The sequence below is a fragment of the Psychrobacter sp. MF31 genome (assembly GCF_012847335.1).
Lineage (GTDB): Bacteria > Pseudomonadota > Gammaproteobacteria > Pseudomonadales > Moraxellaceae > Psychrobacter.
Genome location: NZ_JABBDX010000006.1, coordinates 1 through 115,343, shown reverse-complemented (window position 1 = coordinate 115,343; position 115,343 = coordinate 1). Strand labels below are relative to the sequence as shown.

At 44.1% G+C, this 115,343-nt stretch carries 104 protein-coding genes, 2 tRNA genes, 1 rRNA gene and 1 pseudogene (1 of these 108 running past the window's edge); 42 read left to right on the top strand and 66 right to left on the bottom strand.

What is annotated here, in order from left to right; all coding sequences use genetic code 11:
* Nucleotides 1-16 carry the start of a glutamine--tRNA ligase/YqeY domain fusion protein gene (locus HF322_RS09270; protein WP_169393170.1) on the bottom strand. The gene continues 1,709 nt to the left of window position 1, outside the view, so the window shows 16 of its 1,725 coding nt (coding positions 1-16); the start codon lies at nt 14-16; its stop codon lies beyond the left edge, outside the window.
* Between the two features lie 279 nt (nt 17-295).
* Here HF322_RS09270 and HF322_RS09265 point away from each other — a divergent pair, with 279 nt between their 5' ends.
* Together HF322_RS09265 and HF322_RS09260 are read left to right on the top strand one after the other, a co-directional pair.
* Entirely contained in the window at nt 296-808 is a 513-nt protein-coding gene (locus tag HF322_RS09265; RefSeq protein WP_169393169.1) for a peptidylprolyl isomerase, read from the top strand.
* Nucleotides 809-935: 127 nt separating this feature from the next.
* Nucleotides 936-1,781, top strand: a complete 846-nt coding sequence (locus HF322_RS09260) for a UDP-2,3-diacylglucosamine diphosphatase (protein WP_169393168.1) — start codon at nt 936-938, stop codon at nt 1,779-1,781.
* A 32-nt stretch (nt 1,782-1,813) separates the two neighbouring features.
* On the opposite strand, the gene orn is transcribed toward HF322_RS09260, so the two are convergent.
* Nucleotides 1,814-2,398, bottom strand: coding sequence for an oligoribonuclease (gene orn / locus HF322_RS09255; RefSeq protein ID WP_169393167.1), 585 nt, complete (start codon nt 2,396-2,398; stop codon nt 1,814-1,816).
* A gap of 174 nt (nt 2,399-2,572) precedes the next feature.
* Here orn and rsgA point away from each other — a divergent pair, with 174 nt between their 5' ends.
* From rsgA to secB, 4 genes are all read left to right on the top strand, one after another.
* Entirely contained in the window at nt 2,573-3,688 is a 1,116-nt protein-coding gene (gene rsgA, locus HF322_RS09250; protein ID WP_169393166.1) for a ribosome small subunit-dependent GTPase A, read from the top strand.
* Between the two features lie 111 nt (nt 3,689-3,799).
* A complete protein-coding gene (locus HF322_RS09245) occupies nt 3,800-4,249 on the top strand; it encodes a rhodanese-like domain-containing protein (RefSeq protein ID WP_169393165.1) in 450 nt (149 codons plus the stop codon).
* A gap of 198 nt (nt 4,250-4,447) precedes the next feature.
* Entirely contained in the window at nt 4,448-4,711 is a 264-nt protein-coding gene (gene grxC / locus HF322_RS09240; protein WP_169393164.1) for a glutaredoxin 3, read from the top strand.
* A gap of 75 nt (nt 4,712-4,786) precedes the next feature.
* Nucleotides 4,787-5,239 (top strand): protein-export chaperone SecB, encoded by a 453-nt coding sequence (secB, locus tag HF322_RS09235; protein ID WP_169393163.1) that lies wholly within the window; start codon nt 4,787-4,789, stop codon nt 5,237-5,239.
* 98 nt (nt 5,240-5,337) lie between these two features.
* On the opposite strand, the gene adk is transcribed toward secB, so the two are convergent.
* From adk to HF322_RS09205, 6 genes are all read right to left on the bottom strand, one after another.
* Complete coding sequence (adk, locus tag HF322_RS09230; protein ID WP_169393162.1) at nt 5,338-5,994, bottom strand: adenylate kinase; 657 nt, start codon at nt 5,992-5,994, stop codon at nt 5,338-5,340.
* Nucleotides 5,995-6,151: 157 nt separating this feature from the next.
* Nucleotides 6,152-7,432, bottom strand: a complete 1,281-nt coding sequence (gene ccmI, locus HF322_RS09225) for a c-type cytochrome biogenesis protein CcmI (protein ID WP_169393161.1) — start codon at nt 7,430-7,432, stop codon at nt 6,152-6,154.
* Nucleotides 7,429-7,923, bottom strand: a complete 495-nt coding sequence (locus HF322_RS09220; protein ID WP_223193257.1) for a cytochrome c-type biogenesis protein — start codon at nt 7,921-7,923, stop codon at nt 7,429-7,431. Before HF322_RS09220 ends, ccmI begins: the two co-directional genes overlap by 4 nt.
* A 47-nt stretch (nt 7,924-7,970) precedes the next feature.
* Entirely contained in the window at nt 7,971-8,558 is a 588-nt protein-coding gene (locus tag HF322_RS09215) for a DsbE family thiol:disulfide interchange protein (protein WP_169393203.1), read from the bottom strand.
* Between the two features lie 40 nt (nt 8,559-8,598).
* Complete coding sequence (locus HF322_RS09210) at nt 8,599-10,650, bottom strand: heme lyase CcmF/NrfE family subunit (RefSeq protein ID WP_169393159.1); 2,052 nt, start codon at nt 10,648-10,650, stop codon at nt 8,599-8,601.
* Nucleotides 10,651-10,747: 97 nt separating this feature from the next.
* Nucleotides 10,748-12,082: a hypothetical protein gene (locus HF322_RS09205; protein ID WP_169393158.1), complete on the bottom strand. Its 1,335-nt coding sequence runs from the start codon at nt 12,080-12,082 to the stop codon at nt 10,748-10,750.
* A 271-nt stretch (nt 12,083-12,353) separates the two neighbouring features.
* On the opposite strand from HF322_RS09205, the gene rsmD reads away from it, so the two are divergent.
* The 7 genes from rsmD to scpB all read left to right on the top strand — a co-directional run bounded on the left by rsmD (nt 12,354) and on the right by scpB (nt 18,077).
* Nucleotides 12,354-13,067: a 16S rRNA (guanine(966)-N(2))-methyltransferase RsmD gene (rsmD, locus tag HF322_RS09200; RefSeq protein WP_169393157.1), complete on the top strand. Its 714-nt coding sequence runs from the start codon at nt 12,354-12,356 to the stop codon at nt 13,065-13,067.
* A gap of 214 nt (nt 13,068-13,281) precedes the next feature.
* A complete protein-coding gene (rplM, locus tag HF322_RS09195; RefSeq protein ID WP_169393156.1) occupies nt 13,282-13,710 on the top strand; it encodes a 50S ribosomal protein L13 in 429 nt (142 codons plus the stop codon).
* 10 nt (nt 13,711-13,720) lie between these two features.
* Nucleotides 13,721-14,107 carry a 30S ribosomal protein S9 gene (gene rpsI, locus HF322_RS09190; RefSeq protein WP_169393155.1) on the top strand — a complete coding sequence of 129 codons (387 nt, stop codon included), beginning with the start codon at nt 13,721-13,723 and terminating at the stop codon, nt 14,105-14,107.
* A gap of 331 nt (nt 14,108-14,438) precedes the next feature.
* Nucleotides 14,439-15,389 carry a lipid A biosynthesis acyltransferase gene (locus HF322_RS09185; protein ID WP_188211252.1) on the top strand — a complete coding sequence of 317 codons (951 nt, stop codon included), beginning with the start codon at nt 14,439-14,441 and terminating at the stop codon, nt 15,387-15,389.
* Between the two features lie 156 nt (nt 15,390-15,545).
* Nucleotides 15,546-16,631 carry a tryptophan--tRNA ligase gene (gene trpS / locus HF322_RS09180; protein ID WP_169393153.1) on the top strand — a complete coding sequence of 362 codons (1,086 nt, stop codon included), beginning with the start codon at nt 15,546-15,548 and terminating at the stop codon, nt 16,629-16,631.
* Between the two features lie 9 nt (nt 16,632-16,640).
* Entirely contained in the window at nt 16,641-17,474 is an 834-nt protein-coding gene (locus HF322_RS09175; RefSeq protein ID WP_169393152.1) for a ScpA family protein, read from the top strand.
* Between the two features lie 15 nt (nt 17,475-17,489).
* Entirely contained in the window at nt 17,490-18,077 is a 588-nt protein-coding gene (scpB, locus tag HF322_RS09170) for an SMC-Scp complex subunit ScpB (protein WP_169393151.1), read from the top strand.
* A gap of 74 nt (nt 18,078-18,151) precedes the next feature.
* Here scpB and HF322_RS09165 read toward each other — a convergent pair whose 3' ends face one another.
* From HF322_RS09165 to HF322_RS09065, 21 genes and pseudogenes are all read right to left on the bottom strand, one after another.
* The gene (locus HF322_RS09165; RefSeq protein WP_169393150.1) at nt 18,152-19,582 is read right to left on the bottom strand and encodes a capsule assembly Wzi family protein; all 1,431 of its coding nucleotides are present in this window, start codon (nt 19,580-19,582) and stop codon (nt 18,152-18,154) included.
* A 39-nt stretch (nt 19,583-19,621) separates the two neighbouring features.
* The gene (locus HF322_RS09160; RefSeq protein ID WP_169393149.1) at nt 19,622-20,833 is read right to left on the bottom strand and encodes a DegT/DnrJ/EryC1/StrS aminotransferase family protein; all 1,212 of its coding nucleotides are present in this window, start codon (nt 20,831-20,833) and stop codon (nt 19,622-19,624) included.
* A 42-nt stretch (nt 20,834-20,875) separates the two neighbouring features.
* Nucleotides 20,876-21,532 carry a NeuD/PglB/VioB family sugar acetyltransferase gene (locus tag HF322_RS09155; RefSeq protein ID WP_169393148.1) on the bottom strand — a complete coding sequence of 219 codons (657 nt, stop codon included), beginning with the start codon at nt 21,530-21,532 and terminating at the stop codon, nt 20,876-20,878.
* Nucleotides 21,529-22,152, bottom strand: a complete 624-nt coding sequence (locus tag HF322_RS09150; protein ID WP_169393147.1) for a sugar transferase — start codon at nt 22,150-22,152, stop codon at nt 21,529-21,531. Before HF322_RS09150 ends, HF322_RS09155 begins: the two co-directional genes overlap by 4 nt.
* On the bottom strand, nt 22,133-22,843 hold the full coding sequence (locus tag HF322_RS09145) for a hypothetical protein (RefSeq protein WP_169393146.1): 711 nt from the start codon (nt 22,841-22,843) through the stop codon (nt 22,133-22,135). The genes HF322_RS09150 and HF322_RS09145 overlap by 20 nt, the downstream gene beginning before the upstream one ends.
* 26 nt (nt 22,844-22,869) lie before the next feature.
* Nucleotides 22,870-23,652: a TauD/TfdA family dioxygenase gene (locus tag HF322_RS09140; RefSeq protein ID WP_169393145.1), complete on the bottom strand. Its 783-nt coding sequence runs from the start codon at nt 23,650-23,652 to the stop codon at nt 22,870-22,872.
* A 153-nt stretch (nt 23,653-23,805) separates the two neighbouring features.
* A complete protein-coding gene (locus HF322_RS11690; RefSeq protein WP_223193250.1) occupies nt 23,806-23,997 on the bottom strand; it encodes an IS630 transposase-related protein in 192 nt (63 codons plus the stop codon).
* Nucleotides 23,998-24,244: 247 nt separating this feature from the next.
* Nucleotides 24,245-24,613: pseudogene (locus HF322_RS09130) on the bottom strand (sugar transferase); the annotation flags it as partial.
* 1 nt (nt 24,614) lies between these two features.
* A complete protein-coding gene (locus HF322_RS09125) occupies nt 24,615-25,742 on the bottom strand; it encodes a glycosyltransferase family 4 protein (protein WP_169393144.1) in 1,128 nt (375 codons plus the stop codon).
* Nucleotides 25,743-25,744: 2 nt separating this feature from the next.
* Nucleotides 25,745-26,632: a glycosyltransferase family 2 protein gene (locus HF322_RS09120; protein ID WP_169393143.1), complete on the bottom strand. Its 888-nt coding sequence runs from the start codon at nt 26,630-26,632 to the stop codon at nt 25,745-25,747.
* Nucleotides 26,632-27,672 (bottom strand): EpsG family protein, encoded by a 1,041-nt coding sequence (locus tag HF322_RS09115; protein ID WP_169393142.1) that lies wholly within the window; start codon nt 27,670-27,672, stop codon nt 26,632-26,634. The genes HF322_RS09120 and HF322_RS09115 overlap by 1 nt, the downstream gene beginning before the upstream one ends.
* Nucleotides 27,673-27,685: 13 nt before the next feature.
* Nucleotides 27,686-28,804 (bottom strand): glycosyltransferase, encoded by a 1,119-nt coding sequence (locus HF322_RS09110; RefSeq protein ID WP_188211247.1) that lies wholly within the window; start codon nt 28,802-28,804, stop codon nt 27,686-27,688.
* Between the two features lie 26 nt (nt 28,805-28,830).
* Complete coding sequence (locus tag HF322_RS09105; protein WP_169393141.1) at nt 28,831-29,844, bottom strand: glycosyltransferase family 2 protein; 1,014 nt, start codon at nt 29,842-29,844, stop codon at nt 28,831-28,833.
* Nucleotides 29,841-30,923, bottom strand: a complete 1,083-nt coding sequence (locus HF322_RS09100) for a polysaccharide pyruvyl transferase family protein (RefSeq protein ID WP_169393140.1) — start codon at nt 30,921-30,923, stop codon at nt 29,841-29,843. Before HF322_RS09100 ends, HF322_RS09105 begins: the two co-directional genes overlap by 4 nt.
* 15 nt (nt 30,924-30,938) lie before the next feature.
* Nucleotides 30,939-32,120, bottom strand: a complete 1,182-nt coding sequence (locus HF322_RS09095) for a hypothetical protein (RefSeq protein WP_169393139.1) — start codon at nt 32,118-32,120, stop codon at nt 30,939-30,941.
* Nucleotides 32,113-33,126 carry a glycosyltransferase family A protein gene (locus HF322_RS09090; RefSeq protein ID WP_169393138.1) on the bottom strand — a complete coding sequence of 338 codons (1,014 nt, stop codon included), beginning with the start codon at nt 33,124-33,126 and terminating at the stop codon, nt 32,113-32,115. The genes HF322_RS09095 and HF322_RS09090 overlap by 8 nt, the downstream gene beginning before the upstream one ends.
* A 61-nt stretch (nt 33,127-33,187) precedes the next feature.
* On the bottom strand, nt 33,188-34,480 hold the full coding sequence (locus HF322_RS09085) for a lipopolysaccharide biosynthesis protein (protein WP_169393137.1): 1,293 nt from the start codon (nt 34,478-34,480) through the stop codon (nt 33,188-33,190).
* Entirely contained in the window at nt 34,481-36,493 is a 2,013-nt protein-coding gene (locus tag HF322_RS09080) for a nucleoside-diphosphate sugar epimerase/dehydratase (protein WP_169393136.1), read from the bottom strand.
* Nucleotides 36,494-36,532: 39 nt separating this feature from the next.
* Nucleotides 36,533-38,761, bottom strand: a complete 2,229-nt coding sequence (locus HF322_RS09075; protein ID WP_169393135.1) for a polysaccharide biosynthesis tyrosine autokinase — start codon at nt 38,759-38,761, stop codon at nt 36,533-36,535.
* Between the two features lie 13 nt (nt 38,762-38,774).
* The gene (locus HF322_RS09070) at nt 38,775-39,206 is read right to left on the bottom strand and encodes a low molecular weight protein-tyrosine-phosphatase (RefSeq protein ID WP_169393134.1); all 432 of its coding nucleotides are present in this window, start codon (nt 39,204-39,206) and stop codon (nt 38,775-38,777) included.
* Between the two features lie 12 nt (nt 39,207-39,218).
* Nucleotides 39,219-40,322: a polysaccharide biosynthesis/export family protein gene (locus HF322_RS09065; protein WP_169393133.1), complete on the bottom strand. Its 1,104-nt coding sequence runs from the start codon at nt 40,320-40,322 to the stop codon at nt 39,219-39,221.
* A gap of 300 nt (nt 40,323-40,622) precedes the next feature.
* On the opposite strand from HF322_RS09065, the gene rluB reads away from it, so the two are divergent.
* The gene (gene rluB, locus HF322_RS09060) at nt 40,623-41,579 is read left to right on the top strand and encodes a 23S rRNA pseudouridine(2605) synthase RluB (RefSeq protein ID WP_169393132.1); all 957 of its coding nucleotides are present in this window, start codon (nt 40,623-40,625) and stop codon (nt 41,577-41,579) included.
* A gap of 78 nt (nt 41,580-41,657) precedes the next feature.
* Here the strand turns inward: rluB and HF322_RS09055 are convergent, their stop codons facing one another.
* The 3 genes from HF322_RS09055 to HF322_RS09045 form a co-directional block, all read right to left on the bottom strand.
* Nucleotides 41,658-42,200, bottom strand: a complete 543-nt coding sequence (locus HF322_RS09055; RefSeq protein ID WP_169393131.1) for a hypothetical protein — start codon at nt 42,198-42,200, stop codon at nt 41,658-41,660.
* Between the two features lie 22 nt (nt 42,201-42,222).
* Nucleotides 42,223-42,801 (bottom strand): hypothetical protein, encoded by a 579-nt coding sequence (locus tag HF322_RS09050; protein WP_169393130.1) that lies wholly within the window; start codon nt 42,799-42,801, stop codon nt 42,223-42,225.
* 110 nt (nt 42,802-42,911) lie between these two features.
* Nucleotides 42,912-43,610 (bottom strand): hypothetical protein, encoded by a 699-nt coding sequence (locus tag HF322_RS09045; protein ID WP_169393129.1) that lies wholly within the window; start codon nt 43,608-43,610, stop codon nt 42,912-42,914.
* Between the two features lie 117 nt (nt 43,611-43,727).
* Between HF322_RS09045 and HF322_RS09040 the strand changes: the two genes are divergently transcribed.
* Nucleotides 43,728-44,339, top strand: coding sequence for a LysE/ArgO family amino acid transporter (locus HF322_RS09040; protein WP_169393128.1), 612 nt, complete (start codon nt 43,728-43,730; stop codon nt 44,337-44,339).
* Nucleotides 44,340-44,414: 75 nt separating this feature from the next.
* On the opposite strand, the gene HF322_RS09035 is transcribed toward HF322_RS09040, so the two are convergent.
* Together HF322_RS09035 and HF322_RS09030 are read right to left on the bottom strand one after the other, a co-directional pair.
* On the bottom strand, nt 44,415-45,902 hold the full coding sequence (locus HF322_RS09035; protein WP_169393127.1) for an NAD(P)/FAD-dependent oxidoreductase: 1,488 nt from the start codon (nt 45,900-45,902) through the stop codon (nt 44,415-44,417).
* Nucleotides 45,903-46,017: 115 nt separating this feature from the next.
* A complete protein-coding gene (locus tag HF322_RS09030; RefSeq protein WP_169393126.1) occupies nt 46,018-46,659 on the bottom strand; it encodes a MarC family protein in 642 nt (213 codons plus the stop codon).
* Between the two features lie 418 nt (nt 46,660-47,077).
* On the opposite strand from HF322_RS09030, the gene HF322_RS09025 reads away from it, so the two are divergent.
* A complete protein-coding gene (locus HF322_RS09025) occupies nt 47,078-47,551 on the top strand; it encodes a nucleoside deaminase (protein ID WP_169393125.1) in 474 nt (157 codons plus the stop codon).
* A gap of 127 nt (nt 47,552-47,678) precedes the next feature.
* Here HF322_RS09025 and nadC read toward each other — a convergent pair whose 3' ends face one another.
* Both nadC and HF322_RS09015 read right to left on the bottom strand, forming a co-directional pair.
* Nucleotides 47,679-48,557: a carboxylating nicotinate-nucleotide diphosphorylase gene (gene nadC, locus HF322_RS09020; protein ID WP_169393124.1), complete on the bottom strand. Its 879-nt coding sequence runs from the start codon at nt 48,555-48,557 to the stop codon at nt 47,679-47,681.
* 137 nt (nt 48,558-48,694) lie between these two features.
* Nucleotides 48,695-49,693 carry a hypothetical protein gene (locus HF322_RS09015; protein ID WP_169393123.1) on the bottom strand — a complete coding sequence of 333 codons (999 nt, stop codon included), beginning with the start codon at nt 49,691-49,693 and terminating at the stop codon, nt 48,695-48,697.
* Nucleotides 49,694-49,949: 256 nt separating this feature from the next.
* Between HF322_RS09015 and nadA the strand changes: the two genes are divergently transcribed.
* The 5 genes from nadA (at nt 49,950) to HF322_RS08990 (ending at nt 55,749) form a co-directional block, all read left to right on the top strand.
* Nucleotides 49,950-51,092, top strand: coding sequence for a quinolinate synthase NadA (gene nadA, locus HF322_RS09010; RefSeq protein WP_169393122.1), 1,143 nt, complete (start codon nt 49,950-49,952; stop codon nt 51,090-51,092).
* Between the two features lie 160 nt (nt 51,093-51,252).
* Entirely contained in the window at nt 51,253-51,867 is a 615-nt protein-coding gene (locus HF322_RS09005) for an IS607 family transposase (protein WP_169393121.1), read from the top strand.
* A complete protein-coding gene (locus tag HF322_RS09000; RefSeq protein WP_169393120.1) occupies nt 51,864-53,018 on the top strand; it encodes an RNA-guided endonuclease TnpB family protein in 1,155 nt (384 codons plus the stop codon). The genes HF322_RS09005 and HF322_RS09000 overlap by 4 nt, the downstream gene beginning before the upstream one ends.
* A gap of 153 nt (nt 53,019-53,171) precedes the next feature.
* Nucleotides 53,172-54,758, top strand: coding sequence for an L-aspartate oxidase (nadB, locus tag HF322_RS08995; protein ID WP_169393119.1), 1,587 nt, complete (start codon nt 53,172-53,174; stop codon nt 54,756-54,758).
* Nucleotides 54,759-54,840: 82 nt separating this feature from the next.
* Nucleotides 54,841-55,749, top strand: coding sequence for a lysine exporter LysO family protein (locus HF322_RS08990; protein WP_169393201.1), 909 nt, complete (start codon nt 54,841-54,843; stop codon nt 55,747-55,749).
* A gap of 58 nt (nt 55,750-55,807) precedes the next feature.
* Here HF322_RS08990 and HF322_RS08985 read toward each other — a convergent pair whose 3' ends face one another.
* The 4 genes from HF322_RS08985 to HF322_RS08970 form a co-directional block, all read right to left on the bottom strand.
* Entirely contained in the window at nt 55,808-56,524 is a 717-nt protein-coding gene (locus HF322_RS08985; RefSeq protein ID WP_169393118.1) for an OmpA family protein, read from the bottom strand.
* A 51-nt stretch (nt 56,525-56,575) separates the two neighbouring features.
* A complete protein-coding gene (locus tag HF322_RS08980; RefSeq protein ID WP_169393117.1) occupies nt 56,576-57,184 on the bottom strand; it encodes an OmpA family protein in 609 nt (202 codons plus the stop codon).
* 17 nt (nt 57,185-57,201) lie between these two features.
* Nucleotides 57,202-58,455 (bottom strand): FAD-dependent monooxygenase, encoded by a 1,254-nt coding sequence (locus HF322_RS08975; RefSeq protein ID WP_169393116.1) that lies wholly within the window; start codon nt 58,453-58,455, stop codon nt 57,202-57,204.
* A gap of 105 nt (nt 58,456-58,560) precedes the next feature.
* Nucleotides 58,561-59,835, bottom strand: a complete 1,275-nt coding sequence (locus HF322_RS08970; RefSeq protein WP_169393115.1) for an FAD-dependent monooxygenase — start codon at nt 59,833-59,835, stop codon at nt 58,561-58,563.
* A gap of 321 nt (nt 59,836-60,156) precedes the next feature.
* On the opposite strand from HF322_RS08970, the gene HF322_RS08965 reads away from it, so the two are divergent.
* Complete coding sequence (locus tag HF322_RS08965; RefSeq protein ID WP_219848210.1) at nt 60,157-61,260, top strand: PhoH family protein; 1,104 nt, start codon at nt 60,157-60,159, stop codon at nt 61,258-61,260.
* A 99-nt stretch (nt 61,261-61,359) separates the two neighbouring features.
* Entirely contained in the window at nt 61,360-61,908 is a 549-nt protein-coding gene (gene ybeY, locus HF322_RS08960; protein ID WP_169393114.1) for an rRNA maturation RNase YbeY, read from the top strand.
* A gap of 8 nt (nt 61,909-61,916) precedes the next feature.
* On the opposite strand, the gene HF322_RS08955 is transcribed toward ybeY, so the two are convergent.
* On the bottom strand, nt 61,917-62,693 hold the full coding sequence (locus tag HF322_RS08955; RefSeq protein ID WP_169393113.1) for a mechanosensitive ion channel family protein: 777 nt from the start codon (nt 62,691-62,693) through the stop codon (nt 61,917-61,919).
* Between the two features lie 212 nt (nt 62,694-62,905).
* Here HF322_RS08955 and HF322_RS08950 point away from each other — a divergent pair, with 212 nt between their 5' ends.
* Nucleotides 62,906-63,673, top strand: a complete 768-nt coding sequence (locus HF322_RS08950; RefSeq protein ID WP_223193249.1) for a hypothetical protein — start codon at nt 62,906-62,908, stop codon at nt 63,671-63,673.
* A gap of 13 nt (nt 63,674-63,686) precedes the next feature.
* Here the strand turns inward: HF322_RS08950 and HF322_RS08945 are convergent, their stop codons facing one another.
* The 18 genes from HF322_RS08945 to rplU all read right to left on the bottom strand — a co-directional run bounded on the left by HF322_RS08945 (nt 63,687) and on the right by rplU (nt 84,274).
* Complete coding sequence (locus HF322_RS08945; protein WP_169393111.1) at nt 63,687-64,796, bottom strand: RNA-guided endonuclease TnpB family protein; 1,110 nt, start codon at nt 64,794-64,796, stop codon at nt 63,687-63,689.
* A 126-nt stretch (nt 64,797-64,922) separates the two neighbouring features.
* Complete coding sequence (locus HF322_RS08940; protein WP_169393110.1) at nt 64,923-65,735, bottom strand: ferredoxin--NADP reductase; 813 nt, start codon at nt 65,733-65,735, stop codon at nt 64,923-64,925.
* A gap of 78 nt (nt 65,736-65,813) precedes the next feature.
* Nucleotides 65,814-67,292 carry an NADH-quinone oxidoreductase subunit N gene (locus HF322_RS08935; protein ID WP_169393109.1) on the bottom strand — a complete coding sequence of 493 codons (1,479 nt, stop codon included), beginning with the start codon at nt 67,290-67,292 and terminating at the stop codon, nt 65,814-65,816.
* Nucleotides 67,293-67,294: 2 nt separating this feature from the next.
* A complete protein-coding gene (gene nuoM / locus HF322_RS08930; protein WP_188211251.1) occupies nt 67,295-68,920 on the bottom strand; it encodes an NADH-quinone oxidoreductase subunit M in 1,626 nt (541 codons plus the stop codon).
* A gap of 4 nt (nt 68,921-68,924) precedes the next feature.
* On the bottom strand, nt 68,925-70,799 hold the full coding sequence (nuoL, locus tag HF322_RS08925) for an NADH-quinone oxidoreductase subunit L (protein WP_169393107.1): 1,875 nt from the start codon (nt 70,797-70,799) through the stop codon (nt 68,925-68,927).
* 4 nt (nt 70,800-70,803) lie between these two features.
* Nucleotides 70,804-71,151: an NADH-quinone oxidoreductase subunit NuoK gene (gene nuoK, locus HF322_RS08920; protein ID WP_188211250.1), complete on the bottom strand. Its 348-nt coding sequence runs from the start codon at nt 71,149-71,151 to the stop codon at nt 70,804-70,806.
* A 53-nt stretch (nt 71,152-71,204) separates the two neighbouring features.
* The gene (gene nuoJ, locus HF322_RS08915) at nt 71,205-71,840 is read right to left on the bottom strand and encodes an NADH-quinone oxidoreductase subunit J (RefSeq protein WP_169393105.1); all 636 of its coding nucleotides are present in this window, start codon (nt 71,838-71,840) and stop codon (nt 71,205-71,207) included.
* Entirely contained in the window at nt 71,837-72,385 is a 549-nt protein-coding gene (nuoI, locus tag HF322_RS08910) for an NADH-quinone oxidoreductase subunit NuoI (RefSeq protein ID WP_169393104.1), read from the bottom strand. The genes nuoJ and nuoI overlap by 4 nt, the downstream gene beginning before the upstream one ends.
* Before the next feature lie 40 nt (nt 72,386-72,425).
* A complete protein-coding gene (gene nuoH / locus HF322_RS08905; protein WP_169393103.1) occupies nt 72,426-73,469 on the bottom strand; it encodes an NADH-quinone oxidoreductase subunit NuoH in 1,044 nt (347 codons plus the stop codon).
* A 1-nt stretch (nt 73,470) separates the two neighbouring features.
* Nucleotides 73,471-76,488, bottom strand: a complete 3,018-nt coding sequence (gene nuoG, locus HF322_RS08900) for an NADH-quinone oxidoreductase subunit NuoG (RefSeq protein ID WP_169393102.1) — start codon at nt 76,486-76,488, stop codon at nt 73,471-73,473.
* 10 nt (nt 76,489-76,498) lie between these two features.
* Nucleotides 76,499-77,923 (bottom strand): NADH-quinone oxidoreductase subunit NuoF, encoded by a 1,425-nt coding sequence (gene nuoF / locus HF322_RS08895; protein WP_169393101.1) that lies wholly within the window; start codon nt 77,921-77,923, stop codon nt 76,499-76,501.
* On the bottom strand, nt 77,920-78,429 hold the full coding sequence (gene nuoE, locus HF322_RS08890; RefSeq protein ID WP_169393100.1) for an NADH-quinone oxidoreductase subunit NuoE: 510 nt from the start codon (nt 78,427-78,429) through the stop codon (nt 77,920-77,922). The genes nuoF and nuoE overlap by 4 nt, the downstream gene beginning before the upstream one ends.
* A gap of 123 nt (nt 78,430-78,552) precedes the next feature.
* A complete protein-coding gene (gene nuoC, locus HF322_RS08885; protein WP_169393099.1) occupies nt 78,553-80,328 on the bottom strand; it encodes an NADH-quinone oxidoreductase subunit C/D in 1,776 nt (591 codons plus the stop codon).
* A 36-nt stretch (nt 80,329-80,364) separates the two neighbouring features.
* The gene (locus HF322_RS08880; protein WP_169393098.1) at nt 80,365-81,033 is read right to left on the bottom strand and encodes an NADH-quinone oxidoreductase subunit B family protein; all 669 of its coding nucleotides are present in this window, start codon (nt 81,031-81,033) and stop codon (nt 80,365-80,367) included.
* Nucleotides 81,034-81,110: 77 nt separating this feature from the next.
* A complete protein-coding gene (gene ndhC / locus HF322_RS08875) occupies nt 81,111-81,728 on the bottom strand; it encodes an NADH-quinone oxidoreductase subunit A (RefSeq protein ID WP_169393097.1) in 618 nt (205 codons plus the stop codon).
* A gap of 817 nt (nt 81,729-82,545) precedes the next feature.
* The gene (lolA, locus tag HF322_RS08870; RefSeq protein ID WP_169393096.1) at nt 82,546-83,232 is read right to left on the bottom strand and encodes an outer membrane lipoprotein chaperone LolA; all 687 of its coding nucleotides are present in this window, start codon (nt 83,230-83,232) and stop codon (nt 82,546-82,548) included.
* A gap of 419 nt (nt 83,233-83,651) precedes the next feature.
* Nucleotides 83,652-83,909 carry a 50S ribosomal protein L27 gene (rpmA, locus tag HF322_RS08865; RefSeq protein ID WP_169393095.1) on the bottom strand — a complete coding sequence of 86 codons (258 nt, stop codon included), beginning with the start codon at nt 83,907-83,909 and terminating at the stop codon, nt 83,652-83,654.
* A gap of 53 nt (nt 83,910-83,962) precedes the next feature.
* Entirely contained in the window at nt 83,963-84,274 is a 312-nt protein-coding gene (gene rplU, locus HF322_RS08860; protein ID WP_169393094.1) for a 50S ribosomal protein L21, read from the bottom strand.
* 457 nt (nt 84,275-84,731) lie between these two features.
* Here rplU and HF322_RS08855 point away from each other — a divergent pair, with 457 nt between their 5' ends.
* The 11 genes from HF322_RS08855 to HF322_RS08805 all read left to right on the top strand — a co-directional run bounded on the left by HF322_RS08855 (nt 84,732) and on the right by HF322_RS08805 (nt 101,213).
* Complete coding sequence (locus tag HF322_RS08855; RefSeq protein ID WP_223193255.1) at nt 84,732-85,661, top strand: polyprenyl synthetase family protein; 930 nt, start codon at nt 84,732-84,734, stop codon at nt 85,659-85,661.
* Between the two features lie 617 nt (nt 85,662-86,278).
* Nucleotides 86,279-87,637, top strand: coding sequence for an efflux RND transporter periplasmic adaptor subunit (locus HF322_RS08850; RefSeq protein ID WP_169393092.1), 1,359 nt, complete (start codon nt 86,279-86,281; stop codon nt 87,635-87,637).
* Between the two features lie 19 nt (nt 87,638-87,656).
* A complete protein-coding gene (locus tag HF322_RS08845) occupies nt 87,657-90,935 on the top strand; it encodes an efflux RND transporter permease subunit (protein WP_169393091.1) in 3,279 nt (1,092 codons plus the stop codon).
* Nucleotides 90,932-92,716: an efflux transporter outer membrane subunit gene (locus HF322_RS08840; protein WP_169393090.1), complete on the top strand. Its 1,785-nt coding sequence runs from the start codon at nt 90,932-90,934 to the stop codon at nt 92,714-92,716. Before HF322_RS08845 ends, HF322_RS08840 begins: the two co-directional genes overlap by 4 nt.
* Nucleotides 92,717-92,842: 126 nt before the next feature.
* A complete protein-coding gene (gene hemB, locus HF322_RS08835; protein WP_169393089.1) occupies nt 92,843-93,850 on the top strand; it encodes a porphobilinogen synthase in 1,008 nt (335 codons plus the stop codon).
* Nucleotides 93,851-94,120: 270 nt separating this feature from the next.
* A complete protein-coding gene (locus tag HF322_RS08830; RefSeq protein WP_169393088.1) occupies nt 94,121-96,154 on the top strand; it encodes a UvrD-helicase domain-containing protein in 2,034 nt (677 codons plus the stop codon).
* 93 nt (nt 96,155-96,247) lie between these two features.
* Nucleotides 96,248-97,648, top strand: a complete 1,401-nt coding sequence (locus tag HF322_RS08825; RefSeq protein WP_169393087.1) for a magnesium transporter — start codon at nt 96,248-96,250, stop codon at nt 97,646-97,648.
* Nucleotides 97,649-97,679: 31 nt separating this feature from the next.
* The gene (gene dut / locus HF322_RS08820) at nt 97,680-98,141 is read left to right on the top strand and encodes a dUTP diphosphatase (protein WP_169393086.1); all 462 of its coding nucleotides are present in this window, start codon (nt 97,680-97,682) and stop codon (nt 98,139-98,141) included.
* An 86-nt stretch (nt 98,142-98,227) separates the two neighbouring features.
* Nucleotides 98,228-99,892, top strand: a complete 1,665-nt coding sequence (locus tag HF322_RS08815) for a phosphomannomutase (protein WP_169393085.1) — start codon at nt 98,228-98,230, stop codon at nt 99,890-99,892.
* 96 nt (nt 99,893-99,988) lie between these two features.
* A complete protein-coding gene (argB, locus tag HF322_RS08810) occupies nt 99,989-100,900 on the top strand; it encodes an acetylglutamate kinase (RefSeq protein ID WP_169393084.1) in 912 nt (303 codons plus the stop codon).
* A 79-nt stretch (nt 100,901-100,979) separates the two neighbouring features.
* Nucleotides 100,980-101,213 carry a hypothetical protein gene (locus HF322_RS08805; RefSeq protein ID WP_169393083.1) on the top strand — a complete coding sequence of 78 codons (234 nt, stop codon included), beginning with the start codon at nt 100,980-100,982 and terminating at the stop codon, nt 101,211-101,213.
* A 27-nt stretch (nt 101,214-101,240) separates the two neighbouring features.
* Here the strand turns inward: HF322_RS08805 and HF322_RS08800 are convergent, their stop codons facing one another.
* Together HF322_RS08800 and HF322_RS08795 are read right to left on the bottom strand one after the other, a co-directional pair.
* Nucleotides 101,241-101,600 carry a hypothetical protein gene (locus HF322_RS08800; RefSeq protein WP_169393082.1) on the bottom strand — a complete coding sequence of 120 codons (360 nt, stop codon included), beginning with the start codon at nt 101,598-101,600 and terminating at the stop codon, nt 101,241-101,243.
* A 135-nt stretch (nt 101,601-101,735) separates the two neighbouring features.
* Nucleotides 101,736-102,101 (bottom strand): Spx/MgsR family RNA polymerase-binding regulatory protein, encoded by a 366-nt coding sequence (locus tag HF322_RS08795; RefSeq protein ID WP_169393081.1) that lies wholly within the window; start codon nt 102,099-102,101, stop codon nt 101,736-101,738.
* Between the two features lie 159 nt (nt 102,102-102,260).
* Here HF322_RS08795 and leuS point away from each other — a divergent pair, with 159 nt between their 5' ends.
* The 7 genes from leuS (at nt 102,261) to HF322_RS08760 (ending at nt 110,865) form a co-directional block, all read left to right on the top strand.
* Nucleotides 102,261-104,933, top strand: a complete 2,673-nt coding sequence (leuS, locus tag HF322_RS08790) for a leucine--tRNA ligase (RefSeq protein WP_169393080.1) — start codon at nt 102,261-102,263, stop codon at nt 104,931-104,933.
* 42 nt (nt 104,934-104,975) lie between these two features.
* Nucleotides 104,976-105,557, top strand: coding sequence for a hypothetical protein (locus HF322_RS08785; RefSeq protein WP_223193248.1), 582 nt, complete (start codon nt 104,976-104,978; stop codon nt 105,555-105,557).
* Between the two features lie 6 nt (nt 105,558-105,563).
* Nucleotides 105,564-106,619 carry a DNA polymerase III subunit delta gene (holA, locus tag HF322_RS08780; RefSeq protein ID WP_169393079.1) on the top strand — a complete coding sequence of 352 codons (1,056 nt, stop codon included), beginning with the start codon at nt 105,564-105,566 and terminating at the stop codon, nt 106,617-106,619.
* A gap of 265 nt (nt 106,620-106,884) precedes the next feature.
* Nucleotides 106,885-108,321, top strand: coding sequence for an efflux RND transporter periplasmic adaptor subunit (locus HF322_RS08775; protein ID WP_169393078.1), 1,437 nt, complete (start codon nt 106,885-106,887; stop codon nt 108,319-108,321).
* A 64-nt stretch (nt 108,322-108,385) separates the two neighbouring features.
* On the top strand, nt 108,386-110,362 hold the full coding sequence (locus HF322_RS08770) for a MacB family efflux pump subunit (protein WP_169393077.1): 1,977 nt from the start codon (nt 108,386-108,388) through the stop codon (nt 110,360-110,362).
* Between the two features lie 148 nt (nt 110,363-110,510).
* Nucleotides 110,511-110,586 (top strand) — tRNA-Lys (locus HF322_RS08765).
* Between the two features lie 203 nt (nt 110,587-110,789).
* Nucleotides 110,790-110,865 (top strand) — tRNA-Lys (locus tag HF322_RS08760).
* Between the two features lie 71 nt (nt 110,866-110,936).
* Here the strand turns inward: HF322_RS08760 and HF322_RS08755 are convergent.
* The 5 genes from HF322_RS08755 to rrf form a co-directional block, all read right to left on the bottom strand.
* On the bottom strand, nt 110,937-111,707 hold the full coding sequence (locus HF322_RS08755; protein WP_169393076.1) for an MBL fold metallo-hydrolase: 771 nt from the start codon (nt 111,705-111,707) through the stop codon (nt 110,937-110,939).
* A gap of 162 nt (nt 111,708-111,869) precedes the next feature.
* Nucleotides 111,870-113,957 carry a catalase gene (locus HF322_RS08750; RefSeq protein WP_169393075.1) on the bottom strand — a complete coding sequence of 696 codons (2,088 nt, stop codon included), beginning with the start codon at nt 113,955-113,957 and terminating at the stop codon, nt 111,870-111,872.
* A 237-nt stretch (nt 113,958-114,194) separates the two neighbouring features.
* Nucleotides 114,195-114,659, bottom strand: coding sequence for a flavodoxin family protein (locus tag HF322_RS08745; protein ID WP_169393074.1), 465 nt, complete (start codon nt 114,657-114,659; stop codon nt 114,195-114,197).
* Nucleotide 114,660: 1 nt separating this feature from the next.
* Entirely contained in the window at nt 114,661-115,074 is a 414-nt protein-coding gene (locus tag HF322_RS08740) for an OsmC family protein (protein WP_169393073.1), read from the bottom strand.
* A 154-nt stretch (nt 115,075-115,228) separates the two neighbouring features.
* Nucleotides 115,229-115,342: ribosomal RNA gene (rrf, locus tag HF322_RS08735) — 5S ribosomal RNA — on the bottom strand.
* Nucleotide 115,343 lies beyond the last annotated feature (1 nt).

Sequence of the window (115,343 nt, the reverse complement as noted above, 5' to 3'; positions counted from 1 at the left end):
TTGAGTGATCACTCATGAATTTGACTCCTACGTCAACGCTTACGCCTGTTGGTCTAAAGGCGCAGTCAACCAGTAAATTTAAATAAATTAAAAATCAACAAAATGGCTTTATTCTAGCAGCTTTTCGTGACCTATTAACAGCCTGATACATGACAGACGACAAAAAAGTCGTTAGACTAGCTTCATCTTTTCGTGCAAGCTTCCTATAAAAGCTTAAAGCCACGACAAGCACCCTCTCTTTACTGCTTGAGCGCTCAAATCGGCTCAGCTCAATAATCAAAAAAGGACAATTCTAATGGTCGATATGCCAATGGTCGAACTTGACACCACAATGGGTGAAATCGTCATCGAACTTAACGAGCGCGAGGCGCCAAAAACTGTTGAAAACTTTTTAAACTATGTGAAATCTGGTCATTACGATGGCACAATTTTTCATCGCGTCATTGACGGCTTTATGATTCAAGGCGGCGGTATGGACGCCAGCATGAATGAAAAAGGCACGAATAAGCCGATTGAAAACGAAGCCGACAACGGTCTTAAAAATGACGCCGGAACTATCGCCATGGCGCGGACTCAAGACCCGCATTCAGCCACCAGCCAGTTTTTTATTAACGTGAAAGACAACGATTTTTTAAACCACAGCGGCAAAAATATGCAAGGCTGGGGCTACACCGTGTTTGGTAAAGTCGTTAAAGGCATGGACGTGGTCAACCAAATTAAAGGCGTTCCAACAGGTCGCTTTGGCATGCACGCTGACGTACCAAAAACGCCGGTGGTTATTACCAGAGCAACGATTGTTTCTGAATAACACCTTTAAATAAGTTGATTTAAAGCATTAGCTTATCATTGCACCAAATCGCCATTTTGCAAGCTTGGTTTATGACAAGCCAGCATTGTAAAATGGCAATTCGTGGAAATTTGTGGAACCGCTTGTTATGCCAGATTTTGATCATTTAATCACTACCCAACCGCACGAGGTTCGGCAGGTGCTAATCAGCGATTTACATTTATCCATGGATGAGCCTGCCTTAGTGCAGGCTTTTTTGATGCTGATTGACGATTGTATTGCCTTACCAAAGCTTGAACGCTTATTTATCTTAGGCGATTGGTTTGAAGTTTGGCTGGGTGATGATGCTTATTTAAGCTTAAACGCGCTTGAGAAAAAAGCCCATTGGCTGACCCCGCTCATTAAAAAGCTAACAGCGCTTAAGCAAAACGGCTGCGATATTTTGGTGATGCATGGCAACCGTGATTTTTTACTCGGGCAAAAGTTTTGCGATTTGTTTGACGGAACGCTAATTTTTGAACCGTTCACCATCACTATTAACGATCAAACCTTTATCTTAGAGCACGGCGACGCCCTTTGTACCGACGATAAAAAATACCAATGGTTTCGTAAAATTATCCGAAATCCGCTCACCCAGTGGTATTTGCTCAAAAAACCGCTTAAAAAACGCCTTACGATTGCGGATAATTTGCGTCAAAAAAGTCAGCAAGACAATGCGGTCAAAGCCAACTATATCATGGATGTCAACGAAAACGCGGTTGCTAAATCCCTTCAAGGCGCAAAAGCGTTAATTCACGGTCACACGCACCGACCGCAGCAGCATCAAATCAATGAGCACCAATCGCGATTTGTGCTTGGTGATTGGCGCTTGATTGATGGCGAGTCCAGAAAGCCCAAAGTTAAAGCGGTGATTGGCGTGGTTATTACCGAAAACAATATTGAAACCGATTCAACTGAAAACTTTCGATTGGTTAAATTTTGCGCCCGCGTTTAGCTTTTTTAAAGCTCAATTCAAGGGAAAAATTACTAAGCAATCAGTTTAAAAAAATGCTCGCGGTAGTGTTTTAACTCGCGGATGGAGTCGCGGATATCATCAAGCGCTAAATGGCTGCCGTTTTTTTCAAAGTTTTGCAAAATATCCGGTCGCCAGCGAAAGCAAAGCTCTTTAATCGACGACACATCCAAGTTGCGATAGTGAAAAAAGCGCTCAAGCTCGGGCATTTGCCGCGCTAAAAAGCGCCGGTCTTGGCAAATGGAATTGCCGCACATGGGGGATTTGCCGCTATCGACCCATTTATTTAAAAATTTAATGGTTTCAGCTTCAGCTTGAGCCAAAGTTACGGTGCTTCGGCGAACCCGATCAATAAGTCCGGATTGACCATGCTGCTTGGTATTCCAATCATCCATGCCGTTTAATATTTGGTCAGAAACTTTGATCGCAAATACCGGTCCTTCTGCCAAAATGTTCAAATCCTCATCGGTGACGATGGTGGCAATCTCAATAATCTCGTCAGAGAGCGTATCAAGACCGGTCATTTCAAGGTCAATCCAAACCAAGCCTTTTTTGCCTTGATGTTTAATCTTAATCTTATTGGGATGCTCACTGGTCATATCAAATCCTTGGGATAAAAGGGGGCGACGCTCGGCAGCTTAATCATTTTAACCGCAATTTTTGCAAAAATAGGACAAAATCCTAGCCCACCGATGCCGCTTTAGGCTGTATGTTAGCAAATTTTCACGCTACACTTAGCGCTAATCGATTTCTTTTTTGCACAAGGCGCAATTATGGCACTCATCCGGCAACGAAAACTGACCCATCAGCAGATCCGCCGAATTGAAAAGCAGCAAAAATCCAGCCAAGACAGCTTTGATGACAGCTTGATGGATGGCGTGGTGATGGCGCATTATGGTAAGCAGCTTGAGGTTCAAGTGACCAGCCTTCCTGCAGTCATGCCCGAGCCGCCTGTCATAGATGAAGGCGACCCTGAGCCGTTTTGGCAGCCAATTGCGATGAATGACATTTGGCGCTGTCACGCTCGAACTAATTTGCCGATGCTCGCAACTGGCGATAACGTTCGTTGGGCTGCCGACCCAAATACCGGCTTTGGGCGTATTGAAGCCATGCAGCCGCGCGTGTCGCTCATTCAGCGCCCCGACCGCTACCATAAATTAAAACCCGTTGCGGCAAATATCGATATTTTAGCGATTGTCTTTGCGCCCTTGCCTGCGGCGGCTCCCACGCTCATTGACCGCTATTTGGTCGTTTGTCATCACGCTGGCGTCAGACCGCTGTTGGTTTTGAACAAATCGGATTTACTTGCCAATGAGCCTAATGAGGAAACGGCAACCTTGCTTACCGACTACGCCAAACTGGGCTATGACAGTGTGTTAACCTCAGTTGATTGCCCAGAAAATATTGCAAAAGATGACCCGAATAACGAAACTGCTCGCGGCTTGGATGATTTAAAGCAGTATATTGATAAAAAATTGGTCATCTTTGCCGGTCAATCAGGCGTTGGTAAAAGCAGCCTGATTAACGCGCTGCTCCCTGAGTCCGCGCAAAGCGTGAATGTTATTTCGGAAAACTCGCAATTGGGGCAACATACCACAACCACAAGCCGACTGTTGCCTTTTGACCCGCAAGATTTAACCCAAGGCGGCATTGTTGACACCCCCGGCATCCGCGAGTATGGCATTTGGCATTTGACCCCTGAGGACATCATTTCAGGATTTATCGAGCTTGCGCCACTGGCAAAAGACTGCCGCTTTCGTGATTGCCGCCACACCCAAAACAGCAAAGGCTGCGCGCTTTGGGAAGCGGTTGCTGATTGTCGCGTTCTTGAGCGCCGCGTTCAAAACTTAGTGACGTTGCAAGAGGAAGCCGACACCAAGCCGTACTAATTTATCATCAATTAAATCCGTCATTAATCTGGGCTTATCATTTTACTAAGGTTCGCCTTATCGGTATAATAGCTGCCTTGTCAAGTTGGCTTAAAATTTTGGAGAAATGCTTTGGATCGCGCCCTTGAATTTATGGGAAACCACCCGTTTTTATTTGGTATTTTAGCCGTATTGGCGGTGCTGTTTTTCACCCTTGAAAACAAACGCAGTGGCAAAAAAATTTCCCCAAACGCCCTTGGCATGATGGTTAACTCACAAAACGCCCAGCTGATCGACATCCGACCTAAAAAGAAATTTGATACCGGATTTATCCAAGGCAGCCGCAATATTCCCTTTACTGAGCTTGCCAACCGCTTGGATGAAGTTCGCGCGATTGAATCACCCATTATCATCATTTGTGATATGGGCGTTCAAGCAGGCGCCGCCGTTCAGCTGATCGGCAAAGACAATGTATATCGCTTAGATGGCGGCGTTGGCGCTTGGCAAGCAGCAGGAATGCCCTTAGTTGGCATTAAAAACGCGCAAACAGTAAAAAAATCCAAGCCAACGCTTCATAAGTAGTTTATTAATAAAATAGATTTGAACTAAAAAGGCACGATTAACAGTGTCTTTTTTTTGCTTATTTTTTTGCAGTTTGAAAATGTCAAAAAATCATTGTTTTTAGCTTGAAATTGATGCTGATATTCCCCATTAAAAATGAGAATTAATATTTTAATATTTTAAAATAAATTTACTTAGGCTAATAAAAAAGGATCTGCCATGAGCGTTTCTGTAAAAGTTTATACCACGCCAATTTGCCCCTATTGCTCAAATGCCAAACAACTGCTATCGTCTAAAGGCGTTGACTACGAAGAGATCGGCATGCATGATTTGAGCATGGATGAGCGCCGAGCGTTGATGCAAAAGACCAATAACTACCGTACCGTTCCGCAAATTTTTGTTGGTGAAACCTTTGTTGGTGGCTTTGACGAATTAAATAAGCTCAACCAACAAGGCAAACTTGATGAGATGCTTGCAGGCTAAGCATTTTGCTATTATTTTAATTGCATTTTTTGAGGCAATATTAATTTTAAAGACGATCAATTTTAAGGTATAACTATGAGCGAAGATCAAGCCCAACCACAACTCGCCCTTGAGCGCATTTATGTCAAAGACATGTCGCTTGAAGTTCCTGGGGCTGAAGTATTTACTAAAGAGTGGAACCCTGAACTTGATATTAATTTATCAAGCTCCGCTGAAAAACTTGATGATGACCATTTTCAAGTGGTCTTAACGGTAAGCGTAAATGCAAATAATGCAGAAGAAGCAGCATTTATCGCTGAAGTTCATCAAGCTGGTATTTTCTTATTGAAAAATATTCCAGAAGATCAGCTTGGTCAAATCCTAGGCGCGTACTGCCCGAACGTCTTATTCCCTTATGCTCGTGAAGTCATCAGCGATATCGTGACTCGTGGCAGCTTCCCACAATTGCTGCTTGCCCCTGTCAACTTTGATCAAGCTTACGCGCAAAGCCAACAGCAAGCTCAAGTTGATGCTCAAGGCAATGCTTAATTACGTAGCATAGCTCAAAGCTAAAGCGGCAAAAATAAAAACCCTGAATTGATGTCAGGGTTTTTTTATGGCAACTGAAAATCACTTAGATTTTCAACTTAGCCTTTTAACGCCGCTAAAATTTGATCTTTGACGTCTTGAATGGGCTGAGTGCCGTCAAACTTGTCATATTTTGGCGCATTTACGCCCGCTTTTGCTTGGTCTTGATAAAAGCCAACGAGGGCTGAGGTTTGCTTTTGATAGGTCGCTAAGCGCTCACGAATGGTGTCTTCTTTATCATCGTCGCGCTGAATCAGCGCTTCACCGGTGACGTCATCAATGCCATCAACCTTTGGTGGGTTGTGAGCAATATGGTAAACGCGTCCTGATCCTGGATGCTGACGGCGACCTGATAAACGGCTTACGATGTCGTCATCAGGAACGCTGATTTCAATGACGTTATTGATGGTAACGCCGGCGTCACTTAACGCTTGAGCTTGCGGAATGGTGCGCGGAAAGCCGTCAAAAATACAGCCATTGGCGCAATCAGGCTTAGCAATGCGCTCTTTAACCAAATTGATGATTAAATCATCGGACACCAAACCACCTGAATTCATGATGCCTTCTGCTTGACGACCAAGCTCGCTGCCCTCTTTAATCGCCGCGCGAAGCATGTCGCCGGTTGAGATTTGCGGAATGTCAAACGCTTGTGAGATAAACTGAGCTTGGGTGCCTTTGCCCGCACCTGGGGGTCCTAGCAAGATAATTCGCATCATATATTACTCTCCAATGATTGGCAGTGCTGCCAATAACGATTAAAAACGCTGTATTGTTACTAAATTATTGCCCAATTACCTTACCTTGCTTGCCTTTAAAGCTCAAGTATTTTTGTCGCTTTTATCGGCAAAGCAAGTTGGAAATGAGGCTAAATTTTTATGGAACTTGTTGATTAATTTCAATATTGACCTGATTTTTATCGGCACCAATGACCACCGGATTGGCAGATAAATCACCGGATTGTGCCGTAGCATTACCGCTATGGCTGATTCTAGCAACGACCGCAAGTTGCGTTTTATCGGCGCGGGCAGATTGTAAGGTACGATCGGGCATCATAGCGTCTAAATCGCTTAAGCTTACCACCGCTTGACCTTGTTTAATCACGCTGATTGGCAAGCGCTTAGCAGCAAACGGCGCGCCACCTTTCACATCACGAATGGCAACAAATAAGGAGTCATCGCCTTTAATCAGTGGCAGTAAGCTTGAATTGACCGTTACCGTGATTTCAACCCCTTGCGCGGCTTGGGCTTTTTGGCGCTCAACATTGCTACTTAACTCATCAAGGCTTGCCAGCGCTCCTGAATGATCGCCGGGTTTGGCGGCAATGTTAGATCGCAACTGCTTAATCCAGCGCTGGGCTTCATCAAAATTATTGCTTCGCGCCTCGCCCATTGCCATCAGCATTTGCGCCCCTTCATGGTTAGGATGCTTGGCTAAAACGTCGGTCAACACGCGGCGGCTGTTGGCATCAAGCTGACCGCCGTTAGAAAAAAAGCTGATCTGAGCATACGTGGTGGCAATTTCATCATTATCCGGCGCGAGACGATACGCCCGCGATAGGGCTTCCAATGCCGAGGGAGTTGCTTCAAGCGATAAAAACAGCTCAGATAAACGCATCCAGCGGTCAGGATCATCGGCATGGCGATAGACGTTGGTTTGCATAGCAGTAATGAGCGCTCTGCCATCTTTAATCGCCCACTCAGGCGGCTGATCAATTTTTCCGGTAAGTAAATCATCCGCCACTTGACCGACGCTGTCTTCGGCTTTCCAAAGCTCAAATACTGAGGTTCGGCTGTCCACCAATAAATATGCCATTGCTGCCAAAATCGGCACCCAAATGGTCACGATTAATCGGCTTTTGACGCCGGGCGCGACCATCGGCGCAATATGACGTTTGGCATCCAGCAGTTGACGCTCAAGCTCCAGCTTTTGGTTTTGGTAGTGGCTGTCATCAATGGTTCCTGCCGCTTTATCTGAATTTAGCTCCGCAAGTCGGGTTCTAAAAACAGCAATGTTCAGCGCTAACAATTGGTTGTCCACCGGATTGTCTGCCAGTTTTTTGGCGCGCAGCCACGGGGTGATGACGATAAGCGCTAAGATAACCGCCGTCAATAGGCTTAATGCGATAAATAAGCCAAAGGTCGAAAATAAGGTCATGAGTTATCCTTAGTACGATTTTCGGTACGCTGAGCGCTATTTTGTGGCGACAGCAATCGGTCAAGCTCAGCTTGCTCGCTTGGGGTTAACGCCTCAACCGTTTGTTGCTCTGTTCGCAGTTTTGCTTGATTTTGCCGATGATGGGCTCGCCAAAACCAGCCAGCAATCAACACAACCAAAAGCAGGGGCGGAAAAAACCACAAAATCCACGTCGATGGTCGAACGGGCGGCTTATAGCTGATAAAGTCGCCATAACGCTCTTGCATATAATCGCGAATTTCGCTGTCACTGCGACCCTCTTTGACCAAATCATAGGTTTTTTGCTTTAAATCTTGCGCAATGGGCGCATCACTTGCCGCCAAGTTTTGGTTTTGGCATTTTGGGCAACGCAGCTCTTCAATCAAGCCGCGATATTGAGCTTCTTGTTGCGGTGAGTCAAAATCATAAACATCAATCGCTGCAAACAGGCTCATGCTAAAAAGCGCCGCCATGATCAGCCCGATGCTTTTGGTAAGTAACGCTGGCAAATTTATTCTAGTCATTGGCAAGCCTCTTTTAGCGATTTGGCATCAAGCTCTTGACCTTGTTTGTTATTTAATAACATCAAACACGGCGCAATCCGACTTTGCCAATTTTCTTCACTGACCTCGCCGATGATATGCTGGCGAATGACGCCTTTGCTATCCACCACAAAAGTTTCAGGAGCGCCAGTCAATCCTAAGTCTAAGGCAAATTGTCCTGACAAATCCTGAATTGACATTGAATACGGGTCGCCGCGCTCATTTAAGTAACTGAGCGCATTGCCGATTTCATCTTTGTAATTGACGCCAACGATGTTCACGCCGCGGTCTTTGAGTTTCATCAAAAACGGATGCTCAATGATACACGTTGGGCACCACGAGCCCCAAATATTGATCAAAAACGGCTGCTTGGGCAAACTGCTATTGCTCATAACGCGCGTGGTATCTGACAAAAGCGGCAGCTCAAAGGTTGGCACGGGGCGCTCAAGGGCGGTATTGGTCACAATATCGGTCGGCTTGCCAAGGCGCAAATACAGCATGACCATCAGCCCTAAAAACACCAACAGCGGAATTAAAAACCAGACTTTAAGCTGTTTTTTATTCATCGTTTTGGTGGCAGGTTTATTTTGGTTAGAAGAATCCAAGTTACTTCTCCTTAATGTCGTTATCGGCGGCAGTTACCGCTACTGGCGCTAGGTACGACTCATCGTAGCTGTCTTTTTCAATAACGATGTCGTCAGATAATAGCTTTTGATTTCGCGATTGCAACCGATAACGACGGTCAAACATACTCAAAATTGCCCCAAAGGTCATCACCAGCGCCCCAAGCCAAATCCAGCGGATCATCGGTTTGACATAAATGCGAACTGCCCATTTGTCACTGTCTTCAGCAATCGGCTCACCAAGCGCCACATAAACGTCGCGGATAAGGCTGGCATCAATTGCCGCCTCGGTCATTGGCATCATGCTGACAATATAGGTTCGCTTATCAGGATATAGCGTGGTGACGGGCTTGCCATCTTTACTGACCTCAACTTGAGCTTGCATGGCATCAAAGTTACTGGCTTTGACTTCATGAAAATCAACCACTTTAAAGTCATAACCTTGAACGTGAACGGTGTCATTTAGCCCCATTGCCACATCGCGCTCGATACTTAAAGATGTGGTAAAGGCAACGCCAATCACGCTCATGAGCACGCCCAAATGCGCCACTTGCTGACCCCAGTAGCTTAAGCGAAGCTTGCCAAGACCACGGATAAAACTGGGGGCATTTTTAGTTTTGTCTTTAAAATCGACCACCATCCAACCCAAAACCCAAAGACAAAGCGCCACGCTTACGCCAATATTGAGCATACTTGAGGGGTGAGTAAAGTAAGCAATAATTGCCGCTAACACCAAGCTACTCACACCAATGATTAAGCTTGCCCCAAGCAGCGGTCTTGAGTCTTTTTTCCAGCGGATGTTTGATCCCATACCAAGCGCTAAAAGCAATAGCCAAGTCAGCGGTACAAACAGCGCATTAAAGTACGGAGGTCCTACAGAAACTTGACCCAATTTAAACGCATCGGCAATGATGGGATAAAGCGTTCCAAGCAATACGACAAGGGTTGAAATTAAAATAATAACGTTGTTAATCACCAAAAACGACTCACGCGAGATGAGCTGATAGTGACTTTCAACCGTCAAGCGCCAACCGCGAACGGCAAACATCAATAAGCCGCCGCCGACAATCACGCCTAAAATCACTAAAATCACCAAGCCGCGCGTTGGGTCAGCCGCGAATGAATGCACCGAGGTAATAACGCCTGAACGCACCAAAAACGTTCCCAAAAGACTCAACGCAAAGGCAAAAATGGCAAGCATAATCGTCCAAGCTTTGAACACGCCACGCTTTTCGGTCACCGCTAATGAGTGCAGCAGCGCCGTTCCGGCAAGCCAAGGCATCAGTGACGCGTTTTCGACCGGATCCCAAAACCACCAGCCGCCCCAACCCAGCTCATAATATGCCCACCATGAGCCAAGCGCGATCCCTAAGGTTAAAAAGCCCCAAGCTGCCAGCGTCCAAGGTCGCGACCAACGCGTCCAAACCGCATCAAGCCTGCCCGCCCAAAGCGCTGACATACAAAATGCAAACGGCACGACCATGCCCACATAGCCCATATAAAGCATCGGTGGGTGAATAATCAACCCAGGATCTTGCAAAACAGGGTTTAAATCCGCACCATCAACAGGCAGATTTGGCAGCGTTCTGCTAAACGGTGATGAAGTGAAAATCAGCATCGCCAGCATCATCGTCTGAACGCCTGCTAAAATCACCAAAACACGAGCGCGCATCGCAAGCGGCAAGCCACGACTAAAAAATGACACCAACGCACACCACGTTGCCATAATGGTCATCCAAAGCAACAAAGAGCCTTCGTGACCGCCCCACGTCGCCGACAGCTTATAATACCAAGGCAATAACGTATTTGAATGCTGAGCCACATAAACGAGGCTAAAATCATTGTAATAAAATCCCGCCATCAAGCTTCCAAACGACAGCACCATCGCGGCAAACTGCGCCCAAGCAAGACTTGGGGCTAAGCGCTGCCAAGATACTTGATCGCGCATCACGCCGATGGTTGGCAGCACCACTTGCAAGATCGCCAGCACCAGCGCGCAAAGCAGTGCAAAATAGCCCAATTCTGTGATTAACATACACCTAACCTTGTAAATTTGGTCATTACTGCGACACAAGCCCTTGTCGCGACACTCTTAAATTGCTTTAACTGAACCCCAGCGGCGAAAGCTTTTATCACTTTGCCATCGGAAAAAACACCAATACCAAATGCAGCCAGCCTGCCAAAAACCCTGTTAAGCCGCCCAAAATAATTAACGTCAGCTCATCTTCACGAAACGCCGGTCGCAGCAAATTTTGAAACTCACTGGGCGACAATGCCCGAATGCGATCGCGAAATAGCCCAAAGATTTTATTGGCGCGGCTTTCATTGAGCTTTGGATCACGAAGCGGCACCATCGTTGCCAAGATTGACTTATCAATAATGGTATTTTTTAACTTGCCAAATTCGCGCCGACCTAAACTCATCCGAAGCGATGTTCTCACCACCGGCGTGTCCAAAATCTCATACAAATGCGACTTCATCAGCTCGCGCGTTTGCCCTGATCTCGCCCCAAACATCATCTCATTCATGATGTTCTCAAGCGTTACCAAATCACGAACCACGATTTCAGCAAACACTTCTGAAACCTCATCTTGACGCTTCATAAAGCCGCCTTGCCAGCGAAAACGGTCCCAATGCGGTTTTTCAAGTTTAATAAAAGGAAAACTGCCTTTGATACTAAACCATTTTAAATAGCGGATAAATCGCGGCTCAACCGGATTAAACACCATCCAAATGGCAATCCAATTGGTCAATAAGCCCCAGATCGCGGCAAAAAACGGCACCGTCCAATGCTGCGGCACAAACAAGAAAATAAACATCTGAATGATGCCAAAAACCAGACCAATCAGCGCGCTAATATGCCAAATAAAATCAATCTCTTTTTGACCGACCTTTAAAAACATATTGACCATCAAGCGCCGATCGCTTTCCATCTTGTTAACGATCATCTGGCGCATATCGACCAAATCATCAACATGAACAGTCAAATCATTCACGAGCGATTGCATAATGCTCGGCAACATCTGATGCGCTTGAGCATAGATTCGCCGTTTTACCGCAAAGGGCAGACTCCGCCAAAGGGCTTCTGAGCGCTCAACCATAATTTCATCAATCAAATCTTCAAGGTTTTTATCGACCGTTTCGGTGATAAATTCCGCCATCTGATCCGGCTCCATCGCTTGAAAAAACTCATCAAGTGAGCCAAGTTTTGACAGCGTTTGGTCAACAATAACGCCCGATATTTTCCCCGCTTTTCTTGGCACAATTCCTTGCCAGCCCAGCCCCGGAAGCCCAAAAAATGGAAAATGCGGAATGCGAATGCCCCAAAATTTGATGGGATAAAACAGCATTTTGAGCGCCATCCAAACGTGAATCCAAGTGACAAACGCCGTCACCGGCGGAATGGTCAACATCGCCAAAAATTCAGGATGCTCAGCCAGCAGTTGCCAGATTGAGGTTGCGACCATGTTGCGATGCCCTTGATGAAAATTGCTTTTGATAAAAAAGGTTGCGCCAAAACGCATTGGATTGGCAGATGATGGACTTACTAATTTAGTGAATTAAGATATTTAAAAAAATTGCCTGATTTTAGCATACCTTGGCGCCATTAGCATCTTGCCTAAAAGCAATATCACGTAGAATTTTTTAGCAAAAACTTATCGCAAACTTTGCTAAAATAGCGCCCCCAACTTTATATTCTCGCCGCTGTCTAAGCGCTTTTTACTTACAACTAAACCTATGAAACAAAAAAAACCTTTGCGGCAATCCGTATCAAAAACTAAAAAATCGCCTTTAAAAAAATCAGCGGCTCAAACTTCTGCATCAAAAACAACATTAAGCGACGTTCGCATTATTGGCGGCGCGCTCAAACGCCGAACCGTGAGTTTTATTGACGCTGACGGCTTACGACCAACGCCTGATCGACTTCGCGAAACTTTGTTTAACTGGCTGATGATCGATATTTTTGACGCTCGCGTGTTAGATGCCTTCGCTGGTAGCGGCGTTCTTGGCTTTGAAGCGCTCTCTCGCGGCGCGGCAAACTGCACCTTTATTGAAGCCAATCTCAAGCAAAGTCAGCAGCTTGCGACGAGCGCGCAAAAGCTTAATTTAAATGCACATCAATTTAATATCATTCACGGTTTTGCCGAAACAGTTTTAAACCAGCAAAATTTAAATGCGCCGTTTGATATTGTCTTTATCGATCCGCCCTACGCGCTTGATCTTTGGCAACCTGTTTTAATCGCTTTAATCCAAAATCACTGGATTGATGACCATACTTTGATTTATTTAGAAGCTGACCACGACTTAACCCCACTATTATCAAGCATCTGTCAGCAGTTAAACACGTTAGTAAATACTGAAAATAACTGCTTGCCAATAGCGTTTATTTGCCAAAAACACGCCAAAGTCGGTCAGGTTTATGCTGGACTTTATCGATTAAAATCGGCATAATAGTCGAGTTTTAATTTCCAATTTTCTAAGACTTGCCGCGCCTTGCCAAATTTGGCTTATTGACCCCTTTATTTTAAGCACAAATAAAAAATAATGCGCTAAAAATAACTTTAATGCCGCTTGCAAGCAGCGAAGCTACTGCTTATAATGTGCAGTCTGTTTTTTGAGAGCCCCGTTCCCAAACTCTCAACGAATTTTACTTTAAGGTTTTATCATGAAAACACTTAGTGCAAAACCAGCTGACGTAACCCATGAGTGGTTTGTCGTCGACGCTGACGGCAAAACGCTAGGCCGCCTAGCCAGCCAAATCGCTCTCCGTCTTCGCGGTAAGCACAAGCCGTCTTACACCCCGCACGTTGACACTGGCGACTACATCGTAGTCATCAACGCCGACAAAATCGCGGTAACCGGTAAAAAAGCGCAAGATAAAAAATACTACCGTCACAGCGGTTATCCTGGCGGGATTAAAGAGACCAACTTCACCAAGCTGATTGCTCATAAGCCTGAAGATGTTCTACAAAAAGCAGTGAAAGGCATGCTGCCAAAAGGTCCTCTTGGCTATGCAATGATTAAAAAATTAAAATTGTATGCCGGAACTGAGCATCCACACACCGCTCAGCAACCAAAAGAACTAGACATCTAAGGAGTCACTTATGGAACGCAATTACGGAACAGGTCGCCGCAAAACGTCTACCGCTCGTGTCTTTTTAGCTAAAGGTACTGGTAGCATCGTGGTTAACGGCAAGCCACTTGATGAATACTTCAGCCGTGAAACTTCACGAATGGTCGTTCGTCAACCTCTAGAATTACTTGACTCAGCAACTGCTTATGACTTTTACATCACGGTAAAAGGCGGCGGCATCAGCGGTCAAGCCGGTGCGATCCGTCATGGTATCACCCGCGCTCTAATCGATCTTGACGATGCCAACAAACCTGCACTAAAAGCCGCAGGATTCGTAACTCGTGACTCACGTCAAGTTGAACGTAAGAAATTGGGACTTCGCAAAGCTCGTAAGCGTCCTCAATTCTCAAAACGTTAATTATTTTGCTTTGCTTTTTGGTTATTTTCTCAATTACTTTAAAGCGGCAAATTAATAAAAACCTTATAGGCTACGGCTTATAAGGTTTTTTTATACTCTATTAAAAGCCCATTAAGACAAAACGCCTTAATCCAAGCTAAAGCCTTGCAATCACAAGCGCGCTGCGCCATCATAATGCTAAAATAATGAATTATAGAGTCTTATGAAAGCGCCGGAACAATTTGACCCCAAACAGCAGCAGGCAAACTTGCCACCAAAGCCTGCTCAAAGTCACAAGGTTGCCATTCCAAAGAGCATGCCAACAGCAACACAAACGCACAAGCAAACTGCTATTGCCAAAAAGCAGCCGTTTCAGTGGCAGTTTTTATTGCCTAAATATTGGGGCATTTGGCTGGCGTTTTTGCTTATTTTGCCGATGATGTATTTGCCGCTTCGGATTCAGTTTTGGCTTGGTCGAAAAATTGGGATTTTGGTTTATCAGCTAGCCGCGTCGCGCCGCCGAGATACCTTGATTAATTTGAAACTTGCCTTTCCTGAAAAGCCTGAAATTGAGCGTGAGCTGATGGCAAAGCAAGTTTTTGTCAATCAAGGTATTGGACTTTTTGAAACCTTATGCGCATGGTTTCGTCCCGATATCTTTACCAAAACTGTGACCATTTCAGGGCTTCAGCATTTAATTCAAGCTCAAAAAGAGGGTCGCGCGGTGATTTTATTAGGTGCTCATTATACCATGCTCGATTTGGGCGGCTTGTTATGCACCCAGTTTTTCCCCGCTGATTGTATGTATCGACCGCAAAATAACGCGCTGCTTGATTGGTTTATTTATAACGGTCGCACTAAAATATTTGGTAAGCAAATCTCAAGCCGCGACATGAAAAGATTGGTTCAATCCATTAATGACGGTCATGTGATTTGGTATTCTCCAGATCAGGATTACGGCTTAAAGCAAGGGGTGATGGCGCCGTTTTTTGGTATTCCGGCAGCTACCATCACCATGCCAAGACGCCTTGCCAAATTGGGCAGCAAATCAAACCCGCCGGCGGTCATGGCGCTACACACCTATCGGCAGACTCCTGATAATATCCCAAGTGGCAAACGACCGCATTATCATATTACCATCACTGAAGCTTTGGATAATTACCCAAGTGCTGACGAAGCTTTTGATGCCGCTCGCGTTAATGAAATTTTAGAGGGTCTGATTCGTATTGACCCCACCCAGTGGATGTGGTTTCATCGCCGCTTTAAAAATAATGAAAATGGTCGAACTGACATTTATAACTAATCAAAACGGCGGCGCTCAAGATCAGCATTTTTTGGTATACTGAGGCACGACTTTTTAAGCATAATTAGACTTAAGCATAATTAAACATTTTGCAGCACCACTTCATGACAACACTCTTGCGACAGTAATCTTGCAATAATAATGATGGAACACCCCATGACTTTAGAATCAAAAAATTCGGAAACTACCGATGAAAAAACCGCTGCGCCAAAACGCATTTTAACTGGCATTACCCCTACCGGAATTCCTCATCTTGGCAATTATGTGGGCGCGATTCGCCCTGCGATTGCCGCTGCCCAAAACAGTGATGATGATGCGTTTTTCTTTTTGGCGGACTATCACGGTATTATCAAATGTCATGACCCTGCCATCATTCATGAGTCCACCAAAGCCATTGCCGCCACTTGGCTTGCCTGTGGTCTTGACCCTGAGCGCGTGACCTTTTACCGCCAATCAGACATCCCTGAAATTCCCGAGCTTGCTTGGATTTTGAATTGCTCTTGCGCTAAAGGCTTGATGAACCGAGCTCATGCTTATAAAGCTGCGGTTGATTTAAACTTAGAAAAAACCGACATCGATGCCGACCACGGCGTAACCATGGGACTGTTTGGCTATCCGGTATTGATGGCGGCGGATATTTTGATGTTTAATGCCACCCACGTTCCGGTGGGTCGTGACCAAATTCAGCATATTGAAATGGCGCGCGACATGGCAGGGACGTTTAATCACAAATATAAACCGCTTTTTACCTTGCCAAGCGCGGTCGTTGACGATGACATGCCACTATTAACGGGGCTTGACGGTCGTAAAATGAGCAAAAGCTATCACAATACCATTCCTTTATTTGGCGAGATTAATCCGCAAGTTAGCTCTGAAAAGCAAATGCAAAAAGCTATCATGCGAATTGTTACCAACTCGCAACTGCCAAATGAGCCGAAAAATCCTGACGATTCAACCATTTTCGAGATTTATAAAGCTTTTGCTACCCCTGATGAAATCAAAGCGATGCGGGCGCAATTTGAAGCGGGTATTGGCTGGGGCGAGGCTAAAGACGCACTGTTTAATAAAATTAATGATGAAATTGCCCCGTACCGCGAGCGCTACGAGTACCTTATGAGCCATCCCAAAGAACTTGAAGAAATCTTACAAATGGGTGCAGCAAAAGCGCGTCGCCATAGTCAAAAGCAACTTGATAAAGCTCGCCGCGCCATTGGAATCAAGCCACTTGCGAAACTTAAATAGCTAACCTCGATGACCAATTTAGCTATAAAAGCGCCAAATCAGCCGGATTCTGATTTGGCGCTGCGCATTTATCAAACACCAATCAATAAGCTGCCGGAGGATTTATACATTCCGCCGCAAGCCTTTGCTATTTGGCTTGAGCAATTTGAAGGACCACTAGATTTTTTATTGTATTTGGTCAAAAAGAACAACATGGACGTCACCACGATGGCGATTTTGCCGATTACCGAGCAGTATTTGGCTTATATCAATAAGCTGGATTCGAGCCATTTTGAATTGGCAGGCGATTATCTGTTGATGGCGTCCACTTTAATTGCCATAAAAACGGCGCTGCTGTTGCCCAAACCTCAAGTTGCCAATGACGATGTTGATCCCAAAGCGGAGTTGATTGAGCGCTTAGAAGCTTACGCGCAAATTAAAACGGTCAGTGCGCGACTTGATAACTCAGCCCGACTTGATCGCGATGTGTTTTTAGCCCTTGCCAGTCCGCCAAACCAAGAGTCGATAAATGCCTGCCTGCCAAAGTTTTCCCCTGATTTATTAACGGCAAGTCTGCTTTTGATGCAGCAGCGACCGGATTACCAGCTGCATTCGGTAAAAGTCGATGCCGTGCCACTTGCTGAACGTATCGTCAGCATCAGTCGTCAATTGCAACACGCCGGAAGTAAATCATTTTTTGAGCTTCTTGATAAGTCTCAAGGCAGTTTGGGTGTGGTGGTCAGCTTTGTTGCGGTTTTAGAACTCATTAAGCGCCAAGCTGTTGCTTTAATTACACCTCACGACTTGCAAGATTTTGATATTCAACTGTCTAATCTTTGCCTTGAATGGCAACCCAAATCATAATTACTATTTTAAACTATGGCTGAAAATACTAATAATATACCCAAAACAACCTCAGCATTTTTGCAAAATCAGCAAAATCTTCAGCTGATAAGCCGGCAAATTGAAGCGCTTCTTCACGCCTCGGATGCGCCGTTAACCGAGCTATTTTTAAAGAAGCAGCTGTCATTAACCAGCTTGCAACTTGAGCAAGCGCTTAGCATCTTGCAAGAGCGGTTAAGCTTAGGAAGTTTAACCCTGAATAAAACCGCTAGCGGCTACCGATTGCAAATTGCAGATAACTTTAGCCCGCTCATTCAGCGCGTTTTTCCGCAGCGCCAAGAACGCTTAAGCCAGGCCTTGCTTGAAACTTTAAGCGTCATTGCTTATAAGCAGCCGGTAACTCGCGGTGATATTGAGCAGATTCGCGGCGTGAGCCTATCAAGCCAAATCTTACGGCAACTGTTTGATAAAGGCTGGATTAAAGAAGCGGGCTTTAAAGACACCCTTGGACGCCCTGCGCTACTGCATACCACGCCGCTATTTTTGGATGCGTTTGGGCTTAGACATTTAGATGAGTTGCCAGAGCTTCCAGATATTCAGGCTTTAGCACAGTTTAATCATTGAAAAGGGTTAATCATTAAAAAAGGCGCAGTTTTTATCAACGCGCCTTTTTTAAAATAGTGGTTTTAAATTTAATATTAACGGTAAGTTAATTCAAGACCAACGCCTGCACCGATATCGGTCGAGTTCACATCCGAATCCACCGTCCAAAGACGCGTGTTAATTAACGCTTGCGGCTGCCATTGGTGCGACCACGTCAAATCAACGACTTTAAGCTTATCGGTCTTTGGAAAGGCTTGGTTAATATCATTATCAGCTTGATTCACTTTAGCATATTGCAATTTTGCAGTCACAAAATCTTCAGGACTGACCCAAAGCTTACCACCAACCGAAACGCTTTCGGCGTCACCGCCAAGTGGATGACCTAACGGATAACCTTGCTGATAGTAGCCATCGGTATAAATCGAATGGGTGTAAGAGATATTACTTACCTTGCCATTGGTTCGGGTATCGGCATATTCAGCATAAAGCTGATAGGGCATATCATTGATTTGTGAGGCGTAATCTGCGCCCGCTAGATACATTTTTTTGGACGGCAGCCCACCTGCTTCATCCTCTCCCGCATATGAGGCGTAAATTCCAGCAGGAGTTTGCGTGAGCGGTGCAAGATTTAATCTTAAATCAAACCCGGCAAGTTGGTTGGCTGGGTCGTCTTTACCCGTATCCCCATTATCCCGAAGTCCGGTTAGGGCATCGACAAACGACGATAAGCTTCTTGGCTGACCTTCACCGCCCCAAATAAAGGTTCGCGATGCGCCAGCTTCAAGCCACGGCCAAGGACTGGCGGTTAAACGCATACCAAATAGGTTAGCATCTGGCGCTGACTCATAATCCTCAAGTTGACCTGCAAACAGCTGATATTGCCAAGGTCCAACCCAAGACAAATATTTAGAGGTCGGCGCGGTTTGCTCATCACGCTGCATGGTAAATCCGGTTACCGGACGCGTCGCATCACCCCGAATCAAACTGCCTTCGTGACCTGGTCCCCACCAAGCCGGGATTTTACCCGCAATCAACCACTGATTAAGCGCTTTCCCTGCCAAATAAGAGCCATCAAAATCAACGGTGCTGTCATCAATCAAATCATCATTTTTAGCGCGAGCTTTAAGATTAAACTCCCAGTCCTGCTCGCTCAACCCTAATCCAAATATTGCCTCTTGACCTGCTGTTTTGTCATCAGCAAAATTTTGCGGTAAGGCTTTTCGGTCGGTTTGAACATAAGCATCGACAGTTGCCATTACGCCATCTTTACCTTGGCTATTTAGCGTCGATTGAACCGAGGTCACGACTTGCTGCTGGGTCTGATTGGCAATATTTGCGGTCGATAATGCGCGCTTGATTTCGTTATTGGTTAGTGGCCACGTGCTGGTACTGATTTGGATAACGCCTTGAGCATTCAGCCAATCTAAATCAGACTTGAGCTTCATGTCATTCATATATAAGTTCTGCGCACCTGCCAACGTTGAAAGCAGTCCTACGCCAAGCAATAAGCTGATTTGTTTATACATAGTCATCACTTTTAATAAGTTAATAAAAGCAAGCGATTGTTACGCTGCTGAATCGGCTTCAATCTGGCTAAACACGGTATTTATTGCTTGAATGGTTGCTTCAATCTCACTCTCTGTTAGCGTTGGATGAACCAAAAACATCAGGCTTGTTTCACCCAACTGCTTTGCTACCGGTAGACGTGCTTTTGGTCGCAATCCTGTACCATCAAATGCTTTTTCTAAATACACTTCAGAAGCTGACCCTGAATAACACGGCACACCAAGCGCGTTTATTTCATTGATAATTCGGTCGCGTGACCAATCTGCTGGCAAGTTGTCCGGATTGACATAAACGTAAAGCTTATAATAAGCATGAGTGCAATCGGCAAACTCAGCTGACGTTTCAAGCGTTGGTACCGACAAATAACCTTTTTCCTCCCAAGTTTTGCAAGCGGTTAAAATCGCTTGCGCGTTCTTGGTACGTTTTGCTGTCCAATCGCTCATCTGCTCAAGCTGAATGCGACCAATGACTGCTTGCATTTCCATCATTCGCCAATTGGTGCCAAAGCTTTCATGAAGCCAGCGGTAGCCTGGCGGATGCTCGGTCTCATAAACGGCTTTATAGCTTTTGCCATGGTCTTTAAACGCCCACATTTTTCGCCAAAGGTCTTCATCATTGGTGGTGACCATGCCGCCCTCACCGCCTGTGGTCATGATTTTATCTTGGCAAAAGCTCCAAGCGCCAATATGACCGATACTGCCAACGCTTTTGCTTTTATAGCGCGCGCCATGAGCTTGGGCACAATCTTCAATGACAAATAAATCATGCTCGTCAGCAAGTGCCATAATGCCATCCATATCACACGGCCAACCTGCTAAATGAACGCAAATAATTGCTCGGGTCTTATCGGTCATCACCGCGCGGATAGTATCGGGCGTAATATTTCCCGTTGCTTCGTCAATCTCGGCAAAAACGGGCGTCGCCCCTGCGTTCACGACACAAGAAATACTGGCAATAAAGGTTCGCGGCGTCACGATGACTTCATCACCTTCACCAATGTCCAAAGCTTGCAGCGCCACATCAAGCGCCAGCGTACCGTTACCAAGCGCAATCGCAAATCGGCTGTCTGCCCAATCGGCAAACTCTTTTTCAAACTTTCGGCACTCATTGCCCGTCCAATAATTGACTTTATTAGACAACAGCACTTGGCTTACGGCGTCAGCTTCGGCTTGAGTAAAGCTTGGCCACGGTGAAAATTTGGTATTGAGCATAAATAAATCTCGATGATGTTTTGTGAATCAAAATAAGAGTGCTTACTCTTTTATTAAAAGTCTTGCCGGATTGCCAACAACTACCGCTCCTGCTGCAACGTCTTTGGTCACCACTGCGCCCATACCAACAATCGCTCCCTTGCCAATCACTAATGGCTTATCCGGCAAACCTTGTTTAATTACAGCCCCTGCCCCAATATAAGCATGGTCTTCAATGTGGATATTGCCATTGCAACTTACCCGCGGGGCAAACGTCACAAAATCGCCGATCACGCAATCATGCTCAACATAGCTGTATAAATTGGCGTGGAAGCACTTACCAATGGTTACGTTTGCGCCAATGGTCACAAACGGGCTTAATGCTGAACCTTCAGCAATGTTCACCCCATCCATAATAATGGTTGAGTCATCTTGAACGTGCCAAAGTGCAATCTTATCAGCAATCAATGCTTCAGCAATTTTCTGCCGGATGCTGCCATTAGCAATTGCAATGAGCACCGATTTTTGCGATGCAGGAATACACTTAAAGCTATCATAATTCATCGCAGGATAACCGTTGACTTCCGATTCTGACGTCAGCCCATCATCGATAAATACCAGTTTTGCGTCAGGCGCAGTTCGCTTCACTTGACTTGCAGCAATCGGCATTAAACTGCGACCACAACCGGACGCGCCATAAACGGCAAATAAGCTGCTCATGACACTCCTATATCTTGCAAGATTTGTAAATCATTTCCTGCAAATTTACTCATCGTCGCCTCGCCATCGGCACTAATGCCGTCTTTAATCACGACTTTTTTAACCGTTTTTAATAGAATCTTGATATCTAGCCAAAATGACTGATTGTCCACATACCACGTGTCCAATGCAAACTTTTCATCCCAACTGATCGCGTTACGACCATTGACTTGTGCCCAACCTGTGAGACCTGGAAGAAGTTTGTGACGTCGTTTTTGTTCATCACTATATAAAGTTAAATACTCAGCAAGAAATGGTCTTGGACCTACTAAACTCATATCGCCTTTGATAATATTGACCAAACTTGGTAGTTCATCGATACTTAGCTTTCTAAATAAACTCCCTATTTTAGTAATACGGTCTTTATCTTCAAGTAAATCTCCATTTTCATTTCGTTCATCTGTCATGGTTTTTAATTTATAGATCGTAATTACTTTACCATCTTTACCACCTCTTTTTTGAAAAAACAGAGGAAATGACTTTAAGTCGATCCATGTAATAAACAAAGCTACTATAAGTATACAAGACCATATTGGAAGTGTACCCAGTACAAGTATGAGATCAAAAATTCTTTTTAGCATCTAAAAAATCCTTAATTTCGTTAAGTTGAGGTAGAGAAGATAAAGACAAAATAGAGCTTTTTATCGCTGGTTCCAAAAAATTATAATTAAGCAGTTCTATAGGACTTTTATTTTCGATAAGTTCTTTACTAGAGAAAAATGGTCTGATACTGATCACAGTGTCATCTTTGCACTTTTTCAATATGTCATCGTAATCTAGTTCTAAAGGATTTCTGTATACACAAAAGCCATCAAAAATATTAAGTTCTAGAGCTTTTTCCATAAAAGCTACTGAATAAGGGAAACAGTAAGCAGACTTTATTAAGCCATCTTGTTTTAGAGTCTTTATATCATCACTGATTTGCTTGTATTGTTTAACGAAACTTATAATTCTGTGATCATCAGGTAAACTACTACGCCACATCCATTGGACTGACTCTAATTGATTAACCCCAAGATCATCAAGGTATTGTTGAATTTTTCCTTCCAACCTATCAGAGCTATAACTAGAATTAGAAAAATGAGGTTCTGCTAATTTTACAATATGTTTAAAAGCAACAGTGCTATCTAGCTTAGCAACGAGTTTGAGTACACTCAATAAAATAGGGTAAGTTTCATACTCTACAGATGAATGTATAGTGTCTATACCTGCATGATAAGAAGCAATAAGAAGATTCGCCCAGTACTCTTTATCACCTTTATCTTGAGTCATTCTCATAGAACCAAAAATAATCGGACTCACGAAAAATTACCCACATCAAAAGCACACTTCCATATAAATCTTTCATTTTCCATATTTGCAGAAAAAGAGTTTCTACCATGAAGGACTTCGTTATCCTTCCACAATATTGCTTGACCTGGCTTTAGTTTGACAGCCAATGTTTTCGATAAGATAGTTGGGCTTGTCTTCAAAAACTCATGAAATCTTTCTGAGACCTGTTTAGCTTCTGGTTCAACATTTTCAGCTATACAGTAATAGTTCCAGTTTACCTTCCAAATACCTCCTACTCTATCAATAATTTTATCAAATCTACTATCGCCTGAACGGGTATGAGGAACGACATTATTAGTCAGATATGATAATAATTCTGGTGCTTCTACTCTTAATGCATTAACTACATCTATACCATTTATAAAGATAGTTTCACCACCTTGACCTGAATTAGCTACGCAGCATAGCAAACTTGAATTAGGAAAATTAGGTATGTAACTACCGTCAGTATGTAAAGGTTGTGCTTCTGAAGAATGACGGTATGCATTCTGAATCTTTGGATCATAGCGAATTTCCATCCATACTTCGCCTGTACGCTGCGATGCCCTATCGTCAATTGTAGCATCTTCTGCTAAAGCAGCTACTGTACCTAACTGCGGAAATAGTGATTCATAAAAGTCTTTAACGTTAGATAAATCAGAAATCGGGTTTAAAACAACTACTTTAGTTTCATTATCTTTCCAGATTGATAAAAAATCTTGACATCCTTGGTCTGGATTTTTTGGATCAATTAAAATAGTTTTGAACATGTTATTAACTCCTATATTTAAAATATACAGTACAAAAGAGTGAAATTATTATTTACCACTTTTTCATAAATAGATATACCATTAAAGCTGAATTTTGTCTACGTTACTATTAAAAGAACTTGAACATAAAGCTTAATAAGGGATAATGCATAATTATTCTAAGCACAGTCTCCTGATACTAAATTCACCTCTTTTTATCGAACAGTCGCTTGGATGATCTAATTTCTTTTTTTTGCTAATCTTGAAACGCTTTAATGCATTAAAAATGCCTTTACTGCTATACTTTAAGCGACGAGCTCTTTCATAGTTATAAGCATTAGAATATCTTTTAGCATTTTCAAACAAGGCGTCGTCGGGTGTCGGTTATTTTAGTGGAAACTTTATTGAGAATAATTCTAGGCGTTAGGTTTTGATGCCAGCTGTGAATGTTGCTGCTACTAAGGGCATAAAATGAGACGGTATCTCGAATGGTCATACCGTTCTTAATGCTACGCAGTACTTGCTCGCGAAAGTCAATTGAATAGATCATGGTTTATTTCAAGATTTGAGATTGTTAAAAGTATTGTATCGGATTTATCTGAATAGACTATATCTCCTCTTCTTTAAAATCAGACAGATATTCCATCAATAGCGGTCTTGGTCCTACAAGGCTCATATCGCCCTTGAGTACGTTAATCAGCTCTGGCAACTCATCTAAGCTTGAGCTACGCAGCATCTGACCAAATGGTGTCAAGCGCTCACTATTAGGAAGCGGATTGCCCTCATTATCTACCGCATCACGCATGGTACGAAACTTAATCATCTCAAAAGGCTTACCATTTAAGCCTGGACGTGTCTGCCGAAATAGCACTGGCGAGCCAAGATTTTTTTTGACCTTATGAGCGGTGATGGCATAAACAGGAGCTAAAGCCACCAAGGCAGCTGAAGCGGCGGTAATGTCAAAAAGGCGCTTGATACTCATATTAGACTCCCATAATCGCTAATAAGCGCGCATTTACCTTTCTGGCATCAAACTTGTCCTGCGCCATTTGATAACTGACCTCCCCCATCTTTTGGATTTGTTCAGGGTTTTCGATAAAATAAATCATCTTATCCGCTATGGCTTGTGGATTCCATTTTGCGACCAAAAAACCATTTTCACCATCAACGACCGTCTCGCGGCATCCAGGAACATCGGTTGTAATAATCGGTCGCCCTATCGCCATTGCCTCTTGGGTACTGCGAGGAACGCCTTCGCGGTAATAAGAAGGCAGCACAAAAACGCTTGAATCTGCTATCCAATCCGCCACATTATCAACGTGACCCGGATAAGTAATAATCCCGCTAGAAATTACATTTTGCAGTTCATCTTCAGTTAAAGCGCCTTGAGCTTCCTTATCAATACTACCGAGCACAGTAAACTTTGCATCAGGATACTGCTTTTGCACGATCTTTGCAGCGGCAAGATAATCATGAATGCCTTTTTCTGCCAATAGCCTTGCGATAAAAATGAACGTAGGACAATTAGGAAACTGATCAGAATATGAATAGTTTTCTAAATTTAGCCCAATACCGCCTAAAATTTTAACCTGGTTTACTTTAATATGATATTTATCTAATAGATCTTTTGGGTCATCAGGGTTTAAAAATATCAAAGTATCTAGTTGCGGTAAAGCAACTTTATATAATAAAACTTGTGCAGCCTTGATCATCGCTGTCTTTTTAGCGATCCCTTCTGGCTGCTCCGTAAAACTATATCCGAGTCCCTCAAGCATGCCAATAACTTTTGGTACTTTTGCCAATTTAGCGGCTAGCGTCCCAAAAATTACAGGCTTTGCAAAATAAGAAAAGACAATATCAGGCGCGATATCTTTGATCTTTTTTGCTAAAGCATAAGTTGCCTTCATATCCGCCAAAGGATTGAGACCGCCTCTCTCTAGCTGATAAGTCACAGGAGTAGCGTCTAATGCTTTGATTTTATTAAGATCATCTGCTGAATACTCACAGGTAAAAGCGAAAACTTGATGACCTTTGGCAATTAATTCATTAATTAAATCCAAGCGGAAGCCGTAAAGACTTGAAGCTATGGTGCCAATGATTACAACTCGCATATTTACGACCTCGATCTATAAATAATATTCAAATGTTCATTGTAATAATCTAAATCAGATTCTTGAAATTTATCATATCTTAATTTAAGTAGCACCTTTAACATTCCGATTCTATCTAAACCTAATACAATTTTCTTTTTAATTTTAAATTTCCTAATAATTTTACTTTTTTTACTTTTACTTATGATTCCTTTGAAATTTTTTTCTATTATATCAATCTGAGTATTATAACCAGCTATCATTTTCTCTATAGTTACATTTTCTGTGACTCTATACCAGTAAAGTGGTTCTTCGACGACTAAATAGTTTAAATCTTGTTTTTTAGAGGCTTCAAGCCATAAATGATAATCTTCAGCTAACAGACTATCTTCATTATACATATTTCTTAAATACCAGCTTTTTTTTGCAAGTAAAGAAGCGTGAATTAAGTTAGTTTTACCATTCAAGATATCTTCTGTAGATATTTGATAATTTTCTATAATTTTGACTCCAGTTAGATTATTATACTCATCAATAGATAAATAACTTGTAGTTATAAAATCTATATTATCTTTTTTAGTAAGCAAATTTAACTGTTTTTCTAAACGATTGTAGCTCATTAAATCATCTGCATCCATACGGGCTATAAATTCGTACTGAGATTCATTAATAATTTGATTTAAGCGACAAGGTAATTTCTTGTTTTTTCCATCTGATAATACTCTTATTCTACTGTCAGTTGCGGCATATTTATTAGCGATATGTAATGATTTATCAGTTGAACCATCATTAACTAATATAAGCTCCCAATTTTTATGAGTTTGAGCTAATACTGAACATATAGCATCTTCTAAATATTTTTCAGCATTATAAAATGGAATTCCGATAGAAATATAGTTAGAGTTAGTCATTAGAATATCTCAAAAATTGGGTTGATAATATATGGAGTAAGATTACTAAATCTAGAAGTAGTAAGAATAAAATAAGCTACTGAAAGTAATGTAAATATTATACTTATATAAATATTACCTATCTTTTTAAAAATAAAGGGTAAAATAAGCACTAATGTCCAAGTAAAATAAAATATTAATCTTTGAGGTCCTGAAGCCATTGTACCTAGAATTGCAACAGGTATAATAAATACAACGCCAATAGCATATAAATTAAAAATTTTAATTATATTTTTATCAGTTATTTTATAAAAACGAATAGCAAAATAAATAAACAATAATAGTATGATATAAAAACCAAGGCTTATCAGTCCGCCAGCTTCTTCCGAAACCTGCCCATAACTCTCATATCTTTCATTAGTAGAAGCAACATATCCTACCAAAAATCTACTTAGAAGTAGTGAACCCAAAAAAGTAGCTAAAATTTTATATAAAGGTTTTACTCTTAAATTTACTAAGAAGTAAAAAGGAATCATAATTAAAGCAGTACTATGAAATAAAGAAGCAAACAAACAAACTGCTAAATAAGGAAAAAATCGCTTTTCTAACAGAAATGGTAGAGCCAGAGCAAACATAGCCATTGCTAACGCTTGCCGCAATCCATTAAAAAAGAAAGTATAAATACCTAAAGTTATAAATAAAAATACTGACAACCAATAATTAACACTATATTTTTTTATAATATAAAAATAACAATAGGTTATTAACAAGCTTGATATAAAAAATAGCCAAAAATAGTTATGACTGAATTTTAAGATCAAATATTCATAAAATTGATAACCAAATTCAACATTCTTATCAAAAATATAGTAATCAGTATTTATGTTATTAATAAACTTATTAGTATAAGTACCTGAATCAGTCCCAACGCTATTTCTACGAATCCCAGCAAATAATGATAGAACTAAAATAGGAAGCCAAAAGGATTTTCGTCCAATAGCTTTTTTTTCTAAAGCTATCCAACAACTAATAAAACAAAGAACTAATAAGTAAGGTAACATTTAAAGCTCATTATTAACTGCTAAACTCTTTATTTATTTCAAATTTTTTATAAACATCAATAAGTTGTTCTTTATTTGATTTTATATCGAAGCCTTGTACTCTAAGACTTTGTGCCAACTCAGATTTAGATATAAGTGACTTATTAATATTTATTAAACTGTTTGCCCAATCTTTAGGTGAAGTGATGGGCAAAAATGTTACCAGTCCTAAATTTAGATCCACTTCGTCTGATACTTGATCAGATACTATAGAAGGCAGTCCTGAGGCTTGACTTTCGACAAGAACCACTGGAAAACCCTCATGCAGTGAAGGCATAATCATAACGTCCGCCCCAGCCATTAGCTCGACGACGTCGCTTCTCACTCCTAAAAATATTACTTTATCCTCCAAACCTTTTTCTTTGGCTTCCTTTTTAAGAGCTTGTTCTAATGGTCCTTGACCAACAATATAACAAGAAAAATCTATATGACTATTTTTTAATTCTTCAGCAATTTTTAAAGAAAAATTATAATTCTTAACTTCGTTTAATCGACCTACTTGGATTATTTTTAGTTTGTTATCTCCAAAGTTTCTACTTATATAATCTGAATTACTACGACAAACTTCATTAATTTTGTCTATATCTACAGCATTCGGTAGTATCATCACTTCTTTAGTTGAGCCAAATAAATAGTTGGATGCTTGCTCTCCACAAGCTATTTTATAGGTTGCAAGTTTGCGATTGGTAAATAATGCCCACCTTTCATAAACTCCTTTAAATACATCATTTTTACCGTTACTAGTACTATGAGAATGAGAAATCCGATGTTTAATCCCAGCTTTTTTAGCAGCTAACAAATGAAAAGCGTTGCTAAGCAGCATATGTGCATGAACTATTTTATATTCAGGGTGCTTTTTTAAAAATCTTGTCATTTTCAGCATTCGCCCAATTGGATTATTGGCGATTATAGGAATAATTCTTCCACCTAATGCCAAGATTTCATCATCATAATTCCCTTTATCATTGGTAAATACAACAAAATCAAATTGAAATTTATCACGATCTATATTTCGATATAAGTTCATAAGCATGGTCTCAGCACCAGCTCGATCCATTTTACCAATGATATGTAATATTCTTATAACACTCATCTATTCACCTATCAATAAACTCGATATTATTTTTTAGTGTTTATTTTATTTGCTCTAACCTTTATTCTGCTGTGTAATGTCATACGGAGTAACTTTAAACTACGTAAAGCTGTATAGTTTGGCATACTTAATATTTCAGAAATAATCATACTCCTAACAGCCATATTGTTCTTATAGCTTTTTAATTTAAAAATTACCCGAGCCTTTTTAGCTTCTTTTAAAGCAGTCGCTAAATATTCTGAATCTATACGAGTCAAAATACTCCAATGACTTTGTTTAACTTTGCTTGCAAATATCTTTTTAATATCATCATCGCCATGATCTTGTAATAAAGAGTGAACTTTTGAATGAATAATAAAAAGATCTAATAGCTCTTTCCCTTTTGATCCTGTTATAGAACTTCCTCGCTGTCTATATAAATACAAATCAGCTTGCAACTGATATCTAGTCGCTGTAGCTAAACCTAAATGCCAATGGAAGGGCCAGTCTTCGTAATATAATCCTACTGGAAACTCTAATGAGGCTGATCTTACGCTACTTGACCTTATAAATTTAAGCCAAGCAAAATGGGGAAGGTTAAAATAAGAATTATCCAGCATAACGGACTTAATGTTTAAGTTATTAGTTGGATAAGCTAATTCTGGTTGGGTTAAACCATCCTTAAAGGGCACAAAACCGTATGTTATGACATCTGCGTTTTTTTGAAGTGCACAGTCAAGACAGACAGATATTAAATTCGAATCTATTATGTCATCAGAGTCTACAAACATTAGATACTCGCCTGTAGCGGCTTTTATTCCTGTATTACGAGCAGCAGAAAGTCCTCTGTTCTCTTTATGCTGAATCAGCTTGATACGCTTGTCATCAAGGTGTGATTGAAGCATTTGCAGAGAATTATCTGTTGAACAATCTTCAACCATAATTATTTCTAAATTTTTATAAGACTGCTGTTTTATAGAATTGAGGCAATCATCAATATACTGCTCAACATTATAGACAGGAACGATAACGCTCACTAAAGGTTCTTTTATAATCGTCATATATTAGTTAACACTTTTTTTAGATCGTTGTATGCAGTTATTTCAACTGGAGAATCTTTTAAATTACCTTTAGGTACTGACAACAGATGGTTAATAGATTCACTAATATTATTAATTTTTTCTAATTCTAAAAAGACAAGCCTAGGATGATCACGTAACCAATCCAACTGTGTTTGTCTTATCTTATGATTGGAATTCGGTAATACTAAGCATGGCGTTCCTGAAAGCAAACATAAAATCATGCCATGCAAACGGTCAGTAATCACTAGCTTTGCGGCTCGAAACTGCGTTAGCTTATCAGAAAGTAATTTTGCGCAGTGGGCGTCACCTAATTGTGAGCCACCGGCATGGGTGTCCGTTTTCTTAATATTGTAGCTAGTTTCTACTAAAGTTTTATCTATAACCGCATACTGCGTAGTCGAAAGAGCAACTTCCTTATCATCTCGTAAACATCGTAGAATACTTAAAGGCTCTAAGCAATCTGTAGTTCCTAATGATTCAGCTGTAGCACTCATTACGATATCTGGCACTAAACCAATACTTACGTTTTTATGTTTTCTAAATATTTCTTTCAGTTTAGAAAAAGTTATGGACTCGCGAGCAAATATATGAATATCTGAATGCTTAGCGTAAGTTTTTACAATAGTTTTTAATGCGCGATTAGATTTAGCTGAACCATCCCAATCCAACGTCTGCGGGAAACAAACTATACGATTAGAAGGAAAAGACTTAATGACTAATTGTCGCAGCTCTTCGATATCAGGATAAATGCCACCCATATTACCACCGCCGATGATGGTAATAATATCGTCAGCTCTTACTTGCTTTTTAATCGAGCCAAGTACAAACCGTGTTTGGCTAATAGGAATGCTGATTATCTCGTAATCAGGTAGTACACTCTCAAGATACTGCTTTTGCGCAGTAGAAATAGCGATATCACCGATATTTCCGTAGTCTGCTGCTAAAAAAATGAAGCAACGTTTACTGCGAGGCAATGTGAAATCTCTTGCATTAACGTACGCAGATAAAGACTGCTTTATCTTGAGAGGCATTAACTTTTTTAAGATGGCAGTATTCACTTGTGTATTCCTTAGCTATTTTGCTAATATTTTTTTAACTAAAGTTCGCCGTTTAGAGCCGACAGGTAGTAAGCGTTGAAATTTAGATGGTTTGCGTTTAAGGACTTTGTTTACGTGTGGCAACCATTTACTACCTTTTCCTGTGCGCTTGATGTCATCACGAATCTGTCCCCATTCCGCATATGCGCCTTCGCTATTTAGTATTATAGATTTAAAATTAGATGCTTTGAGTGAATCATTAAAACACGCAGGATTAACAACGTCTGCAAGTAAAAAATTAAGACGAGTTCTAACACATTTTTCACATTTGCCACAGTTACTATCATGATTACCACCTGCCCAACATACACGTAATTTTTTTACACCTAAATCCCAATCAGATAATATTTCGATTTTTTCTGAACGACTAAAGCCGGCACCATCATGTATGATCATAAAACTACCAGTACTTAATAGTGGATCAGTAATAGGGTGTGATCCCCAAGGCGTTAATAATGCATCATAAGGCTCACTACTACCGACTAAGCCTATCCCGGCATATTTTTTAAATCCAGATAAAACTGAAGCAACACCAGCAGCGAAATAGTATTCCCAATTTATTTCCCAAAGCTCTCGAATATTAGTGCTGACTGTTAATAAATTAATGTTTAAATTTTCTAGTACTTCTGAAGCCATCTTGGTGGCACCTAAAAATCCTTTTGTATCAGCAAGTGGTATATCAAAACCGTGCACAAGCACTCCTGCTAATAAAAGCTGATTGCCATATCCTGCTTTTCCAGTAGCATGACGATAAGCTGTGAATTGCGCATCAGCACCTCCGGAAAATGCTGCAACCGCGCCTTCTGCACGCGTTTCATTATCTCGAATACTATCAACTTTTATATCAATTAAAAAAAACTCTTCTGGCAACCATTTATGCCAGACATACTGTAACTCTGTCAGATTCGATAATAATTCCTTAGAGACACTTCCATATACAATAATGTCTGCTTTCATCTTCATTGCTGGTAGTAGCGCAGCTAATAAATAAGAGTCACAATCATTATCTTCTGGCATTGGTAAATTAGTCGGATAAATAAACCATAGTTTTTTTTCTTTTATCTCTGCATTGATGGCGGTTTCTTTAATTAAGCAAGATCGATGCTGTCCATCTGCCTTATTTTCTAGTGATAAAGGGAATAATTCAACTTTAAGCATTATTTTTACCTTTTTTGTACCAGATTAACTGAAGAAGAATTAGTGTCATCATATATCTACGCTGTGAAAAACAGGAAATTAAAGTACGAATGCCTCGCGCTGGATGTCGATGAGTATAGTTTGAAATACATTCTTCATAAACAAAGGACTCCCGAATTTTGATTAACTCTTTGCGACGCGCTTTACTATCAAGATAAATTAAATTATTCAACAAATAGGGTAACATATGTTCAACATAACTTCTTGCAAAGTCTGATAAGAGTATTTGCCTATCATTTTGGCTTTTAGGCCAAATATGTGCTGCAACCCTAGCATTATAATGTGACTCTATAGACTCTAAAAGATTTGGCTTATACTTTGAACTTGTTAATGAACTAGAGTTCTCATAATAGTTGTATGGACAATCTGCAACCACTATCAAATGGCTAGCTTTATTTAAACATTTGATATGGAAAATTGAATCTTCTCCAAACTTTACATCATTATCAAATCGTAAATTCTCAATCAATTTTTTACTATACACCCTACTCCACGCATACCAGTATATATTTCTATTTTCTGTTACTCGTAGCTGTAACTGCTCTATATCTTTTAACGTATATTCAGCTACAGTATTTTTTTTCTCAATTATTGAACCATCTAGCATCATACGCTTATGACCAAAAACCAACATATCAACTTTTGGTAATACTGCTTTTTCAATTATGAAGTCAAAATACCAATCATCAATCGTATCATCAGCATCTATGAAAACGATATGATCGCCTTGAACAATATTGAGACCTACATTGCGAGCTGCTGACAGTCCTTGGTTTTCCTGACTGATTATTGTGATCCAAGATTTGATACTTGCCCATTTGTCAATTAGGTTTGCTGTTTCATCTTTAGAGCCGTCATTAATTATTATCACTTCAATATCGTGTTTCTTTTTTGCAGTGTCAATACTATTAATACAACGATCAATAGTTGCAGCAGCGTTGTATGCAGGAATAATAATTGAAATCATAAACAACCTATTGAGTTAAAATATTTTAAGCCATTCAAAATTAATTACACTATCTTATAAACTATTGAATAGTGAAAAGACGTTTAAAGACGACATAAAGGATAGAGAGACTAAGTAAGACTCCTACTATCGAAAAAAGAGCAACGGCTATAATGTCTGAATTAAAAAACTTAAAACCTATGTAAAGAGCAGCGGCACGCAATATTACTGAGAAAAACTCTCTGATAAGCAAGAATCGCTGCAAACGTAATGCAGGCATTGCCGCAACACTAGCCCCACTAACTAGGTTCGATAATAGCCAAATAGAAAGCCACTGTGAATAACTACCTGCTAACATCCACTGCTCGCCAAAAATTAAAGAAAAAAGATATTCTCCAAAAAACAACACTGTGCCAAATGGAATTATTCCTATTGCTAAAAGAATAGCGGACACTTTGAGTAACAGCATATAAGCGTTGGATGATTTTGCTATAATCGTACGAGTAATCTTGGGATAAAAAACCTCTCCAACAGCTTGACCTAGTAACATAGCGGGTGCACCAAGTACAAGCACAGCAACTGAGTACTGCCCAGCCGTGGATGGACTAAAAAACGACGCTAACAATATCGTTGGCAAACCTACTGAAGCTGCATTTAGTACACTTTGTGGCATTCGATATATAGCGAAATCACGTTGCTGTATGGCTGCGTTACGAATACCACGAGTACCAAACCAATTACTGACCTTCAGAAAACCGGTTCTAGGAACTCTTAGCATCTGCATCACGAAGTTTGTCAACTGCCCTAGTATCGTAAGTAAGATGAGTAACAATCCAGAAGGGGCAATCATACCTCCAATAAGCTTGCTGCTATCTGTAACTAGTTTACTTTCTACATAAGCGCGAGCTTTAGCTTTAAAAAGCCCTGCTCTAATAGCTGATTGATTGGCTACAGATAGAAGAGCACCTATTATTAACGTTAACGGTATTAGATACAGCATATCAGGCTTACTTTCCATACCTGTCCATACTGCTAACCAAGGTTTTCCTATGTGCACTAATATCAGTGAAATAGGTGCAATAATCAAACCACATAGTATAGACAGTCTTGCTACTGCTGCTGCATCCTCATCACTCTCAGGCATAACGATAGCATTTGCATAGCCCATAGTCGAAACTGGAGTAATAATATTGACAATAGCTGCAAATGCGGCCGCAATACCAAAGGATTCAGGACCGTATAAACGCGTGAGAAACGGCATAAATGCCAAGGCTATAGCTTGTCCAGCGGCAATACCACCACCCACCAGAGCAACATCGCGTACAAAGTGGCTGCTCGTGGTTCTTTTTATTAGAGTTTTAAGATTAATTGACAATTAACCTGCCTCTTTAGAATTAATGATTTTAATTTTTGTAGATTTATCTAAAGTATTTATAGCCGTATTATCCTGATAACCATCTACAAAATATTCAAATCGTTGTTTTAGCCAACCAATATCCGCATCACGAGCTTTTTGTAGTAGATGATCAAGAGTTTCTTCTACTTCATTTAACGCAAAACTGTGCTCTATCGCCTGCATAATTAGCGGATGATGCGTCGCTTCAACATTATCATCCCCAATGATCAGCTCTTCATAAAGCTTTTCACCAGGACGAAGTCCGGTAAATTTGATTTCAATATCGCCGTTTGGATTTGCGCTATCCTTTGGAATACAGCCGCTTAAGTAAATCATTCGCCGCGCCAGATCAACGATTTTGACAGGATCACCCATATTTAAGACAAAAACCTCCCCGCCCTTTGCCATGGCTCCTGCTTGAATGACAAGGTTCGCAGCTTCCGGAATAGTCATAAAATAACGGGTGACTTCAGGATGTGTGACGGTAATTGGTCGACCTTGCTCTATTTGTTTGGTGAATACCGGAACGACAGAACCAGAGGAGCCCAAAACATTACCAAAGCGTACCATGCTAATACAGGTAGTAGATTGTGATTGACTTAAGCCCTGACAGACAAGCTCAGCTAAGCGTTTCGATGCACCCATAATATTGGTTGGACGAACGGCTTTATCGGTTGAGATAAGCACAAAAGTGGCAACACCTGCTTTGATTGCAGCGCGAGCGCAATGATACGTACCTTTACTGTTGTTTATTGCCCCTGCAAAAGGGTTAAATTCAACAATAGGAACATGTTTATAGGCAGCGGCATGGTAAACCGTTTGGATTTGGTATTGTTTAAAGGTTTTGATTAAATGATCTTCATTAATGACATTACCAAGGATGGCAGTGATTTTAATATCTTTATAATCAGGCTTATTACTTTGTTTTAATAGCAGCTCTTGGTGAATGCTATAAAGTGCAAACTCAGATAACTCATAAAGCACTAAAGAGTTAGGCTTATTTTTGAGGATTTGCCGACATAGCTCGCTACCAATAGAACCACCTGCGCCAGTAACTAAAACACATTTTTCGGTAATGTTTTTTTGCAACAATACTTGATCCGGCTCTACCGTTTGCCGATCTAACACATCTAAAATATCAATCTTGCGCATACTACTCACAGTTACTTGGTCATCCGCAATTTCTTGCAGGCTTGGCAACGCTTTAATCTTAATTGAGATATCTGCAAGGCTATCAATAATTTCACGGCGGCGGTTGCGACTGATCGACGGCATAGCTAGAAAGATTTGTGCAATTTCAAGCTTATTGACGACATCAAGAAGCTCATGAGCGGCATAAATACGCTTGCCAAAAATATAAGCTCCGGTTAATTGAGGATCGTCATCAATAAAGGCACTGACATAATATTTATGAGAGTTTTTCAAACCTTCTAATAGCTCACGACCCGCCTCACCGGCACCATAAATCAAGACATTATCATAGCCAGAATAGTCTTTGCTTAATTTCAAGCTTTTGCCCTGACCACGTATCAGCAGCTCTTTGATGGTCAGACGACTGTTCCAAAGCCAAATAAAGAATAAGAACAAAAATATGATTGGCGCTGATCTTGGTATCTCAGGCATATAATCAAGCGACAATATTCCTTCATAAATAATAATGAGTACAAGAAATAGCTGCAGTACCCACCCCATCAATCCTTCAAAAAAGGCACGTGCAACACCTTTATAAAAACCAATGAGATAAAGTCCTAAAATTGGAATAACGGCATATAAACATAAGGCGAGTATACCAATATGGTTATCAAGCTTACCGTAACGCAGAGAGATTGCCAAAAATAGACAAACTATTGCCATTATAAAATCAGTGGCAATTAATACACTGCGTTTTACAGGTCTTGGCAGCTTTAATAGTTGGTTGGAAATTTTATTTAGCCAACCAACTTTAGCCCCATCTGATACTTGATCAGCATAGCTCTTAAATTGCATTGCCATCTTAAAAACTTCCAGTTGCTTTAGTTTCCATCAAATTATTCATGATTTATTTTTGCCGTAGGCATAACTATAATGATAGCTATATTTACTTAATAACCCTTGTTGCATGTCATTTAAGACCAAACCATCCACTCGAACATTGCCTTTTTCCATTTGCTTAACGGCATAAGCAACCTGACCTTCAATAGATTTATCATAACGGGTGACCATGATAACCTTATCGGCATAACGCGCTAGAATAATGGCATCTGACGCTGCTAAGACTGGTGCTGAGTCAATAATAATATAGTCGTAATATTCACTTAATTGTCGCATCAAATGGTCAAATTTATCGCTGGCTAATAATGAAGCTGGATTTTTGGGAATACGACCGCGCGGTATAAAATCGACATGCTCAAGCTCTGTAGGATGAACGATAGTCTCAAGACTTTTAGGTTCATAGGTATTGCTGCTTTCTTGTGAAAAATATTCGGCAAGTCCATTGTCAGGATCCATATTGAACATTTCATGAAGTCGACCAAGGCGCATATCCGCATCAATAATCAAGACTTTTTTATCCAGCTGACCAAAAACTTCTGTTAAGTTTGCTGAAATATAAGACTTGCCAATTCCTGGACTTTCACCGGTAACCAAGATCACCCGAGCTCGTTGACCTGTTTTGCTCTGATTGGGCATACCAAACATTAAATGCGTTCTTAAACTTTTAATGGCTTCATAGCTAAGACCATCGTTATCTACATAAGCCAACAAGCGGCTACTTGATTTTTTGTTTTTAGTAAGACGAGCTACTGCCTCAGAGCGTGGAATAGTGGCGATGACTGGAATGCCAGTTTTTGCTTCCAAGCGATCAGGATCTTTAATAGGGCTTCTAAGCATGCTTTTGATAAATACGATCACTACGCCAAGCATTAACCCTAATAAGGTTGCCAGTAAAACGATGAGTGCTTTTTTGGGTGCAATAGCGTTAAAAGTGCTGATTGGCAGGTCGATAATTCGCGCAAAACCGATTTGACCTGCCTTCACAATTTTTAGCTGTTCATAGTTTTTAAGCATCGTAAGATAAAGCTCACGATTAATACCGACATCTTCAGAAAGCTTTAAGAATTCGCGCTGAACTTCAGGAAGCTTACCAACTGTTCCTGTAATTTCTTGTTTACGATCGTTTAGAACTTTGAGCTGGTCATTAATTTGTACAACAAGCGGATGCTCATCGGTATAATAAGTAGTTAAATCTGCTTTTTTAAGTTTTAGCTCATTAAGCTGTGAATCAATTTGACTATTTTCTGTGATTAATAATTCAGCTTCTTTGCTGACATCGATGGTGCCATATTTTTCACGAAAACTATTAAACGCCGACTCAGAGTCTTCTAATTTTTGTTTGAGCTTTGGAATTTGGGTTTCCATAAAACTGATCGTTTTGGTGGTCTCCTCGGAGCCGCGCGATTGATTTTGATCAATATAAGATAAAACAATTTCTTTTAATATTAAACTAATTTGCTGCTGATTGCTGCCTGTTAACGACAGCTCAATAATCCCGGTTTGCTTGCCACGCTCAATAGCAGTCAATGCGCTATTGATAGCATCGGTGGTATTATGAAGTGACTGTTTAACTATAGTGATCGGATGATCATTGGCTGGCAGATCATTAACCGTAATTTGAATGGCGCCATCAGTTCCTTGAAAACGGTGCTCTTGACCAAGAGTTCCTTTAAAATCATCAAAGCCATTGGTCAATACAAAGCCATCGCCGCGGCGCGTTAATGTCATCGGCTGATTTAAATAACCTTGCGAAACGTTTAACTGGCTGATTTGCGCTGGGCCGTCTTTTGTGGCAAGCATCACGCCTTCAAAAGAGTTAATCTGAGTTTGCGTTCGATCATTTTTTATTTTTTCAATAACGCCAATTTCAGGATCACTCAAACGGATGCGTAGATGTAGAGCATTGATCACGGGTTCTAGAATCATTCGCGATTTAATCAGCTCAGCTTCAGTTTGCGCAGGGCTAACATCTGTAGAAACAAGCTCTGAAATGTTCGAGCCGAGTGCTGAAATTCCTGATGATTTATCATCAATTTGAATCAAAGCATCGGATTTAAAAGTGGGGTTCAAATAACGGCTATATAAGATACCGATTGCCAATCCAAGAATGGCGCAAAGTAGTAGCGTTTTCCAGCCCCGAAGTAAGCTTAATAGCAACGCCACTAAGTCAATTTCATCATCATCCATTGCTTTAGTTTGCGCCATTGTGCTTTTTGCATCTGTACTCATAGATAATCACTACTTAAATCTTATCAAACCAAGAATCTAAACTTTTTATAATATCTTTTTTAGCCGTCATAAAGGCATTGTCATCATGACCATAAGGATCAGCAATGTCTTTATTAATCCAGTGCCCTAAGCGATACGTCTTACCGCGGCAATGCGGCCACTGTGACTCAATCCAACGCACTTGGTTTTCTGACATGGTGAAAATCAAGTCCGCTTTTTTAACCAAATCTTCATTAATTTGTTTCGCAATATGACTACTCATATCGATATTATCGTCAGCACTCATGACACTGATTGCTTGATCATCGGCGCTATGTCCGACAACTGCTGAGAGCCCTGCTGAGTCAATATTTTTATTGGGAAATCGTTTTTTTAATAAGGCTTCGGCAATGGGGCTTCTACAAATATTACCCACGCAAACGACTAAAATATTATTAAAGCTCATAATAACGTCTCTTTAAAAGCCTTTTAATACGGAAACTGCAGAAGTTGAAGGTAACAAGGCGCTGATCACGCGGTTCCAACGGGTGAGTCCTGTTGGATCGACATAAACAATATCATTAGGCAGCATCTCAAAGCGATTTGCTAAAGCAAAACTGGTGATATTTTGCATGTCAATGTAATAAATATTCGTTTGCGTATAATTAGGATTATCTCGGACTACATAAATTTTAGCGGCATTAGCAGTATTAGAGTTGAGACCATTTGATTCGCCTAGTACATGAGACAAACTCAAACCTTGCTCTAAGATAGGAACGGGCTCAACTTTGCCAAACTCGCCCAATACATAAACTTTATTCCGGCTTTGGCTGTTGACATGGATAGAGTCGCCATTTTTAATATAAATTTGGTTGGCGGATGATCCCATTTGACGTAATGATTGCAAACCTAAATTATAATTGACGCCATTGCGATTAAGGACGATATTATTAGAGTCACCAGTCGACATTGCACCACCGGCCATCGACAAGGCACCATAAAGCGTAACCGGCGCATCGGTCATACTAAACTCGCCCGGCTGCTTGACGTCGCCATCAATAAAAAACTTATTACCGCGATAATCGATAATTTTTACTTGCGGGTCTGAATATTTTAAATAGCGCTGCAACTGACGCTGCAAGTTGGCAGTAAACTGCGGAACACTTAATCCTGCAGCTTTAATCCGACCAATTAAAGGGAACTGAACAAAGCCTTGTTGATCTACGGGAAAACCAGAAGCGTAAGGCGTTGAACCACCCGTTGAAGGTGGTGCAATATCAGGATATCCTGATATGACAATACTTAAAATGTCCCCAGAGGTAATTTTATAATCTACCCGTCCTGAGGAGCGAATCAACTGCGTGAGGCTGGCATTAGGAGTAGTGGCTTTTTTTGGTGGCAATGTTGCCAAAGTCAATGGTTGAACGACAAACTCAATGCCATTTTCAGCTTTAAACGCGCCATAAGGCGGTAGATCGCCAGACTTAAGCCCTGAAGTAATGGTACTATTAGTAGCACATCCTGTTAGTAAGCTGCTCGCCAAAAGCATTGATATTCCAAATAACTTATTTAGCTGCTGCATACTTCCTCCGCTTGCAATATCAAATCTATCGCAAATACCTATCAAATTACAATAACTTAACTAATGTAGCAAAATATTTGCGCATGATAACATAACTTAATTGAAATTAGGGAACAATTACTGACTATTGTTACAATTAAATCTATCAAATTTTTATGAAAGTAAATTTGTTTATGCTTGAAAAAAATGGTCTAAACTTTCCTAAAAATAATGTATTAAGGTTATAATAACTTGCTCTAAAAAAATTTGCTCATGCCATACATTGCGAAATGTAGCCACTACCGAATCAAGGAATTCATCATGAAAGACGAAAAACTACAAAAAGCGCTTGCCCGAATGGGTCTTGGCTCGCGCCGGCAAATGGAAGACGTTATCAGGTCAGGTCGCGTATCGATTAATAGCGCCCCTGCCACGATTGGCGATCGCGTAACTATTGGCGATGAAATCCGCGTTGATGGTCGCCTGATTCGCTACAAAGCTGAAAATGAAAAGCGCCGCCGTGTACTCGCTTATTATAAACCCGAAGGGGAGATTTGCTCAGCAACCGATCCTGAAGGTCGCCCGACTGTGTTTGAGCGCTTGCCAAAGCTGACTCATGACCGCTGGGTGATGGTTGGTCGCTTGGACATTAACTCAACAGGGCTGTTGTTATTTACCAATGATGGTGAGCTTGCTCACCGCTTGATGCATCCCTCAAATGAAATTAATCGTGAATATGCTGTTCGCGTGTTAGGCGAAGTGACACCGGAGATTGCTAAAAACTTAACTGCCGGTGTCATGCTTGACGATGGCATGGCGCAATTTGAAGACATCAAAGAAGGCGGCGGTGAAGGTGTCAATAAATGGTATCACGTCAAATTAAAAGAAGGTCGCAACCGTGAAGTCCGCCGCTTGTTTGAGTCGCAAGGTCTTAAGGTCAGCCGACTACTTCGGACACGTTACGGCAGTATCAGCTTGCCAAAAGAGCTGCGAACAGGTCGCTTTTTAGAGCTTGATAAAAAAGACATCAACAGCTTAACCGATTTGGTCAGTTTGCGACCGCGCCAAGACACAGGGCTTCAAGGCGCAGCAAAACGTAAGCAAGACCGGATTAAAGATAAACCGCTTAAAGCTCGCCGCGATTATCAAAGCGATCGTAAACGTAACGAAAGCACGCGTAACTACACGAAAGAAAGTTCGCGACGAAATACGAACGACAAAGGCAATCGTCAACGTAGCGATCGCCCAACGGACAATCGCGATCGCCGATCAAAGTAGTTGTTAACTTAAAACCGTTCTGACAATAAAAAAGCAGTCATTAACGTTACTGCTTTTTTATTTTTGACTTTTCTAATATCAGCGCTGAGTGTCCAAATAGCGCTTCATTACTTTAAGCTCTTGCCAGTGCTGAGCTTCTATTTTTTCTAAAACGTCATCTAACCTTGCTTCAATACCATCCAGTAAACCTTTTAATAGTTGCTCTGCCTCACTCATTTTTGCAGCGTTGATGTTTTTTTGCTGATAGGATTGCCGCAAATGGTAATAACTTGCCAGCATTTCAGGAAGGCGCGAGTAAATAAACTTATGAGCGATAAATTCTGCTTCACTAAGCGCTTGATGATTGTCATTTAACGACTGCTGATAACTTTCAAAATGTGCTAATTTTTGGTCAATATTTTGTAATTGCCGCAGCAAATCATTAGTTAATCCTTGCAAATGCGCTGGGTTTAACTCAAGCTTTTGCCATTGCAGTTTGCTGATTAATAAGGGTGCTTTTGGGTTTTGATAAACCATAACACCTGGTGTAATTCCGGCGATACGGTGCAGGGCGTGCCAGCTTTTTTTACCCAAATAATAAATTGTGATTGCAGTGACCGCGCCGACGCCAATTAATATCATAGTGTCCTACTTAGTTTCCTACTTATACCCTATCGTCATTTGGCAGGCTTAACGTATCTTCTACGCCATCAAAGCGCTGCTGCAAATAGCGATTGGTCGCAAGCAATTTTTGACCATCTTGATGATAAGACGCGTCAAGCAGTTCATCAAATTGTTTATTAATGGTACTTAATACGTCTAATAATGCCTCTTGCGCGGTGACATTAGAGTTTTTAATTTTGGTGGAATCGGCGCGTGCGCCTTCTAAGTCATAAAGCCGTTGATAGTCGCGAACGGCTTGCGGGATATGATTGTCCATCAAATTTTGAATCATGACATAAGTTTCGTTCACGCTGTCAGAATCATCAATTTTGCCATCGTTATTGCTATCGCCATAAATCAGCCGCAACTTTTCGCCTTTTTGATTAATCTCATCAAGGGCGATTTTGACTGAGTCAGGAAGGCTTTTTTCAGGAATATAACCAAGCTTCGGAATTGATTTATAACCAAGCATTTTAGGCGCAGTGATTTTTTTAAAGCCGCGATAACCCAAATACACGCCTGCTGCCGGTAAGACGCCGTATAATAAAAACATAAGAAATAAGGCAGTTGCTTGGGTCATTTGAGCATCCTTTAATTGCTTTTTTCTCTATTAAACAAAACATTGTGACCTGTGACCATATCTTTATCGTTAATGGTCGCTAACGCGGGTTACATTGATGGCGCCACAATTTATGAATGCTTGGTTCGGTTTTTGACATAGCGGTGGGTGGACGCCAAGCGATTGACCACAGTTTGGTGCAATTCATCAAGTAGCTCGTCAAGTTCGTAATCAATTTGCAAAAACAAATCGGTCAGTAAGTCGCCTGCGGTCATGTTACTTTGAACGACGCTATTTTTAGTTCGGTGCGGGCTAAAGCGCTGCAATTGCTGATAATGATGAATGGCTTCAGGGATGCTTTCTTGAATGAGTTTATCAATAACAAATTTGCGCTCATCATGACTATGATTGTCATCAATTTGGGCGCTCCACTCACGATAGCGCGAAAGCTTACCGTTAATCCGGTCAAGAACAGCAACCGCTTCAATCGGCATGGCGTTTAAAATATCAGGGTCAACCACATCTATCAGTTCAGTCATCATTGGGCAATGTCCATGGCGCAGCTGCCATCGCGTCGTCATATCAAACGGCGGTCGACCGCGGCGCTGATAACGCGCTTTATTGGCAAGGTAGCGCTCGGTAAGGGTACTATTATTTGACAAATCTTTATTACTGATTTTATTGTTTTCACTATTATTTTGAGTCGCTGATTGATTAGGGCTGCTATAATCGGCACTTTTTGGCGCTGGTGTTTCAGAAGCGTTTTTTTGCGCCGCCTCAGTTGATGGCTGACCAAAGGATGTTAGCATTCGTGTTAAGCTTACGACCATAATTTGCTTGATTCCTTTGTTATTACCCCGTTCAGGATCTTTTTATTTTAGGCAATTTTTTATTTTTAATCCTCGTACTTTAGGTAGTGTAACAGGTTTTACTATGGATTTTGGCAAATGACAGCGCTAATTAATGCAGATTTTAGTTCAGGATTGCTGCTTGGGCTGTCGCTTATTGTGGCGATTGGCTCACAAAATGCGTTCATTTTAAAGCAAGGCATCAAGCGTGAGCATGTGTTTTGGGTTTGCCTGTTTTGTGCAGTGAGCGATGCACTGTTGATCGTCGCAGGGGTCGCCGGATTTGGAACGGTCACGGCAAAGTTTCCGCAACTAGTCACCATGGCTAAATGGCTCGGGGCGCTGTTTTTATTAGCTTATGGGCTGCAAAATCTACGCGCAAGCATCACCAATAAATCTGCCCTTCATGCCAGCGCGCATTTAAGCATGAGTCTTAAAAAATCACTACTGCTTTGTTTTGGCTTTACTTGGCTCAACCCTCACGTTTATTTGGACACGCTCGTGTTGGTTGGCATGGTGTCAACCGGCGCAGATGATGCTAAACTTTTTGCGATAGGCGCGGTGACGGCATCGTTTTTATTTTTCTTTAGTTTAGGCTTTGGGGCAAGGCTGCTTGCGCCTATATTTGCCAAACCTAAAGCTTGGAATATTCTTGACGGCTTGGTTGGTTTGTTTATGCTGTATTTGGCGTGGCAATTGGCGTTTAATTAACTTTTAAAAGAATAAAAAACAAAAAAGCCAAACCTGATATTCAAGTTTGGCAAATTTAGTTTAAACAATTTAAAATTAAGACGCTTTTGCTTCGGCTTCGTTTGCTGATTTTTTAGACGCGGTTTTGTTTTCTGTGACTTTGTTTTTATTCACTGAAGTTTTAATCCCAGTTTGGGCTACTGACGCATTGTCATTTTCGCCACTTTCAGTCACGCCAACCAAATCCAAAAAGTGCTCAAGCGAGTCATCAAGAACATCAAGCCAAGGCTCAGGAAGCTTGGGCGCAAGCGTTCCGGTCAAAGTTGAGCGGTAGGCTTTTTCGCGAAATCCCATAATGTCAGCGGCTTTATCTTGTTGCCACTGTTTAAAGATTTTGCCCTGCTTCTCTACTGCAAACTCAGGATAATCGGTGGCATTGGTCAAGTCGCGGATGTAGCTTGCTTGAAAGTCAATCGACTCGTTGCAGCCGTTCAGCGCGTCATGGCGCTCAAGCCAAGCGACTTCGTCCTTTTGGCGAGCTTCAAGCGTCGGCAGTTCGATCTTGCCAAGCATCACATCGCGAGCAAACCAAGCTTGGGCATCAAACATGTTAAAGGTAAAGTATTGGTCTTGCATGCCAAGGTAAATAAGCTTTGGATTGGGTTGCCAAAAAATACCTTTATAAAGGTTTGCCGGATACAAGCAGTTATGCGTTTGCAGTCGCAGCTCATCAGGCAAAAAGCGGAAGTGAAACAGATATCCTGTACACATAATCACTGCATCAAAGCGCTGGCTTGTACCATCGGCAAAATGCGCAATATCATCTTCAAAATGGGTCAATAAAGGCACTTCGCTAATGCCTTCGGGCCAATCGTAGCCTAATGGCTGACTGCGGTAGCTGATGGTGACCGATTTTGTGCCGTATTTATAGCACTGAGTGCCGATGTCTTCGGCAGAATAGCTGCTACCAACAAGCAGGACGTCTTTGTCTTTAAATTCAAGGGCATCACGGAAATCATGAGCATGAAGCACGCGACCGGGAAACTGCTCAAGACCTTCAAAATACGGCATATTTGGTGTCGAAAAATGACCGGTTGCCACCACGACAAAATCAAACTCGTCCGTTTCTTGCTCGCCAGTTTTATGGTTCATGACGGTGACGGTAAATTTTTGCGTGTCGTCATCAAAGGTTACCCAACGCACCGGACATTCAAAACGGATATATTTTTTGATGTCGTGCTTATCGATGCGCCCCATGATGTAGTCTTTTAAAACTTCGCGCGGCGGATAAGAGGGAATCGGCTCACCAAAATGCGCTTCAAAGGAATAATCAGCAAATTCTAAGCACTCTTTTGGACCATTTGACCACAAATAGCGGTACATACTGCCATGAACCGGCTCACCGTGTTTATCAAGACCGGTTCGCCAATTGTAGTTCCACATCCCGCCAATATCATTTTGTTTTTCATAACAAACTATTTCAGGAAGGTCAGTTGCTCCCGCTAAACGAGCCGTCTCAAACGCTCGCAGTTGCGCAAGTCCACTAGGTCCTGCCCCCAAAATAGCAATCTTTGCCTTACTCAAAACTTACTCCTGTTCACTGAAATGAAACACCATCATAACATATCTTGATAATGCTTGCTTAGTCATCAAAAGTTGGCTATTTTTGAGTAAATCTTTAAATTAAAATGTCATTTTTTTATAATAAATCTGGAAACAGCGTTCGTAAACCATTAACAATAATTTCAATGGCAACTGCCGCTAGCAGCATCCCCATAATTCGGCTCATAATGTTAAGTCCAGCATCGCCTAAAACTCGGCTAATGCGCCCTGCTGCCATCAATGCCAAATAACAAAAAATACTGATAAAAAGTCCGGCAATTATTACCGCTGACATTTGCAGCCATCCTGTGATTTGCGATGAATAAATAATGACGGTTGAAATACCACCAGGACCTATCATCATCGGGATCGCAAGCGGCACAACGGCTGAAGCGGTTGATGGCAGCGTATCTTGAACATGATCAATATCAAAATTGTCTTGATCGGGCTTGACTGGATTGCCTTCCCCATTCATCATATTGATGGCGATTAAAAATACCAAAATCCCGCCTGCCATCTGAAACGAGCCAATTGAGATGCCAAGCGCTTTGAGCAGCGACTCCCCTGCTATGGTGAAAAAACTAATGGTGATAAAAATGGTTAGGCAAGCAATTCGCGCGACTTTTCGGCGGTTTGCCATGGTATAGCCGCGGGTCAAATCTAAAAATAACGTCAGCGCGCCAAAAGGATTAATAAGCACCATAAACGCAAGGATAATCTTAATAATTTCGGTATTCATAGCCGCAAGCTCGCATTTAATTTTGCTGTAAAAAACAAAGCCATCGTAAGAAAATCACGATGGCAAAAGCAACAGTTGATATTCTAGCATATCGTAATTTGTGATTGAAATGCTGCTTATGACTCATGACAATTAAATCAAAATCTCAAAATTTTCTTTAACATCAACAAAATCGCTTTTACCATTCTTGCGCCTTGACTTTAATAGTCGCTATGGCGATACTCTGTCTGGCGCTTGTTAAACTTCCTGCGCCGACCCTGCCTTTTTTACCTCTTATTTTTACTTAAGCCTTTTGGCTATGTTTACAACACCTGCGCGCAAATCGTGTTGCTTTGTTATGGGCAACGATAATTAACATCTTACGTGCAAAGTTAATTGAATTTTTTAAGCCTCAATCATAATGATAAAGGATGATGTTATGGCAAACCAACTGACCGATTTTGATAAAAAAATGATTAAGCGCTCCATCGAGCTTGCGACCGAAAACGTGGCAAAAGGCGGCGAACCGTTTGGCGCGGTGCTCACTCGCGGTGAAGATGTATTGACCGAAGCCGTCAACGAAGCTTATCTTCACGACGACCCAACTGCTCATGCTGAAATGCAAGCACTGCGCCAAGCCGGCAACACCTTACGTCAACCGCACGAAGGCATCACCATGTATGCCAGCGGAAAACCTTGCGGAATGTGTATGGCAGCGATGCTTCAAGTTGGCATTGACCGCGTGGTTTATGGTGCGGATGAAGAGCTTGGCGATGCTTACGGTTGGGGAACTCAGCCGTTATATGATAAGTTGAAAAAAGATTTAGGCAAACAAGGTATTGAAGTCGTTAACTGCCCTGACGCTAGCAGCAAAGAGCCGTTTGAGGCTTATAAAGAAAAGCATGGCGCTTAAAATAGTTTTGCATTAGTTTTTATTGTTTTTCAAAAACCGTATTTTATAAAACGCATAAAAAAAGCCTTTATCAGCTTGATAAGGGCTTTTTTATTTTAATAGTTTAATCTTATTAATAGTTAAAGTTTTAGGCTTCACTGCTAAAATCAAGACCAATATCAAGGGCGGTGGTGCTGTGAGTTAAATAGCCCATGGCAATAAAATCAACGCCGGTTTTGGCAACGGCAACGACCGAATCGGGCGTAATACCCCCTGACGCTTCGGTTTGCGCGCGACCTTGGCACATGGCAACGGCTTTGGTTAGCGTCGATGGTGACATATTATCAAGCAGCACTAAATTCACGCCAGCTTCTAGCGCTTCCTCTAACTGATCCAAATTATCGACTTCAACTTCAATCGGAATCAGATGACCGGCAAGCGCTTTTGCCTGCGCAATTGCAGTAGTAATATTGCCCGAAATGGCAATATGATTGTCTTTAATCAAAATGGCATCATCAAGCCCCAATCGGTGATTGCGACCGCCGCCGCAGCGAACGGCATATTTTTGCAATACCCGCAGCCCCGGAATGGTTTTGCGAGTGCAAGTAACTTGCGCCGGAAACTCAGCAACGCTATCCACGATTTGGCGCGTGGCGGTGGCAATGCCGCTTAAATGAGTCAAAAAATTAAGCGCCGTTCGCTCAGCAGTCAATAAGTTGCGAGCGTTGCCAAAAACCGTCGCCAAAACGCTTCCTGCCTCAACCCAATCGCCATCGGTGATCTTGGCACAAAAGTCAATCTCATCATCCACCAACGCAAACGCCATTTTTGCCAAATCCATCCCGCAAATCACGCCTGATTGTCGCGCCCGAATCTCAAGCTTGGCTTGCATCTTTGCCGGAATCGTGGCTTGCGAGGTCACATCGCCGCGACGTCCCAAATCCTCAACGAGCGCCGCCTCGACCCAAGGCTTTATGACAAGGTTTGCAAGTGCAGGTTCAGTGACAGATTTTGGCTTTTGGCGCATAAGGTATCCTTACTTAAATTATTTTAATTTTAAAAACGGTTAGTTGCAGCCGCTTAAATGAGCCATTACGATTTAATCTCAAAATGAGCATAAATATAGCGGAAATTATTTTTTATAGCAATAAAAATTAAAGCCGTTTATTTGCGTTTGGGTAATTTGCTGTCCATCAACAAACTTTGCAGCTCAATGTCATGGCAAAAACGGTAAAGCTTGGCGGGGCGACCGCGCTGATTGGTGCTGCTTTTACCCGTTGGCATCACCAAATTTTGTGACTCAAGCAAGCGGCGAAAGTTTTGCTTATGAAGTGGCACTCCCGATAATGCCTCAACGCTTTGTTGGAGCTGCGATAAGGTAAACTCGTTCGGCATTAAACCAAAAATCAGCGGTTGATATTCAATTTTGGCGCGAATCCGTGAAATGGCGGTGGCAATCACGCGGCGGTGGTCGTAATACATCGGCGCGCCAATAATTAACGCCCAATCGCTTGGCAGTTTATTCGGTTGATAGTCCGGCGATTCTGGAATGAGACCAGCTTCATAAAGCATCTCATAACGCAGTAGTACGTGCTCGGCAACCCAGCTTGCCTCTATATTTTGCAAATAGCTTTCACTATGTTTCAAGTCTTCTGAGCGATTTACGCCCCAACATAAACAAATGCGCTGACGGCGACGCCGCGCGGTTATTTCATCTGCCGAATCTGCCCAAGCAAACAATTCTGGAATGATAACATCTGCAATCACGTTAGGCGCGCCATTTAAATGATTCTCCCACGGAAAGTAGTCAAACCAATCGTGCCAAACCGCTTGGCTTTGGTGGCGAATGGTCTGCATTTCCTGAACCAATCCCAAATAGCTGACGTAAACCAGCGCATGACCATCGATATTGCGGCGATTGGTATCAACGAAAGTATAAAGCTGCTCCAAATAGCCAAGTGGCTGCTGCGTTTGCTCCTCGACCCACTGGCGAACACCTGCTTGTAATGAGCGGTGCAGCGGCATCAAAGGACCATTGGGCAACAATTTGCCGCCATCGACCGTCAGCACTTTGGCAACGCCTTCAATAATGGCAACCAAAACCGCCACAACCTCAGTCGTACCACTACCAGATTTATGCGCGTGGGAATAAGACAATGTCATTGCTTTGCTATTATCCTTTTTATTTTTAATCGTGATTTTAGTATAGCCTGAATTGCAATCAATAGGCGTTTTGAAAAGAGGTTAAATATTACTAAAACTAAATTATTGGTCGGCATCAAAATATTGTTATTAAAATTTAAGAAAAACCACTTGTATTAATGCTCAAAATGAGCATAATTAAGCAAAATTACTTGTCATTTTTTATTCACATTCAAAAACCTCATTTGCCATTGCTTGATAATAAAAGGTTTGTCCTATGATTACTGCCTACCCCTTTGATGCTCCTGTCTTAAATACCAATAAAAGCCTCGTCAAAACGTTAAACATCGACTACGCTCGCGCTAAGATTCCTACGGAGTTGCCACGCGAACAGCGCAAAGTAGTTGAGGCGAACATCAAGCAGCTTTTAATTGAAAAAGATGCGGTTTTGGTGGCGCATTATTACGTTGACCCGTTTATTCAGGATTTGGCGCTAGCAACGGGCGGCTGCGTTGGCGATTCGCTTGAGATGGCACGATTTGGGCAAGCGCATCCGGCAAAAACGTTGGTGGTGGCAGGCGTTCGCTTTATGGGCGAGTCGGCAAAGATTTTAAGCATGGAAAAAACGGTATTAATGCCGGATTTGGAAGCCGAATGCTCGCTTGATTTGGGCTGCCCGATTGCCGATTTTAGCGCGTTTTGCGACGCTCACCCTGATCGAACCGTCGTTGTTTACGCCAATACCAGTGCCGCGGTTAAAGCTCGCGCGGATTGGGTGGTAACTTCATCGGTTGGTATTGATATCGTCCGCCATTTGCACGAAAGCGGTGAAAAAATCATTTGGGGACCCGACCGGCATTTAGGAAGCTATATTGCTCGCGAAACCGGCGCAGATATGCTGCTTTGGCAAGGTTCGTGCTTGGTTCATAATGAGTTTAAAGCCACTGAGCTTGAGCAATTAAAAGCGGAAAACCCGACCGCAAAAGTCCTCGTTCATCCTGAATCGCCGGACAGCGTGGTGGCGCTTGCCGATGTGGTTGGCTCAACCAGTAAGCTATTAAACGCCACCTTTGAAATGGATGATGACACCTTTATTGTCGCCACCGACCTTGGCATTTTGCACGAAATGCAAAAAAAATCGCCAACCAAACGCTTTTTAGCTGCACCAACCGCCGGTGAAAGCGCAAGCTGCAAAAGCTGTGCGTTTTGTCCGTGGATGGCAATGAACGGTTTGCAAGGGATTGAAAACTGCTTAACCAATTTTAGCGGTGAAGTATTGCTTGATGACGACCTAGCGGCGGCGGCTAGAAAGCCTTTACAGCGGATGCTTGATTTTGCCAAAGCGCAAAAATCGCGCGTGACCGCAAGTGGCGATATGATCAAAGACCGCGACTTGTTTGCTCACGTTGGCGCAGCTTAATTGTTCAATCCATTGGCTTAACCAAATTCTATGACCCAAAAAAAGGCAAGCTTATGAATCACCAATTAAGCACAACGCTCACCACCGACGTTTTAATCATAGGTTCAGGGTTACAAGAATCTATATAAAACCTATCCAAATCTATGTATAATTAATCATTATGAATAGATTATTAAGTATAAAAGAAGCTGCTGATCAGCTAGGCGTATCAATTTCAACATTAAGACGATGGGATGAAACTGGTGTGCTTGTGGCTCAAAGAACCGCAAAAGGTCATCGTAGGTATGACATATCTACGATTAACCCAAACTTGCTACATGGTATTGATACCAAAAGCAGGAAGACCATCGCTTATGCTCGTGTGTCAAGCCATGACCAAAAAGCAGATTTACAGCGTCAAGTACAGCTGCTTGAACTGTATTGCACCAAACAAGGTTGGTGTTTTGAAGTGATCAGCGATTTAGGCAGTGGCATGAACTACCACAAAAAAGGCTTAAAGCGGCTTCTTGATGACATTTTTGACAACAACATAGACAGACTGGTACTGACCCACAAAGACAGGCTATTACGCTTTGGTGCTGAGCTTGTTTTTGCGCTTTGTGAGGCGCGTCAGGTTGAAGTCGTTATCATCAATCAAGGTGAAAACCTGTCATTTGAAGAAGAACTGGCTCAAGACGTTCTTGAGATTATTACTGTTTTCTCTGCAAGACTTTATGGTTCAAGAAGCAAAAAAAATAAAAAACTCATAGAAGCGGTTAAGGATGTTTTATCATGATTCGCGGTCATGTCATTGAACTAAGTCCTAATGATAATCAAGCCACCTACTTTGCTCGTGCTTGCGGTGTGGCGCGGCTTGCTTATAATTGGGCGCTTAGTCAATGGCAAAGCCAGTACCAAGAAGATAAAGCGTATCGTGACCACTGCAAGGATTTAGGCATTGAGATTGACAAGGATAAGCTGAACACCCCCTCACAAGGCAAGCTACGCCGAAAGCTTAACGACATTAAGCGCAATCAGTATCCTTTTATGCTTGAGGTGACTAAATGCGCTCCACAGCTTGCCATTATGCAGTTGGGTGATGCTTATAAAAGATTTTTTAGGGGCGAGTCTAAATACCCAAAGTTTCGTAAAAAGGGCGTGAACGACCGATTTAGCCTCTCAAATGACCAGTTTGCTATTAAAGATAAAAAGATCAGAATCCCCAATTTAGGTTGGGTTAAGATGTGCGAGTCATTACGCTTTGAAGGCAAGATACTGTCAGCTAAAATATTTAGTCGCGGCGGCAAATGGTTTGCAAGCATTGCCGTTCAATTCATGGATCCCCCAAAACTTAGCAAAAGAACCGGCAAAAGCGTTGGTATTGATTTAGGAATTACCGATTTATTGACCTTATCCGATGGTACTAAAATCAAATCCCCAAAACCCTTAAAGTGTTATCTAAAAAAGCTTCGGCGTTTAAATAAGGCGCTGAGCCGAAAGCAAAAAGGCAGTAAAAATCGTGGCAAAGCGAAAACCAAGCTGTCACGGCTTCACTATAAAATACGCTGTATTCGTCAAGATTCACTGCACAAGCTGACCACCGCTTTAGTCACTGAATTTGACGTTTTGGCGATTGAGAATCTAAATACCAAAGGCATGATGAAAAACCGCAAACTAAGTCGAGCCATTAGTGATTTAGGGTTTTATGAATTTAAGCGTCAGCTTATCTATAAAGCAAATGATAAAGGCAAAACGGTGAAAGAGCTAAACAGATGGTTCCCATCCTCTAAAACTTGCTCAAACTGCAATCATGTTTTAGCTAAAGAGGATTTACCATTGTCAATTCGCGTTTGGGATTGTCCGAATTGCTTACAAACCAATGACCGCGACCTTAATGCCAGTATCAATATTTTGAGTCATGCGGATAAAGTTTTGACCCATCACTGATGGGTCAATGAAGCGGTAAGTTCTACCGTGATTGCCTGTCGAGGTGATGTAAGTCCTGAGTATTATCACTCAGGTTGTTGCCTGTGAAGCAGGAAGAAAACGCTAAATCTGCATAGGTAGGTTTAGGTAGGTTTTTCAGAACGGCTTGCCGGATTGAGTGCCGCGCTATCATTGCCAAAGTCGCTTCGGGTTACGGTTATTAGTAAAGGCGGATTTCAAGATTGCTCAAGCCATTACGCCCAAGGCGGCATTGCAGCAAGTATCGCTGATAATGACAGCGCAAACGCGCATTTAAACGATACGCTGATCGCAGGCGCAGGGCTTTGTGATGTTAAAAGTAGCGCAAAGCTCATCAATCAAGGTCACGCGGCAATCGATTGGCTTTGCCAACAAGGCGTACCATTTACCAAAACTCAGCCAAACAATCAGTTGCATTTAACCCAAGAAGGCGGTCACCACTGCCGGCGCATCGTTCATGCGGAGGATGCAACCGGCTTTCACATCATGAAAACGCTGATCGCAAATGCCAAGTCGGCAAGCAATATCACCCTTTTGCCCCATCATGACGCGCTTAAACTACAAACGGATAACACCGATAGTGTTTGCTTGGGCGCCGCAGTGGTCGACCATATATCCGATCAGCAAATCAATATTCAAAGCCAAGCGGTCGTGCTTGCCAGTGGTGGTATGGGACAGTTATTTTCTAGGGCGAGCGCTCCTGATGTTTGTATTGGCGATGGCATGATGATGGCGTTTGATGCCGGTTGCCGATTGGCAAATTTGGAATTTATTCAGTTCCACCCGACCGGACTTTATCATAATAACAGCAATTTTTTAATCTCAGAAGCCCTTCGCGGTGAAGGTGGCAGGTTATATTGTCTGGTTACCCATCAGCGCTTTATGGCAGATATTGACCCGCGCTTAGAGCTTGCGCCGCGCGATATTGTGGCACGCGCCATTGCTCAGCAAATTGCAAAAAACGGTCTCGGGTTTCTGAACTTGAACATGAGCCACTTGACCAAGCCTTTTTTGCAGCGTCACTTTCCAAAGATTTACCAAACGCTTTTTGCTTTGGGAATTGATATGTCTTGCCAGCCGATTCCGGTCGCCCCGACCGCGCACTATAGCTGCGGCGGTGTGGTGACAAGCCCCGAGGGTCATACCGATATTGCCGGACTTTTTGCCGCAGGGGAAGTTGCTTACACCGGACTTCATGGCGCAAACCGTTTGGCAAGCAACTCCCTTCTTGAATGCGTGGTTATGGGTCGCCTTATCGCTGAAAATCTACCTAATTATCTGGCGCAAAAACATTGGTCAGCGCCAACTATTGAGCAAGATTTTATTATTGATACCAACATCAACGGCGATTTTCAATTGGCATTCCAAGCAAGCAATGCGTTAAACCAAACGGTTTTTCTGGATGATATTGCCAAAAGTTTAAAGCAGCTGATGACTGAGCATTTAGGAATTGTTCGTCATGGGGACAGTTTAGCCCTAGCCCTTGCGCAAATTCAGCATTGGATCGCGTTAATAACGACGCCGAACAATAATGAGGATTTGACAACTTGGCAATTACTACGTCAGCTTCAACTTGCAAGGCTCGTTGCCCTATCCGCCCTTCAGCGCTGTGAAAGTCGCGGCGGTCATTATCGTGCCGATTTTCCTACCACAAATGCGCAAGCGCTTGTCAGTATTATTCAGCCGCAATCAATACAAGCAGCTAATAGCAAAGCGGCTTAACGCGCCCGTCAAGTTAATTTTTTTTGAATAAACAAAATCGTGTTACAATCGCCAGTTTGACGCATCTGTGACGAGCCGAACGATGGAAAGCCTCATTACCCTTATTTTGGTCTTAACGCCGCTATTTATTGGCTTTGCCATCCCATCCACTCCCAAGCTGACGTTAATTACTGATAAGTGCTTGTCGTATTTGGTATTTATTATCTTAACGCTCATCGGTATTGAGCTGTCGCAAGTTCACGGTCTTGGCAGCCAAATTGGCGAAATTGCGCTTTATGTGACCGCCCTTTCTGTGTTGACCATTGGCACGGGGCTTTTTGGGTTAAAGGTATTTGATAAAATCAAACCTTGGCATGCCAAAACGACAACTGCCAAAACCAATCAACACCGCGTGAGTATTCGCGGTAGCCTCATTCAGGTGATTTGTGTGGTCGTCGGCTTTGGGCTTGGGCTTATATTGCCTGAAGCACTCATGCCGCACGACAAGACCATGACCGTTTTGCTAATGGTTTTGATTTTGCTCGTGGGAATTGGGCTAAAGGGCTCAGGAATTACCCTAAAAGAAGTGCTGCTCAATCGTCGCGGCGTGGAAATGAGCGTAATTTTCACGCTGTCGGTGTTGGTTGGTGGGCTAATTTTTGCGGCGATTTTTAGCGATGTGTCGTGGACAAAAGGCTTGGCACTGGCGTCAGGGTTTGGTTGGTATTCGCTGTCGGCAATTGTAATGACCGACGCTTATGGCGCGATTTGGGGCAGCGTGGCGCTGTTTAATGACTTGATCCGTGAGTTTTTTGCGCTGATTTTTATTCCAGTGTTTATGCGCCAATATCCGTCGGCGTCGGTGGGGCTTGGCGGGGCGACGAGCCTTGATTTTACCTTACCCATTATTCAACAATCCGGCGGTCTGACGGTCGTGCCGCTTGCAATTAGCTTTGGCTTTATTATTAATATCGTCGCGCCGGTGCTAATGGTGGTGTTTTCGGCGTTTTAATGGCTGTCATTTTGCTAATTATTAATCGCAGTTTATGACAACAACAAATTAAAGCGGTTTACTTGAACGGCTGACAGTATTTTGCATACCCGCCATATCTTTTTATGTAATAGTCATAATTAAGGTTCGTTAATTCACTCACCGCACTACTTACCATCAAGGTTGCTCGGCTTTGTTTTGATTCAAATCCTTTGCTGTTTAGTGCCTTAAAATGACTGTCTATACTCTCAAAATCCTCATCAAACTGCTTATTTGAACAGTCATAAGTTTTGATACGTTCGGGCGCAATTTTGTAATCTAGCACCAGTTTATTTCTAAGGCTAAGCGCTCGATTTCGCGACAATGAATCAAATCCTGATAAAGCCTGATAAGCTACTTCATTGGCTGCGGCATGACCAAAAATAAAAACGCTTGCTTTGGGATAATCATTAAGATTTTCAGCGATTTTCTTAAATTCCGTCTCATAGATGTCAGACTCATAAATGTTAGAAAGCTGGCTGCTCATCTTCGGAAAAAAAGCGTTAAACATCAATTCAATTCCGCTGCCATCTACGACTACGGGACAGCCTGAAGCATCGACAACCGTATGAAGCGGCGTATTCGGACAACGGTCGATATTATCGGGAACGCCATCGCCGTCAGAATCAAGATTTACGCTTAAAATTGGCATTGGCGTTTTTATTGAGTTATCAGCAGCTAACTTTGGCTCAGCTTGACACGCCGATAAGGCTAAAACGCTAAAAATACCCATAGCTAAATAAACTTTTGATGTCATGGTAAAGTCCTTTTTAATAATTATTCTGCCCTTTCTTTGTCCTAAATTTTTTTAATTAAAGCCTTTTCTATATTCGTTAGGCTCAAACGCAAGCGCATAAACTCGGCGATTAAATATATTGCCTTCTTCAGTATCGGATGGCGCAATCGGTCTATTTGCGCCGTATTCAATTGCCTTGATACGTTCAGACGAAATGTTAAACTTTGACATCAGATAATTTTTAACGTTATCAGCTCGAGCTTGCGCCAGTGGATTGGGTTTGTTTAAATCAGCGCTATCAACTTCCGTTCTTGAATTATGACCCTCGATTTTTATAATAGAATGTTTGTACTCTTGCATTCTCAAGCCCACCCTATCAAGTTCGGCTTGGTACTCTGGTGAAAGCTCGCTGCTATCTTTTTCAAAAAAGGCGCGAAATTCCATCATTAATCCGACCTCGCCCATAAAAGGACAGCCTCTTTCATCAACGACCACGTTTGGCGGTGTCACAGGACATTGGTCGATGTCATCCGGAACGCCGTCGCCATCTGAGTCCAAAATGGGAGTCGCAACGGTATTTATTTGCTGACTAACCATTATTGGTTGTGGCGCGGTTTGACACGCGGATAAGGCTAAAGCGCTACTAAAAATCATAATTGCCGAATAAAAATTCTTTTTCATGATAAAGTCCTTTTAAGTTAAACCCCACTTGCCTTTTTCGCAAACAATCGCATTAACGGTTTGATTTTGCCAACGCGATACATACCTTCATTGCGAAGCTGCTGAACGGGTCGAAGCTGCGCCAAGTCACCGGCAAACAGCCAATTAATCATCGAAAAGCTGTGCATCATCATGCTGTTATGCGGTCGGCGCTCGCGCTCGTAACGGCTGAGCGTTTGCCATTTGCCCCAAGCGTTGCCGCCGCTACGTTGAAAATCGCGCTCAAGTTGACTTGATAAGGCGGTCACATCCAACATTCCTAGATTTAGCCCTTGACCTGCCAGCGGATGGACGCCGTGGGCAGCATCGCCAATCAATGCCAAATTGGGCGCGATATAGCTTTTGGCGTGTTGAGCGGTCAAATCAAAGCTGGCGACGGACTCAATGGTCTCAATCGCGCCAAGCTCATAGTGGCAAGCCGCGGCAAGCTTATCAGCAAGAACGCGCGGCGGCTCGGCAAGTAGCTCAAGCGCCCGATTTCGCGGTAAACTCCAAACGATAGATTGCCAATGCTGCGGATTTGCTTTGTCGTTATTGATAATATCGGCGAGCGGCAACAGCGCAAGCGTTCCGGTAGGAAGCATAGCTTGACGCGCCGTTGCCTTGTGCGGTTTTTGCGTTTGAATGGCGCAACAAATGGCGGTTTGCTGATAATCTAAAGTATCAATCTCAATCCCTGCTTGCCTGCGCACAAACGAGCCGCGACCGTCCGCACCAACGAGCAGCGGCGCGCTAAATTGCTGACCATCATCAAGCGTTACCCGATAGCCGCTATCTTCTCCTAACCAATCAAGCGCTTGTACTTTTTGACCTGAAATTAAGGTTAAATCACCGCTGTCGGCGACCTCTTGCAAACGCTGCCAAAGCGCAAACTCAATTACAAACGGCTCAACCATACTGCCAAGTAAACCGCTTGCCTCTTCATCGTTAAATAACAGCTCGCCCATACCGTTTAATTGCCAAACTTGCATTTGGTTATAATCGGCTTTGCGGTCAGATGTGACGATATAGTCCCAAGCGCCAACGGCTTTTAACAGCTCAATACTGGCAAGGCTTAACGCATAAACTCTTGCATCGCGATTGGCAAGTTTGGCATCCCAGTCTTCAACGCTTAACTTGGGTCGTGCGTCAATCAAGGTAACCGGGTGTTTATTTTGCGCAAGCTTTAACGCCAACGTTGCGCCAACGATGCCGCCGCCGATGATAAGAGTTTGGCTGGATGATTTGCTCACAAAATTATCCTTATAAAAAAGATACTGTTAAAATTGGGTGTTAAAACAATGCTTTAAAAATTGGACTTTAAAATTTTAAAAAATAAACCATTAAAAAATAAGCCATCAAGACTTAAGCCCCATCGCATAATTGGCAACCAATGGTTTAACGCGAGGCAATTTATCAAAGGCTATCAGCGCCATATTTCGCGCCAATTTCACCGCAGGATTTGGGTGGGTAAAACCATGAACGACCGCATCACAAAAGCGAATGACGCGCTTTTGATCCACAAGGCGGGCGCGCTCGTAGCGCTTGAGCATATTATTATCACCAATGTCCTCGCCTTTTAGCACCTGACGCGCCAGCATTTTGGCAAGAACGTGAGCATCACGCATGCATAAGTTAAAGCCCTGACCTGCCACCGGATGCAACGTGTGCGCCGCATTTCCCATAATCACGCAGCGCCCCAAAACTTGGCTTTTTGCAAGCACTCGCGTGAGCGGATAAGCGCCGCGGCGACCGGCTTTTAAAAACGTGCCGGCGCGATCTCCAAATGCTTCTTGCAAAGTCTGTAAAAAATGCGCCTCATCGGTCAGATAGTCGCTTTCTTCCCCTTTTGGGCAAACCCAAACCACCGAGCGCCGATGACCGGTTTGCAACTCATGATTGCCATCGCCATCGGCGTCCGTCAGCGGCAATACTGCCAAAGGTCCTGCCGGACTAAAGCGCTCAATGGCAATATGATTGTGCGGCTGATCGGTTTCGACCACGCCAACGATTGCCGTTTGACCGTAATCATAAGTTGTCGTTTCAATGCCTAAAATATTACGAACGGTAGAATCGCGACCATCGCAAGCGACCAAAATGCTGCCTTGCAATTGCTGATCGTTAGTTTCATCAAAATAGCTAAAAGTTAAGCTTACACTGTCGCTATCTTGCGCCACATCAGTCACTTGAGCATTATCAATCAAGGTAATCAACGGATTATCTTTTGCCGCCAAAAGCAGCTTTCGACCCAGCCAAGCGTTTTCCATCACCTGACCAAACGATTCGACGTGCTCTTCTTCTTTATTAAGCGCCGCCTTGCCAAAGCTGCCCTGCTCGCTGATTTCAACGCCGTCAATTCGGCAAGCGTGGCTTTGCAAGTTGTCCCAAAGGTTAATTTCTTGATAAATTTGCACCGTTCGCCGTGACAGCGCCGTGTTTCGGCTGTCCAAATAATGCGTTTGAAAGCCGTCATCATTAGGGCTTAATTCTGGAAAGCGGTTTTTTTCAAGCAAGGTGCTTTTAATCCCTTGATGAGCCAGCATGAGCGCAAACGATAGCCCCACATGACCACCGCCAACGATTAATACGTGCTCATCAGTAATGGCTGCGGTTGAGCTTTTGACATTTGGCATAAAATTATCCTTATCATTATTCAATTCGTTATTTAATAAAAAATGGCAAAACCCTAACATAAAAAGGGCAATCAAACTTTAAGCATCTTATAATATTTTGCGCCAAGCTGTGTCGTGATTACTTAACTCCTCAAGTACAAAACTTCAGGCACAAAAATCATCGTGTCGTTTCATTAAACGGTTCAAATCGCTTGCCGAGCGGTTGCAATCAACATACAAAAACAGCGCGCTTTGGCAGGGGATTTGGCTTGAATTTTAAATTCTATCAACCATAATGAAGTCAGGAGTTTTTATAATTTTGACTATAAGAAGGATAATCGCTTGACTGATACCATAAGCCGCCATGTTACCTTTGAGCATTTGACCCAAGCGCACCTCAAAACCATCTTGGGCGAATTTAACAACCATTTAAAATACCTTCAAGAGCGCCTTGATATTAAAATCAGCCAGCGCAATGGCGATTTTACCTTAAGTGGCGATTTAGGCGGCGTTGAGCTTGGTGAGCGCATTTTATATAAGCTTGCCGATGAAGCGCAAAATTCAAAAGACATCAGCCCGCAAGAGCTGCATTTAATCATTCAATCAAGCCTTGCCCGCGATGATGACGACGTGATTGACAATACACCAACCGCAAAAAACGATGATGACAATAACAGCGCTGACTTTGACGAGCCAAAGGACTTTACGCCAGTTACCTTGCGGACGCGAAAAGGCAAAATCATTCCTCGCGGTGGCAATCAGCAGCGCTATGTCAAAAATATTTTGACCTCGGACATTAGCTTTGGCATTGGTCCTGCCGGAACGGGCAAAACGTATCTTGCCGTTGCTTGCGCCGTGGATATGATTGAGCGCAACGAAATTGAGCGCATTTTGCTGGTTCGACCTGCGGTAGAAGCTGGTGAAAAATTGGGCTTTTTACCCGGCGATTTAACCCAAAAAATCGACCCGTATTTGCGACCGCTTTACGACGCGCTTTATGAAATGATTGGCTTTGAAAAAGTCGGCAAAATGATTGAGCGCCAAGAGATTGAGATTGCGCCACTTGCCTACATGCGCGGTCGGACGCTCAACAACTCGTTTGTCATTTTGGATGAAGCGCAAAACACCACCCCTGAACAAATGAAAATGTTCTTAACGCGGTTAGGATTTGGCTCGCGGGCAGTGATTACGGGCGATATTTCTCAAGTGGATTTACCGCGCGGTACTAAATCGGGACTAGCGCAAGCCATGGAGATTTTAAGCGATATTGACGAGATTCACATTACTAAATTTGACTCCAAAGACGTCGTTCGCCATCATTTGGTGCAAAAAATCGTTGAAGCTTATGATGAGTTTGACGAAGAACAAGAACGAATCAAAGAAAAACGCAAACAAGAGCGCTTGGCTGAACAAGAGCAATCGCGATTGGCAAATTTGGAAGCGTAAACGGCTTTATTAGCTAAGTCGAACAAAAACCGGAGGGCAAAGGCTTTTCCGGTTTTTTACTGATTGTGATGCATTTAACATTTGAATTTTAGGACAATTATGAATAATGATTCTTGCGAATTAACCATAAGCGCTAATGATAATATTGATGAGGCAGTTTTAGAAAATTATTACAGCGAAGAGAAGCTCTCTCTCGTCGTTCAAACCGCCCTTGATGACATATCCACGCGGCTAAAAGACGGGTTAACGCTGCCCTATTTTGCCGATAGTGACAATTGGCTAGAAGCACCAAAAATGCTTGATCTTTATATCACTGATCTTAAGGAAGGTCAGCAGTTAAATTTAGAAGCTCGCGGCAAGGATTACGCCACCAACATTTTATCTTACCCAAGCGATTTTCCCGAAGCCATTTTAGCGCTCCTGCCTGCTCTACCGCTGGGCGAGTTAATCATTTGCCATGAGGTGATGGCGCGTGAAGCCGCCGAGCAACACAAAACGCTTGACGATCATATTCAGCATTTATTGGTTCATGGGATGTTGCACCTACTCGGCTTTGACCACGAATTAGGCAAAGCCGAACAAGAGGAAATGGAAAGCTTTGAGATTGCCATTTTAGCACGACTTGGCATTGCTAACCCTTATCAATAGCCATACATTTAAGTAGGTTCTTTGAGCGCATATGTCAACGCTTCAAGCAGCTCACATTGCATTTCCCACCAGTCCTTATTGGTTGACCAGACATTTAAGGTCAGCTCCACCGAGCTGTCGCCTAAACTGGTCACTTGAACCGTAGGCTCAGGCGTTTTAAGGGCTTTATCATTATCATTTGCAAGCTTGAGCATGGTGGCTTTGGCGGCTTTTAGGTTTTTATCAAAGCCCACTTTGATGGTGATATCGACGCGGCGATTGGAAAGCGCGGTAAAATTGGTCACCGCTGAGGTGGTAATACTGCCATTTGGGATGATGATGTCGTGGTTGTTCACCGTAGTCAGATGAGTATTAATTAACGTAATCTGCGAAATGGTGCCGGCAAAGGTATTAATCTGAACGTAATCGCCGCAAACAAAGGGACGAAAGGTGATAATCATAATCCCTGCCGCAAAGTTTGACAGCTGATCTTTAAGCGATAGCCCAATGGCAACTGCCGCGCCACCCAAAATTGCGGCAATTGAAGTGGTATGGATTCCCACGTGATTGAGCGCCGATAGCACCACCACAACAAGCAGCACCCCATAAAGCAATCGGCTTAAAAAGCTTGCTACCGTATCTTCGATCTTACTTCGGGACATCACCGTATTTGCCAACGCGACCGATTTTTTGGCAAGCCAGCGCCCAATGAAAAAGATCAGTAAGGCGACGATGATTTTTATGCCAATAATCACGGCGTTGTCGGCAAGCAGCGCCAAATCCCAATCAAATCCTAAAACTTTCATACCAACTCTTTGATGAATTTCAAAATTATTAAAAACTATTAAAGCGGCTTTTTACCAGCAGCATTTTTAAGTTTAGCACCAATCGCGTTATCTTCTTTAGTAGATTTGCTACAAAGCGGCGCCGAGGGTTATTAGCAAGCATTTTTGTTATATACTGCTTTTAATGGCAAAAAATAATGCTACTTGTGAACATTGATAATAAGGACAAGACCTTGAGCGATTTTGAAAATATTGAGGACACGATTGAAACGATTGGTCAGCGCATCAGCGACGCTTTGACCGGCAGCTTTGACAGTTTAAGCTTCCAGTTAAAGCAGCTGTATCAAAAAACGGCGGACAAAATGGACGATGAGCTTCATCTTCCGGTTGCCCAAAAATACGTCAATGATGCCTTACAAAAATTTGTCACTGACAACGTCAAAGCAATTTTAGAGCTTCGCGTTGAGCTTCATGATGATTGGTTTCGGCTATTTGCGACCATTAACGTGGTGGGGATTTATGCTGAAGTGGCAAGCAATTTTCGCCTCGTTCACGTTCAATTAGACCGCAACGTTCAGCGCTTTGTGTTTGGGCAACTAACTTATACGGATGTGCTTAATTTGCGCTGTGAGTCGTTTGTCAAACGCCAAGGCATTAAGCTTGCCATTTGGTTTTATCATAGCGTTTTGAAAAAAGACCCGCTTGGGGTAATTTTAAGCTATATCAATATCGCGCGACCCAAAGAGGACATCATTTATCTCGACATTCACCGCTGGCTGAAAAAAAATGACAAGATTATGAGTGCGCTGCATAAGGTTCAGGTCAATGATGGCGAAGTTGCTGAAGACCAACTTATTTTAAAAACTCAAATTAACTACCGCGATTTACTTGGCGGCAGCACGGGCGAGGACATCATTAGCGATAAAGACGAGCCAGATCCTGAGTTGATGAAAGGTCCGATCAATCCGCTTGGTGATGCCACCGAACCTGCCGAAGATTGACTTCCTCCCCTCCCTAAAGAGAGGGGATTCCTACTGCTAGACGGTCAAGCCCGACCGCAAGAATGTTCTTTGCCGCATTAACATCGCGGTGATTGGTGACACCGCACTCACAAGTCCATTCTCTTATTCCAAGATCCTGACGCCCTTTAGGGCTGCTGTCACCGATTTGACGACAGCTTGAACAGGTTTGGGTAGTGTATCGTTCATTCACGATCTCAAAACGGCAACCTGCATGCTTGCATTTATAGTCCAATTGCCGTTTAAGCTCAAACCAACTGGCATCATAAGTCGATTTAGCTAGTTTGGTTTTTTTATTTGTGAATGGTTTTGATTTAACGTTACCAATCACAATCAAGGCATTGTCTTTAACCAGTTGCGTGGTGAATTTATGGATTAAATCTCGTCTTGTATTTTTAATCTTGGCGTGAATGGCTTGGACGCGCTTTTTGTTTTTGGCGCGCTGAGCCGTAGCCAGTTTTACCGCCCATTTTTGAGTTTGTTTGACGGTGAGGGTATCACCATTTGAGGTAGTCGCGGCTTCTTTTAAACCCAAATCAATGCCGACCTGACCTTTGCCGCTTTGGACTTTGGCGTCAGCTTGGGCTTTGACTGTGATGCAAGCGTACCATCTGCCCCTGGCATCTTGAACCAACTCAAGGGTGTTTAGGTCATACAATGCTAAATTGTAGCTATCCCAAAGCTCAATAATCAGCTTTTGACCTTTGGCTAAGCTTAATTGAAGGGTTGATTTAAGCGCCTTTTTACCGCTTTGGCGGGTGGCTAGGTGTTTGATGGCGCTCTTTTTGAACGGTATCCAACCTAAGCTTTTTTTGCTTGATTTAGGGTTGTTGGTTCGCCATCTTAATTTGGCTTTTTTAAACTGCTTTCGGCTTTTGGCATGGGTTTCGCTAACCGCTTGAATGGTTTGTGATTGCAATCCTAAATATTCACCTGAGCCTTTGGTATATTCTGCTAAATCGTAAGCGCTAAAGAATTTGCCAGTTCGCTGTAAGTGCTTAAAACTCAACTCATTGACGTAGTTCCAAACAAAATTAACCTTACCGCTTAATTGAGTAAGCTGCTTGGCGTGTTTGTCTTTAAGCCTGAGTTTAAGGGTTTTCATGGTTTGATTTTGATAGATTTAGTGAGTCTTAGCAAGCTTATTGCCACTTTAAACGTCAACGGCTGTCGCCTTATATCCATGGTTAGAGAGGCATGGTTTTACGGCAAGTTGAGATAAAAAGTGAATTTACCAATAGTTTTCGACAGCAATATTGCCCTCGCCGCGCCGATTCATGACAAATCCCATGGATTTAAGGGTTTCTTTGGTGTCCTCAACCATGTCAGGGTTGCCACAAAGCATGATATGCGCAGATTCGGTTTCCAAATCAACGCCTGCTGCTTTGGCAAGACTACCGTCTAATAATAACTTTGGCAGCCTTGCATTGAGTGCCCCTGCCATTTTTTCACGAGTGACAATGGGGATAAAAATCAGCTTGGCAGGATTGTCCACTAAACTGCCAAAATCCTCCTGTAAGGCTTGAATTTTATCCAAATAAGCAAGCTCGTCTTGAGTTCTTGCGCTATAAGCTAAAACGATATGCTCATAATCCTGCCACGTTTGTAAATCTTGCAGCATCGATAAAAACGGCGCAAGTCCCGTTCCGGTAGCCAGCAGCCATAAATCTTTTGGTAACGGCTTTTGATAGCGAGCGAGGGTTAAAAATCCAAAGGGCGTTGTATTTAAAAGTAGCGTATCGCCGACTTGTAAATGTTGCAATTCGGAAGTAAACGCGCCATCGGGAATGACGATAGAAAAAAACTCAAGCACCTCATCAAAGGGTGACGATACAATCGAATATGCCCGAAAAATATCCTCATCCGGCGCGTCATTTTCTGTCTCAATATGATAGCGAAGTTTACTTGGATTGACGCCAAGGCGAACAAATTGACCGGCAGTAAATTTAAAGCTGTCGGGACGGCTGACCGTAAAGCTGAACAAATTGGGCGTCCAAGTCGTTTTACTTAGCACGTTAACCAAAGCAATGTTTGACTCACTCATCATTTGACCTTATTTTTTGCCCAAAAAAAGATGCACTAAGCTTATCATAACCTAGTGCATCCGTCAGCTTACGCCGCCTTACCAAATACGCGCAAGGCTTGACCATTCAATCAAGGTATTTGGCAATACCCCAAAGAAGATAATCACCGCGGTAACTGCAATCACCATGATGCCACCAGTTTTGATACCCCACTGACCTGAAACGTCAAACTCGATAAACTCTTTTGGACGTTTAAACAAGGTAAGCATCACACGAAGGTAATAAAACAGACCGATAGCGCTACCCAAGATAATCATCGCTGCTAAGAACCAATGCGTACCTTGAACTGCCGCTAAAATAGCAAACAATTTGGTGATAAATCCTGCTGTTAGCGGAATCCCTGCTAAAGACAACATCATGATCGTCATCACAGCAGTGAGCACTGGGCGGCGCCAAAATAAGCCTTGATAATGAATTAAATCATCAGCTTCACCCGCTAAGCGGTATGGGCTTGACATCAAGGTCACCACCCCAAACGCCCCGATCGAGGTCAGCGCATAAATTGCCATATACATGCTTGAAATACTATCAGCCGCAGCGCCAATGCTCACGATAACCACAAGCACGTAGCCCATATGCGCAATGGAGGAATAACCAAGCAAACGCTTAAGGCTGGTTTGGCGAACGGCAAGTAAGTTACCGGCTAAAATAGACAGCGTTGCCATAACCATAAGCAGCATTTGTACTGAAGGGAGCGCAAGCAGTGCCGAATCGATCAAAAAGCGAATGGCAAGCGCCATCATCGCAACCTTTGATACCGATGCGAGATAAGTTGCAATCGGCGCTGGTGCACCTTCATAAACGTCTGGTGTCCAAGCATGAAACGGCGCTGCTGACAATTTAAAACCGATGCCAAATATCATCATTGCCACGCCTAAAACAAGCATTGGTGATTCAAAGATATTAGGAAGCATCAGGCTAATGGGTCGAAAGCTGAGCGTTCCAACTTCGGCATAAATAAACGCCATTCCCATCAAAATCGTAGCTGATGCGGTGGCGGATAACACCAAATATTTAAGCCCCGATTCAAGCGATTGGTTGCGCAAATACGTGTACGACAGCAGCCCATAAAGCGGAACCGACAACAGCTCAAGGCTCATGAAAAACGCCGCCATATGCTGAGCGCAAACCATAAGCAGCGCCCCTGCCGTTGACAACAACAGCAATAAATAAAGCTCGTCTTTGTTGTCATTTAAATTGGCAAGGTAAGCATAAGCCAGCGTACAGCACGCCAGCGCACAAATAAAAATCACCACCATATTAAACTGAGCAAAATTGTCGATGACAAACATCTGCTCAGCATTTGGAACTGCGCTGCCACGGCTAATGACGCCTGCCATTTGACCAATAAGGGTAAATAGCCCAACATTTAATCCGGCAACGGCAATGGTTCCTGTCACCACATGCGAGCGTTTTACGGTGATGGCGATCATCACCAAAAGCACCGTAATTACCACCGCAATGATTGGCGCAAAAGGCATCAGCCCCATCAAATCATTCATTGTAATCTCAGTCATGATTAGCGCGCCTCCACTGCATCAAGCAACTGCGACATATCAATTTGCGTCACTTGATTATAAACATAAGCATTATTAATCCACTGCATGGCATGACTTGAGGTATCAAGTACCGGCTGCGGATATAATCCAAGCCAAACCAGTCCAGCGGCAAGCACCAAGAGCAACGTAATCTCGCGTTTACCCAAATCTTTTAAACGGCGGCTTGGTAGACCATGCGATTTGGTTTCGCGAAGCGCCACCTCAGAGATATTGTTTGCGCCAAATAAAGCACGGTAAATCAAAATTAGCGAGTAAAGCCCTGCCAGAACCAAGCTGAACGTGGCAAGAACCACAAACATAGGATACTGAGCAAATGAGCCAAGCAAAATCATAAACTCGCCAATAAAGTTTCCGGTTCCGGGGATACCAAGAAGCGCGGCGCAAAAGAACATCAATAGTGGCGCGTAATAGCGGAACTGACCCCACATTCCGCCCATCAAGGTCAAATCGCGGGTGTGCAAGCGCTCATACAACTGACCTGCCATAATAAACAGCGCCGCTGAGCTTAAGCCATGAGCCAGCATTTGCACCATCAAACCTTGAAGACTTAATAGCGTTCCGGCATAAATTGCCAATACCACGAATCCCATATGCGAAATACTGGTATAAGCCAATAAGCGCTTCATATCGGTTTGCATAAAGGCAAGCCAAGCGCCATAAAAAATGCCAATCGTTCCAAGGGTGATGGCAATCGGCGCAAACTCCTGTGAGGCGGCGGGGAATAATGGCAACACAAAGCGAATCAACCCGTAAGCGGCAGTTTTAATCAACACCCCAGCCAAATCCACCGAACCTGCGGTTGGCGCCTGAGCGTGAGCGTCCGGCAGCCAGCCATGAAATGGCATGATAGGCAGCTTGACCGCAAAGCCAATAAAAAAGCACAGCATGATGGGGTATTCCCAACCGCCAAGCGGTGTTCCAAGCAAATCATTATAATTAAAGCTAACCACACCGCGCGTCGCATAATTGATAATAACCAAAATCAAAATGCCGATGAGCATGATAAGCCCTGAAGCTTGGGTATAAATAAAAAACTTGGTTGCCGCGTATTCTTTGCTTTTGCCGCCTACCACATCATGACCCCAAAGGGCAATCAAGAAGTAAATGGGAACCAGCATCATCTCCCAGAAAAAGAAGAATAAGAACAAATCAATCGCAAGGAAAACGCCAATAACGCCGCCCAAGCTCCAAAGCAAGTTTAAATGAAAAAACCCAACTCGGCGCTGAATTTCATTCCACGAACAGGCAACCGCTGCAATTCCCAAAAAGCCAGTTAAGGCGACCATCAATAGCGACAAACCATCCATCGCCAAATGAAAGCTAATACCAAAGCTTGGAATCCAAGGCACGCTAAACTGCGCCATCCACGGCGCTGACGCATCGGGCGTGATGGCTTGCTGACTCATTCCGCTAAAGCCACCTTGCTGCCAAAGCACCAAAGACAGCGCAAAAGTGATTATCATCCCAATGAGCGCAATCCAGCGCGGCAAGCGTTTATTTACCCGCTCAACCAGCCAGCACAGCAGCCCTGCAATAAACGGGATGGCAATCAGCGCCGGCAGCAACCATGTTTGTTGTAACTCCATCATCTTATACCACCGTCATCATTACCAGCACCAACAGGACAGCTGCACCCAAACCAAAGCTTGCGGCATAACCACGAAGTGACCCAGATTGCGTCAAAGACAGCATTTTATTTCCCGCTGACGCCAACATCGGCAAAATATTCCAAGTCTTATCCACCGGATCTGCTTTGACCAATCGACCGATAAACAAAAAGGGTTTCACAAAAATAATATCGTAAAGCGCATCAAAGCCCATGCCATGATAGCTAAAGTGATACAGCGCCCCGCCAAATCGTGACGATTTAAAGCGCATTAGCATTCGACCTTTATCAACCACGTACAATAGCGTAGCAATAATCAATCCTGCAACCATCGCTCCCATCGCGATAAATTCAGCCGTGTGCTTATCATGAGCATTTCCGGCAACCTCAAGCAAATGACCATAGCTTTCTGGCAACACGTTTTGTAGCGGCGGCACAATCAGCGCGCCAACGCCCGTTGACAGCACCAATAAGATCACCAGTGGCAACCAATAAGATACGCCCGTCAACTTATGCGCAGCCGTTTTTTCCTCACCAAAAAAGATAATCCAAATCATTCTAAAGGTATAAATAGCCGTTAAGAACGCGCCAAATACGCCCATATAAAATAGCACTTGATGACCGGTGGCAAAAGTTTCCCATAAAATGGCTTCTTTTGAATAAAAGCCGACGGTAACCCAAGGAATGGCTGCGAGTGCCCCGCCACCAATCAAATAACACCAAAAAACGAGTGGGATTTTCTTACGAAGCCCGCCCATTTTAAAGATATCTTGCTCATGGTGAACCGCTAAAATGACCGCCCCTGACGATAAGAACAACAACGCTTTAAAAAATGCGTGGGTCATTAAGTGGAAAATTGCCCCTTGCCAAGCACCAACGCCAAGTGCCAAAAACATATACCCAATTTGGCTCATGGTTGAATAAGCAAGGATTCGCTTAATATCCGTTTGCGCAAGCGCACAAAATCCTGCGACCACAAGGGTAATGGCACCAACCGCACCCACCCAATATAGCAACACTTCAGGCGTTAATAAAAACAGCGGATGCATTCTGGCAATTAAATAAACGCCAGCGGTGACCATCGTTGCCGCGTGAATTAACGCTGATACCGGTGTTGGTCCCGCCATCGCATCAGCAAGCCACGTATGAAGTGGAATCTGCGCTGATTTACCCATCGCACCACCAACGAGCATCATCGTTGTTAACACCATCGTTGGGTTATTGATGGTAAATATTTCAGGCGCTCGGGTAATGATTTCTTGAATGTTGAGCGTTCCAAATTCGCGGAACAATAAAAATAAGCCAAATGCTAAAAATACATCACCAACGCGGGTTACGGTAAAGGCTTTAATTGCCGCGCGACCATTGGCGCGATTGTCAAAATAAAAACCAATCAGCAAGTACGAGCAAATCCCAACGCCTTCCCAGCCAAGGTATAACAATAATAAATTATCCCCTAAAACCAGCAGCAACATACTTGCCACAAACAGGTTCATATAGCTAAAAAAGCGTGCAAATCCAGACTCGCCGCGCATATACCATGACGCAAATAAATGGATTAAAAAGCCCACGCCAGTAATCACACCCGTCATGGTCAACGCTAAGCCATCAAAGCTTAGCCCAAAGCTTGGCGCAAAATCGCCGACTTGAAACCAAGTCCAAAGTGGTATTTCAACCACCGCCCCTAAAGGCTCATTGGTTAAAAACTCAAAACTTGCAAAAAGCGCGCAAAGGGCGGACAAAAGCATACTGCCAACGCCCACAACGGTTGCGACCATCTCGGACAACTTGTCACGCAAAAAGGCTAAAATCAAAAAGCCAACGAGCGGAAATATAAAGGTTAATGGTAATAAACTCATGACATCATCCTTTCATCTCGTTGGCGCTGTCGACATCTAAGTGACCACGCTTATGATAAAACTGCAACAATATGGCAAGCCCGATAGACGCCTCAGCGGCAGCCAAGGTCAAAATTAAAATAAACATCACCTGACCATCAGGATTGACCCAGCGACTTCCCGCAACCACAAAGGCAAGCGCCGCCGCGTTCATCATAATCTCAAGGCTCATTAGCATAAATAAAAAATTGCGCCGAACCATCACCCCACAAAGACCAATGGCAAATAAAATCCCTGCCAAAATCAGCCCGTGGCTCATCGGAATGACCCCAAGCACATTTTGTGCCTCAATCACAGGGGCTTGCGCGACCATTTCGTGGGCAAAAGGCATGGCAGCCGCTTGCGCACCACTTTCAGCTTGTACCATTACTTGAGCTCCTTACGCGGCGCTTTTTTTAACCCCACAAAATCTTGCGGATCTACCTCAGCATAGTCAAAATCAGCGGCTGAATTGGCATCCAAATCATCCATGACCGCATCGCTTAATGACTTTTTGCCTAAATGATAAGCGGCAACCAAAGCTGCAAGCAGCAATAACGCGGCAATTTCAACGATCATAATATAGTGGCTAAACAGTACCGTTCCGACGGCTTTTGCAGGAATGCTTACCCCACCAATCACCGCCGCGTCGTTATGACCCATGCCAAGCAAGGCAAACAATACTACCGCAATAATGATCGTTAGCCCCGTTGGCACCGCCCACGTTTTAGCATCAAGCCAGCTTTCTTCAATCAACTCATTGCGCATGCCAAGGTTGAGCATCATAATCACGAATACAAATAGCACCAAAATGGCGCCAGCGTAAACGACAATCTCAAGCGCTCCTGCAAACGGCGCGCCTAAAATAAAAAAGATTCCGGCAACCGCAAGCAAGGACACAATCATCGATAAAATGGCATGAACCGGATTGGCGTGAATCACCACCCGCAAACTTGCAAAAATCGCCACTGCCGCTAGCGCATAAAACCCGACCAAATCAGGATTATTCAGCAAATTCATCATGGCAATAGGCTCCTTAAATCAATCGGTGCCGCTTCGTTTTGCGCCGCGCCTTTAGGTTTATCCGCAATTGCCATTCCCGTCACGCGATAATAATTATAATCTGGATATTTTCCCGGTCCTGAAATGAGTAAATGCTCTTTTTCATAGACCAAGTTTTGGCGGACATATTCCCCAAGCTCAAAATCCGGTGTCAACTGAATCGCGGTGGTTGGGCACGCCTCTTCACACATGCCGCAAAAAATGCAGCGCGAAAAGTTAATCCGAAAAAATTCAGGATACCAGCGACCGTCTTCGCGCTCCGCTTTTTGTAGCGAGATACAGCCTACAGGACACGCCACCGCGCAAAGGTTACAAGCCACGCAGCGCTCATCGCCATCAGGATCACGCGTTAGTACAATACGACCGCGAAACCGTGGCGGCACAGGAACCGGAACGTCGGGGTATAAAATGGTATCGCGCGGTCGTAAGGCATGGCTATTGACCATCCACATACTGCGGACAATGGTAAATATCCCAATGACCGTCTTTTTTATCGTCGTAAACATAGGATTACAATCCTTATCAACATCTTTTAAGCCGGATAAGTTATAGCTTTGGGAAAAACAGTAAAATTACTGCCGCCGTTACCAACAAATTAATGAGCGTTACCGGCAAACATACCTTCCACCCAAAATTCATCACCTGATCGTAGCGGGGGCGCATGAGTGAACCGCGAGCTAAGATAAACATGGTCATGAAAAACAAGGTCTTAATGATGAACCAAAACGCTGGTGGCACAAACGGAATGTTTAGGTTAAATGGCGCAAGCCAGCCGCCAAAAAACAAGCAGGTCATCAGCGCTGAAATTAATACCACGTTGACGTATTCGCCAATAAAGAACATCCCAAATTTCATACCAGAATATTCAACGTGATAACCTTCAGCTAGCTCTTGCTCCGCTTCAGGTTGGTCAAACGGATGGCGGTGAGTGACCGCAACACCTGCCACTACAAAGGTTAAAAACCCAAAAAATTGCGGAATGATGTACCAGCCATCCACTTGCGCCTCGACAATCGCGCGAAGGTTAAATGATCCGGTCAGCGCTACCACACCCATTAATGACAGCCCTAAAAACACCTCATAGCTGATCGTTTGCGCCGCCGAGCGTAGTCCCCCAAGTAAAGAAAACTTGTTTGCTGACGCCCAACCCCCAAACATCACCGCATAAACGGCAATCCCTGCCATCGCAAAGAAAAATAAAATACCGATATCCCAATCAGCAACGCCTAACGTTGGCGACACCGGAATAATGGCAAACGAGGCTAAGGCGGTAAACATTGCCACCGCAGGCGCTAAGGTAAAGATAAACTTATCGGTAAAATTAGGCGTCCAATCTTCTTTAAAGAAGATTTTGAGCATATCGGCAACCAATTGCAGTGAACCAAAAGGTCCTACGCGGTTTGGACCATAACGGTCTTGCCAAAGTGCGAGCATTCGGCGCTCATAAACGATCATAAGCGCGGCGGTAATCACCACCACCAAAAAAATAACGATGGCTTGAATGACCATAAACAAGATCGACCACGTCTCAGCGCTCAAACTTGCTGCCAAAAAACTTGGCGCTTCAGGGATAATTCGCGTCACAGTCATCTTAAACCTCTTGAATGGTCGTTGGCGCCACTTCCGCGCGATCAATATCAATCATTGGCGCAGCAACTTTGCGAACGCTTGCCGGCATCGCTTGGTGCAAAATATTCACCTGACCTACCGGATAACCAATACTGCCTTCCGCCAAATACGGCACCACTTGAACCGGAAGCGTCATGGCTTGCTGATTGACTTCAATTTCTAAATAATCACCGTCATTGACTTGCCAGTTTTGAGCATCATCTGCACCAATTTTCCAAGCAGCAACCGGCAGTTGTGATGCCACAATCGGGCTTCGTGATGCCATCTCAGCACTTGCAAACATGTTATAAAGCGGAACCAACTTTGCCTGACCTTTTTGTAAATCAGTGGTTCGATTTGCAAAATCTGGGGCAACATACTGACGGCGCGGTAAGCGATCAACGCTGTCAAACAAGCGAACACCAGGGTCGCCTTGCTTTAAGCTACCGCCAACTTTATCTTGGTATTTGTTCCAAGCTTGCGGTGAGTTCCAACCGGGAGCTTGCGCGAATGGAATCATCGCGCTTGGCGTTTGGGTACCGCTGTAACCTTCCATCGAAAAGGTCAAACTGGTATCAATATCTTTTGGCTGCATCGGCTCATGAATGGAGATTGGCGCTCGCATTGCGGTTCGACCCGAGTAGCGGCGCGGTTCACGGGCAATTTTAAGTCCGGTAATACGAAAATCTGCATCGGGCGCTGCATTTTGAATGCCAGACAATTTTGGATGCGTGGCAACCAATGCCTGAATCACATCATCAAGCTGCGTCCAATCCACATTTCGGCTAAACAGTGTGCTATGAACAGCATGAAGCCAGCGCCAGCTTTCTTTAATCGCGCTATTTGGATGATAATAATTGTTGTCATAAACTTGGAAAAAGCGCTGGGCGCGACCTTCTGCAGAAACCAGCGTGCCATCGGCTTCAGCAAAACTTGCCGCTGGCAGCACCATAGTGGCATCATTATGCCAATCAAAATGCTGATGGTCTAAAACAATGACCGTTTTTTCAGCCAATAATTGTGCAAGCTTTTGCGGCTCAATAACATTGGATAATTGGTTTTCAGCCACAATCAACACATCAAAGTCAGCTGCTAACAGCTCCTCAACTGATTTGCCACCAAGCAAGCAAACGCCTAAACTATTGGCATCAGGCGCGGTCAAATACGTTCCGGCTTGACCATGATAACGCTCGTTGACTTCCTTAAGCTCAAGTGCGGTGGCAGGATCACGCTCAGTGTCGTCTTGAACGTCTTTATCACCAGCAACTTCTGATTTTTCAGGTTTTGCGGCAAGCTCAATATCTTCATTTAATTGCGGCGTAGCAGCTTGTGCTTGCGCGGCGCGAACTTTGTCATTATGCGCTTTTACTTGATCAGCTTCGGTCGCTTTAATTGCCTCGCGCTTTTGCGTCAACGCTTGGCTAATTTGCGCGGCAGCTTCAATGAAAGCAATAGACGATAAGCTGCTTCCAGATACCACAAGCGGTCGGTTTGCCGTGATTAAATCATAAGCGATTTGCTGAGCAAGCGAGGTCATCGCATCAAGCTTATCATCGGCTTTTGGCGCGTCAATAACCGTTAAATCATCATGAAAACTATTGATTTCATCGGCAATTTTAAAACCAAGAGCAACGATATCTTCAGGCGTTGCCACGCAGCTGATTTTACTGATGTCATCAAGTTTTGTTTGTGCCACATCAATGACGTAAACCGGACTTTTTGCCCCTTGCGCAATTCGCAAAACCGGCTCGGCAAGCCAAGGCTGGGTTTTGGTCGCCGCTGCCATATCAATGGCTTTATTTTTTGCCGATTGACGAATAGCAAGAGCCACGCGCGAGGAGGTTTGGGTGATGTCTTCCCCTAAAATCAATACCGCGTCATGGTCTTCAACTTCTTTTAAGCTTGGGTTATAAATACCTTCAGATTGCAGCACTTCAATGGTTTTTTCCATCAAAGCTTGCTGCTCATGATTGAGTCCGGTTGAAAAATTCTCAAAACCAACCATCGTTTTTAAAGCAAAATTGCTTTCAAGACTGGCTCGCGGCGAACCAATGCCAACCACTTTTTTATCGATAATTTCGCTAACTGCGCGGTCAAGGGCATAATTGATATCCACTTGCGCAAGCGAACCATTGTTGCGAGCAACTGCTTGAACCGGACGATCAGCTCGGTTGACATAGCCGTAACCAAAGCGACCACGGTCACATAAAAAGTAACCGTTGACTTCACCATTATAACGGTTTTCAATTCGGCGCAGCTCACCATAGCGCTCGCCTGCTGAAATGTTACAGCCAGCTGAGCAGCCATGACAAATGCTTGGCGCATACTGCATGTCCCATTTACGGTTATAGTGGTCGGAGTGGGTTTTGTCTGTAAACACGCCGGTTGGGCAAACTTCGGTTAAGTTCCCTGAAAACTCGCTTTCAAACTGACCATCTTTATCGCGACCAAAATAAACGCGGTTGTTTGACGCATAAACGCCCAAATCCTCGCCACCAGCATAGTCTTTATAAAAACGGACGCAGCGATAGCAAGCAATGCAGCGGTTCATTTCGTGAGCAATAAACGGTCCCAAATCTTGATTATAATGCGTGCGCTTGGTAAAACGGTAGCGGCGCTCATTGTGACCTGACATATAAGTCATGTCTTGCAAATGGCAATGACCGCCCTCCTCACACGTTGGGCAATCATGCGGATGGTTGGTCATGAGTAGCTCAACCATGGATTTGCGAAACGCTTTGGCTTCGTCGTCGGTCACTGAGATATACATATCATCGGTTGGCGCTACCATACACGACATGACAAGGCGACCGCGACCGGCAGCTAAATCCTCCGCGTTTTGGTACTGTTTGACCGCACACTGACGGCACGAGCCGACTGAGCCAAGCGCCGGATGATAACAAAAATAAGGCACATCAATGCCCAAGGACAAACACGCTTGCAGCAAATTGTCAGCGCCATCGACCTCAACCGTAGTTCCATCAATATGAATGACTGCCATGCCGCTCTCCTTATTGTTCACCAAGCGGCGCTTGAGCTGCAGCATCAATGGCTGAAACTCCAACTGCCGTGGCGATTTTTTGCTCAAATTCAGGCCGGAAATATTTAATTGCGCTCATTAAAGGCTCCATTGCCCCAGGAGCGTGGGCGCAAAAAGTTTTGCCGATCCACAAGTCGCGGGTTAAGCCCTCAAGCTTTTCAATATCGCCTTCTTGACCTGCGCCATCATTGATCGCCGTCAAAAGCTTCACGCCCCAAGGCAACCCATCACGGCAAGGCGTACACCAACCGCACGATTCGCGCTGAAAAAAGATCTCTAAGTTGCGAACAAGTGCGACCATATCTTGCGCTTCATCAACGACCATAATCAGCCCTGTTCCTAATCGGCTTCCGGCTTTTTGAATGGTGTCAAAGTCCATAATCACATCTAAATGATCCGGCGTTAAAAAGTCGGTGGACGCGCCGCCTGGAAGCCAAGCTTTTAATTGGCGACCGTCTTTCATGCCGCCGGCAAAGTCTTCAATGATTTCGCGAGCCGTATAACCAAAAGGCAGCTCCCAAAGTCCGCCGTCATTGACCAGTCCCGAACAGCCAAACAGTTTCGTTCCTGGCGTTTCAGTTTTACCTTTGACTTTGGGTAAATCTTGATACCACTTGCTGCCATGTAAAATAATCGCCGGAACGTTATTAAGCGTTTCAACGTTGTTGACCACCGTTGGTCGACCCCAAGCGCCAGCCACTTGCGGAAATGGCGGCTTGGTTCGCGGGTTTGCTCGTCGACCCTCTAAGCAGTTAATCAGCGCCGTTTCTTCACCGCAAATATATCGCCCAGCGCCAGTATGAACGTGCAAATCAAAGCTAAAATCGGTGCCTAAAATATTGTCGCCAAGCATATTGTTGGCAATCATTTCATCAATCGCCGCGTTTAAGCGCTCAGCAGCTAAAATATATTCACCGCGAATAAAGATATATCCTGCCGTTGCCCCAATGGCGTAGGCGGAAATAATCATGCCTTCAATCAACTGAAACGGCAAGCGCTCCATCAACAGACGGTCTTTAAAGGTTCCAGGTTCCATCTCATCAGCGTTACAAAGTAGGTAACGAGGACCCCCATCTGGCGGTGCCATCAGTGACCATTTGATTCCGGCAGGAAATCCTGCACCGCCGCGACCTTTCACCACCGCCTCTTTAATGGTGTTGAGCGTGGCATCAGCGGATTGATTGAGCGCCATTTTTAACGCTTCAAAACCGCGAAGGGACTCATGCGTTTTAAAATCAAGAACGGCGTCGTGATGGGCTAAGCGCCACGTCAAAGGTTTCGTCTCGCTTGTTGCCGTGGCTTTATCACCATAAATGGGAATGCGCTGATTGTTTAATTGGCTTGGGGCAAGACCATTTTGACGCTGGGCAATTTGTTCGGCTACGGTAAGACTCATGCGTAAAGCTCCAATAATTGGGCGACTTCCTCAGGCATTACAGGACCATAAGTGTCTTCATCAATCAAAACGGCAGGACCTTTATCGCAGTTGCCAAGACAGCAAATCGGCAATAAAGTAAATCTACCATCAGGCGTGGTTTGACCATAGTCAATACCAAGCTCAGCTTTTAGTGCAGCACTCAAGGCTTCATAACCGGTCAAATAACACGCAATGGAGTCGCAAATCAAAATGACATGACGACCAACAGGCTGACGATAAATACGGTTAAAAAAGGTTGCCACCCCATCAATATCGGTCACCGGAATGTCTAAAATATTGGCAATGGCGTTCACTTGGGCGTCATCGACCCAGCCGTTGCGCTTTTGAACGATTTTTAGCGCGTCAAGGGATGCCGCTCTTGCATGTGGATAGTGATGCATAAATTCATGAATTGCTGCAATTTCATCCTCGGTTAAGATACTTGCCACGTCAACTTTGGGCGCTTTATCAGTCACAATCTTCATATTTTTTTCTCTATCCTCACTCACCCGGAGAAGAACCGCTTATTTTTGGCTCAGGCGTTTACCGCTTCAAACGCTTAGCATCATCCTTTTGGCAAAGCGCATGTTAATGAACTGTACTTTGCTCTAGCGGTCACAGTCCGCCATTACAATATCAATCGATGCCAAATACATAATCGCATCGGACACCAATGAGCCATTAATCACTGAGGGCATTTGCTGAATATGCGCAAACGTTGGCGTGCGAATCCGCGTCCGATAGCTCATGGTCGAGCGATCCGAAGTGATGTAATAGCTGTTCAAGCCTTTGGTCGCCTCAACGATCGTCGCGCACTCACCTACTGGCATGACCGGACCCCAAGATACCGATAAAAAGTGGTTAATCAAGGTTTCAATGTCGTTCAGCGTTCTGTCTTTTGGTGGCGGAACGGCTAGTGGATGATTGGCTTTATAAGGACCTTGCGGCATGTTGTCCAAGCACTGACGAATAATTCGTAGCGACTGGCGCATCTCTTCCATTTTGACCATACAGCGGTCATAAGCATCACCGTTGTAACCAACTGGGATTTCAAAATCGTAATTTTCGTAGCCCATATAAGGTCGAGCTTTTCGAAGGTCAAAATCGATTCCGGTAGCGCGAAGTCCTGCGCCAGTTACGCCCCAAGCAAGCGCTTGCTTAGCATTATACTGAGCGACGTTTTGAGTTCTGCCTTTTAGTACACTGTTTTGCAGCGCCGCTTTGGTATATTCATCCAAGCGCTTGGGCATCCAGTCTAAAAACTCACGAACCAGCTTTTGCCAACCAATCGGCAAGTCTGCTGCCGTGCCCCCAATTCGGAACCACGCCGGATGCATCCGGTAGCCGGTGACCGCTTCGATCACGTCATAAGCTTTTTGACGGTCGGTAAACATATAAAACACCGGCGTCATTCCGCCTGCGTCTTGAATAAAGGTTCCGACGTAAAGTAAGTTATTGGTGATTCTAAAAAACTCACTCATCATCACGCGGATGACTTCAGCACGCGGTGGAACGGTAATTCCGGCAAGCTTTTCAACCGACATCACATAAGGCAACTCATTCATCACCCCGCCCAAATAATCAATCCGGTCGGTATAAGGAATGTAGGAGTGCCAAGTCTGCCGCTCCGCCATTTTTTCAGCGCCGCGGTGGTGATAACCAATATCAGGGATACAATCAACGACTTCCTCGCCGTCCAATTGCAGCACTAAGCGAAACGCACCGTGAGCTGACGGGTGGTTTGGACCAATGTTCAAAAACATAAAGTCTTCATCGCGACCTGAGCGCTTCATTCCCCATTCTTCTGGTACAAAGCGCAAGTTTTCTTGCTCAAATTGCTGCTTGGCAGCGTTCAAAAAGTACGGGGTAAATTCAGTGGCACGAGCGTGATATTCTTTTCTTAAAGGATGACCTTCCCAATATTTTGGCAATAAAATTCGCGTTAAATGCGGATGTCCGGTAAACACAATGCCAAACATATCCCAAACTTCGCGCTCATACCAGTTAGCGTTTGGCCAAATGTTGGTCGCGGTTGGTAGGTTCAAGTCATCTTCGCTTAACGCCACTTTAACGCGAATATCACTGTTGCGCTCAAGCGACATTAAATGATAAAACACCGTGAAGTCGCTGTCAGGTAAGCCTTGTCTGTGCTGGCGCAAACGCTCATCCATCGCGGACAAATCAAACAGCATCACATAAGGCTTGGGCAACTTTCGCAAAAACAGCAGCACCTCATGAACATCTTCACGAGCAACCCAAACCGTTGGAATCTCATCAACGGTATGCTGAACGACAAATCTTCCGGAATACGCCTGCTCAAGCTCCGTGATAACTGCGGGCAGCGAATGAAGTTGCGACTCTGAATTTTCAACGACCGTGACCATGAATGAGGGTTTCCTTTTTACGCGTTAAGCGATCAATTAAATACTGTCGGGGCTGCGCAGATTTTTCACCGCGATGCGATCGGCTTGTTTGCGGTCGCGTTCAGGCATCATTTGCGGCTGATAAATGCCTTGGTCTTTCATATGAATGCCAAGCGGGCGGCGCTCTTTGGTGATCGACTCTTGAAGGAGCATCAGCGCTTGGATCAATGCTTCAGGTCGCGGCGGGCAGCCAGGAATATAAACATCCACCGGAATGATTTTATCAACGCCTTGAACCACCGAATAAATATCATACATGCCGCCTGAGTTGGCACAAGCGCCCATAGATATGACCCACTTTGGCTCAAGCATTTGCTCATAAAGGCGCTGAATGACCGGGGCCATTTTAATAAAGCACGTTCCTGCCACAATCATCACATCCGCTTGACGTGGGGATGCCCGAATAACTTCTGCCCCAAAGCGCGATAAGTCATGAACGGCGGTAAGCGTTGTGGCATATTCCACATAGCAGCACGACGTGCCAAAGTTAAACGGCCAAAGCGAGTGCTTGCGACCCCAGTTGGCAGTTGAATGAACCAAATCTTCGAGTCGCCCCATAAAGACGTTTTTATTGACTTCACTTTCTGTAGGGTCTTCAACCGTTTGGCGCGACTGCGCCGGATAAATTGGTGCATCCGGATCAGCTTTGGTTAATGTATATTTCATATCAGACACCTTTTAATCAAGATTCGGTAGCCGCCGCAACAGCTTTTTTCAGGCTTAACTTGGGTAAGCTTATGCAATCAGCGACCACGTTTTTTAGGCGGTGCGGCAAAGTCCACCGAAGTAATATTTCCTGTGGTATTAATATGGTCAATGCTCTCAAGATGGCGGCGATTGGCTTCAATATTATTAGACACATTGATTTGTCCTGACGACTGCGCGGGCACTTTTCCGGTCGGATCAACCATCAGTTCATGAGCGCCATCAAAGCGGGTGATATCGGCAAGATTAAAGCCTGCAGGCTGAGCGTAGAGTCGGACTTTTTTACGAAGCTTGTCCGCAGGCGCCCAATTGAGCGCGCCAAGACTTAATGCATAAACGAGACCAATGAGCAAATCGATAATAAAGGTTGCCGCGGCAATAAATCCTGCCCAGCCAGTTTCGCGGACGGAAACCGCATAAGCGTATAAATAAAGGGCTTCTAAATCGAAAATCACAAAGAAAATCGCGACCAAATAAAATTTGGCGGACAAACGAATGCGGGCATTGCCAGCTCCGACAACACCCGCCTCAAAGATTTCTTCTTTTTGCATGCCTTGAGATCTGCCGCCAAGTAGGCGCGGCACCACAAGCATAAAAACGACCAATCCGATCGCGGCTAAAATAAACGCAACTGCTGACCAATTAAAGGCAGTCATGATCTTTGTGCTCCTCACCCAAGCTAGAATCAAAATATTATTGCAACACTTTAATCCAAACGAGACCACCGCACTCGGTGCTAATAACCACCAGTCATCAAGATTACCAAGACTATCAAGAACCAACTCAAATCTTTATTGTCAACTTTTCAAGCTTTAACTTAGTATTTAAAGCCAACAAAGCGGCATCAATGCACCGATACCGCAAGCAATATCAGTCAGCCTATATCGAAAAGTCTAGAAAAGAGGATCTATTTTCAGCATAGATAAGCGCTGGTCACCAAATATCGAGCGATTGACACAAAATCAATATATTAAATCGATTTTTTATTGATTTAATAACTCATTTAGCGTCAACATAATCGTTTGACAACTGGCATAAATTGTTTGTTCACTATACGCACATCGAGGTCTAAAAGCTAGAATTTGCCCAGTTTTCAAGGCGTGATTATGCTACAAAATATATTGTCAGCATGACGGCAAACGTTAAAATTGCCCAAATTTAGCTTCTTTTATAATGCCATTTTCTTAAGCATTTGATTATAAAAAATTTTTTGATCAAATGCTTATTCGTCCTTGATGACGTGCGAAAAATTACCCCATATTGTAAACCAAATCGTATCAATTGCAACCTATCGATTTAAGAAGTTATCAACCACTTCAATAATCACTTGCGTTATTTTTTATGAAAATGGCAAAGATTTTTATGACAATCCTTGCTATCAAAGCATTGGGCATAAAAAAACAGGTCGTAATTGACCTGTTTTTAAATATAGACGCTAGCGTCTATTATTAGCTCATTTGCTGATAGCCTAACCTACTGGTTAATCACATCCACGCCTTTTGGCGGGGTAAATTTAAACTGGCTGCTATTCAAACTTGGGTTAAGCTTAATGTTGCTAAACTTGATGGAAGTGGTTTGCCCAAGGGAGTCGTTAAGTACCATCATCACTGGTTTGCCGCCATTAAAGCTGATTGACAGGTTTTTAAAGTTGGCGTTTGCAGATTTTGGATACAACACATAATAGTTTTTGGTGCTATACGGCTGGGTGATTTTAAAGTTTTGGTCGATCTTACTTGGGTCCCCTGACAATAAAAGTGCGGGCGTGTTGCCTACTTGATTGTCTACGCTTTGCTTAGTCGCTTGCTCTAAATCTTTGTCATAAACCCAAAGCGTATTGCCGTTGGCAACGATCAGCTGCTCTGAGGGCGATTTGGTTTCCCAGCGAAAATTATTTGGTCGCTGAACGCTCATAGAGCCTTTAAACGTGCCGCTTTTGGCGCCTTTGGTCGTTTGAGTAAAATTAGCGCTCATGCTTTTGGTATTGGCAAGTAACGTATTTAAGCGTTTAGCCGCAGTTAAATTGTCGGCAGCTGCGGCATTTGCGCTTTGGCTGATTGCCATCATGGGGACAGCCGCGCCCATGCTCATCACGATTGCGCCCGTTAAAGCGCTGGTCATTATTTTTTGTTTGATACGAGATTTAGCATTTAAATGATTCATTATTCTTCCTCTTAAACTTGCAAAGCCAACATACACTTTGCTTTAATCGCTTTTTGCGGCGTTATCATCTTATAAGGGCGTAAGCAATCGTTATAAAACCCAGCAAAAGCAAATTAAGTCATTCCTTATAAGATTTAATAGCGACAAGTTTGCCAGTTTTTTTATTACGCGCCTAGTCAAAAATTGCAATGATTACTGCTCTTGCCATACGCGCTTGTAACTTGAAGTCTGACTTAATTCAGCTTTCAGCCACCATCGGCAATTTATTACTTCTAAGCCTTAACACCATATTTGAGAATGAGTGTTCCAAAAAAAGCTAAAACTTATAATAAAGAATTCTCTAAATAAAAAATTCACTAAATAAAAAAAGTCCTTACCACCAAGTGATAAGGACTTTTTGAGTTATGAAGGGCTAAAACTTATTCGCCTTCAACCATCACATAACGGCGGTTAAATTGACCTTTGGTGGCAAATTTTACCACGCCGTCATTTAAAGCAAATAGCGTGTGGTCACGACCCATGCCAACGCCTTCGCCTGCATGAAATTCAGTGCCGCGCTGACGCACGATGATGTTACCAGCAACAACTTCTTGACCGCCAAATACTTTTACGCCAAGCATTTTTGGGTTTGAGTCACGACCGTTACGGGTAGAACCGGCAGCTTTTTTATGTGCCATGGATAATTCTCCTTGTTAATTTAGCGTTTGAGCAATTATTTAAAATTAAATAATTAAGCGTTAATCGCTTTGATTTTTAACAAGGTGTACCACTGACGGTGACCTTGCTCTTTGTGGTAATGCTTACGGCGGCGGTGTTTGACGATGCGGATTTTGTCGCCGCGACCGTGGTCAATCACTTCAACTTCAACATTTGCGCCTTCAACAACCGGCTGACCGATTTTGATGTCATCGCCATTAACGACCATTAAAACGTCATCAAGCGTTAAGGTTGCGCCTTTTTCTGCTTTTAGTAGTTCAACTTTAAGCAACTCATCGACGGCGACACGGTGCTGTTTACCACCACTTTTGATTACTGCGTACATTGTTTGACTCCGCTTAACCCGTGTGCCGTGGTAGGTGTGATACCCACACTTCAAACGAACACGACAGGGAAAAATAAAGGCAAGATTTTACGAAATTTTTGGGATAAAAGCAAGTGATGCCGAAAGTTTTTGACGCGCAAACGTATGATTTGTTATTAGTTCTCAGGCAAGATTTAAGTTTTTTTAAAAAAACAAGGTTAAAACCAGTTAGTGTAAATCGGCGCTTAAAAATTTTGCAGGGCTTATCATGGCTTAATAGATGCGGCAAGCTTGCCCGCTATGTTATGATAAAAACGACTGACTTTTTATTATAACGGCGTTATCGCTTACTTTAACTTCTTTTTTTTGATCGGTGACTATGACTTTATTAGCTTTCAAATCGCAAGCTGCAACGGATCTGCCAATCGCGCCAAGCTATAGCGACATTCAACATATCGTCAGCGACGATTTTGCCATTATGGATAAGCAGGTTTTTGGCAGCTTAAACTCCAAAGTCCAATTGGTCATGAGCGTTTCAAACCATGTGATTAACGCAGGTGGCAAGCGCATGCGACCGCTGATTACCCTACTTTGTTCGCGGATGCTTGACGATTCGCCATCCCATCCAGCGATGCATTTGGCAGCGATTACGGAGATGCTGCATACGGCAACGCTCGTTCACGATGATGTGATCGATGAGTCCGGTCAGCGCCGCGGCAAGCCGACAGCAAACGCCACTTGGGACAATGCAACCGCAGTTTTGGTGGGTGATTATCTAATTGCGCGAGCCTTTAATTTATTGGTGGGCTTTCAAAGTCTGCCTTTATTAAAATTGTTTTCCGATGGTACTTGTGATATTGCCGAAGGTGAGGTGCTGCAATTACAACATCAGCACAACCCTGAGGCAACCGAAAACGATTATTTGCGAATTATCGATGGTAAAACGTCGCGGCTCTTTATGATGGCAACGCAAGGGGCGGCAATTTTGCAAGGTCAAGAGCAGTATTTAACGCCGCTTGCCGATTTTGGTCAGCATTTTGGCAATGCGTTTCAAATCATTGATGATGTTCTTGATTATAGCGGCGACAGCGCGGTGATGGGTAAAAACTTAGGCGATGACTTAGCTGAAGGTAAGCCAACGTTGCCAACGATTAAAGCGCTTGAATTGTTAAAAAACCGCAATCCGGACAGCTTTAATCAGCTGCGAATTGCCGTTCAAACGGGCAAAACCGAGGACAATGAGGGCTTAATCCGTTTGGTTCGGGAGTCAGGGGCGCTTGATTATTGCAAACAGCGCGCGCTTGAGGAAACCCATCTTGCCCAAACCGCGTTATCAAAACTCCCTGACAATCGCTATCGTCAAGGATTGATAGATCTGACTCAGCTTGCCGTCTCAAGACTCGTTTAACTAAGCCATCTCATCTAATCAAATAAGATGGCACTATCCGCTTTTATACTTTTTTATAAAGACCGCTTATTACAAGCGGTCTTTTTTTGCGCTGTTAATTTTTCCTAATTGCCAATCAAAGCAAGCTAAACGATAGCGATAACAATTTACGCTTGCTTATTTTAAGAAAATCTTAGCAGTGCTGATTTTAAGCGGTTTTTCGGCAAAATTTTGTGCCAAACCGTTTAATATAACAATTCTTAACAATTTAACAGCGCGCAATCTTGGTAAAGTTTCTTGAGCGTTTTTTCATGTAATGCTTGTAATTGCGATGTTTTTTTGCTGAGCAGACTTTCAATGCGCTATCAACGTTCCGCTTCAACAGGATTTTCAGCTTGACTGTGGGGTTATCCCTATAGTTTATAATAATTGATTGAATTACATTTACCTAGCCGATTTTTAGCAGCCCTGATGGATTCCGGATTATTCAATGAGCTTTGATGACTGAACAAGCTTAGAAATAACGGGCGGCTATAAAATTTTTTGGGTCGTTTTCCTATTTGATTGATGAATGATTCTAAGATGATTGACTCCCCTTTTCGTTTCGATTTTTTATTTTTTTCTCGCCGAGGACATTGATGAAGCACTCTTATCTTGCGCTTATAATTGCCACTGTATTATCAAGCGCCGCATTGGTTGGCTGTGACAAAAAAGAGGATGGCGCTGAGGCGGCGGCAGCCCAGCAGCAAATGCCACCGGCGGTGGTCAACGTTCAAACAGTCACCCTTGGCATGGTGCCGCAAGTTCAGACGTTTTCAGGGCGAACCACCGCTTATCAAACAGCGGATGTTCGACCGCAAGTGAATGGCATTATCGATGAGGTGTTGTTCCGTGAAGGCAGCAATGTCAAAAAAGGTCAGCCACTTTATCGAATTAATACGGACAATTATACGTCCTCAATTACCAGTGGTCAGGCAGCCATTGAGCAAGCTCAAGCCAATTATCAAACGGCGCTGGCAAATAACGCCAATGCCAAAGCGGAGCTGGCAAGTCAGCAAGCATCACTTGCCCAAGCGCAAAATGATTTAAATCGTTTAAAAGGTTTGATTGATATTGATGCCATCTCAAAGCAGCAATATGACCAAGCCTTAACCCAAGTCCGAACGGCTCAAGCGGCGGTTGAAAGCGCTCGCGCGGCAATTGGTCAATCTGAAGCGGGAATTGCAAGTGCTAAAGCGGGGATTCAAACGGCAAAATCTGGGCTTCAAGCCAGCACGCTTGATCTAAACCGAACCATCGTTCGCGCGCCAATCACAGGTCGCACCGACCGCTCAATTGTGACTGCCGGAACGTTGGTCAGCGCAAGCCAAGCCAATCCAATGGTGACCATTTCGCGCCTTGACCCCATTTATGTGGATATTAGCCAATCGTCCTCTGAGCTATTAAAGCTTCGCCAGCAGTTGTCTAGCGGTAAAGCCCAGCAAGGTCTTAACTCAGTTGAGCTTGTGCTTGAAGACGGCTCCGTTTATCCAGTTCAAGGAAAGCTTGCGCTTGCTGAAGCCAAAGTCGATGAGGCAACCGGCGCGGTCACCTTGCGTGCCATCTTCCCTAACAGTAATGCTGTGCTGCTTCCAGGGATGTATGTAACGGCAAGATTGACCCAAAGTGTGGTGCCAAATGCAGCCCTTATCCCACAAAGCGCCGTCATGCGAACACCTAAAGGTGATTCACAAGTCTATATCGTTGATGCCAACAACAAAATCCAAGTTCGCCCTGTGACCATCGATGGCACTTATGATGGCAAATGGGTGGTCACCGATGGTCTTAATAACGGCGATCAAGTCGTGGTGATCGGCGGCGCAAAAGTCAAACCGGATCAAGAAGTGGTGGTCAAACCGCTTGAAGACCCAAGTACAGCTCCTGCACAAAAAGAAGCTGCCACTCGTGAAGCTCAAGCAAAAGCTAACCCTCAATCAAAAGATTCCCAATCAAAATAGGAAGACTTAGGAATATACTATGTCACGTTTTTTTATTGATCGCCCTATTTTTGCTTGGGTGATGGCGATTTTAGTCATGCTCATTGGGGTGATTTCGGTCGTCAATTTGCCGATCGAACAGTACCCAAGGATTGCTCCGCCCACCATTTCGGTGAGCGCAAGCTATCCGGGCGCCAACGCGCAAACCGTTGAGGACTCTGTCGTTCAGATTATCGAGCAGCGCATGAAAGGTCTTGATGGTCTCATGTATATGTCCTCATCAAGCTCATCAAACGGCGGCGCATCCGTCACCTTAACCTTTGAAAACGGTACGGATCCTGATACCGCTCAGGTTCAGGTTCAAAATAAACTGCAAGCGGCGATGAGCGCTTTGCCGCAAGAGGTTCAGCGCCAAGGCGTTAACGTCAACAAGTCCTCAAGCAGCTTTTTAATGGTTCAAGGGTTCGTTTCTGAAGACGGCTCTATGGACAAAAGCGATATCGCCGATTATATCAACTCAAACGTTGTGGATCAGTTAAGCCGCGTTGAAGGCGTTGGTGAAGTTCAAGTGTTTGGCTCCTCGTATGCCATGCGCATTTGGCTTGATCCTGCCAAACTTCGCAGCTATAGCATGGTGCCATCCGACGTGGTCGAGGCCGTTCGCGCTCAAAATGCGCAAATCTCCGCCGGTCAATTGGGACAAGCACCTGCTGATACCGACCAGCAAGTCATTAACGCAACCGTAACTGTCCAAAGCTATCTGCAAACACCAGAAGAGTTTCGAAATATCTTGCTAAAAACGGACCAATCGGGCGCTCAAGTTCGTTTAGGAGACGTGGCTGACGTTGAAATTGGCTCAGAAAACTACAGCGTCGTGTCGTTATATAACGGTCAAGAAGCCGCAGGTTTAGGTATTTCCTTAGCAGGCGGGGCAAACGCTTTAGAAACTCGTGAAGCTGTTGGCGCGCGAATGGCAGAGCTTGAGCAGAACTTTCCGGCAGGACTGGTTTCTGTCGTTCCTTATGACACCACGCCGTTTGTTCGCTTATCAATTGACCAAGTGGTTCATACGTTGATTGAAGCCATCGTGCTTGTTTTCATCGTGATGTTTATCTTTTTGCAAAACTGGCGCGCGACCATTATTCCAACGCTTGCCGTTCCTGTGGTATTGCTTGGAACGTTTGCGGTTTTATATGTTGCCGGATTTAGTATTAACGTTTTAACCATGTTTGCGCTCGTGCTTTCCATCGGGCTACTGGTCGATGACGCGATTGTGGTGGTCGAAAACGTCGAGCGGATTTTGGAAGAAAATCCCGATATTTCGGTAAAAGATGCCACCATTAAATCGATGGGTGAAATCAGTAAAATCGTTATTGGTATTGCGCTGATTTTGTCTGCTGTTTTCGTTCCTATGGCATTTTTTGGCGGCTCAACGGGGGTGATTTACCGTCAGTTCTCCATCACGTTGATTACCAGCATGGTATTGTCAGCGCTTGTGGCATTGATTTTCACCCCTGCCCTTTGCGTGACGCTCCTTAAACGCAGTAAAAGCCATGACAAAGCCAATCAAGACAACCAAAAAGGCTTTTTTGGTTGGTTTAACCGCACCTTTTACCGGTTAAGCCGGTCGTATGAAAACTTTGTTGGCAAAAGCATCCGGTTTAAATGGCTGTATTTGATTGCTTATGCTGCGATTATCGGCATTATGGCGGTCATCTTTTTACGCATTCCAAGCTCGTTTTTGCCTGAAGAAGACCAAGGGATCATGTTTACCTTGGTGCAACTGCCAGCTGGTGCCACGCTCAACGAGACCCAAGCGGTTCTTGATAAAGTTAACACCTATTACAACACCCAAGAAAAAGACAATATAGCATCCGTATTTACCGTTGCCGGATTTAGTTTTGCCGGTCAAGGTCAAAATATGGGGCTGGCGTTTGTTCGCTTAACGGATTGGGAAAATCGCAAAGGCGATGACAATACCGCGCAAGCGGTGGCAGGTCGCGCGATGGGTTACTTTATGACCCAGCTCAACGAAGCTCAAGTATTTGCTATTGTTCCGCCTGCGATTACCGAGCTTGGTAACGCCAGTGGCTTTGATATGATGCTGCAAGATGTGGGCAATGTCGGTCATGATGGGCTGCTTGAAGCGCGAAATATGCTCCTTGGTATGGCAGCTCAAAATGACAAAGTCACCGGCGTCAGACCAAACGGTCAAGAAGATGCGCCGCAGCTTAAAGTCAATATCAATCAAGAGCAAGCTGCCGCTTATGGCTTGTCACTTGCCAGCATCAATAGCGTGATTTCAACCGCTTGGGGCTCAGGATATATCAATGACTTCGTTGATCGCGGTCGTATTAAACGCGTCTTTATCCAAGGTATCCCAAGCAGCCGAACCAATCCTGAGGACATCGGTAAATGGTACGTTCGAAACGATGTCGGCAATATGATTCCGTTTAATGCGTTCTCAAACAGCGAATGGCAATCCGGATCGCCAAGGCTGACTCGCTATAACAGCTTACCGTCAATGAACCTTCAAGGTAGCGCCGCTCCTGGATTAAGTACCGGTGTGGCAATGGATGCCATGGAAGAAATGGTCGCTAAGCTTCCTGATGGCGTCGGCTTTGAGTGGACGGGGCTGTCACTTGAGGAGCAAAAATCAGGGGCTCAAGCACCGATGCTCTATGCTATCTCGATTCTTGTGGTATTCTTATGCTTGGCTGCGCTTTATGAAAGCTGGTCGATTCCGTTTTCAGTGCTGCTTGTTATTCCGCTTGGGGTATTGGGAGCAGCGATTTTCACGTGGCTTCGCGACTTTGCCAACGACGTTTATTTACAAGTGGGGCTATTGACCGTGGTTGGGCTTTCTGCCAAAAACGCCATTTTGATTATCGAATTTGCCAAAGAGCACCAAGAAGAAGGCTACAGCCTTCGCGAGGCGGTCATGACGGCGGCTCGGCAACGATTGCGCCCGATTATTATGACCTCGCTTGCCTTTGGCATCGGTGTTGTGCCATTATTTGTGGCAACTGGCGCCGGCTCTGGCAGCCAAAACGCCATCGGCACCAGCGTTTTGGGCGGCGTCATCAGCGCCACCTTCTTAGGGATTTTCTTTATTCCGATGTTTTATATTTGGGTTCGTGGGATGTTCCCGCACAAATATGGCAACCCACCAAAAGATGGCGGCGGCAATGGGACGCCAAACGATCCTGCGCCTATTCACCCAAACAACACTGACAAAGGCTTGCCAAGTGATGAGCATATTGTCATCACCCCTGCGACCAGTTATCAGCCTGTAAGCCTTGGAGACAATATAAAATGAGTTCTCGACCCGTGATTTTACAAACTTTTGCACCAAACGCTGCGGCAATTGGGATCAAAAACGGCGGTCGCCTGCTGGCATTAAGTGCGCTTGTGCTCACGATGGCAGCGTGCCAAACCATCCCAAAGGCGGACAGAAGCCCTGTACTTGCTGAGCCTAACTTGCCGGTTGAAAAGCCATTTGATGCCTTTGACAAAGAAACAACCAGCCGCGCCGGTGAGCCAAGTCTTGCCGCGCAGCGTTGGCAAAACTTTTATAGTGATGAGCGCTTAAAAGGGCTGATTGCGCTTGGTCTTGATAACAATAAGGACTTTAAAAACGCAAGCCTTGCTATCGAAAAAGCGCGAGCGCAATATCAAATCACCGATATTAATGATTTGCCAAGCATCAATGGCAGCGCTGACGTATCGCGCTCTCGGCGTGCAAATTCATTAGGAGGGGCTTCAACTGGTACTGGCTATAATGTCAATTTAGGGCTTTCAAGCTATGAGCTTGATTTTTGGGGCAAAATTGCAAGCTTAAAAGATCAAGCCTTGCAAAACTTTTTGGCGACCACCGCCGCAAAAGATGCCACCCAAATCAGCTTGATCAGTAACATCGCTCAAAGTTACGCCAATTTAAGCTATAGCTTGGCGCAATTAAAACTGGCAGAAGCCACCGTTGAGAGCCGTGAGCGCTCGTTATTTATTGCCAATAAACGCTTTGAAGCTGGGATTGATCCTAAACTGCCCTCTTTGCAAGCAAGTGCGTCTCTTGAAAACGCGCGATTGGCAGTACTACAAGCGCAAAGCAGCATTTTAACCGCTAAAAATGCCTTGCAGTATTTGATTGGCGCCCCGATTCCTAGTAATTTGATGCCAATGCCTGCGGTCAGCAACATCACCAACCAAAAAATCTTTAGTGCAGGACTGCCAAGTGAGCTTTTGCGCTTCCGCCCCGACATTTTGCAAGCGGAGTACAATTTAAAAGCCGCCGGCGCCAATATCGATGTGGCGCGCGCCAACTACTACCCAACCATCAGCCTTGCCAGCAGCGTTGGTGTGAGCAGCTCAAGCTTGAGCGATTTGTTCAAAAGTGGCGCATTTGGCTGGTCGATTGGTCCTAACTTAAGCGTGCCAATTTTTGATGGTGGCAGATTGAACGCCAACTATGAAGTGGCGCAAGTTGAGCGTCAGCAAGCGCTCACCACTTATGAAAGATCGATCCAAACGGCGTTTAAAGAGGTCTCAGACGTTCTTGCCAATCGCGCAACTTTAGGCGAGCAGCTCAATGCCCAGTACCGATTGCAAGATAACTTTGAGCAGACGTATCAAATCGCTGATGCCAGATTTAAAGCCGGTATCGCCAACTATTTGGACGTTCTTGATGCTCAGCGCTCGCTGTTTTCAACGCAGCAAGGCATTTTAAATTTGGAACTTCAAAAAATCATCAGCCAAATTGAGCTTTATCAAGCGCTTGGCGGTGGGGCGAACCTTGATATTCCAAAAGTGATTCCGGTATCGCAATATACTAACCTTGCGCAAATTGGCAATCAAAATCGCGGTAATGGCAGCGCTGAAGCAAAAGCCGCTTACGCCGTGGACGCTGCAAGCTCTGCTCGCGTGGCAACGCTTCCTGAAGCGGTCGCCATCAAGCAAGCCAAATTGCCTGCCAAAGCTGAGTTTGAACCAAAAGCGATCGTTGATGTCACCAAAGACGGCAAGCCTGACGCGACCGTTGGCGTCGTTACTCAAGAAACGCCGGTTGAGCAAGCGCCCGTGACCCCGATTGTTGAGAAATAATCTTGTAAAACCTTTAAAAAAGCCCTGCCCAACTGGTGGGGCTTTTTGCTTTTAAGACCCTATTTTTAGTATAGTAGTTTTATTTTTATCGCTTAATTTATAACCAGAGCCAACCTAGGAACTATTATGAGCTACACCTTTAACCGTCAATTTCCTGCCACTCGCCTACGCCGATTGCGTTACAACGACAATGTTCGCGCGATGATTCGCGAGGTGGAACTGCATCCAAAACACTTTATTGCCCCTGTTTTTGTGTTAGAAGGCGAAAATCAAAGACAAGCGGTCAAAAGTATGCCCGGCGTTGAGCGCTTATCGATTGATTTGTTGATTAAGTTTGCCAAAGAGTTGCTTGCCGAGGGCGTCACCACCATCGACATTTTCCCGGTGATTGACAACAGCTTAAAAACGCCGGATGGTAAAATTGCTTATGATGACAATGGTTTAACTGCACGAACAATCAAAGCGGTCAAAGATGCCATCCCTGAAATGGTGGTGATGACCGATGTGGCGCTCGACCCTTACACGTCACACGGTCAGGACGGTCTGCTTGATGATAACGACTACGTGGTCAATGACCCAACCGTTGAGGCGCTCGTAAAGCAAGCGCTCGTTCATGCCCGCGCTGGCGCTGATATCATCTCCCCAAGCGACATGATGGATGGTCGCATCAAAGCCATGCGCGATGCCTTTGAGACCGAAGGCTTTGCCAATACCGCGCTCATGGCATATTCCGCCAAATATGCTTCTGCTTACTATGGTCCTTTTCGTGATGCCGTTGGTAGTGCCGGCAATCTCAAAGGCGGTCATAAAAAACAGTATCAGATGGACTTTGGTAACCGCGCCGAAGCCCTGCATGAAGTCGCCTTAGATATCGCTGAGGGCGCGGACATGGTGATGATTAAACCCGGTCAGCCGTACCTTGATTTGATCCGCGAGGTCAAAAACACCTTTGGCGTGCCAACCTTTGCTTATCAAGTTTCCGGCGAATACGCCATGCACATGGCTGCCATTCAAAACGGTTGGTTGACCGACGCCGTTATTTTAGAATCGCTCATTGGCTTTCGCCGCGCCGGCGCCGATGGCATCTTGACTTATTTTGCGCTAGAGGCGGCGCGTCAGTTAAATAATATCTAATTTTGCAAAGCGTTTAAAATATAACTTTCAATAAAAACGTCAATGTTAAAATTGGCGTTTTTTATTTTATCAACCTACTTCTCTTGAAAACTTGCCATCAAAAACTACCGCGTGCAAGCGCGCAAAACCTCGCCGTTTTGCTTTATAATAGCCATCAAAGCGACCGCTAACCCATCTATTTTATTACCAATTATTTATTTTAACGCTGCTTGGCAAGGTGACGATTTCACTTTGCTTAAGTTGGCTTTTTTGCAAAAACGGAAAAACGTTATGAGTCAACTCAATCCTAAACAAAAAGAAGCGATGCTTTACGTTTCAGGACCTCTGCTCGTGCTTGCCGGCGCGGGCTCAGGCAAAACCTCAGTCATCACCAAAAAAATTGCCCATTTGATTGAAGATTGCAACATTCCGGCGGAGCGAATCACGGCGGTGACCTTTACCAACAAAGCCGCTCGCGAAATGAAAGCTCGCGTTGGCAAGCTGTTATCAAGCGATAAAATGCGCGGCTTGACCGTGTCGACCTTTCACCAATTTGGGCTGCAATTTTTGCGCTATGAGCTGTTGCACACGCCGCTGAAAGGCAATTTTACTATCATGGACAGCGATGACAGCAAGCGGCTGTTGATGGAGCTGATGATGCGCGATAACTTATCGGGCGCAGAAAGCCGCGAGCTGGTCGGCAAAGCCATTAAAATGATCTCAGATTGGAAAAACGATTTGATCGAACCTGCGCAAGCAGCGGAAACTTTAACCGACCCTGAGGATATGATTTTTGCGACGCTTTATGCGTTATATGAGCGCAATTTGCGGGCTTATAACGCCGTTGATTTTGATGATTTGATCGTTTTGCCGACCAAAATTTTACGCGAAAATCGTGAGCTTCGGGACAAATGGCAAAACCGAATCCGCTATTTGTTGGTGGATGAATACCAAGATACCAACACCGCTCAGTATGAAATGATTAAAAACTTGGTTGGCGTTCAAGGTCGCTTTACCGTCGTTGGCGATGATGACCAGTCGATTTATGCTTGGCGCGGGGCAAAACCTGAAAATATGGCGCTGTTAAAAGAAGATTTTCCGAAACTCAAAGTCATTAAACTTGAGCAAAATTACCGCTCAACCAACCGCATTTTGACCGCTGCCAACGCGGTGATTACCAATAACGAGCATTTATTTGAGAAAAAACTGTGGTCAGATAAAGGTCATGGCGAAAAAATCCGCATCATCAATTGCCGAAATGACGATGACGAAGCCGAGCGCGTGGCAAAAGAAATCGTCACTCATAAATTGCGTTATGGCAAAGAATGGGAAGATTATGCCGTACTTTACCGAAGCAACTTTCAAGCGCGAATGCTAGAAGCTCAGCTTCGGCAATTGCAAGTGCCGTATAAATTGTCGGGCGGTCAGTCGTTTTTTGCCAAAAGTGAAATCAAAGACATCATGGGCTATTTGCGACTGATTTTAAACCCTGAGGACGACAGTGCCTTTTTACGGATTATTAATACGCCAAAGCGCGGAATGGGACCTGCAACGCTTGAAAAATTGGGACTGTTTGCCCAAGAGCATAGCATCTCCCTGCTTGCTGCTTGCAGTCATTCGGGGCTTTCGCATGTGTTGCCAAGCAAAGCTTTTAGCACGCTTAAAGAATTTGGCGATTTTATCGAGCATTATACCCGCGAGCTTGACGGTCACGCTGATCCTGTGCCCCTCGTTCGGCAAATGATTGATGAAACGGGCTATATTGATTTTGTCCGAGCAGACGCCAAAACGCCGCAGCAAGAAAAAAACCGCTTGGACAACATCGACACCCTTTACGCCAGTATTCAAGCGCTGATTAACCGCGCTGAGGACGAGGACGACAAAACCATCGACAACGTTATCCGCAAATTGGTGCTCCTTGATATGCTTGAGCAGCAGCAAGAAGAAGAAAATACCAATAAGGTCAATTTGATGACCTTGCACGCGGCAAAAGGTCTTGAATTTAACTTTGTTTATATCATGGGGCTTGAAGAGGAAATGCTGCCGCACCGCAATTCCATCATCGGCGAGACAGTCGAAGAAGAACGGCGCTTGATGTATGTGGGCATCACCCGCGCCCGTCAAGAGCTGACCCTCACCCTTGCTGCTCAGCGCCGCGCTGGTGGTCAAATGCGAACGACATCCGAGTCACGGTTTTTAGAAGAGTTGCCCGATGACCATATCGATTGGCCTGCCAAAGCCAAAAAGAAAAGCGCGCAAAAAGACCCTGAAAAAGTCGCCGATGAATATTTAGCCAATATCCGAGCGCTGCTTGGCAATCGCTAGTTGCGATTAAATTTTAGCCCAAAGTCTTAAGCAAAGTTCAAGCGTAACGCATATCTTTACGCTAAAAGTCATCATTTTGATAAGTTAACATTTATGCCTGATTCTCGTCAAATGTTTCAAAAGCCAACCCTGTCCCCAAACTTATTGCCACAAGCGTTTGCCGCGGAATATAAGCTTTTGGCGTTGCAGCAGCTGGTTTCAGCAATGGACTGGGATCAGGTCACGCAGTTTTTGGCAGCGCAGTCCAAATTTGAGATTGCAAGCTTGCTTGAATCCTTTCCCACTCATGAGCGGCGCTTAATTTGGCAAGCGTTGTCAGAGGCGCGCAAAGGCGAAGTGCTTGCCGAGCTTGATTTTGACATCCGGCAAGCGCTGGCTGAAACCATGTCCTCCGAGCAGCTGCAGCAAGTATCGCAAGCGCTTGATGCTCAGGATTTGTCCGAGATTTTAGATACGGTCAGCTCAAGCGTCCGCAGCGATGTTTTAGCAAGCCTTGATGTCGGCATTCAGCAGCAAATCCGTCAGCTCGACACCTATGAAGACTGGGAAGTGGGCAGTTATATGGATCCTGATAGTGTGCAAATCTATCAAGATTTAACCTTATTTGAGGTGCAATCTTGGCTGCGCAACAATGCTGACATGATGGATGAAAAAAGCGATGCGCTTTTGGTCGTTGATCGTCATCAGCAACTGCTTGGCTTGCTAAACTTGGTCGATTTAATCAAACAAAACCAATCTAAGCACGTAGCAAGCTTTATTAAAACAGCAGTAACCGTTAATGACCGTTTGGATATTCAAGATGCCGCAGCAATTTTTCGCTCAGAGGACATCCGATTTGCACCTGTGATTAATCATCATGGTGAGTTGGTTGGGCAATTAAACGGCGCGGATATTATGGAAATCATCCAAGATGACGTCGATCACACGATGAAAAATTTGGCGGGCGTTAGCCAAGATGAGGAGCTGTTTGCCCCGATTTTAACCAGTGCCAAAAGCCGAAGCATTTGGCTTGGCATCAATTTGGGAACGGCGCTGCTTGCGGCGCTGGTCATCGGTCAGTTTGAGGCAGTATTGGCAAAGGTCGTTGCGCTTGCCATTTTGATGCCAGTGGTTGCCAGCATGGGCGGGATTGCCGGCTCACAAACGTTAACCGTGGTCATTCGCGGTCTTGCAATGGGTCAGATCGGCGGCTCCAACCGATGGTGGCTGTTTAATAAAGAGCTTTGGGTCGGCGCGATTAATGGGGTGATTTGGGCGGTGATTATGGCAGTCATTGCCCAATTTTGGTTTCATGATGTTAAAATCAGCGCCGTCATCGCCCTTGCCATTGCCATCAATATGACCGCTGCTAATGTTTCGGGGATCAGCATCCCGCTGCTGCTCAAGCGCATGAACATTGATCCTGCGCTATCGGCTTCAGTGATCTTAACGACGGTTACCGACATCGTTGGCTTTATGTCATTTTTAGGATTGGCAAGCGCGCTGATTCTTTAATTTTTTATTTTAAATTTACAAGTGAGATGTTATGCAAGCCGTTCAAGTCAAAGTGCTCAACCCCAAACTATTAGCAAATAAAGATATGCTGCCAACCCGCGCCACTGACGGCTCAGCAGGGATCGATTTGCGCGCCTGCATTGATGCGCCCATCACCATTAAAGCGGGCAGCACCCAGCTGATTGGCACAGGACTTGCCGTTTATATCGCCGACCCCAACTTTGCCGGCATGATTTTGCCGCGATCGGGACTGGGTCATAAGCATGGCATCGTTCTTGGCAATTTGGTTGGGCTGATTGATGCTGATTATCAAGGCGAGCTTTTGGTGAGCATTTGGAACCGCAGCGATTGCGATTTTGAATTGCAACCCTTTGAGCGAATGGCGCAATATATTGTCGTTCCCATCGCCAGGCCTCACTTTGAAATCGTTGACGACTTTAGCAACGACAGCCTTCGCGGTGCAGGCGGCTTTGGGCATTCTGGTCGGCAATAGCCAATTTTTGCTTATGGTTAAGATTTATCGACACTATTGGCAATTAAAATACGCTAAACTAAAGTTTTTAGCATAAGGAGCGCATGATGACCAGCTTTTGCAAGCAACGCTCCTTATTTCGCGCTTATGACATTCGCGGTCATCATAAGCTGTTTACCGATGAATTTATCCGCGCCTTGGCAGTTGCCTTTGCCAAACTTTTTAATGAGCTAAACTTTAGCGGTCAAACGATTGTTATTGGTTTTGATGTTCGGCTAAAAAGTGAACATATAGCGCAAAACCTAGCAAAATCATTATCAACTTTTGGCTTTAAGATTAATATTTTGGGGCTTGTGACCACGCCGATGATGGCATTTTGGGCGCAAGAGTTTGACGGTCATGGCATTATGGTGACCGCAAGCCACTCAGACAAAGACACCCTTGGCATTAAATGGGTCATGGATAACGCCTCAGCCAGTGAAGCCAATATTAGCGCGCTGTTTGAAAATTTAGCTGAGACGTCAAAGAACTTTAAGCTCACTCCTAAACATATTGCTTATTTGCCTGCTCAAGAAGTTGCCAATCGTTATATTGACGCCATCGCCCAAGTTTTCACCAAAATTTATCCCAAATCTAACCCAAAACTGCCTTTTACCATTGTCATCGACTGCATGAATGGCGCGACTTGCTGCATTGCCAAAGCGCTATTTTCACGGTTTTGTCAGCGCGTAATTTTAATTAATGACACCCCCGACGGCAAATTTCCGAACGGTAATCCTGATCCCACCGAGCCAAACCGTTTGGCAGAACTTCAGCAATCGGTCATTGTGTTAGAAGCCGATTTGGGGCTTGCTTTTGATGGCGACGGCGACCGCCTGATGATTGTGGACAATCGCGGCAAGGTGGTGGCGCCCGATCATTTGTTATATTTGTTGGCAAACGCGGCAATGACTTGCCAGCACTCCATTAACGCCAATCAAATTTTATTTGATATTAAATGCTCGCATCATTTGCCAAAGCTGTTAACTGCTTTGGGAGCAGAGCCTGTTATGACTCGAACTGGCAGTAGCATTTTGCGTCAAGAGCTAGATAATCGCCAAGACCGCGCGCTATTTGCAGGCGAGTTGTCAGGGCATTTTATTTTTAATGATGGCTTATTTATCCGTTTTGATGATGCCATTTATGCCAGTTTACGGCTGCTGTTTTGGCTAAATAACCAACGTTATCAAGCCCTCCAAAGCCACCAAATTCGATCGAAGGCCCTCACAGACAATTGGGGCGAACCAAAACCGCAGCATTGCTATCAGTTAACTGACATCACCCAATCGCTGCCGTTAATGGTCAGTACTGCTGATCATTATTTGCCACTTGATAACGCATCTACCGACAAAGCGCCACCGGCTTGCTCAATCGTGACCCATCTTGCGTTATTTTGCCAATATTTACAATCACTTGTAATCACTTTTAATCATACTAACCCCATTACGCTTTGCAGCTGCAAAAACTGCCCAAAAATTATCATTTCAAAATCTCAAGCCTTACAGCTTTTGCCAAAAGACACGGTTTTAAGCTGCATTGATGGCGTTCGGCTTGACTTTGCGCGGGGCTTTGGCGTGATTCGCAAATCCAACACCAGTCACAGCTTAACCGTTCGCTTTGCAGGCGATAGTTTGGCAGATTTGCTTGACGTTCGCGCGCGCTTTGTGGCGCTTTGCCAATGGTTTGATGCTGATTTGGCGCAAAACATTGCCAAGGTTGCCCCGCAATACTGAAGGTTATCAATTGGGAAAAGCCATTTTTTCAGGTATAGTTAAAGTCATTTTTTAAATTATTTCGCCAAAACCTTAAAAAATACGAAAGGAGCTCGGATGTCGCTTAATTTAGATGACGCAAAAATCACCGCTGAGGTACTCACCACCGCCCTGCCCTACATTCAGCGTTTTGAAGACAAGCTGATCGTGGTCAAATACGGCGGCAATGCCATGACTGACCCTGAGCTTGAAAGCTCATTTGCCCGCGATATCGTGCTGCTAAAAACGGTTGGTATGCATCCGGTCGTGGTTCACGGCGGCGGACCACAAGTGGACAGCTTGCTCAAAGAATTGGGGCGGCAATCTGATCGCATCGATGGCATGCGCGTGACCGACAAAGCCACCATGGATGTGGTCGAAATGGTACTTGGTGGCAGCGTGAACAAATCTATCGTCAGCCTCATTAACAAACACGGCGGTCGCGCGATTGGTCTTACCGGAAAAGACGCCAATTTAATCCGCGCCAAAAAGCTACTCATGTATAAAAATGATGACAAAGGCAACGCCACGCCAATTGATTTGGGATTTGTTGGCGATGTGGTCAGCGTCAATAAAGATGTGATTAACATGCTGATTGCTGCTGATTTTATCCCTGTAATTGCGCCACTTGGGGTCGATTCTGACGGCAACACGTATAATATCAATGCCGATTTGGTCGCCGGAAAAGTTGCTGAGTTTTTACAAGCTGAAAAACTCATGCTGCTCACCAATATCAAAGGCGTGCTCGGTCGCGATGGTAATGTGGTCACGGGACTTACGCCAACGAAAGTCGATGCGCTGATTGAGGATGGCACGATTTCAGGCGGGATGATTCCCAAAATTGGTTGCGCCCTTGATGCCGTTCGCGGCGGCGTGAAAAGCGCGGTCATTGTTGATGGTCGCGTCCCGCATGCCACGTTGCTTGAAATCTTTACCGATAAAGGGGTTGGAACGCTGATCAGCCGCGATCTGGACAAAGCTCGTAGCTAATTGCTTGATTAACTGCCAATTCAGCCCCCCCTTTTATTCTTTTAATATAAGCCGCGCTCAAAGCATTTAGGAGGTCTTAATGTCACTTTGGCTTTGGTGCGTGCTATTTATTATCGAAAGCCTGTATTGCTGGTGGATCATTGGCTTTGGCGGCGCGCGCTGGATTGAAGGTTGGAAATCATTTTTTATGATTGACTGGTTTGCCCTTGATTGGACGGCAGAGCAAATCCGCCTTTATATGCTGATTATTTGGTGCTTTAGCGTTATTTGGTTTTTGCTTGGAATCATAAAGCCCGAGCTTCGCGGAAGTTAGCTCAGGCTTTTTTATGACCTAACTATATTAATAAGCGCAAATTTCTATGTTTGAGTAGCTGCTATTGCCATAGACTTTGATGAGATGATTGCCTTTATTTTTGGTGTAAAAATAGCTTTCATCGTCATAATACTCGCCATCAAGACGACCTTTGGGATCGGTAACATAAGCCACGCGAATTTGATCGCGACCGACATTACGAACGACCAGCTCTTGCTGCGGCATCAGCCACAAGCGAAAGGTCTTACCGTTTTTGATGTTCCCTGCAAAATTACCACAATAACTGTCTTTGGCAAAGGTGATTTTGGTTGAGGTTTCCGCCGCTTGAGCATTAACGCCCATCATTGCGGCGGCAATAAGCATCGCACTTAGCATCATTGATTTCATGACAACCCCCTAAATTGATGTTGGTAGGTTGACTTTAAGTTTTTCAAGGTGTTAAAAAAATGAATAAAGTCAACCTTATTGAGGTTACCGCTGTCCTGTTATCATAAGCTAAATTCGAGCAGATGAATACAACCGTTACGAAATTGCAGCAATTATGGCGTCATGATCAAAGCCAATTGTGGCAACAGTTTTAGTCTTATCCTGTCCTAAAATAATCGGGCGTTTAATCAAGTTTGGCTGAGCAATCATTAAATCTTTGGCGGCGTTGTCATCAATGCTTGCGGCGTTTTTTTCTTCATCGCTTAAATTTCGCCAAGTCGTGCTGCGTTTGTTCAAAACCTTATCCATACCAAACTCACTGATAAATGTATCAAGCAACTCTTGAGTCATTTCTTGTTTTTTAAAGTCAAAAAAGTCGTAAGTGATTTGCTGATCGTCTAAAATGGTTAGCGCTTTTTTGACGCTGCTGCAATTTTTAATGCCGTAAACGGTGAGGGTCATGGAATTTTCCTTCTTTTAGGTGGGTTTTAACTTGAATACGCAATAAAATTTCTGCAATAAGCACGGTTGCGATTCACGAGAGCGTCGCAATTTTTGCCAAATTACGCTATGCTATGGCAGTATTTTTTTTGAATTTTTATTTTCCAAATTGAGCCAATTATGAGCAGCACCGTCACCGATTCTATAACTCCCGCCAATCATTTGTATCAACCAAGCTTAATCGAAGCCGCTCAGCAAGCCAAATGGGCAGCTGACAAGCGTTTTGAGGTCGACAACGCGCCAAGTGATAAGTCTTCGCGCTATATGCTCTCGATGTTCCCGTATCCAAGCGGCAAGCTGCATATGGGTCACGTTCGCAATTATACCATCTCTGACGTCTTAAGCCGCTATTACCGTTTAAAAGGCTTTGAGGTCATGCAGCCTATGGGTTGGGACGCGTTTGGCTTGCCTGCTGAAAACGCCGCGATTGCCAACCAAACGCCGCCTGCGGCTTGGACTTATGCCAACATTGATAACATGCGCGCTCAGTTAAAATTGCTTGGATTGTCCATCGATTGGTCACGCGAATTTGCCACTTGTAGCCCGGATTATTACCGCTGGGAGCAGTGGTTATTTTTGCAATTGTATAAAAAAGGCTTGGTTTATAAAAAGCTTGCGACCGTTAACTGGGATCCGGTTGACAATACCGTTCTTGCTAACGAGCAGGTCATCGATGGTAAAGGCTGGCGCAGCGGTGCTCCGGTTGAAAAACGCGACATTCCGATGTACTACTTTAACATTACCGATTATGCCGATGAGCTGCTTGATGATTTGGACAAATTAGAAGGTCATTGGCCATCAGAAGTCATCACCATGCAGCGCAATTGGATTGGTCGCAGCGCGGGAATGGAAGTTCATTTCCCTTATCATATCAATGGCGAGGACGGCACGCTTGATGTGTTTACCACGCGACCCGATACCTTGATGGGCGTAACTTACGTGGCGGTAGCAGCTGAGCATCCCCTTGCACAAATGGCGGCGGAAAAAGACCCAGAGATTGCAAAATTCTGCGCCGAATGTAAAAAAGGCTCGGTTGCTGAAGCCGATTTGGCAAAAGCTGAAAAAGTCGGCATGGCAACGGGCTTTAGCGTGACCCATCCGTTAACTGGCGAAAAAGTTCCGGTTTGGGTTGCCAACTACGTGCTGATGAGTTATGGCTCGGGCGCGGTGATGGCCGTTCCGGCGCATGATGAGCGCGATTATGAATTTGCAACCAAATATAATTTGCCCATCAAGCAGGTGATTGACATTCCGGATAATTATTTTGCCGATAAAGCCGCTGATGACGACAATCGCGCTTATACGGAGCGCAACACGTTGGTCAATTCTGGCGACTTTACTGGAATGAATTTTGAGGAAGCATTTTCAGCGATGCTTGCCAAGCTTGAGCCGATGGGACTTGCTAATAAAAAAATCCAATACCGCCTTCGTGATTGGGGCGTGTCACGCCAGCGTTATTGGGGCTGCCCTATCCCCATGGTAAACTGCGAGCATTGTGGCACCGTTCCGGTTGATGAAGCTGATTTGCCAGTCGTGTTGCCAACCGACGTCGTTCCCGATGGTCGCGGCAACCCGCTAAAAGACATCCCTGAATTTGTAAATACCCAATGCCCAAAATGCGGTAACGACGCGCGCCGTGAAACCGATACTTTTGATACCTTTGTTGAATCCAGCTGGTATTACGCGCGCTTTGCCAGTCCAAACGATGACCAAAGCATGGTCAATAAATCTGCGGCAAACAAATGGCTGCCAGTTGACCAATATATTGGCGGCGTTGAGCACGCGGTTATGCATCTGCTTTACGCGCGCTTTTTCCATAAGCTGATGCGCGATGAGTCACTGGTTATGGGTGATGAGCCATTTGCTAACCTAATGACCCAAGGCATGGTACTTGCCGGAACGTTTTATCGCTCAAACCCTGATGGCAGCACCACCTATTATTTCCCGCAAGACATTGATATTGATTACAACGACCGCGGTCAGCCAATAAGCGCCGTGCTCAAATCAGACGGTCAGCCTGTAACCATTGGCAAAATTGAAAAAATGTCTAAGTCAAAAAATAATGGCGTTGACCCACAAACCACCATCGATCAATATGGCGCGGATACCGTTCGCCTTTATACCTTGTTTACTGCCCCTGCTGACCAAACTTTAGAGTGGTCAGATGACGCGCTTAAAGGTCCTTATAACTTTGTAAAAAAAGTTTGGCGAATTGCGAGCGAACACTTGCAAGCGCTAAAAGACGCTGGCATTGAGCTTGATACGATTAACCAAGGCAATATCAACAAAGACAACTTGTCAAAAGCGGCGAAAAACTTGCGCCGAAAAACGCACGAAACCATTGCCAAAATTGACAGTGATTTGGGCGACAGACTCGCGCTAAATACGCCAGTTTCAAGCCTCATGGAGCTTGCCAACGAGCTCGCCAGCTTTAGCGCCGGAAATTTTGATGACTTAACCGTTGAGCACGAAGCACTCATTGATTTACTTATTATGCTTAGCGTTTACGCGCCGCACGTGGGCGAGCATTTACTTGAAGAACTAGGGATCGACACCAAAACGCTGGTCTATCCTGCCGTTGATCAAACCGCCTTGGTTCAAGACAGCATTACCATGGTCGTTCAAGTTAATGGTAAAGTTCGCGGTAAAATGGAAGTAGCACCAAACACCGATAGCGAAACGCTTAAAGCAAAAGCACGAGCCATTGAGGGCGTAGCGAAGTTTTTAACGGGCGAGATTAAAAAAGAAATCGTCGTTCCTAATAAACTGGTCAATATCGTCGTTGCCGGTTAATTTGGCATTATTTAACAAAGACAGCTTAAAAAGGACAGCTCAATGAACCCTCAAACCTTGATAAAAGCAGCGCTTGTTGCCGCCGTTTTGGCGACAAGCTCGTTTGGCTTAACCGGCTGCGGCTTTCATCTGCGCGGGTTTGAGGCGCCGCTGCATTTTGATGTTGCCAAAACGGTGGTTAATATCGAAGACAACAAAACGGCATTTCCATTAAAACTGCCCCTATCCAAGCGACTTTCGGCACTTGGCGCTCAAGTTATTGACGGTATGAGCGTTTCAAGCGACAATTTACCTGCTGAGCCACTTGCCGCCATTACGGTAAAAAATGTTCAGTTTCGCCGCTATGAGCTGGTCGGCGTATTAACCGAGATTCGCTTGGTGCTGTCGGCGGATGTGACGTACCAAACGCTGCAAAATGGCGAGCCGGTAACACTCAGCAACCCCATCCAAGTTGAGCGCAGTTATCAATATAACGAAGCCTCGGTGAGCACCGAAGACCAACAAGGCAGCCAAATCCGCGATTGGCTTTATGACAGTTTAGCGCGGCGAATTAGCGACCAATACGTGGCGATTGGCTTACCAAACACCGTGTCAACGCCTGCTAAGCCTATGATTAAACCATAACTGAATATGCAGCAAACCTTTATCCAAGCTTACGCCAAACTGTCGCAGCCAAAGGTTGCCACGGCAGGGCTTTGGCTGGCTCAAGGGGATGAGCCGCTACTTCAACAATGGCTCATTGATGATTTGCGAGATCATTGGCAACATGAGCTTCGCGCTATCAAACGCTTTGAATTGGTGTCCGCAAAAAGCTGGCATGAGGTGATGAGCGAGCTTGGCACGCAGTCTCTATTTGATGATGCCAGCGCACTAATTGTCACTGGCAATCACAAACCGGATAAAGCCATCATCAGTGAAATTGAGCACTTTGCCACAGATATTGATGAGCGCTCGCATAGCCTGCTTTGGCTGCTTCCCAAAGTCGATAAAAAAAGCCAAGCCAGCAAGTGGCTAGCGCCATTTATTAAGTTTGGTCATGTCATTGATTGCAACCTTTATGACGAGCGCGGTCGTCAGCAAATCTTGCAATTAAAAGCTGAGCGCTTTGGGCTTCGGTTATCAAGTGATGCTTGGCAGCTGTTAATCTCACACACCGAACACAACTTGCTTGGTGCTTATCAAACCCTTTGGCGGCTGTCATATTTGTTTGCACCGCAAATTGCCGCTGAACAATCGGGTAATGCGCCGAGCCATCCTGTTGCTATCGATATTGAGGACTTGCAAGCTGCACTTGTGAGCGACGCTCAGTTTAGCGTTTTTGATTTGTCTGATGCGATGCTTGCAGGAAACAGCGTTCAAGTGGTCAAAATCATGCAAGCGCTTCAAGACAGTGATGAGCCGGCGACCTTGGTACTTTGGGCAATCAGCAAAGACATGCGCGCTATTTTGGCATTGATGGACGGCAAAGACCCGCAATCGCTTGGCATTTGGCGCAGCAAACAAGGGCTTTATCAAAATGCTTGTCGCCGTCAATCGCGCGCTCAAACTGAGCTTTGGTTTGAGCTGCTTTATCGCTGTGATTCGGCGGTTAAAGGCGTGATTGCGCAAAATCCATGGGAGCTGTTATTGCAAGCGGCGCTGTTGGTCACAGGAAAATCCTTATTTTCACTCTCACAACATTTTTAAACCACTATAAAGCGCATTTTTTAACTTATTTTTAAACTACCGCTGATTGATATTTGTTTGAGCTTTTTTCGCTTAACCTTTCGCAAACTAATAGCCATTCCCTTTTGCCCGCCAAGTCTTTAGTATAGTTTATTTGAATAACGGTTTATTTAAACTATAAAACGTCATCTTGCTGATTTTACTGGTAATTATTACTAGCATCGTTATTTAATTGAAATTTTGTCGCTAAAACTTTTGTAGATTGATTGGGAATAAAGTGGTTGTTATGCAAAACATCAAAAAAAAGGCGCTCATTAAATGGGGCGTGATCGCGCTGATCGCCGTGATTTTGGCAGTCGTCCTTTACAAAATGTTCAAGCCAAAAGAGCAAGCTCCCAACTACTTGACGGCAACCGCAGAACTTGGCGACATTGAAAATAATGTGATGGCATCGGGGAAAGTCAAAGCGCTTAACACCGTCGATGTCGGCGCTCAGGTGTCAGGCGAGGTCAAACGCTTATTTGTTAAGGTTGGCGATGAGGTTCAAAAAGGCGATTTGATTGCCCAAATTGACCAAGTGACCCAAAAAAACAACTTAAGCAATGAGCAAGCCAGCCTTGAGCAAAGTCAAGCCGCTATTGAAAGCGCGGAAGCCGAGCTTCAAAGCCGAGCGGCAAGTCTCAAAAGCGCTCAAGCGGATTTGGCAAGTAAGCAATCAGAGCTCAAGCAAGCGCAGTCCGATTTTCAGCGCCTGCAATCTTTGCTCGATATTGATGCCATCTCTCAGCAAGAGTTTGCGACCCAAGCGACCAAAGTTGATACTGCAAAAGCCGCCGTTGCCAATTCGCTTGCCGCAATTGACTCCGCTCAAGCCGCGATTGCCACCACCCGCGCCAATATCAATAGCCAACGTGCCGCCCTTAAAAAATCACAAACCAACGTCAGCACCGCTCAAGAGGATTTAAGCTACACCACCATTCGCGCGCCGATGTCTGGAACGGTTGTTTCTATCACCACTGAACAAGGCACGACGGTAAACGCCAACCAGTCCGCACCAACTATCGTCACCCTAGCCGATTTGTCCACCGTTCGCATCAACGCTCAGATTTCAGAAGCGGACGTGATTAATGTTCAAGCCGGAATGCCAGTTTATTTTAATATCATTGGCAATCCCGATCAAAAATACGACGCCACGCTCAAAGCCATCGAGCCTGCGCCCGAGGTCATCAGCGAAACCAGCTCCACCGATTCAGCGATTTATTACGTTGGCTACATCGAAGTGCCAAACGCTGAGCGCCGCTTTCGCATTGACATGACCGCTCAAGTTTACGTTATCGTCAACCAAGCCAAAAATGCCTTATTGATTCCCTCGGCAGCATTGCAGCCTTTTTCTGGTGGCAAATCTGGTCGTGGAAACCGCTCAGCAAAATCAGGAAGCAACTCAGGAAGCAATAATTCAGGAAACAACAAAGCAGGCAATAAAGGAAGCAGCGCTAATAACGCCGATACCAACAACCGCCAAGCCGCTACAACTAACAAATATATGGTTCGCGTTTTAAAATCTGATGGCAGTGTTGTTGCTACGCCCGTCACCGTTGGCATCAATAACCGTGTCAATGCGCAAATTTTAAGCGGCTTAAAAGTGGGCGATGAAATTATTTTAAGTGAAGAGGATTCAGGTCAAGGTAAAAAAGGCGGCAATCGCGGTCCTAGAATGTTTTAAATAATGTTGAGCCAAACCAATTAACCTATGATAAAAAACTGCATAAATGATAGGCAAAAGTAACATGAGTAACCAAGAAAAAGCGCCATTGATGCAGGTCAACGGGCTGATTAAAGAGTTTCGCGCCGGCGAGCAAATCATCCGCGTGCTTCACGGCATTGATTTGAGCATTTATCAAGGTGAGATGGTCGCCATCATTGGGCAATCAGGCTCCGGCAAATCCACGCTCATGAACATTTTGGGCTGCCTTGATAAAGCCAGTGCCGGCGACTATCAAATCTTTGGCAAATCCGTCAGTCGCCTTGATGCCGATGAGCTTGCCAAATTGCGCCGCGAGCATTTTGGCTTTATTTTTCAGCGTTATCACTTACTTGGCGACATCAATGCTGAGGGCAACGTTGCCGTTCCTGCCGTTTATGCCGGAATGGACAACCAAGCCCGAAGCGATCGCGCTAAAAAACTGCTCGCCGATTTAGGACTTGGCGATAAAACGGGCAACCGACCAAGCCAATTGTCCGGCGGTCAGCAGCAGCGCGTTTCTATCGCACGGGCGCTTATGAACGGCGGCGACATCATTTTAGCGGATGAACCCACAGGAGCGCTTGACAGCAAATCGGGCGCCGATGTCATGCAAATTTTACGCGATTTAAATGACGCCGGTCACACCATCATCATGGTGACCCACGACCCAAGCATTGCTGAGCAAGCCGACCGCGTCATTGAGATTAAAGACGGCTTAATCATCAAAGATTACTTAACCGGTCAACAAAAAAGTGCCAAAGCCGCCCCTGCGCCTGTATTAAGCCGCCACCAAAAAAGCGCTTTTGGCAGCTTTATTGACCGCTTACTTGAAGCCTTTAAAATGTCGCTTCTTGCCATGCGCGCTCATAAAATGCGAACGCTGTTAACCATGCTTGGCATCATCATTGGGATTGCCTCCGTTGTTTCTGTTGTCGGTCTTGGCAAAGGCTCCCAAGCACAAATTTTAAATGACATCAGCTCCCTTGGCACCAACACCATCACCGTCAACGATGGCTACCCGTTTGGCGATCCTAGGCGACAATATAATGATAAAAACTTAACGCCTCAAGATGCCCAAGCCGTTGCCGACCAGCCTTATATTGTCAGCGTCAGCCCACAATTAAGCAGCAATACCAACATTCGCTACCGAAATATTGAAGAAGCGGCAAGCGTGAGCGGCGTTGGTCAAGATTATTTGGCGGTCAGCGGTGAGACTTTAGTTCAAGGTCAAGGGTTTGATGAGCAAAGCATTTTACGCCGAACCCAAGACATCATCATTGATGACAATGCCAAAACGACCTTTTTTTCTGACAATCCCAATCCTATTGGAGAAGTGCTCCTTATCGGCAGCGTTCCTGGTCGCGTTATTGGCGTTCTTGCGCCCAACAACTCAGGATTTGCCCGCAATAGCGACACCCCGACCATTTACATGCCCTACACCACCATGATGTCGCGAATTAAGGGGACATCCTATATCGAAAGCTTTATTGCCCTTATTGACAATAACATTTCCTCCAGTGCGGCTGAATCTGCCATTAAAACGTTGATTGAAAGCCGCCACGGAACGGACGACTTTCGCATTCGCAACTCTGACTCCATCCGCCAAACGATTGAGGCGACCACCAGCACCATGACCTTGCTGATTTCCTCAATTGCCATTATTTCCTTGATCGTTGGCGGCATTGGGGTTATGAACATCATGCTCGTTTCGGTCACTGAGCGCACCAATGAGATTGGTGTTCGTATGGCAGTTGGCGCACGTCAAAGCGACATTATGCAGCAATTTTTAATTGAAGCCATTTTGGTTTGTATTTTAGGCGGTCTGTTAGGGATTGGCTTGGCTTATGCCATTGGCGAGCTGATTAACCGCGTTGCAGGCGACAGCTTTCAAGTCATTTACTCGCCGACATCCATTATTGCCGCGTTTTTATGCTCAACGCTTATTGGTGTCGTTTTTGGCTTTCTACCCGCGCGAAATGCAGCAAGACTTGACCCTGTTGATGCCTTATCACGCGATTAAATGTGCTTTAAACCCCATATTTGCCTAAAAACTAAATTATTTTAAAAAAACTTGGATTTTTTTTGCAATCGGGGTTGTAATTGTGACAATTCTCTATATAATGTGCTCTCACGATTAGCGATACAGCTAAATGTTTTAGCGCTTTTCAGGGCCGTTAGCTCAGTTGGTAGAGCAGTAGACTTTTAATCTATTGGTCCCGCGTTCGAGTCGCGGACGGCCCACCATTTTAGTAGTAAACTCGTTAAGTATTTTGCCCTACTCGGTATTAACTTAATAAGTTTAGTTTTAAACGATTTTCTTTTAAGAAAATTATTCTTGCGAAGACTTAATGTTTAGATTTAAGTTACTAGCAAGGCTTTTGGAATTCTTAGTTAAAGAATTTTCCTTACGAGACTAAAATTGCACTGCAATTTTTTAACCTCTCTTAGGGCCGTTAGCTCAGTTGGTAGAGCAGTAGACTTTTAATCTATTGGTCCCGCGTTCGAGTCGCGGACGGCCCACCATTTTTTAAAGCCCAACCACTATTTTGGTTGGGCTTTTTTTTATGACCTTAACAAAGCAATTCCCGCTAAAATTAAGGTTTAAAAATGCCTTTTGATCCGCTACGCCAAAGTAGCTTATGAATAATCGTGTCTTTTACCGTTCGCGGCTGTTTTGGAGCGTTCCTAATCAGCGTATCAAAGGTTGCCTCATCAATCGCTAATTTGCCGCCATGAGCCATCAACACACAAGATGGCTTTAGTGCTTTGATCTTTTGTAGTGACTCAATATAAACTTTTGGGTCATAGATTGGAAACGGCGCAACAAATTTATGGCGAAGCTTAATAATTAAATCGGCGGTATAAACATGAGCGCTTGGCTTATGAAATAAAGACAAATCACGATCGGTATGACCTTGGGTTTCAAGAACCTGCCAATCATCAAACAAAGGCAGCTTATCACCATCACAAACCGTTTTATCAGGAATGAGCGTTGCCGGATACCACAAGTTTTTTAGTGGTTTTTGTTGCCGATATGCCACATAGTACGCAAGCCCCGTATCGACCAAATGCATCATACGACCGCCAATACCGCCATACCACGGTGATGATCGCGCCGAACTGACAATCAGGCAACCCGTCGCCCGTTTGAGCTTAAGTGCGCCGCCGGCATGATCAGGATGCATATGACTGACCACAACCACCTTTAAATCGCTGATAGGACGCTGAAGCTCAAAGCGAATAAAATCTAGTACCATCGGCACATCGGGGCGACAGCAACCATCAAGCAGCAGCAATTTATCGGAATAAACCGCCAAATAAATGCTTTGAATATGACCATCTAAGGTAATGATGCTGTCAAGCATTGAAATCATCCTTGATAAAAAACAGGAGCGTCTTACTATTTTAATCAAGATAATTGGCTAATTTTTAATTTTAAATGACTGACTCATCTAAAGTCATTTTTAAAATGGTTTGCAATAAAAAACCCAGCACTTGGCTGAGTTTTTTATTAATACTTTAAACACTTAGGCAAGATCACGAACTTTTGGCTCACGCTCCCAGAGTCTTGATTTGGCATTATCAATAAAGCTGTCCAAATCCGATAGTGGCGTGACAAAGCTGTCTTTTTCAATCGGCAGTTTGCTTAAGATAAACTCATCCGTCGCGCCGCAGTACGCAATGGCTTTACAATGGGCATAAGCATCGGTGAACCAATCTTGAGCCGCGCTGTCATTGGCAAGCTTTTTCGCTTCATCTGGCATGATAATGCTCACAACGGCATCAAATAGCACCGATGGCGCTCCTGATAAGCGTTCATCGGCTTGGATTCGCGTGCCATCATCGAGGATTACTTCTTTGGTTGCTGCAACGATTTTAACCATTGCACCCTCTTTCATCGCCGCCTCTTCAAACTTTTTGATTTCGCTATGTTTTGAGCCTTTCGCAACCAAAATACCCACTAAGCGGCTTTGTAACGATTTTGGCGACCGACCAATGGTTTGTAGCGGCTTTGACGTTGGTAAATCTTGAACCGGAGCCGCAGCTTCTGCAGGCTCTGGCAATTCCATACCAAGGGCGGTTGCAACACGAGTTGCCAAATCCTCATCAATATTGCGCAAATGACCAAGCATTCTGGTGCGAACGTGCGGCGTATCGACTTTGCTCAATTCAAAGGTAAAGGCAGAAGCGATATGAGCTTGCTCAGCGGGCGTCTGGCTTTTATAAAACATGCGCGGCTGGCTGTAATGATCAGCAAAGCTTTCAGCGCGAATCCGACCTTTAACGCCATCATCAAGCTGTTCAGGGAATGACTTAAATCCACGTTTAATGCTTTCGCGTGGTCGCGTCAAATCAAGACTTTGCGGCTCATAAAGCGTTCGCGTTTTTGGGACTTGCATTTGCATATGACCATCTTGCTGATTGTTAGCAAAGGGACATTTTGGCGCATTAATTGGAATTTGAACAAAGTTTGGCGATCCCAATCGCGACAGCTGTGTATCAAGATAGCTGAACAATCGACCTTGTAACAATGGATCATTACTAAAATCAATCCCTGGCGGCAAATGCGATGGACAAAATGCCACCTGCTCCGTCTCAGCAAAAAAGTTGTCTGGATTGCGATTGAGCACCATTTTGCCGACGATTTTTACAGGAACCAATTCTTCAGGGATCAATTTGGTCGCGTCTAAATGATCAAATGGGAATTTTTCTGCCTCTTCTTCAGTGAATAACTGAACGCCAAATTCCCATTCAGGAAATTTTCCATGGTCAATCGACTCGTATAAATCACGGCGATTGTAATCAGGATCAGCGCCTGATATTTTTACAGCTTCATCCCAAATGAGCGATTGAACCCCGTTAACAGGTTTCCAATGAAAACGGACAAAGGTGCTTTTGCCTTCAGCATTAATAAAGCGATAGCTATGGATGCCAAAGCCTTCCATCATGCTAAAGCTGCGCGGGATTGCGCGATCACTCATCAGCCAAATCAAGTTGTGCATAGTTTCAGGCGTCAGCGATACAAAATCCCAAAACGTATCATGAGCAGAGGCAGCTTGTGGAAAGCCACGATCTGGCTCAGGCTTAACGGCATGGATCAAATCAGGGAACTTGATCGCATCTTGAATAAAGAAAATTGGCATATTATTGCCAACGATATCCCAATTGCCCTCTTCGGTATAAATTTTTACAGCAAATCCGCGAACGTCTCGCGGGGTATCTTTTGAGCCTTTATTGCCCGCAACGGTCGAAAAACGCGTAAATAGCGGCGTTTGTTTTCCCGTTTCAGTCAAGATTTTAGCAGTAGTATATTCAGCAAGTGATTCAGTCAGCTCAAAATAACCGTGAGCCGCGCTGCCTCGGGCATGAACGATTCGCTCGGGGATCCGTTCATGATCAAAGTGATTGATTTTTTCGCGAAGTACAAAATCCTCAAGCAGCGTTGGACCACGAGGATTGGCTTTTAAAGAGTTTTGGTTGTCAGAGATTGCCACACCCTGTTGGGTCGTGAGCACTTTGCCATTATCATCAGCGCGTTGGTGAGTCTCACCGCCATTGCCGCGCGACATGTTCATGGATTTGGCGGGGTCTGTGTGATCAATTGTTGTTTTCATCAGAAGTCCTAGCTGGTCTTGTTTATTATTATTTTGCAATTAAACGCATCGGATCTTATTGCGCTTTATTATCTTAAATAAAAAACTTAAGCGAGTTGTTAACGTTTAGTTAAAAATTACAAACTTTAACAAGGACTTATAACCTCAACAAATGAAAATATTAGAAATTAACTTTCAAAACTAGAACTTAATTTTGAATATAAATATTATGAGAAAAAACTGAGATATTATAAATCTTTAATAAATTCCCGTTTCAAGCCCTAAGGCAAGCGTCATTGCAAGCGCTTTGACCTCATCGATAAAACCCAACTGCCAATCCCCTTTTAAAATCAGCGGCTCTTGAACCCTGTTCCAACGCAGCCCTGTCGTAATGGTTTGAATTGCCCGCAGTGTTCCTGTGCCATCAAATCCTGCACGAATATAAACTGCAAACGGCAATCCCTGCTTTTGCTCTAAAACTGGATAATAGCAGCGATCAAAAAAATCTTTGGTCAGCCCTGACATATACCCTAAGTTTTCTGTGGTGCCAAGAAGGATCGCATCCGCGTTTAAAACATCCTCAGGATAAGTCGTTTGCGGCGACTTTAATATCGTATTAATGTCAATGTCAGAATGAGTTGCACCTTCTAACGCTGCTTCTGCTAACTTTTGAGTATTGTCTGATGGCAAATGGACAATAATCAGTAGCGTTTTTTTAACCACATTAAGACCTGTTGGCTTGGCTAAAGCTTAGGTTTTGAAGAATGTCTGGATGCAAGCTTTTTGCCACCGGACAATTCATCGCGGTGTTGTAAAATATTTTAAGGGTTTTTTCATCAAGCAGTTTATTAAAGGTGATTACTACATGGATTTCACTTACTCGTCTTGGATCAGCTGCCATCACTTTATTAACTTCAGCATAAGTCCCTGCAATATCAATTGCCATATCAGCAGCTTTAATACCAATAATGGTCAGCATACAGCTTGCAAGGCTGGTCGCAAGCAAATCCGTTGGCGAAAACGCTTCGCCTTTACCGTGATTATCAACGGGCGCGTCAGTAATAATGGTATTGTTTGATTGTAGATGAATAGCAGAGGTTCGAAGGTCACCTTGGTAGGTCACGGTTGATGTGGTCATAGCAAGTTCCAATTTATGAATAGTCATTTTATTAACTTTAATCATAAATTAGAAAATAAATCATAGCAAGATCAGAAAAAGCTAAAAATTTTCTAATCCAAACCCCAAGCATAAAAAAAGCCCCCTTCTTCTGAAGGGGGCTTTTGGAAAAAGGAGCTGACGATGACCTACTCTCACATGAGCGAATCACACTACCATCGGCGCTACGACGTTTCACTTCTGAGTTCGGGAAGGGATCAGGTGGTTCCATCGCGCTGTTGTCGTCAGCA

What these genes read in the sequence shown, in the direction of transcription:
- HF322_RS09265 (WP_169393169.1), top strand. Translation starts at nt 296, where the DNA reads ATGGTCGATATGCCAATGGTCGAACTTGACACCACAATGGGTGAAATC.
- HF322_RS09260 (WP_169393168.1), top strand. Translation starts at nt 936, where the DNA reads ATGCCAGATTTTGATCATTTAATCACTACCCAACCGCACGAGGTTCGG.
- orn (WP_169393167.1), bottom strand. Translation starts at nt 2,398, where the DNA reads ATGACCAGTGAGCATCCCAATAAGATTAAGATTAAACATCAAGGCAAA.
- rsgA (WP_169393166.1), top strand. Translation starts at nt 2,573, where the DNA reads ATGGCACTCATCCGGCAACGAAAACTGACCCATCAGCAGATCCGCCGA.
- grxC (WP_169393164.1), top strand. Translation starts at nt 4,448, where the DNA reads ATGAGCGTTTCTGTAAAAGTTTATACCACGCCAATTTGCCCCTATTGC.
- secB (WP_169393163.1), top strand. Translation starts at nt 4,787, where the DNA reads ATGAGCGAAGATCAAGCCCAACCACAACTCGCCCTTGAGCGCATTTAT.
- adk (WP_169393162.1), bottom strand. Translation starts at nt 5,994, where the DNA reads ATGATGCGAATTATCTTGCTAGGACCCCCAGGTGCGGGCAAAGGCACC.
- ccmI (WP_169393161.1), bottom strand. Translation starts at nt 7,432, where the DNA reads ATGACCTTATTTTCGACCTTTGGCTTATTTATCGCATTAAGCCTATTG.
- HF322_RS09220 (WP_223193257.1), bottom strand. Translation starts at nt 7,923, where the DNA reads ATGGCGGCGCTTTTTAGCATGAGCCTGTTTGCAGCGATTGATGTTTAT.
- HF322_RS09215 (WP_169393203.1), bottom strand. Translation starts at nt 8,558, where the DNA reads ATGAATAAAAAACAGCTTAAAGTCTGGTTTTTAATTCCGCTGTTGGTG.
- HF322_RS09210 (WP_169393159.1), bottom strand. Translation starts at nt 10,650, where the DNA reads ATGTTAATCACAGAATTGGGCTATTTTGCACTGCTTTGCGCGCTGGTG.
- HF322_RS09205 (WP_169393158.1), bottom strand. Translation starts at nt 12,082, where the DNA reads ATGGTCGCAACCTCAATCTGGCAACTGCTGGCTGAGCATCCTGAATTT.
- rsmD (WP_169393157.1), top strand. Translation starts at nt 12,354, where the DNA reads ATGAAACAAAAAAAACCTTTGCGGCAATCCGTATCAAAAACTAAAAAA.
- rplM (WP_169393156.1), top strand. Translation starts at nt 13,282, where the DNA reads ATGAAAACACTTAGTGCAAAACCAGCTGACGTAACCCATGAGTGGTTT.
- rpsI (WP_169393155.1), top strand. Translation starts at nt 13,721, where the DNA reads ATGGAACGCAATTACGGAACAGGTCGCCGCAAAACGTCTACCGCTCGT.
- trpS (WP_169393153.1), top strand. Translation starts at nt 15,546, where the DNA reads ATGACTTTAGAATCAAAAAATTCGGAAACTACCGATGAAAAAACCGCT.
- HF322_RS09175 (WP_169393152.1), top strand. Translation starts at nt 16,641, where the DNA reads ATGACCAATTTAGCTATAAAAGCGCCAAATCAGCCGGATTCTGATTTG.
- scpB (WP_169393151.1), top strand. Translation starts at nt 17,490, where the DNA reads ATGGCTGAAAATACTAATAATATACCCAAAACAACCTCAGCATTTTTG.
- HF322_RS09165 (WP_169393150.1), bottom strand. Translation starts at nt 19,582, where the DNA reads ATGTATAAACAAATCAGCTTATTGCTTGGCGTAGGACTGCTTTCAACG.
- HF322_RS09160 (WP_169393149.1), bottom strand. Translation starts at nt 20,833, where the DNA reads ATGCTCAATACCAAATTTTCACCGTGGCCAAGCTTTACTCAAGCCGAA.
- HF322_RS09155 (WP_169393148.1), bottom strand. Translation starts at nt 21,532, where the DNA reads ATGAGCAGCTTATTTGCCGTTTATGGCGCGTCCGGTTGTGGTCGCAGT.
- HF322_RS09150 (WP_169393147.1), bottom strand. Translation starts at nt 22,152, where the DNA reads ATGCTAAAAAGAATTTTTGATCTCATACTTGTACTGGGTACACTTCCA.
- HF322_RS09145 (WP_169393146.1), bottom strand. Translation starts at nt 22,843, where the DNA reads ATGACTCAAGATAAAGGTGATAAAGAGTACTGGGCGAATCTTCTTATT.
- HF322_RS09140 (WP_169393145.1), bottom strand. Translation starts at nt 23,652, where the DNA reads ATGTTCAAAACTATTTTAATTGATCCAAAAAATCCAGACCAAGGATGT.
- HF322_RS09125 (WP_169393144.1), bottom strand. Translation starts at nt 25,742, where the DNA reads ATGCGAGTTGTAATCATTGGCACCATAGCTTCAAGTCTTTACGGCTTC.
- HF322_RS09120 (WP_169393143.1), bottom strand. Translation starts at nt 26,632, where the DNA reads ATGACTAACTCTAACTATATTTCTATCGGAATTCCATTTTATAATGCT.
- HF322_RS09115 (WP_169393142.1), bottom strand. Translation starts at nt 27,672, where the DNA reads ATGTTACCTTACTTATTAGTTCTTTGTTTTATTAGTTGTTGGATAGCT.
- HF322_RS09110 (WP_188211247.1), bottom strand. Translation starts at nt 28,804, where the DNA reads ATGAGTGTTATAAGAATATTACATATCATTGGTAAAATGGATCGAGCT.
- HF322_RS09105 (WP_169393141.1), bottom strand. Translation starts at nt 29,844, where the DNA reads ATGACGATTATAAAAGAACCTTTAGTGAGCGTTATCGTTCCTGTCTAT.
- HF322_RS09095 (WP_169393139.1), bottom strand. Translation starts at nt 32,120, where the DNA reads ATGCTTAAAGTTGAATTATTCCCTTTATCACTAGAAAATAAGGCAGAT.
- HF322_RS09090 (WP_169393138.1), bottom strand. Translation starts at nt 33,126, where the DNA reads ATGATTTCAATTATTATTCCTGCATACAACGCTGCTGCAACTATTGAT.
- HF322_RS09080 (WP_169393136.1), bottom strand. Translation starts at nt 36,493, where the DNA reads ATGGCAATGCAATTTAAGAGCTATGCTGATCAAGTATCAGATGGGGCT.
- HF322_RS09075 (WP_169393135.1), bottom strand. Translation starts at nt 38,761, where the DNA reads ATGAGTACAGATGCAAAAAGCACAATGGCGCAAACTAAAGCAATGGAT.
- HF322_RS09070 (WP_169393134.1), bottom strand. Translation starts at nt 39,206, where the DNA reads ATGAGCTTTAATAATATTTTAGTCGTTTGCGTGGGTAATATTTGTAGA.
- HF322_RS09065 (WP_169393133.1), bottom strand. Translation starts at nt 40,322, where the DNA reads ATGCAGCAGCTAAATAAGTTATTTGGAATATCAATGCTTTTGGCGAGC.
- rluB (WP_169393132.1), top strand. Translation starts at nt 40,623, where the DNA reads ATGAAAGACGAAAAACTACAAAAAGCGCTTGCCCGAATGGGTCTTGGC.
- HF322_RS09055 (WP_169393131.1), bottom strand. Translation starts at nt 42,200, where the DNA reads ATGATATTAATTGGCGTCGGCGCGGTCACTGCAATCACAATTTATTAT.
- HF322_RS09050 (WP_169393130.1), bottom strand. Translation starts at nt 42,801, where the DNA reads ATGACCCAAGCAACTGCCTTATTTCTTATGTTTTTATTATACGGCGTC.
- HF322_RS09045 (WP_169393129.1), bottom strand. Translation starts at nt 43,610, where the DNA reads ATGGTCGTAAGCTTAACACGAATGCTAACATCCTTTGGTCAGCCATCA.
- HF322_RS09040 (WP_169393128.1), top strand. Translation starts at nt 43,728, where the DNA reads ATGACAGCGCTAATTAATGCAGATTTTAGTTCAGGATTGCTGCTTGGG.
- HF322_RS09030 (WP_169393126.1), bottom strand. Translation starts at nt 46,659, where the DNA reads ATGAATACCGAAATTATTAAGATTATCCTTGCGTTTATGGTGCTTATT.
- HF322_RS09025 (WP_169393125.1), top strand. Translation starts at nt 47,078, where the DNA reads ATGGCAAACCAACTGACCGATTTTGATAAAAAAATGATTAAGCGCTCC.
- nadC (WP_169393124.1), bottom strand. Translation starts at nt 48,557, where the DNA reads ATGCGCCAAAAGCCAAAATCTGTCACTGAACCTGCACTTGCAAACCTT.
- HF322_RS09015 (WP_169393123.1), bottom strand. Translation starts at nt 49,693, where the DNA reads ATGACATTGTCTTATTCCCACGCGCATAAATCTGGTAGTGGTACGACT.
- nadA (WP_169393122.1), top strand. Translation starts at nt 49,950, where the DNA reads ATGATTACTGCCTACCCCTTTGATGCTCCTGTCTTAAATACCAATAAA.
- HF322_RS09005 (WP_169393121.1), top strand. Translation starts at nt 51,253, where the DNA reads ATGAATAGATTATTAAGTATAAAAGAAGCTGCTGATCAGCTAGGCGTA.
- HF322_RS09000 (WP_169393120.1), top strand. Translation starts at nt 51,864, where the DNA reads ATGATTCGCGGTCATGTCATTGAACTAAGTCCTAATGATAATCAAGCC.
- HF322_RS08990 (WP_169393201.1), top strand. Translation starts at nt 54,841, where the DNA reads ATGGAAAGCCTCATTACCCTTATTTTGGTCTTAACGCCGCTATTTATT.
- HF322_RS08985 (WP_169393118.1), bottom strand. Translation starts at nt 56,524, where the DNA reads ATGACATCAAAAGTTTATTTAGCTATGGGTATTTTTAGCGTTTTAGCC.
- HF322_RS08980 (WP_169393117.1), bottom strand. Translation starts at nt 57,184, where the DNA reads ATGAAAAAGAATTTTTATTCGGCAATTATGATTTTTAGTAGCGCTTTA.
- HF322_RS08970 (WP_169393115.1), bottom strand. Translation starts at nt 59,835, where the DNA reads ATGCCAAATGTCAAAAGCTCAACCGCAGCCATTACTGATGAGCACGTA.
- ybeY (WP_169393114.1), top strand. Translation starts at nt 61,360, where the DNA reads ATGAATAATGATTCTTGCGAATTAACCATAAGCGCTAATGATAATATT.
- HF322_RS08955 (WP_169393113.1), bottom strand. Translation starts at nt 62,693, where the DNA reads ATGAAAGTTTTAGGATTTGATTGGGATTTGGCGCTGCTTGCCGACAAC.
- HF322_RS08945 (WP_169393111.1), bottom strand. Translation starts at nt 64,796, where the DNA reads ATGAAAACCCTTAAACTCAGGCTTAAAGACAAACACGCCAAGCAGCTT.
- HF322_RS08940 (WP_169393110.1), bottom strand. Translation starts at nt 65,735, where the DNA reads ATGAGTGAGTCAAACATTGCTTTGGTTAACGTGCTAAGTAAAACGACT.
- HF322_RS08935 (WP_169393109.1), bottom strand. Translation starts at nt 67,292, where the DNA reads ATGACTGAGATTACAATGAATGATTTGATGGGGCTGATGCCTTTTGCG.
- nuoM (WP_188211251.1), bottom strand. Translation starts at nt 68,920, where the DNA reads ATGGAGTTACAACAAACATGGTTGCTGCCGGCGCTGATTGCCATCCCG.
- nuoL (WP_169393107.1), bottom strand. Translation starts at nt 70,799, where the DNA reads ATGAGTTTATTACCATTAACCTTTATATTTCCGCTCGTTGGCTTTTTG.
- nuoK (WP_188211250.1), bottom strand. Translation starts at nt 71,151, where the DNA reads ATGGTCGCGCAAGCCCCTGTGATTGAGGCACAAAATGTGCTTGGGGTC.
- nuoJ (WP_169393105.1), bottom strand. Translation starts at nt 71,840, where the DNA reads ATGATGAATTTGCTGAATAATCCTGATTTGGTCGGGTTTTATGCGCTA.
- nuoI (WP_169393104.1), bottom strand. Translation starts at nt 72,385, where the DNA reads ATGTTTACGACGATAAAAAAGACGGTCATTGGGATATTTACCATTGTC.
- nuoH (WP_169393103.1), bottom strand. Translation starts at nt 73,469, where the DNA reads ATGACTGTGACGCGAATTATCCCTGAAGCGCCAAGTTTTTTGGCAGCA.
- nuoG (WP_169393102.1), bottom strand. Translation starts at nt 76,488, where the DNA reads ATGGCAGTCATTCATATTGATGGAACTACGGTTGAGGTCGATGGCGCT.
- nuoF (WP_169393101.1), bottom strand. Translation starts at nt 77,923, where the DNA reads ATGAGTCTTACCGTAGCCGAACAAATTGCCCAGCGTCAAAATGGTCTT.
- nuoE (WP_169393100.1), bottom strand. Translation starts at nt 78,429, where the DNA reads ATGAAGATTGTGACTGATAAAGCGCCCAAAGTTGACGTGGCAAGTATC.
- nuoC (WP_169393099.1), bottom strand. Translation starts at nt 80,328, where the DNA reads ATGGTCACGGTCGTTGAAAATTCAGAGTCGCAACTTCATTCGCTGCCC.
- HF322_RS08880 (WP_169393098.1), bottom strand. Translation starts at nt 81,033, where the DNA reads ATGAAATATACATTAACCAAAGCTGATCCGGATGCACCAATTTATCCG.
- ndhC (WP_169393097.1), bottom strand. Translation starts at nt 81,728, where the DNA reads ATGACTGCCTTTAATTGGTCAGCAGTTGCGTTTATTTTAGCCGCGATC.
- lolA (WP_169393096.1), bottom strand. Translation starts at nt 83,232, where the DNA reads ATGAATCATTTAAATGCTAAATCTCGTATCAAACAAAAAATAATGACC.
- rpmA (WP_169393095.1), bottom strand. Translation starts at nt 83,909, where the DNA reads ATGGCACATAAAAAAGCTGCCGGTTCTACCCGTAACGGTCGTGACTCA.
- rplU (WP_169393094.1), bottom strand. Translation starts at nt 84,274, where the DNA reads ATGTACGCAGTAATCAAAAGTGGTGGTAAACAGCACCGTGTCGCCGTC.
- HF322_RS08855 (WP_223193255.1), top strand. Translation starts at nt 84,732, where the DNA reads ATGGATAAGCAGGTTTTTGGCAGCTTAAACTCCAAAGTCCAATTGGTC.
- HF322_RS08850 (WP_169393092.1), top strand. Translation starts at nt 86,279, where the DNA reads ATGAAGCACTCTTATCTTGCGCTTATAATTGCCACTGTATTATCAAGC.
- HF322_RS08845 (WP_169393091.1), top strand. Translation starts at nt 87,657, where the DNA reads ATGTCACGTTTTTTTATTGATCGCCCTATTTTTGCTTGGGTGATGGCG.
- HF322_RS08840 (WP_169393090.1), top strand. Translation starts at nt 90,932, where the DNA reads ATGAGTTCTCGACCCGTGATTTTACAAACTTTTGCACCAAACGCTGCG.
- hemB (WP_169393089.1), top strand. Translation starts at nt 92,843, where the DNA reads ATGAGCTACACCTTTAACCGTCAATTTCCTGCCACTCGCCTACGCCGA.
- HF322_RS08830 (WP_169393088.1), top strand. Translation starts at nt 94,121, where the DNA reads ATGAGTCAACTCAATCCTAAACAAAAAGAAGCGATGCTTTACGTTTCA.
- HF322_RS08825 (WP_169393087.1), top strand. Translation starts at nt 96,248, where the DNA reads ATGCCTGATTCTCGTCAAATGTTTCAAAAGCCAACCCTGTCCCCAAAC.
- dut (WP_169393086.1), top strand. Translation starts at nt 97,680, where the DNA reads ATGCAAGCCGTTCAAGTCAAAGTGCTCAACCCCAAACTATTAGCAAAT.
- HF322_RS08815 (WP_169393085.1), top strand. Translation starts at nt 98,228, where the DNA reads ATGACCAGCTTTTGCAAGCAACGCTCCTTATTTCGCGCTTATGACATT.
- argB (WP_169393084.1), top strand. Translation starts at nt 99,989, where the DNA reads ATGTCGCTTAATTTAGATGACGCAAAAATCACCGCTGAGGTACTCACC.
- HF322_RS08805 (WP_169393083.1), top strand. Translation starts at nt 100,980, where the DNA reads ATGTCACTTTGGCTTTGGTGCGTGCTATTTATTATCGAAAGCCTGTAT.
- HF322_RS08800 (WP_169393082.1), bottom strand. Translation starts at nt 101,600, where the DNA reads ATGAAATCAATGATGCTAAGTGCGATGCTTATTGCCGCCGCAATGATG.
- HF322_RS08795 (WP_169393081.1), bottom strand. Translation starts at nt 102,101, where the DNA reads ATGACCCTCACCGTTTACGGCATTAAAAATTGCAGCAGCGTCAAAAAA.
- leuS (WP_169393080.1), top strand. Translation starts at nt 102,261, where the DNA reads ATGAGCAGCACCGTCACCGATTCTATAACTCCCGCCAATCATTTGTAT.
- HF322_RS08785 (WP_223193248.1), top strand. Translation starts at nt 104,976, where the DNA reads ATGAACCCTCAAACCTTGATAAAAGCAGCGCTTGTTGCCGCCGTTTTG.
- holA (WP_169393079.1), top strand. Translation starts at nt 105,564, where the DNA reads ATGCAGCAAACCTTTATCCAAGCTTACGCCAAACTGTCGCAGCCAAAG.
- HF322_RS08775 (WP_169393078.1), top strand. Translation starts at nt 106,885, where the DNA reads ATGCAAAACATCAAAAAAAAGGCGCTCATTAAATGGGGCGTGATCGCG.
- HF322_RS08770 (WP_169393077.1), top strand. Translation starts at nt 108,386, where the DNA reads ATGAGTAACCAAGAAAAAGCGCCATTGATGCAGGTCAACGGGCTGATT.
- HF322_RS08755 (WP_169393076.1), bottom strand. Translation starts at nt 111,707, where the DNA reads ATGCTTGACAGCATCATTACCTTAGATGGTCATATTCAAAGCATTTAT.
- HF322_RS08750 (WP_169393075.1), bottom strand. Translation starts at nt 113,957, where the DNA reads ATGAAAACAACAATTGATCACACAGACCCCGCCAAATCCATGAACATG.
- HF322_RS08740 (WP_169393073.1), bottom strand. Translation starts at nt 115,074, where the DNA reads ATGACCACATCAACCGTGACCTACCAAGGTGACCTTCGAACCTCTGCT.